The organism is Massilia sp. GCM10023247, from assembly GCF_042653325.1.
Lineage (GTDB): Bacteria > Pseudomonadota > Gammaproteobacteria > Burkholderiales > Burkholderiaceae_D > Telluria.
The window spans coordinates 112412-226219 of record NZ_JBHSIB010000006.1; the positions used below are offsets into that span (position 1 = coordinate 112412).

At 66.6% G+C, this 113808-nt stretch carries 98 protein-coding genes and 2 riboswitches (2 of these 100 only partly in view); of the genes, 61 read left to right on the forward strand and 37 right to left on the reverse strand.

Translation table 11 applies throughout. The features are described from left to right. A protein-coding gene (locus ACFPAH_RS03215; RefSeq protein WP_379740524.1) for a CHASE3 domain-containing protein crosses the window boundary here: on the forward strand, positions 1-1078 show its 3' portion. Its footprint begins 413 nt before the window's first position; only the last 1078 of its 1491 coding nucleotides appear in the window; its start codon lies beyond the left edge, outside the window; its stop codon occupies positions 1076-1078. Here ACFPAH_RS03215 and ACFPAH_RS03220 read toward each other — a convergent pair. Next, entirely contained in the window at positions 1075-1884 is an 810-nt protein-coding gene (locus tag ACFPAH_RS03220) for a Crp/Fnr family transcriptional regulator (protein WP_379740527.1), read from the reverse strand. The two genes, ACFPAH_RS03215 and ACFPAH_RS03220, sit on opposite strands and share 4 nt — an antisense overlap. Before the next feature lie 286 nt (positions 1885-2170). Here ACFPAH_RS03220 and ACFPAH_RS03225 point away from each other — a divergent pair, with 286 nt between their 5' ends. Together ACFPAH_RS03225 and ACFPAH_RS03230 are read left to right on the forward strand one after the other, a co-directional pair. Further along, positions 2171-2842 carry a response regulator transcription factor gene (locus ACFPAH_RS03225; protein WP_379740530.1) on the forward strand — a complete coding sequence of 224 codons (672 nt, stop codon included), beginning with the start codon at positions 2171-2173 and terminating at the stop codon, positions 2840-2842. Beyond that, a complete protein-coding gene (locus tag ACFPAH_RS03230; protein ID WP_379740533.1) occupies positions 2839-4212 on the forward strand; it encodes an ATP-binding protein in 1374 nt (457 codons plus the stop codon). The genes ACFPAH_RS03225 and ACFPAH_RS03230 overlap by 4 nt, the downstream gene beginning before the upstream one ends. On the opposite strand, the gene ACFPAH_RS03235 is transcribed toward ACFPAH_RS03230, so the two are convergent. The 6 genes from ACFPAH_RS03235 to ACFPAH_RS03260 are packed head-to-tail and all read right to left on the reverse strand — an operon-like array spanning position 4209 to position 10661. Beyond that, positions 4209-7517 (reverse strand): pilus assembly protein, encoded by a 3309-nt coding sequence (locus ACFPAH_RS03235; RefSeq protein ID WP_379740536.1) that lies wholly within the window; start codon positions 7515-7517, stop codon positions 4209-4211. The two genes, ACFPAH_RS03230 and ACFPAH_RS03235, sit on opposite strands and share 4 nt — an antisense overlap. A gap of 11 nt (positions 7518-7528) precedes the next feature. After that, entirely contained in the window at positions 7529-8107 is a 579-nt protein-coding gene (locus ACFPAH_RS03240; protein ID WP_379740539.1) for a hypothetical protein, read from the reverse strand. After that, on the reverse strand, positions 8104-9186 hold the full coding sequence (locus tag ACFPAH_RS03245; RefSeq protein WP_379740542.1) for a PilW family protein: 1083 nt from the start codon (positions 9184-9186) through the stop codon (positions 8104-8106). Before ACFPAH_RS03245 ends, ACFPAH_RS03240 begins: the two co-directional genes overlap by 4 nt. 8 nt (positions 9187-9194) lie before the next feature. Beyond that, complete coding sequence (gene pilV / locus ACFPAH_RS03250; RefSeq protein WP_379740545.1) at positions 9195-9788, reverse strand: type IV pilus modification protein PilV; 594 nt, start codon at positions 9786-9788, stop codon at positions 9195-9197. A 4-nt stretch (positions 9789-9792) separates the two neighbouring features. Next, a complete protein-coding gene (locus tag ACFPAH_RS03255; protein ID WP_379740548.1) occupies positions 9793-10254 on the reverse strand; it encodes a GspH/FimT family pseudopilin in 462 nt (153 codons plus the stop codon). After that, positions 10248-10661 (reverse strand): type IV pilin protein, encoded by a 414-nt coding sequence (locus ACFPAH_RS03260; protein ID WP_379740552.1) that lies wholly within the window; start codon positions 10659-10661, stop codon positions 10248-10250. The genes ACFPAH_RS03255 and ACFPAH_RS03260 overlap by 7 nt, the downstream gene beginning before the upstream one ends. Before the next feature lie 187 nt (positions 10662-10848). On the opposite strand from ACFPAH_RS03260, the gene ACFPAH_RS03265 reads away from it, so the two are divergent. From ACFPAH_RS03265 to ACFPAH_RS03275, 3 genes are all read left to right on the forward strand, one after another. Next, positions 10849-12516, forward strand: a complete 1668-nt coding sequence (locus ACFPAH_RS03265) for a peptide chain release factor 3 (RefSeq protein WP_379740555.1) — start codon at positions 10849-10851, stop codon at positions 12514-12516. 305 nt (positions 12517-12821) lie between these two features. Continuing rightward, on the forward strand, positions 12822-14387 hold the full coding sequence (locus ACFPAH_RS03270) for a S8 family serine peptidase (RefSeq protein WP_379740558.1): 1566 nt from the start codon (positions 12822-12824) through the stop codon (positions 14385-14387). 270 nt (positions 14388-14657) lie between these two features. Beyond that, a complete protein-coding gene (locus ACFPAH_RS03275) occupies positions 14658-16337 on the forward strand; it encodes a methyl-accepting chemotaxis protein (RefSeq protein WP_379740561.1) in 1680 nt (559 codons plus the stop codon). A gap of 116 nt (positions 16338-16453) precedes the next feature. Here the strand turns inward: ACFPAH_RS03275 and gcvP are convergent, their stop codons facing one another. The 3 genes from gcvP to gcvT all read right to left on the reverse strand — a co-directional run bounded on the left by gcvP (position 16454) and on the right by gcvT (position 21077). Continuing rightward, entirely contained in the window at positions 16454-19333 is a 2880-nt protein-coding gene (gene gcvP / locus ACFPAH_RS03280; protein ID WP_379740564.1) for an aminomethyl-transferring glycine dehydrogenase, read from the reverse strand. A gap of 152 nt (positions 19334-19485) precedes the next feature. Then, positions 19486-19866, reverse strand: a complete 381-nt coding sequence (gcvH, locus tag ACFPAH_RS03285) for a glycine cleavage system protein GcvH (RefSeq protein ID WP_379740567.1) — start codon at positions 19864-19866, stop codon at positions 19486-19488. Positions 19867-19946: 80 nt separating this feature from the next. Beyond that, positions 19947-21077: a glycine cleavage system aminomethyltransferase GcvT gene (gcvT, locus tag ACFPAH_RS03290; protein ID WP_379740570.1), complete on the reverse strand. Its 1131-nt coding sequence runs from the start codon at positions 21075-21077 to the stop codon at positions 19947-19949. A 58-nt stretch (positions 21078-21135) separates the two neighbouring features. Then, positions 21136-21240, reverse strand: a riboswitch (glycine riboswitch). A gap of 29 nt (positions 21241-21269) precedes the next feature. Then, positions 21270-21356: riboswitch (glycine riboswitch) on the reverse strand. 242 nt (positions 21357-21598) lie between these two features. On the opposite strand from gcvT, the gene ACFPAH_RS03295 reads away from it, so the two are divergent. Then, positions 21599-22159, forward strand: coding sequence for an ATP-dependent Clp protease proteolytic subunit (locus ACFPAH_RS03295; protein ID WP_379740573.1), 561 nt, complete (start codon positions 21599-21601; stop codon positions 22157-22159). A gap of 343 nt (positions 22160-22502) precedes the next feature. Here the strand turns inward: ACFPAH_RS03295 and ACFPAH_RS03300 are convergent, their stop codons facing one another. Then, positions 22503-22823, reverse strand: coding sequence for a hypothetical protein (locus ACFPAH_RS03300; RefSeq protein ID WP_379740576.1), 321 nt, complete (start codon positions 22821-22823; stop codon positions 22503-22505). A gap of 201 nt (positions 22824-23024) precedes the next feature. Continuing rightward, a complete protein-coding gene (locus ACFPAH_RS03305) occupies positions 23025-24305 on the reverse strand; it encodes a methyl-accepting chemotaxis protein (RefSeq protein ID WP_379740579.1) in 1281 nt (426 codons plus the stop codon). 206 nt (positions 24306-24511) lie between these two features. Between ACFPAH_RS03305 and ACFPAH_RS03310 the strand changes: the two genes are divergently transcribed. The 7 genes from ACFPAH_RS03310 to ACFPAH_RS03340 all read left to right on the forward strand — a co-directional run bounded on the left by ACFPAH_RS03310 (position 24512) and on the right by ACFPAH_RS03340 (position 36233). Next, the gene (locus ACFPAH_RS03310; RefSeq protein ID WP_379740582.1) at positions 24512-26800 is read left to right on the forward strand and encodes a DUF1631 family protein; all 2289 of its coding nucleotides are present in this window, start codon (positions 24512-24514) and stop codon (positions 26798-26800) included. Positions 26801-26971: 171 nt separating this feature from the next. After that, on the forward strand, positions 26972-30496 hold the full coding sequence (gene smc / locus ACFPAH_RS03315; RefSeq protein WP_379740585.1) for a chromosome segregation protein SMC: 3525 nt from the start codon (positions 26972-26974) through the stop codon (positions 30494-30496). After that, on the forward strand, positions 30493-31632 hold the full coding sequence (locus ACFPAH_RS03320; RefSeq protein WP_379740588.1) for a cell division protein ZipA C-terminal FtsZ-binding domain-containing protein: 1140 nt from the start codon (positions 30493-30495) through the stop codon (positions 31630-31632). The genes smc and ACFPAH_RS03320 overlap by 4 nt, the downstream gene beginning before the upstream one ends. Before the next feature lie 7 nt (positions 31633-31639). Then, entirely contained in the window at positions 31640-34000 is a 2361-nt protein-coding gene (gene ligA / locus ACFPAH_RS03325) for an NAD-dependent DNA ligase LigA (protein WP_379740591.1), read from the forward strand. A gap of 17 nt (positions 34001-34017) precedes the next feature. Continuing rightward, a complete protein-coding gene (galU, locus tag ACFPAH_RS03330) occupies positions 34018-34917 on the forward strand; it encodes a UTP--glucose-1-phosphate uridylyltransferase GalU (RefSeq protein ID WP_379740594.1) in 900 nt (299 codons plus the stop codon). Beyond that, positions 34904-35440: a peptide deformylase gene (gene def / locus ACFPAH_RS03335; protein WP_379740597.1), complete on the forward strand. Its 537-nt coding sequence runs from the start codon at positions 34904-34906 to the stop codon at positions 35438-35440. Before galU ends, def begins: the two co-directional genes overlap by 14 nt. A gap of 112 nt (positions 35441-35552) precedes the next feature. Further along, a complete protein-coding gene (locus tag ACFPAH_RS03340) occupies positions 35553-36233 on the forward strand; it encodes a hypothetical protein (RefSeq protein ID WP_379740600.1) in 681 nt (226 codons plus the stop codon). Between the two features lie 268 nt (positions 36234-36501). On the opposite strand, the gene ACFPAH_RS03345 is transcribed toward ACFPAH_RS03340, so the two are convergent. The 3 genes from ACFPAH_RS03345 to ACFPAH_RS03355 form a co-directional block, all read right to left on the reverse strand. Then, complete coding sequence (locus ACFPAH_RS03345; RefSeq protein ID WP_379740603.1) at positions 36502-36750, reverse strand: hypothetical protein; 249 nt, start codon at positions 36748-36750, stop codon at positions 36502-36504. A 144-nt stretch (positions 36751-36894) separates the two neighbouring features. Next, complete coding sequence (locus ACFPAH_RS03350) at positions 36895-37221, reverse strand: hypothetical protein (RefSeq protein ID WP_379740606.1); 327 nt, start codon at positions 37219-37221, stop codon at positions 36895-36897. A gap of 102 nt (positions 37222-37323) precedes the next feature. After that, on the reverse strand, positions 37324-37977 hold the full coding sequence (locus tag ACFPAH_RS03355) for a VTT domain-containing protein (RefSeq protein ID WP_379740609.1): 654 nt from the start codon (positions 37975-37977) through the stop codon (positions 37324-37326). A gap of 345 nt (positions 37978-38322) precedes the next feature. Here ACFPAH_RS03355 and ACFPAH_RS03360 point away from each other — a divergent pair, with 345 nt between their 5' ends. Next, entirely contained in the window at positions 38323-39276 is a 954-nt protein-coding gene (locus ACFPAH_RS03360; RefSeq protein WP_379740612.1) for an IS1595 family transposase, read from the forward strand. 161 nt (positions 39277-39437) lie between these two features. Here ACFPAH_RS03360 and ACFPAH_RS03365 read toward each other — a convergent pair whose 3' ends face one another. From ACFPAH_RS03365 to ACFPAH_RS03375, 3 genes are all read right to left on the reverse strand, one after another. After that, on the reverse strand, positions 39438-40394 hold the full coding sequence (locus ACFPAH_RS03365; RefSeq protein WP_379740615.1) for a PDR/VanB family oxidoreductase: 957 nt from the start codon (positions 40392-40394) through the stop codon (positions 39438-39440). A 92-nt stretch (positions 40395-40486) separates the two neighbouring features. Beyond that, a complete protein-coding gene (locus ACFPAH_RS03370) occupies positions 40487-41668 on the reverse strand; it encodes an ABC transporter substrate-binding protein (RefSeq protein ID WP_379740618.1) in 1182 nt (393 codons plus the stop codon). Positions 41669-41713: 45 nt separating this feature from the next. Further along, positions 41714-42772, reverse strand: coding sequence for a Rieske 2Fe-2S domain-containing protein (locus ACFPAH_RS03375; RefSeq protein WP_379740621.1), 1059 nt, complete (start codon positions 42770-42772; stop codon positions 41714-41716). A 189-nt stretch (positions 42773-42961) separates the two neighbouring features. Between ACFPAH_RS03375 and ACFPAH_RS03380 the strand changes: the two genes are divergently transcribed. Further along, positions 42962-43672, forward strand: a complete 711-nt coding sequence (locus ACFPAH_RS03380; RefSeq protein ID WP_379740624.1) for a TetR/AcrR family transcriptional regulator — start codon at positions 42962-42964, stop codon at positions 43670-43672. A gap of 114 nt (positions 43673-43786) precedes the next feature. Here ACFPAH_RS03380 and ACFPAH_RS03385 read toward each other — a convergent pair whose 3' ends face one another. Then, positions 43787-45601 carry a DUF885 domain-containing protein gene (locus tag ACFPAH_RS03385; protein ID WP_379740627.1) on the reverse strand — a complete coding sequence of 605 codons (1815 nt, stop codon included), beginning with the start codon at positions 45599-45601 and terminating at the stop codon, positions 43787-43789. A gap of 222 nt (positions 45602-45823) precedes the next feature. Between ACFPAH_RS03385 and ACFPAH_RS03390 the strand changes: the two genes are divergently transcribed. Genes ACFPAH_RS03390 through ACFPAH_RS03400 form a run of 3 tightly spaced genes read left to right on the forward strand, consistent with a single transcriptional unit; the run spans position 45824 to position 49090 of the window. After that, a complete protein-coding gene (locus tag ACFPAH_RS03390) occupies positions 45824-46270 on the forward strand; it encodes a hypothetical protein (RefSeq protein WP_379740630.1) in 447 nt (148 codons plus the stop codon). Next, positions 46271-47740 carry an RAD55 family ATPase gene (locus ACFPAH_RS03395; protein WP_379740633.1) on the forward strand — a complete coding sequence of 490 codons (1470 nt, stop codon included), beginning with the start codon at positions 46271-46273 and terminating at the stop codon, positions 47738-47740. A gap of 12 nt (positions 47741-47752) precedes the next feature. Continuing rightward, the gene (locus ACFPAH_RS03400; RefSeq protein ID WP_379740636.1) at positions 47753-49090 is read left to right on the forward strand and encodes a hybrid sensor histidine kinase/response regulator; all 1338 of its coding nucleotides are present in this window, start codon (positions 47753-47755) and stop codon (positions 49088-49090) included. Here ACFPAH_RS03400 and ACFPAH_RS03405 read toward each other — a convergent pair. Both ACFPAH_RS03405 and ACFPAH_RS03410 read right to left on the reverse strand, forming a co-directional pair. Further along, positions 49047-49613, reverse strand: a complete 567-nt coding sequence (locus tag ACFPAH_RS03405; RefSeq protein WP_379740639.1) for a GNAT family N-acetyltransferase — start codon at positions 49611-49613, stop codon at positions 49047-49049. The two genes, ACFPAH_RS03400 and ACFPAH_RS03405, sit on opposite strands and share 44 nt — an antisense overlap. Before the next feature lie 54 nt (positions 49614-49667). Continuing rightward, the gene (locus ACFPAH_RS03410) at positions 49668-51167 is read right to left on the reverse strand and encodes a peptide MFS transporter (RefSeq protein ID WP_379740642.1); all 1500 of its coding nucleotides are present in this window, start codon (positions 51165-51167) and stop codon (positions 49668-49670) included. Positions 51168-51674: 507 nt separating this feature from the next. Between ACFPAH_RS03410 and ACFPAH_RS03415 the strand changes: the two genes are divergently transcribed. Beyond that, positions 51675-52436 (forward strand): type II CAAX prenyl endopeptidase Rce1 family protein, encoded by a 762-nt coding sequence (locus ACFPAH_RS03415; protein ID WP_379740645.1) that lies wholly within the window; start codon positions 51675-51677, stop codon positions 52434-52436. A gap of 20 nt (positions 52437-52456) precedes the next feature. Here the strand turns inward: ACFPAH_RS03415 and ACFPAH_RS03420 are convergent, their stop codons facing one another. Further along, entirely contained in the window at positions 52457-54592 is a 2136-nt protein-coding gene (locus ACFPAH_RS03420; protein WP_379740648.1) for a TonB-dependent receptor, read from the reverse strand. A 112-nt stretch (positions 54593-54704) separates the two neighbouring features. Here ACFPAH_RS03420 and ACFPAH_RS03425 point away from each other — a divergent pair, with 112 nt between their 5' ends. Then, positions 54705-55913, forward strand: coding sequence for a PepSY-associated TM helix domain-containing protein (locus ACFPAH_RS03425; protein ID WP_379740651.1), 1209 nt, complete (start codon positions 54705-54707; stop codon positions 55911-55913). Between the two features lie 15 nt (positions 55914-55928). Here the strand turns inward: ACFPAH_RS03425 and ACFPAH_RS03430 are convergent, their stop codons facing one another. The 3 genes from ACFPAH_RS03430 to map form a co-directional block, all read right to left on the reverse strand. After that, complete coding sequence (locus tag ACFPAH_RS03430; protein ID WP_379740654.1) at positions 55929-56675, reverse strand: pseudouridine synthase; 747 nt, start codon at positions 56673-56675, stop codon at positions 55929-55931. Positions 56676-56737: 62 nt separating this feature from the next. Continuing rightward, a complete protein-coding gene (locus ACFPAH_RS03435) occupies positions 56738-59323 on the reverse strand; it encodes a [protein-PII] uridylyltransferase (protein WP_379740657.1) in 2586 nt (861 codons plus the stop codon). 8 nt (positions 59324-59331) lie between these two features. Then, positions 59332-60171: a type I methionyl aminopeptidase gene (map, locus tag ACFPAH_RS03440; protein ID WP_379740660.1), complete on the reverse strand. Its 840-nt coding sequence runs from the start codon at positions 60169-60171 to the stop codon at positions 59332-59334. 352 nt (positions 60172-60523) lie between these two features. On the opposite strand from map, the gene rpsB reads away from it, so the two are divergent. From rpsB to ACFPAH_RS03525, 17 genes are all read left to right on the forward strand, one after another. After that, positions 60524-61273, forward strand: coding sequence for a 30S ribosomal protein S2 (rpsB, locus tag ACFPAH_RS03445; RefSeq protein ID WP_379740663.1), 750 nt, complete (start codon positions 60524-60526; stop codon positions 61271-61273). Positions 61274-61442: 169 nt separating this feature from the next. Next, positions 61443-62351, forward strand: a complete 909-nt coding sequence (tsf, locus tag ACFPAH_RS03450) for a translation elongation factor Ts (protein ID WP_379740666.1) — start codon at positions 61443-61445, stop codon at positions 62349-62351. Between the two features lie 333 nt (positions 62352-62684). Beyond that, positions 62685-63401: a UMP kinase gene (pyrH, locus tag ACFPAH_RS03455; RefSeq protein WP_379740669.1), complete on the forward strand. Its 717-nt coding sequence runs from the start codon at positions 62685-62687 to the stop codon at positions 63399-63401. A 48-nt stretch (positions 63402-63449) separates the two neighbouring features. After that, positions 63450-64010, forward strand: a complete 561-nt coding sequence (gene frr / locus ACFPAH_RS03460) for a ribosome recycling factor (protein WP_379740672.1) — start codon at positions 63450-63452, stop codon at positions 64008-64010. Positions 64011-64145: 135 nt separating this feature from the next. After that, the gene (uppS, locus tag ACFPAH_RS03465; protein ID WP_379740675.1) at positions 64146-64898 is read left to right on the forward strand and encodes a polyprenyl diphosphate synthase; all 753 of its coding nucleotides are present in this window, start codon (positions 64146-64148) and stop codon (positions 64896-64898) included. After that, a complete protein-coding gene (locus tag ACFPAH_RS03470) occupies positions 64898-65731 on the forward strand; it encodes a phosphatidate cytidylyltransferase (protein ID WP_379740678.1) in 834 nt (277 codons plus the stop codon). Before uppS ends, ACFPAH_RS03470 begins: the two co-directional genes overlap by 1 nt. A 13-nt stretch (positions 65732-65744) precedes the next feature. Then, complete coding sequence (ispC, locus tag ACFPAH_RS03475) at positions 65745-66920, forward strand: 1-deoxy-D-xylulose-5-phosphate reductoisomerase (protein ID WP_379740680.1); 1176 nt, start codon at positions 65745-65747, stop codon at positions 66918-66920. Between the two features lie 42 nt (positions 66921-66962). Then, positions 66963-68300: an RIP metalloprotease RseP gene (rseP, locus tag ACFPAH_RS03480; RefSeq protein WP_379740683.1), complete on the forward strand. Its 1338-nt coding sequence runs from the start codon at positions 66963-66965 to the stop codon at positions 68298-68300. Between the two features lie 65 nt (positions 68301-68365). Next, positions 68366-70714 carry an outer membrane protein assembly factor BamA gene (bamA, locus tag ACFPAH_RS03485; protein ID WP_379740686.1) on the forward strand — a complete coding sequence of 783 codons (2349 nt, stop codon included), beginning with the start codon at positions 68366-68368 and terminating at the stop codon, positions 70712-70714. A 49-nt stretch (positions 70715-70763) separates the two neighbouring features. Next, positions 70764-71291, forward strand: a complete 528-nt coding sequence (locus ACFPAH_RS03490; protein ID WP_379740688.1) for an OmpH family outer membrane protein — start codon at positions 70764-70766, stop codon at positions 71289-71291. 4 nt (positions 71292-71295) lie between these two features. Further along, positions 71296-72378, forward strand: a complete 1083-nt coding sequence (lpxD, locus tag ACFPAH_RS03495) for a UDP-3-O-(3-hydroxymyristoyl)glucosamine N-acyltransferase (protein WP_379740690.1) — start codon at positions 71296-71298, stop codon at positions 72376-72378. Then, positions 72375-72890 (forward strand): 3-hydroxyacyl-ACP dehydratase FabZ, encoded by a 516-nt coding sequence (fabZ, locus tag ACFPAH_RS03500; protein ID WP_379740692.1) that lies wholly within the window; start codon positions 72375-72377, stop codon positions 72888-72890. Before lpxD ends, fabZ begins: the two co-directional genes overlap by 4 nt. Continuing rightward, entirely contained in the window at positions 72890-73678 is a 789-nt protein-coding gene (gene lpxA, locus ACFPAH_RS03505; RefSeq protein ID WP_379740694.1) for an acyl-ACP--UDP-N-acetylglucosamine O-acyltransferase, read from the forward strand. The genes fabZ and lpxA overlap by 1 nt, the downstream gene beginning before the upstream one ends. Before the next feature lie 43 nt (positions 73679-73721). Beyond that, on the forward strand, positions 73722-74846 hold the full coding sequence (gene lpxB, locus ACFPAH_RS03510) for a lipid-A-disaccharide synthase (RefSeq protein WP_379740835.1): 1125 nt from the start codon (positions 73722-73724) through the stop codon (positions 74844-74846). Positions 74847-74880: 34 nt separating this feature from the next. Next, positions 74881-75579, forward strand: coding sequence for a ribonuclease HII (gene rnhB, locus ACFPAH_RS03515; protein WP_379740696.1), 699 nt, complete (start codon positions 74881-74883; stop codon positions 75577-75579). Beyond that, positions 75576-76385 carry a TrmH family RNA methyltransferase gene (locus ACFPAH_RS03520; RefSeq protein ID WP_379740699.1) on the forward strand — a complete coding sequence of 270 codons (810 nt, stop codon included), beginning with the start codon at positions 75576-75578 and terminating at the stop codon, positions 76383-76385. The genes rnhB and ACFPAH_RS03520 overlap by 4 nt, the downstream gene beginning before the upstream one ends. An 81-nt stretch (positions 76386-76466) precedes the next feature. Continuing rightward, positions 76467-77663, forward strand: a complete 1197-nt coding sequence (locus ACFPAH_RS03525) for an EAL domain-containing protein (protein WP_379740702.1) — start codon at positions 76467-76469, stop codon at positions 77661-77663. Between the two features lie 58 nt (positions 77664-77721). Here the strand turns inward: ACFPAH_RS03525 and ACFPAH_RS03530 are convergent, their stop codons facing one another. Further along, positions 77722-78798, reverse strand: coding sequence for a S41 family peptidase (locus ACFPAH_RS03530; protein ID WP_379740705.1), 1077 nt, complete (start codon positions 78796-78798; stop codon positions 77722-77724). A gap of 284 nt (positions 78799-79082) precedes the next feature. Here ACFPAH_RS03530 and ACFPAH_RS03535 point away from each other — a divergent pair, with 284 nt between their 5' ends. From ACFPAH_RS03535 to ACFPAH_RS03545, 3 genes are all read left to right on the forward strand, one after another. Then, on the forward strand, positions 79083-79298 hold the full coding sequence (locus tag ACFPAH_RS03535; protein WP_379740708.1) for a hypothetical protein: 216 nt from the start codon (positions 79083-79085) through the stop codon (positions 79296-79298). A 3-nt stretch (positions 79299-79301) separates the two neighbouring features. Beyond that, entirely contained in the window at positions 79302-79892 is a 591-nt protein-coding gene (locus ACFPAH_RS03540; RefSeq protein ID WP_379740710.1) for a DUF6151 family protein, read from the forward strand. A 176-nt stretch (positions 79893-80068) separates the two neighbouring features. Further along, on the forward strand, positions 80069-82228 hold the full coding sequence (locus ACFPAH_RS03545) for a TonB-dependent receptor plug domain-containing protein (protein WP_379740713.1): 2160 nt from the start codon (positions 80069-80071) through the stop codon (positions 82226-82228). 81 nt (positions 82229-82309) lie between these two features. Here the strand turns inward: ACFPAH_RS03545 and ACFPAH_RS03550 are convergent, their stop codons facing one another. Beyond that, the gene (locus ACFPAH_RS03550) at positions 82310-83137 is read right to left on the reverse strand and encodes a metallophosphoesterase (RefSeq protein ID WP_379740838.1); all 828 of its coding nucleotides are present in this window, start codon (positions 83135-83137) and stop codon (positions 82310-82312) included. A gap of 194 nt (positions 83138-83331) precedes the next feature. Between ACFPAH_RS03550 and ACFPAH_RS03555 the strand changes: the two genes are divergently transcribed. Together ACFPAH_RS03555 and fdhD are read left to right on the forward strand one after the other, a co-directional pair. After that, entirely contained in the window at positions 83332-85644 is a 2313-nt protein-coding gene (locus ACFPAH_RS03555; protein ID WP_379740716.1) for an FdhF/YdeP family oxidoreductase, read from the forward strand. Further along, on the forward strand, positions 85641-86495 hold the full coding sequence (gene fdhD / locus ACFPAH_RS03560; protein WP_379740719.1) for a formate dehydrogenase accessory sulfurtransferase FdhD: 855 nt from the start codon (positions 85641-85643) through the stop codon (positions 86493-86495). Before ACFPAH_RS03555 ends, fdhD begins: the two co-directional genes overlap by 4 nt. Here fdhD and ACFPAH_RS03565 read toward each other — a convergent pair. Beyond that, positions 86492-87460, reverse strand: coding sequence for an HDOD domain-containing protein (locus ACFPAH_RS03565; protein WP_379740722.1), 969 nt, complete (start codon positions 87458-87460; stop codon positions 86492-86494). The genes fdhD and ACFPAH_RS03565 overlap by 4 nt on opposite strands. Before the next feature lie 164 nt (positions 87461-87624). Between ACFPAH_RS03565 and ACFPAH_RS03570 the strand changes: the two genes are divergently transcribed. Both ACFPAH_RS03570 and ACFPAH_RS03575 read left to right on the forward strand, forming a co-directional pair. Next, complete coding sequence (locus tag ACFPAH_RS03570) at positions 87625-88773, forward strand: hypothetical protein (RefSeq protein ID WP_379740725.1); 1149 nt, start codon at positions 87625-87627, stop codon at positions 88771-88773. Between the two features lie 14 nt (positions 88774-88787). After that, entirely contained in the window at positions 88788-89138 is a 351-nt protein-coding gene (locus tag ACFPAH_RS03575) for a hypothetical protein (protein WP_379740727.1), read from the forward strand. 21 nt (positions 89139-89159) lie between these two features. Here the strand turns inward: ACFPAH_RS03575 and ACFPAH_RS03580 are convergent, their stop codons facing one another. Next, on the reverse strand, positions 89160-89480 hold the full coding sequence (locus ACFPAH_RS03580) for a Dabb family protein (RefSeq protein ID WP_379740730.1): 321 nt from the start codon (positions 89478-89480) through the stop codon (positions 89160-89162). Between the two features lie 140 nt (positions 89481-89620). On the opposite strand from ACFPAH_RS03580, the gene ACFPAH_RS03585 reads away from it, so the two are divergent. Continuing rightward, positions 89621-89884, forward strand: a complete 264-nt coding sequence (locus ACFPAH_RS03585; protein WP_379740733.1) for a hypothetical protein — start codon at positions 89621-89623, stop codon at positions 89882-89884. Between the two features lie 48 nt (positions 89885-89932). Here the strand turns inward: ACFPAH_RS03585 and ACFPAH_RS03590 are convergent, their stop codons facing one another. After that, entirely contained in the window at positions 89933-90784 is an 852-nt protein-coding gene (locus ACFPAH_RS03590) for a pyruvate, water dikinase regulatory protein (protein WP_379740736.1), read from the reverse strand. Positions 90785-91083: 299 nt separating this feature from the next. Between ACFPAH_RS03590 and ppsA the strand changes: the two genes are divergently transcribed. After that, positions 91084-93519 carry a phosphoenolpyruvate synthase gene (gene ppsA, locus ACFPAH_RS03595; RefSeq protein WP_379740739.1) on the forward strand — a complete coding sequence of 812 codons (2436 nt, stop codon included), beginning with the start codon at positions 91084-91086 and terminating at the stop codon, positions 93517-93519. Positions 93520-93597: 78 nt separating this feature from the next. Here ppsA and ACFPAH_RS03600 read toward each other — a convergent pair whose 3' ends face one another. Together ACFPAH_RS03600 and ACFPAH_RS03605 are read right to left on the reverse strand one after the other, a co-directional pair. Beyond that, positions 93598-94875, reverse strand: coding sequence for an NRAMP family divalent metal transporter (locus tag ACFPAH_RS03600; protein WP_379740742.1), 1278 nt, complete (start codon positions 94873-94875; stop codon positions 93598-93600). Positions 94876-94996: 121 nt separating this feature from the next. Continuing rightward, the gene (locus ACFPAH_RS03605; RefSeq protein ID WP_379740744.1) at positions 94997-95290 is read right to left on the reverse strand and encodes a hypothetical protein; all 294 of its coding nucleotides are present in this window, start codon (positions 95288-95290) and stop codon (positions 94997-94999) included. A gap of 382 nt (positions 95291-95672) precedes the next feature. On the opposite strand from ACFPAH_RS03605, the gene ACFPAH_RS03610 reads away from it, so the two are divergent. The 3 genes from ACFPAH_RS03610 to ACFPAH_RS03620 all read left to right on the forward strand — a co-directional run bounded on the left by ACFPAH_RS03610 (position 95673) and on the right by ACFPAH_RS03620 (position 97573). Then, a complete protein-coding gene (locus ACFPAH_RS03610) occupies positions 95673-96095 on the forward strand; it encodes an NfeD family protein (RefSeq protein ID WP_379740747.1) in 423 nt (140 codons plus the stop codon). Between the two features lie 133 nt (positions 96096-96228). After that, on the forward strand, positions 96229-97149 hold the full coding sequence (locus tag ACFPAH_RS03615) for an SPFH domain-containing protein (RefSeq protein WP_379740750.1): 921 nt from the start codon (positions 96229-96231) through the stop codon (positions 97147-97149). A gap of 7 nt (positions 97150-97156) precedes the next feature. Continuing rightward, positions 97157-97573, forward strand: coding sequence for a hypothetical protein (locus ACFPAH_RS03620; protein ID WP_379740753.1), 417 nt, complete (start codon positions 97157-97159; stop codon positions 97571-97573). A 1-nt stretch (position 97574) separates the two neighbouring features. Here the strand turns inward: ACFPAH_RS03620 and ACFPAH_RS03625 are convergent, their stop codons facing one another. Continuing rightward, positions 97575-99776: a TonB-dependent receptor gene (locus ACFPAH_RS03625; protein ID WP_379740757.1), complete on the reverse strand. Its 2202-nt coding sequence runs from the start codon at positions 99774-99776 to the stop codon at positions 97575-97577. Between the two features lie 110 nt (positions 99777-99886). On the opposite strand from ACFPAH_RS03625, the gene ACFPAH_RS03630 reads away from it, so the two are divergent. The 4 genes from ACFPAH_RS03630 to ACFPAH_RS03645 all read left to right on the forward strand — a co-directional run bounded on the left by ACFPAH_RS03630 (position 99887) and on the right by ACFPAH_RS03645 (position 103316). Further along, positions 99887-101080, forward strand: coding sequence for a PepSY-associated TM helix domain-containing protein (locus ACFPAH_RS03630; protein ID WP_379740761.1), 1194 nt, complete (start codon positions 99887-99889; stop codon positions 101078-101080). Next, complete coding sequence (locus ACFPAH_RS03635; RefSeq protein WP_379740764.1) at positions 101077-101262, forward strand: hypothetical protein; 186 nt, start codon at positions 101077-101079, stop codon at positions 101260-101262. Before ACFPAH_RS03630 ends, ACFPAH_RS03635 begins: the two co-directional genes overlap by 4 nt. Positions 101263-101340: 78 nt before the next feature. Beyond that, complete coding sequence (gene lepB / locus ACFPAH_RS03640) at positions 101341-102012, forward strand: signal peptidase I (protein WP_379740767.1); 672 nt, start codon at positions 101341-101343, stop codon at positions 102010-102012. Between the two features lie 137 nt (positions 102013-102149). Then, entirely contained in the window at positions 102150-103316 is a 1167-nt protein-coding gene (locus ACFPAH_RS03645) for a multidrug effflux MFS transporter (RefSeq protein WP_379740770.1), read from the forward strand. Between the two features lie 62 nt (positions 103317-103378). Here the strand turns inward: ACFPAH_RS03645 and smpB are convergent, their stop codons facing one another. After that, a complete protein-coding gene (smpB, locus tag ACFPAH_RS03650) occupies positions 103379-103828 on the reverse strand; it encodes an SsrA-binding protein SmpB (protein WP_136221348.1) in 450 nt (149 codons plus the stop codon). A 97-nt stretch (positions 103829-103925) separates the two neighbouring features. Here smpB and ACFPAH_RS03655 point away from each other — a divergent pair, with 97 nt between their 5' ends. The 3 genes from ACFPAH_RS03655 to ACFPAH_RS03665 all read left to right on the forward strand — a co-directional run bounded on the left by ACFPAH_RS03655 (position 103926) and on the right by ACFPAH_RS03665 (position 106118). Continuing rightward, positions 103926-104357 (forward strand): type II toxin-antitoxin system RatA family toxin, encoded by a 432-nt coding sequence (locus tag ACFPAH_RS03655; RefSeq protein ID WP_379740773.1) that lies wholly within the window; start codon positions 103926-103928, stop codon positions 104355-104357. A 13-nt stretch (positions 104358-104370) separates the two neighbouring features. Further along, positions 104371-104670, forward strand: a complete 300-nt coding sequence (locus tag ACFPAH_RS03660; RefSeq protein ID WP_379740776.1) for an RnfH family protein — start codon at positions 104371-104373, stop codon at positions 104668-104670. Between the two features lie 254 nt (positions 104671-104924). Continuing rightward, positions 104925-106118, forward strand: coding sequence for a GGDEF domain-containing protein (locus ACFPAH_RS03665; protein WP_379740779.1), 1194 nt, complete (start codon positions 104925-104927; stop codon positions 106116-106118). 22 nt (positions 106119-106140) lie between these two features. Here the strand turns inward: ACFPAH_RS03665 and ACFPAH_RS03670 are convergent, their stop codons facing one another. Continuing rightward, positions 106141-106689, reverse strand: coding sequence for a DUF4124 domain-containing protein (locus ACFPAH_RS03670; protein WP_379740782.1), 549 nt, complete (start codon positions 106687-106689; stop codon positions 106141-106143). A gap of 160 nt (positions 106690-106849) precedes the next feature. Between ACFPAH_RS03670 and guaB the strand changes: the two genes are divergently transcribed. From guaB to cueR, 4 genes are all read left to right on the forward strand, one after another. Then, positions 106850-108310: an IMP dehydrogenase gene (guaB, locus tag ACFPAH_RS03675; RefSeq protein ID WP_379740785.1), complete on the forward strand. Its 1461-nt coding sequence runs from the start codon at positions 106850-106852 to the stop codon at positions 108308-108310. A gap of 164 nt (positions 108311-108474) precedes the next feature. After that, positions 108475-110085: a glutamine-hydrolyzing GMP synthase gene (guaA, locus tag ACFPAH_RS03680; RefSeq protein WP_379740789.1), complete on the forward strand. Its 1611-nt coding sequence runs from the start codon at positions 108475-108477 to the stop codon at positions 110083-110085. Between the two features lie 190 nt (positions 110086-110275). Next, the gene (locus ACFPAH_RS03685; RefSeq protein ID WP_379740793.1) at positions 110276-112771 is read left to right on the forward strand and encodes a heavy metal translocating P-type ATPase; all 2496 of its coding nucleotides are present in this window, start codon (positions 110276-110278) and stop codon (positions 112769-112771) included. Positions 112772-112786: 15 nt separating this feature from the next. Continuing rightward, a complete protein-coding gene (cueR, locus tag ACFPAH_RS03690; RefSeq protein ID WP_379740796.1) occupies positions 112787-113251 on the forward strand; it encodes a Cu(I)-responsive transcriptional regulator in 465 nt (154 codons plus the stop codon). A 75-nt stretch (positions 113252-113326) separates the two neighbouring features. Here cueR and ACFPAH_RS03695 read toward each other — a convergent pair whose 3' ends face one another. Beyond that, positions 113327-113521, reverse strand: a complete 195-nt coding sequence (locus ACFPAH_RS03695; protein ID WP_379740799.1) for a heavy-metal-associated domain-containing protein — start codon at positions 113519-113521, stop codon at positions 113327-113329. Between the two features lie 111 nt (positions 113522-113632). Continuing rightward, positions 113633-113808, reverse strand: the end of a protein-coding gene (locus tag ACFPAH_RS03700; RefSeq protein WP_379740802.1) for a hypothetical protein. 232 nt of this gene lie beyond the right edge of the window; 176 of the gene's 408 nt are visible here — the last part of the coding sequence; its start codon lies off the right edge, out of view; the stop codon is at positions 113633-113635.

Sequence of the window (113808 nt, forward strand, 5' to 3'; positions counted from 1 at the left end):
CTACCGCGACGGTGGCCTGAAGGAAATCCTGACCATTACCGGTGCGCCCAATGATGGCGACAGCGACGAGATCCGGCTGCAGGTCGTGATCATGCTGAGCGAGCAGAACGAACTGCTGAACGCCTACAGCGATACCTTTTATAAGCAATACCGCCACGCCGTGCTGCTCGGCCTGGGCATCAATGCCGCCGCGATTATCGTGCTGCTGCTGTTCTACCGGCTGATCCAGCGTAGTTTTGCCGCGCGTGCGCAGGCCGAGCACGCCCTGCAGGCCGTCAACGAAGAACTCGAATCGACGGTGGCCAAGCGTACCGAGCAGCTATCCGTGCTGTCGCGCCACCTGATCCATGTCTCGGAAGAGGAAAAGTCGCGCCTGGCGCGCGAATTGCACGACGAAATGGGCGCCAACCTGACCGCGATCGGCATGGACTTGAACAGCGTGGCCGAACAATTGCGCAGCAGCCGCCCGGAACTGGCGGCAATGCTGGCGCGGGCGCGCGCCACCCTGGTCGACACGGTGCAGCTCAAGCGCCGCATCGTCGAAGACTTGCGTCCCAGCCTGCTCGACAACCTGGGCCTGTCGGCCGCGCTGCAGAGCTATTGCAGCGACTATGCCCGCGTCACCGGCCTCGACTGTGACGTGCTGGTCGAGGGCGAGATCGACGACGCCGGCCCCATGCATGCGATTGCGCTGTTCCGGATCGTGCAGGAGTCCTTGAACAACATCGCCAAGTACGCCGGGGCGCGCAACGTGATCGTGCACCTGGAGCGGGAGGGTGAGACGATCGCACTGGAGGTGAGCGACGACGGCGTCGGCATCGCCCCGGACGCGTTCACGCGGGCCAAGTCGCACGGCCTGCTGGGGATGCGCGAGCGGGCCCTGTTGCTGGGCGGGAAGCTCGAGGTGGGCCGCGGGGTCAACGATATCGGCACCTGCGTACGGGCGCGCATCCCGCTGGCCGAGGCCGGTGGCACCGGGGAAGCAGGCGCGGCTTGCCAGGAAAAGGAAATCCCGCCGCGGGCAGGGCCGGCGGCGGGATTCGATGATCAGGACAGCAACGTCAGGCAGCTGGCTTAGCGCGCCACATCCATCAACAGGCGGTCGTATTCGGTCTTGGCGACCTTGTAGCATTCGCCTGCATATTCTTCGAGGCCGGCGCGGTCGAGCACCGTGATGTTGCCGCGGCGGTACTGGATCAGGCCTTCGTCCTGCAGCTTGCCGGCGGCGGCGGTGATGCTTTCGCGGCGTACGCCCAGCATGATCGAGATCAGTTCCTGGGTCACTTTCAGCTCGTTGCCTGGCGAACGGTCCAGGCGGTCGAGCAGCCAGCGGCACAGCTTCTGTTCGATCGAGCTGTGGCGGCCGCCGACGGCGTTCTGTGCCATCTGGGCGAACAGGGCGTTGGTGTAGCGCATCAGCAGCTGGGGCAGGGCGCCGCCTTTCATGAAGGCGTCGCGCAGGTATTGGGTCTTCAGGCGGTAGCCGTAGCCGGCGCTCTGGACGACGGCGCTGCACATGGCACGCTCACCCATGAACAGCGACACGCCGACGACACCTTCGTGGCCGACGACGGCGATCTCGGTGGTAGCACCGTCTTCCATCACATACAGCAGCGACACGATTGCCGTCGTTGGAAAATACACGTATTCCAATTTGCTGCCATACTCAAACAGTTCCTTGCCAAATGGCATTGGGACCAGTTCCAGGTGCTCGAACAGGGTTTCCAGGTCCTGGCGCGGGAGGGCGGCCAGCAATTCGTTCTGCTGGGTGCCGCTGACACTGACAACTGGACGGGACGCAGGCTTGATGTCCTCTTTGCTTGCAGGAATCCGGGAAACCGATTGCGTTTTTTGCGTGACACCACCGAGTTGAGCGTTGTTCATTTTCTGTCCTCTTATCTTCACTTATTGCATCAAGGGCGACTTACCGAGACTGCTGACACTGCCTCATCGCGATGTGTGTACATTAAAGCTATAGTCCGTTGGCGAACATAAGACTTGGGGTTGCCCCCGTGTAGGCTGTATGCATGGTGTCTTGTCAGTCCAGTCCTACTGGGAGAGATGCGCTAAAACAGGCATTTTGTGTAGCCAGCGCAAGGTTTTGGCGCATAATGGCGGCCTGAGCTGCCCTGCCTTTGCTCCAAACCATCCCTGAATTCTCCTTGCGCGCATGTTTGTCCTACTTGTCGAAGACGATGCCGTCCTTGCTGACGGCCTGATCCGTAGCTTGCAGGGCCATGGCATGCAGGTCGAGCTGGCCCGCGACGGGCTCCAGGCCGACCTGCTGCTCCAGCGTAATCCCCCACTTGTCGCCGTGCTCGACATCGGCCTGCCCGGCATCGATGGCTTCGAAGTCGTGCGCCGCCTGCGCGCCCGCGGCGACACCACGCCGGTGCTGCTGCTGACTGCCCGCGACGCCGTCGAAGACCGGGTGCGCGGCCTCGAGACAGGGGCCGACGACTACCTCGTGAAACCCTTTGCAACGCCCGAGCTGGTCGCGCGCATCCGCGCGCTGGCGCGCCGCAACGCGCCCAAGAGCGCCGTGCTGGCCCTGGGCAACCTGATACTCGATTCCGGCGCGCGCCGCGCGCGCATCCACGACCGTGCCCTCGAACTATCGGCGCGCGAATGGGCCGTGCTCGAATACCTGCTGCAGCAGGCGGGCAGGGTCGTATCGAAACAGCAGATCATCGACACCATCGCCCCCTGGGGCGAAGACCTGACCCTGAACGCGGTCGAAGTCTATGTATCGCGCCTGCGCCTCAAGCTCGACGGCGCCGGCCTGTCGCTGCGCACCATCCGCGGTTTCGGCTACCTGCTGGAAGCCGCAGCGGCACCGTGAACGGCGGGATGATCGGCGGCATCGGCGGCGGCACCGGCAGCATCCGGCTGCGCCTGCTCAAGTGGCTGGTCGGCCCTATCCTGCTGGTCAACCTGGGCGCCGCGGCGCTGACTTACCTGCTGGCCTGGACGCCGGCCCAGCTCGCTTTTGACGAGGGCCTGCGCACGGCCGCGGCCGGACTGGCGGAGCGGGTGCGGGCCGGGGGGCCGGCCGCGCTGGCCGGCGCCGCGCGTGCGGACGATGCGGACGGTGCGGACGACCATCTTGGTGAAGCGACCTGGACCGCCCTGCATGGGGCCGACGGGCGCCTGCTGGCCGGCGCCGCCGCGCTGCCGGCCTATCGAAGGGCCGGCATGCACGACGCCACCCTGGACGGCGAGCCGGTGCGGGTGGCGGTCGACGAGCTCGCCGGCGCGGACGGCCTGCAGCGCGTCAGCGTGGCACGTACTGTGCGCGCGCGCCAGCAGGTGCGCGCCGCCATCGTGCGCTCGCTGGTGCTGCTCGAGGTCGTGTTCAGCCTGGCGCTGGTCGGGCTCGTCTGGTTCTCGGTCGGCAACGGCCTGGCGCCGCTGGCCCGCCTGCGCGCCCGCCTCGACGCCCGCGGCAGCGCCGACCTGGCGCCGCTCGACGATGCCGGCATGCCGCGCGAACTGGCGCCGGTGGTCGATGCCTTCAATAACCTGCTGGGACGGATCGCCGCCGGCGCCCGCGCCCAGGACGAGTTCCGCGCCAATGTGGCGCACCAGCTGCGCACGCCGCTGGCCGGCCTGCGCCTGCAGCTCGAATGGCTGGCCGCGCGCCATGCCGCCGACCCCGAGACGCGCCGTTCGGTCGAGCTGATGCTGGGCGCGAACGAGCGCCTGATCCGGCAGACGAACCAGCTGCTCTCGCTCGAGCGTGCCGAGCCGAACCGATTCGACCGCCTGCGCCTGGCGCCGCTCGACCTGGCGGCGCTGGTGGCCGACGCCATCCAGTCCTTTGTCGAGCAGGCCGCCAGCCGCGACATCGACCTCGGCTTCGAGCTGGAAGCGGCGCCGGTGCAAGGCGACCGCTTCCTGCTGCGCGACCTGGTCGACAACCTGGTCGACAACGCCTTGCGCTACACGCCGCGTGGCGGCCGGGTGACGGTCAGCTGCGGCAGGGATGGGGAGGAGACGCTGCTGCGGGTGGAGGACAACGGACCGGGCATCCCGGCGGCCATGCGCGAGCAGGTGTTCGAGCGGTTCGTGCGCCTGGACGAAGGCGGCAGCACGCTCGGCAGCGGGCTTGGCCTGGCGATCGTGCGCGACATCGCCGACCTGCACGGCGCCGCGGTGAAGCTGGGCACGGCGCCCGGGGGCGGCGCCGTGTTCACGGTCGCTTTCCCCTAGCGCGCTTCCGACGTATAGGAATAGGTGCGCTTGCGCTTGGAGCTGATGGCCGGGCGGATGCGCTGCGGCGCGATCGCGACGCTGGCGCCGGCAGCGCCGTCCGAACCCTTCTGTACCGCGCCGATCACGACCGTGGTCGCCTTGCCGTCGACCAGCACGCCGCTGGCCAGCACCGGCGAGGGCGGCAGGCCGCCGCCGACGAAGGTCGAGGAACGGATGCCGCCGCAGGCGCCGGGGGTATTGATGGCGCCGGCCGCGTTGAGCAGGTTGACCCAGTAGCCGCGTGCTTCGCCCAGGGTGGTCGAGCAGGTGCCGGCCTTGGGTTCGATCGGGCGGTTGGTGCTGAAGGTCACCATGCCGCCGGCGATCAGGGCCGAGGTCACCACCTGTTCTCCCTTGCCGTACTGGTTCAGGTTCATGAACCAGCCCTTGAGGTCGTTGGACGGCAGCACGCGCGGCGTGTCGCAGGAATTCTGGCTGGTGTAATCGGCCAGCGCGTCGAGGTCCTGGGCGGGCGCGGAGACTGCCGCCAGGTCGTCCTTGTAGACATAGAAGCGGTTCACCACGTTCGCGTACGGATAGTGGCTGTACAGCGGATGCTCGCGGTCGCCGCTGCCCAGCGCCACGAAGACCTTGCCTTGCGACGCGAGCAGGGCCGGGGCGAACAGGAACTTGCGCCCGCCGCCCGCGGTGCGCGCCACCTTGCGGCTGGTCCAGTCCTTGCTCGCCAGCGCGTTGCGGGTCGAGGGACCATCCGTGAAGTCGATGCGGTACAGGTTGCCGCCGGTGTCGGCTGCATAGGCGTAGTCGGGCAAGGCGTCGTTGTCGATGTCGACCATGGCGATGTCGGCCGCGACCGAGCGCTCGGTGGCGAACGAGCGGATGACGGCGCCGGTGTCGGCGTCGAGGACGTAGACGATGCCGCCCTTGGTGGCGCCGCAGTTCGGGCTCGCGCGATCCTCGTCCTCGCAGCGGTCGTAGCCGCCGCCGACCACGACCACCGGCCTGGTGGCCGAATAGCCCTTGATGAAGGCGACGGCCGGGGTCGACCAGGTCTGGCCGATGCCGCTCATGCCTTCGGTGCAGCCGGTGTCGTTGCCGAGGTTGGGACAGCCGGCTTTCCACTTGAAGACCGGTTCTCCCGGCCTGGTGACGTCGAGCGCATAGATCATTCGCCCGCCGCGGCGCATGGTCGGGTAGATCCAGACCTTGCTGCTCGTGGCGTCCTGGTACAGGCCGGTCGAGCCGTCGAAGAAGTAGTCCTTGGGCGTCGGTGCCGGACCCTCCGGGGTCGCCATGTCGGGGTAGGCCACCAGCGGCGAATTGCTCTTCAGGCGCGACAGGCGCGGCAGGAATTCCGGCGCCACGAAAGCCCAGCGCTCGACCCCGGTATCGGCGTTCAGCGCGCGGAAGGTGCCGTCGTTGGCGCCGTAGAAGACCGTGACGCCGCTCGTGCCGTAGTTCACCGGCAGCGGACGCGAATGGATGACGTCGCCGTGGATCGAGGGGCGGGTGCCGCTGCCGATCGCCTTTTCTCCGTTGACGTCTTCGCCGCGCACGAACTTGACGAGCGCAGAGTCCAGGTAGGCGCTGGCCCAGGAGAAGGGCACCAGCGCGCCGCTGCTTTGCGTGTACATGGTGCGGTTGACCGCATTCCCCGTGCCGCCTGCGACGTTACCCTGGCGCAGCACCTGGGCGGCGCCGCCTTTTTCCACGAACGGGCCGTCCGGCGCGTCGGAATACTTGTTGGGGCCGGCGATGTCGCAGTTGCCGGCCGGGTCGGGCGTCAGGCCCATGCCGGCCCAGTAGCCGCTCTTGCCGTCGCTGCTGGTGCTGTCGCTCGTCCAGTAGCTTTGCGCGCAAGGGGTGACGAAACCGGTTTGTGGATTGACGGCGCGCTTGCCGGCCACGTCGCCCAGGTCGAGCCCGGTAGGGGTATCGATCAGCTGGTAGCGCTTGAGGTTGCCGAACCAGCGCGGTTTGGCATCCTGGTCGGGGCGGAACATGCCGATGAACACCTGGTTTTCGTTCTGCGAGCGGTTGGTCGCGTTGACCGGCAGGCTGGTCGAGGCGAAGCTGCTGTTCACGGCCTGGATCTCGATCAGGATGTCCTTGAGCGCGGCGACGATCGATTCTTCGTTCTTGGCCGCGTAATACTTGCCGCCGCCGGCCTTGGCCATGCCCAGCAACAGCGAGGTGTGCTCCGCGTTCGGCTGGGCGTTGTAGACGTCGATGGTATAGGTCGACACCGAGGGCCGGACCGTGGTGCCGGGCACCGGGATGCCGCGGGTGTGCAGCAGGGCCGCCCATTCGTCGGCGTTGCGCGGGCCGGTGTCGGCGCTGGTGGAACCGGTCAGGGTGGTGCTGATGATGGTGTCGGTGGCCACCACGTTGTAGCGGCTCTTGCCGGCGGTGCAGACGCCCGCCTCGCTGGCCGCGATCGTGCCGATCTTGCAGCCGTCCGTGTAGTCCTCGCAGGTGCCGGCGAACGAGGGCAGCTCGACCGCCGCGCTGGCCGGGTCCTTGTAGCATTGCGCCGTGACGTCGATGGTGGTATCGGTGCTGACCATCTTGGTGGCAAAGTTGGGCAGGCCGAACTGGGGCATGGCGCTGCCGTTGAGCTCCGTGAGCTTGGCCGTGTTGGCCGCGCTGTCGGCGCTCGGGCCGCTGGAATTCGGGTTGCCGATGAAGATGACGTAGTTCTTGCCGCAGATGTTGTCCGCCGACAGGGGCGAGGCGAACCGCGAGTAGGCGCTCGTGTAGCCCTTGACGTCGGCCTTGCTCGCCAGCGTGGCCGCGGGCGAATACGAATTGGCGCCCGCGAAATAGTTGTACACGTCGTACATCAGGTTGCCGTAGGGCGTGTTCGCGTTGCGTTTCTCGTCCGGGCTGTTGATGCCCCCATGGATCGTGGTCAACTGGGCCGAAATCGCGGCGCGCTCGTCCGTCCCCATCGGCTGCACCGCGTAGCGGATGAAGCCGCCATTGTCGTTGGCGGTGCCGCCGGTGACGAATTCCATCAGGCCCAGGCTCACGCTGCCGTCGAGTTCGGCCACGACGCGCTTGATGGCGTTGACTTCGGACTGGCCCTGGGCGGTCTTGTTGGCCCACTTCTGGCTCTGGCGCGACCAGTTCGAGGTGTTGTCGAGCACGATCAGGACGCGCGGATTGATCTTGGTGCCGGCCGAGGCGCCCGTGAAGATGTCGATGTCGTCGGCGCCGGCCAGCGGCGCGACGGCGGCCAGGGCGCAGGCGAGCGCGAGTGCGCGTGGATGGATGGCGGTGCGGCGTGCGCTGCGGTTCATGGTCTGGTCTTTCACGTGGTAGGGCAATTATTGGTCACGTCGTCGCGCGCGACGCGCACCGCGACACCCTGGGTGACCTCGACTTCGGCCTCGGTCTCGACGTCGGTGGCGACGGCGGTGATTTCCCACACGCTGTCGGCGCAGGCCGAGTTGCCGTCCACCGCGCCGGCCACGCCGAAGCTCTGGTTGCTGCCCATGCTGCAGGTGGCGTCCTCGGTATTGGCCATGTTGAGGGAACTGTTGCGGATCAAGGGGGCCACCACGCACTTCGGCTTGTTTTCGATCGCCACCTTGACGTCGGTCTTGCCGTCGCCGTTGCTGTCGACGCAGCGCCGGTTCGGTTCGCCGTTGCAGGGATTGGCCAGGATGTGGCTGGGCGTGACGAAGAAGCGGGTATTGCTGATGGTTTCCTCGATCACCTCGCGCGCGGCGGCGGCGGCCTCGTCGCGCTGCTGCATGTTGGAGACGATCTGCAGGTTCGATTTGCCGAGGTTGAAGCTGGTCAGGGCGACCAGGGTCAGCAGCACCAGCATGATCAGGGCGGTGATCAGGGTCATGCCGGTTTCGCGGCGCTGCGCAGTCATGCTCATGGCATCCTCCTTCCGGCCGGGTTGGGCAGCGCCACGAGCGACTGGAAAACGTGGCGCTTGTAGGCGTCGCGGGCCGCGCCGATCTCGTTGCTGCCGCCGTCGGCGTTCAGGCCGAGCACATAGGTCTTGCGGTCGACGTGGCCCGTGGTCGGCGCGGCGTTGCGGGCCAGGACGTGGACCTTGACCGCCACCGCGCTGCGCCAGTTGGCGACTGCGCAGGCGGCCGCCGCGCAGCCGGCGGCCGTGGCCGGGTTGGCCGTGGTCAGGTCGGCCACGCCGTCGCCGAAGGTGGCGGGCGCCAGGTCGAGGCCATATTCGAATTGCAGGTTGTCGATGCCCTCGGCCAGCGGCACGATGTTCCAGTCGATGGTCGTGCCGTCGCTGACCAGTTCGGCGCGCTTGAGCGTCGGGATGCGGTCGCCGTCCACGTTGTTGTTGGCGACAAAATAGATATGGGTGCGGTAGCGCCGGATCGCGGCCGGCGTGCCGCTGTTCGCTACCGCGGTGCAGTCGCGCCCGTGACGGGTCAGGCCGCCCGTGCCGAGCGCGAGCGAGTAGAAGTCGGTGACGTTGGGCGAATTGAGCTCGCTCGCGTTGTTGCACAAGGAAGCCTGGAAGAAGGGGCCGCCACTGGCAGTGCCTTCGCAGCCGCTGCTGCCGGCGACGCAGGTGGAGGTGCGCCGCACCACCAGCACGTCGGTGCCGGCACGCACATCGGACAGGCAGCTCAGGCCGGCAGCGTTGCCGTCCACGCCCTGGACCGCAAGCGCCAGGCCGGCCCTGAGCTCGTCGAGGGTGCCGGCGCAGGCCGGCGGCAGCGCGGCCGGCGCCGGCAGCACGGTCGGGTTGAATTCGCCGAGGTAGCCGGCGTTGCGCAGGTCGCCCGCCAGCAGGTCGATCGCATACCGGCCGTTCTCGACCTGGCGATGGGCCTTTTCGATCTCGGCCTGGGCGCGGGTGTTCTTGACGAACATGGCCGACAGGCCGGCCAGCAGGGCCAGCCCGATCGCCACCGCGATCAGCAGTTCGACCAGCGAAAAGCCGCGCGCGGCGCGCGGCGGGACAGGGTGTCGGGTCATGTGCTTCCTCAGATGCATGCGGGCAGGCCGACCGCGACCCGGGCCGAGATGGTGCGGCGGTTGGTGTCGGCCCCGTACAGGTCCTTGCCGCAGGCGTGCGACGGGGCGAGCGTGGCGTGCATGCCCTGCCAGGAGACGCTCACCAGGTAGATGGCGGGGGTGCAGACCCCGGCGGCGGTGTTCTCGGCCTGGACTTGGGTAATGCAGCCGCGCGCGCCCTGCATGGCGCCGCCGAGCACGCCGTCGCGCTGCTCGGCCGCGCCCTTCAGGGCCGCGTTCCACTCGCATTTGTCGCGCGCGCTGCCGGCCGCCTGCGCGCTGCAGTCGATGCCCATGGTGTTGCCGGTGCCGAGCGGCGTGTCGGTCACGTAGCTGGCCGCCTGCGGGGTATTGCCGCTCAGGCGGGCCTGCATGTCCTGCAGCAGCACGGCGGCCTGGGCGCGCTGGTAGGACTCGATGGAGCCGACCTGGGCCTTGGTCTGGAAGGCGGCCAGCCCGAGCAGGCCGAAGGCGAGCACGACCATCGTGACCAGCACTTCGACCAGGCTGACGCCGCGCTGGCGGGCGTGGGCGGGGACATGAGGGGAGGGAAGGAGGCGCATGGCGTCAGCAGGCAGCAGTGCTCTGGTTCGGGCGTCCGGACAGGTCGACCCTGATGCAGCGGCGCTGGCTCTCCCCGACGCTGATGTCGAAGGCCGGGCGGGCCCCGTTCCTGACCCGGCCGTTGGGCAGGAAGACCACGCTGTCCGGACCGGCGACGGTCGCGCCGGCCACGGCCGGATGGTCGTCGAGCTTGCGGGCAAAGTTGCCCGGGTCGCGGATGCTCCAGCCTTGCTGCCACTGGCGCGCGCTGACCGGCACCAGGCTCACCTCGGCATTGCGCTTGATCGCTTCGCTGCGGGCCAGCGACAACGCCGCGTACAGGTCGCTGCCGAGGCTGCGCGCGCGGATCGAGGCGATCATCGACGAGTAGGCCGGCGCGGCGACCGAGGCCAGGACGCCGACGATGGCCACCGCCGTCAGCAGTTCGGGCAGGGTGAAACCGCGGGCGCGGGACGGATTTACCATTTCGCGGCCGGGCTGCGGGTGCCCGCGCTGTTGATCGACAGCGCCCCATCGGCCACCTGCGAGCCGCCGGCAAGCGGCGTGGCGGTGACGGTGAAGGTGGACGGCGGTCCGTCCTGCACGGCGATCGCGATTGCGTATTTGTCCGATACCTTGGCCGGCGGATTGACGCCGAGGGCCCCCACGGTGGTGGCATAGCTGCGCGAGTCCGCCATGTGCTGGCTCTGGGCCTGGGCCACCTCCATCAGGTAGACCTGGGCTGCGGCGCGGCTGTTCTTGACCAGGTAGCTGCCGTAGGCCGGGTAGGCGACCGCGGCCAGGATGCCGACGATGGCGACGGCGACCAGCAGTTCGATCAGGCTGAAGCCGGCGGCGCGCGCGCTGCGGCGACTCGTCAGGGATCGGTTCATGGCATTTCCTCGCGTTGAATAATGTTGCTCAGTATAAACAACTAAGCTGTCATTTCGCTGAAAGTTTCCTGACGGAATCCTGACAAGCCCGTGTGCAAGGGGCGAAATTACGAGAGGACTCACACAAGGGGCGGCGGACCCGGTAAAATCGAGGGTTTTGCAAGGACCCACCGCTTTGGCCGAGACTATGGCAACCGATACCGCAGTACCTACCCCCGATTCGACCGACAGTATTGCGGCGGCTGCGGCCGAGAAGCCGTCCGCCGCGATTGCAGGCGAGGTGGCGCGCCGCCGCACCTTCGGCATCATCTCCCACCCGGACGCCGGCAAGACCACGCTGACCGAGAAGCTGCTGCTGTTCTCGGGCGCGATCCAGCTGGCCGGCACGGTCAAGGGCCGCAAGAGCGGGCGTCACGCGACCTCCGACTGGATGGACATCGAGAAGCAGCGCGGCATTTCGGTCGCCTCCTCGGTGATGCAGTTCGAGTTCCGCGACCACGTGATCAACCTGCTCGACACGCCCGGCCACCAGGACTTCTCGGAAGACACCTACCGCGTGCTGACCGCGGTCGACTCGGCCTTGATGGTGATCGACGCGGCCAAGGGCGTGGAGGCGCAGACGATCAAGCTGCTCGACGTCTGCCGCATGCGCAATACGCCGATCGTCACCTTCATGAACAAGCTCGACCGCGAAACGCGCGACCCGCTCGAGTTGTTGGATGAGCTCGAATCGGTGCTGAAGATCGAATGCGCGCCGGTGACCTGGCCGATCGGCATGGGCAAGAACTTCCGCGGTGTGTACCACCTGCTGAAGGACGAGATCATGCTGTTCAAGGCCGGCGAGGAAAAGGCCGACGGCGCCTTCGAGATCATCAAGGGCATCGACAATCCGAAGCTGGCGACCATGTTCCCGCTCGAGATCGAACAGCTGAAAATGGAAGTGGAACTGGTCCACGGTGCCTCGCATCCGTTCGACCTGGAGCGTTTCCTGGCCGGCATCCAGACCCCGGTCTTCTTCGGTTCGGCGATCAACAACTTCGGTGTGCGCGAGATCCTCTCGGCGCTGGTCGACTGGGCCCCGGCCCCGCGCGAGCGCGACGCCACCGTTCGTGCCGTCAAGCCGGAAGAACCGAAGTTCAGCGGCTTCGTATTCAAGATCCAGGCCAACATGGACCCGGCCCACCGCGACCGCATCGCTTTCTTGCGCGTGTGCTCGGGGCGCTTCGAGAAGGGCATGAAGGTCAAGCACCTGCGCCTCGGACGCGAAGTCAAATTGTCGTCGGTCGTCACCTTCATGGCCTCGACCCGCGAGCAGGTCGAGGAAGCCTACGCGGGCGACATCATCGGCCTGCCGAACCACGGCAACATGCAGATCGGCGACAGCTTCTCGGAAGGCGAGATGCTGACCTTCACCGGCATCCCGTATTTCGCGCCCGACCTGTTCCGCACCGTGCGCATCCGCAACCCGCTGAAGATGAAGCAGCTCCACAAAGGCTTGCAGCAGCTGGGCGAAGAGGGCGCGGTGCAGGTGTTCAAACCGGTGCTCGGTTCGGACCTGATCCTGGGCGCGGTCGGCGTGCTGCAGTTCGAAGTGGTGGCGAGCCGCCTGTTGAACGAATACGGCGTGGACGCCGTATTCGAAGGATCGAGCATCAGCAGCGCGCGCTGGGTATCGTCCAGCGACAAGAAGTCGCTGGCCGATTTCGAGACCCAGCTCGGCCACAACGTCGCCTATGACGCGGCCGGCAACATGGCCTATCTGGCGACATCGGGCGTCAACCTGCGCCTGACCCAGGAGCGCTGGCCGAAGCTGACCTTCCACGCGACCCGCGAACACGCGGCCAAGCTCGACTAAGTTTCACTGAGCGAAGCAGCAGCTTCACAGGAACGGCCGGCGATATGCCGGCCGTTTTTCGTTGCGCCGGCCCTTCCACCCAATGCCCGCAACGCCAATGACCGCGCACCGCCCCGCGTGCGCACGGGGGGCGCACCCTACGGTCGAGTCCGTTTTTGATCACACTATTGAAGAGATATATGTATGCAAATGTATTTTTGCAATACACTGCTTGAGCACATGCATTCCGATGTGAGTGGAGACAACAAGCCCGCCGCCGGTCCGGCGCGGGCATGACTATCAGCATCAATACGGAGAAAAAAACCATGGCAAGCAAAGACGTTCGCGCATCGAAACCCCTCAACCTCTGCCTGGCCGCCCTGTGCGCCGCCGGCGTCTTCGGCAGCGCCCAGGCCGCGCCGCCCGACACCACGCGTGTCATCGTGGCCTTCAAGCCGGGTGCGGCGGCCAAGGTGAAATCGCAGGTGATGGCCGCCAAGGGCGCCGTCAAGCACGAGATCTTCGGCATGAACGCCATGGCCGTGGAGGTGCCGAACGTGGCCCTGAAAGGCCTCGAGAACAACCCGAACGTCGAATACATCGAAGAGGACGCGGTGCGCCGTCCCTTCGCGCTGACCAGCCCCTCGACCGGCACCCCGTATGCGACCGGCCAGCTGGTGCCGTACGGCATCAAGCAGGTCCAGGCCGACCAGCTGTCCGACGCCAAGGCGTCCAACCGCATGGTCTGCATCATCGACTCCGGCTACGACCGCAGCCACGAAGACCTGTCCGGCAACGTCGTCACCGGCGAATACGATGCCGGCACCGGCTGGTGGTACACCGACGAGAACCACCACGGCACCCACGTGGCCGGGACGATTGCCGCGATCAATAACAGCGGCACCGGCGTGGTCGGCGTGGCCCCGAACAAGCAGCTCAAGCTGCACATCGTAAAAGTGTTCGGCAAGGACGGCTGGGCCTATTCCTCGACCCTGGCCTCGGCGGCGAACAAGTGCGGCGCCGCCGGCGCCAACGTGATCTCGATGTCGCTGGGCGGAGGCCGCAAGACCACCACCGAGCAGAAGGCCTTCGATTCTCTGTACGCCAAGGGCGTGCTGAGCCTGGCAGCTGCCGGCAACGACGGCAACCGCGTCGTGTCCTACCCGGCCGGCTACGCCAGCGTGATGATGATCGGCGCCGTCGACGAGAACAAGCAGTGGGCGAGCTTCTCGCAGTACAACAGCAGCGTCGAACTGGCCGGTCCCGGCGTCGGCGTGCTCTCGACCGTGCCGACCGGCGGCGGCATCGATGCGGCCCTCAGCGTGGGCGGGGTGAACTACGAGGCCGGCGCCATGGAAGGCTCGCCGCTCAAGAGTGCCACCGCGCCCCTGGCCGATTTCGGCATCGGCGACAAGGTCAACACCGCCGTGTCGGGCAAGGTCTGCCTGATCCAGCGCGGCACGATCGACTTCGCGGTCAAGGTCTCGAACTGCCAGAACAGCGGCGGCGTCGGCGCCATCGTCTACAACAACGTGGCGGGCGCCTTCGGCGGCACCCTCGGCACCACCGTGACCTCGATCCCGTCGGTCACCGCGACCGACACCGACGGCGCCGCGATGATGAAGCAGCTCGGCCAGAGCGCCACCGTGGCGGTCAAGGCCTCCAGCTACGCCTACTACGACGGCACCTCGATGGCGACCCCGCACGTCTCGGCCGTCGCGGCCCTGGTGTGGAGCTACTTCCCGACCTGTACCGCAGCCCAGATGCGCACCTCGCTCAACAACAGCGCGCTCGACCTGGGTGCGGCAGGACGCGACACCAAGTACGGCTTCGGCCTGGTGCAGGCCAAGGCCGCCCATGACCGCATTGCCGCGCTGGGCTGCGGCAAATAAACCGCACCGACCCTGCGGCCGCGAGGCCGGCTTGACGGCAAGGGACGCTTCGGCGTCCCTTTTTTACGTCGTCCGGCCGGGCCGGCGCGGCAGGCATGGGGCAGAGGGCGCCGCGCGGCGGGTATTGATTTCCCGCAATGGCACGGCCTGGCTGTTGGCCTACATTGGTCGAATGCGTTAAGGAAATATCGCGCATCGGGGCACACTGTCGGCTCTCGCGGCCCTCATGCACATTGCCCGTTTTCCCGCCACGCCCAGGGGAGGTGAACCATGCTGTCGCGCCTGAAGATCGGCCCCAAACTCTTGCTCGCACCCGCCATCGTGCTGGTGCTGCTGGTATTCCTGTCCTGCGGCGCCTGGTATGCGATGGTGCGCCAGAACGCATCGCTGGAAGACATCGTCGGCCAGCGCGCGCTCCACATGCGCACGGCGAACGAACTCGCCTTCACGGCCCAGCGCGGGCATGCCGGGGTCTACCGGCTGCATGCCTGGATCGGCGGCAGCTTCCCGAAAAGCCGCACCGAGCCGCTGATCCGCGAGATCCACGAGCAGCATGCGCTCACTGCCGCCGGCTTGCGGCGCCTGGCCGGCATGACGCCGGCCGGCGGCCCCGAACGGCGCATCGTCGAACAGGCCGCCGCCGCGCACGCGGTGTACGTGCAGGCGGTGCGCGACGTGATCGAGATCGCGCGCAACGACCAGTCGATCAGCGCCAGCGCCATGAGCCGCGCCGATACCGCCTTCGCCCTGGTCGCCCAGCGCCTGAACGGGCTGTCCGAGCTGGCGCAGGCGCTGTCGCAGGAAGCGTCGAACAGCGCCGCCGCCGACTTCCGCACCATGGCCTGGCTCATGCCTTGCGTGGTGGCGCTGGCGATCGGCGTCTCCCTCGCCATCACGATGGCGGTGCGGCGCACCCTGCTGGCGGAAATCCGCGCCATCGGCGCTGCCGCCCTCGACCTGGCCAGCGGCGACCTGACCGTCAAGGTGCTGGTCGACGGCAACGACGAGATCGCGGAAACCTCGCGCGCACTGAATGCCAGCATCCGCAACCTGAACCTTACCCTGCGCACCGTCCTCGAGTCGGCACGTTCGATCGGCTCGGCCTCGCGCGACCTCGCGCTGGGCAACCTGAACCTGAGCACGCGCGCGAGCTTCCGCGCCAGTTCGCTCGAGCATACCGCCTCCTCGATGCAGGAACTGGCCGCCACCGTGCACCAGACCGCCGACAGCGCGCAAGCGGCGAACCGGCTGGCCGAGTCGGCCTCCAGCGTAGCGCTGCAGGGCGAGAACGTGGTCGACCGGCTGGTGACGACGATGGAATCGGTCAAGGGCAGCGCGCGCCGCGTGGGCGAGATCGGCGCGCAGATCGACGAGATCGCGATCGAAACCGGGACGCTGGCGCTCAACGCGGCGCTGGCCTCGACCCGGATGGGCGAGGGCGGAAGGGCCGGGGCGTATGATTTCGCCCTGGTCGCCGCCGACGTGCGCGCGCTGGCCCTGCGCACCGGGGCGGCGGCGCGCGAGATCCGCGAACTGGCCGCGCGCTCGGTCGGCGAGATCGAGGGCGGCACCGCCTGGGCGGCCCAGGCCGGCAGCAGCATGGCGACGCTGGCCGTCTCGGTGCAGCAGGTGGGCGACATCATCAACCAGATCAGTTCGACGAGCGCGGAACAGGCCAGCGGCCTGTCGGAAGTGAACCAGGCGATCGTGCAGATGGACCAGGTCACGCAGCGCAATTCCTCGCTGGTGGAAGAGGCGGCCGCGTCGGCACGCTCGCTGCAGATGCAGGCGCTGACCCTGTCGCGCGCGGTGGCCTCGTTCCGCCTCGACGAGGCGGTGCAGGGCGTGCCCGAACCGGCGCCGGCGCCGGCGCCGGCGCCGGCCGGCCCGTTGCGCGACCGCCGGCGCGCGCCGCGGCCGCATTTGAGGCTGGCGTCGCGCAGGGACTAGGCGTGTCGGCTATCGACCGTCGTACCGCGTGAGCATGAATGCCCACCCCAAACGACTGCGGCGGCGCCGGGGAAACCCCGACGCCGCCGCACATTTACCTATCGACGATCAAACGATCATTCGTAATCGCTGATCGGCGCGCAACCGCAGAACAGGTTGCGGTCGCCGTACACGTTGTCCGCGCGGCCCACCGGCGGCCAGTACTTCTTCTTGCGCAGCGACGCGACCGGGAAGGCCGCCACTTCACGGGTATAGGTGTGCTGCCAGTCGTCGGCGGTCACCACCTCGGCCGTGTGCGGGGCGCCCTTGAGCGGGTTGTCCATCTTGTCGTACTCGCCGCGCTCGACCTTGACGATCTCCGCGTGGATCGTGATCATCGCCTCGATGAAGCGGTCGATCTCGATCTTCGACTCGGACTCGGTCGGCTCGATCATCAGCGTGCCCGGCACAGGGAAGCTCATGGTCGGGGCGTGGAAGCCGAAGTCCATCAGGCGCTTGGCGACGTCTTCGTTCGAGATGCCGGTCTTGTCCTGCAGCGGGCGCAGGTCGATGATGCACTCGTGCGCAACCAGGCCGTCGTGGCCGGTGTAGAGCACCGGATAGTGCGGGGCCAGGCGGCGCGCGATGTAGTTCGCGTTCAGGATCGCCGTTTCGGTGGCGTTCGTCAGGCCCTCGGCGCCCATCATCGCGATGTACATCCACGAGATCGGCAGGATCGAGGCCGAGCCGTAGGCCGCCGCGCTGACCGCGCCGATGCCGGCTTCGTTGCGCACGTAGCCGGTCGACAGCTGGTTCGGCAGGAAGGGTGCCAGGTGGGCGCCGACGCCGATCGGGCCGACGCCCGGTCCGCCGCCGCCGTGCGGGATGCAGAAGGTCTTGTGCAGGTTCAGGTGGCTGACGTCGCCGCCGAAGGCGCCCGGCGCGGCCACGCCGACCAGCGCGTTCATGTTGGCGCCGTCGATGTAGACCTGGCCGCCGTGGCTGTGCACGATCTCGCACAGTTCGGCGATGCCTTCTTCGAACACGCCGTGCGTCGACGGGTAGGTGACCATCACGCAGGCCAGGTTGGCGCTGTGCTGCTCGGCCTTCTTCTTCAGGTCGGCGAGGTCGACGTTGCCGTTCTCGTCGCAGGCCGTGACCACCACCTGCATGCCGACCATGTTGGCCGATGCCGGGTTGGTGCCGTGGGCCGAGGACGGGATCAGGCAGATGTTGCGGTGGCCTTCGCCGCGCGACTGGTGGTACTTCTGGATCACCAGCAGGCCCGCGTATTCGCCCTGGGAGCCGGCGTTCGGCTGCAGCGAGATCGCGGCGTAGCCGGTGACGGCGCACAGCATGGCTTCGAGCTGGCCGATCATCTCGCGGTAGCCGACGGTCTGCTCGTCGGGGGCGAACGGGTGGATGTTCGAGAACTCGGGCCAGGTGACCGGAATCATTTCCGAGGTCGCGTTCAGCTTCATCGTGCACGAGCCGAGCGGGATCATGGTGCGGTCGAGCGCCAGGTCCTTGTCCGCCAGCGAGCGCAGGTAGCGCAGCATTTCGTGCTCGGCGTGGTAGCGGTGGAAGGTCGGGTGGGTCAGGAACTCGCTGGTGCGTGCCAGCGCTTGCGGGAAGGCGTCGCCTGCATCCTTGTCGAGCGTGTCGAAGTCGAGGGCGTCGCCGCCGAAGATCGAGAACAGCAGGGACAGGTCTTCGCGGGTCGTGGTTTCGTCCAGCGACAGGCCGACGTGGCCGTCGTCGACGCGGCGCAGGTTCACGCCGGCGGCGTTGGCGGCGGCATGCAGCTCGGCGGCGCGGTCGGTGGCCACCGTCAGCGTGTCGAAATACGTGCTGTTAGCCAGCTTGAAGCCGAGCTGCTGGAGGCCGGCCGCCAGGATGCCGGTCATGCGGTGCACGCGGCGCGCGATGCGGGTCAGGCCTTGCGGGCCGTGGTAGACCGCGTACATGCCGGCCATCACGGCCAGCAGCACCTGGGCGGTGCAGATGTTCGAGGTCGCCTTTTCGCGGCGGATGTGCTGTTCGCGGGTCTGCAGCGCCAGGCGCAGGGCCGGGTTGCCCTGGGCGTCGACCGAGACGCCGACCAGGCGGCCGGCCATCGAGCGCTTGTATTCGTCGCGGGTGGCCAGGTAGCCGGCGTGCGGGCCGCCGAAACCGAGCGGCACGCCGAAGCGCTGGCTGTTGCCGACGACCACGTCCGCGCCCCATTCGCCAGGCGGCGTGAGCAGGGTCAGGGCCAGCAGGTCGGCCGCGGCGATCACCATCGCGCCGGCGGCGTGCAGTTTCTCGCATGCGACGCGGTAGTCGCGCACTTCGCCGTTCGCGCCCGGGTACTGGACCAGCACGCCGAAGCAGCTTTCCTCGAGCGACTCGATGTCGGCGGCGGCAATGGTGCGCACTTCGACGCCGATCGGCTGGGCGCGGGTGCGCACCACTTCCAGGGTCTGCGGCAGCACGTCGTCGGCGACGTAGAACACTTTCGAGGCCGACTTGCCGACGCGCTGGATCAGCGTCATGGCTTCGGCGGCGGCGGTGCCTTCGTCGAGCATCGACGAGTTGGCGATGCCCATGCCGGTCATGTCGGTGATCATCTGCTGGAAGTTCAGGATCGCCTCCAGGCGGCCCTGCGAGATCTCCGGCTGGTACGGCGTGTAGGCGGTGTACCAGGCCGGGTTCTCGAAGATGTTGCGCAGGATGACAGGCGGGGTGTGGGTGCCGTAATAGCCCTGGCCGATGACCGACTTCATCACCTTGTTCTTGGACGCGATGGCTTTCAGCCTGGCGAGTGCGGCCTGCTCCGGCAGCGGCTCGAAGAATTCGCCCAGGTCGAGCTTGTCCTTGCGGCGGATGTTGGCGGGAACGACCGCGTCGATCAGGGCTGCGCGCGATGGGTAGCCGAGGGTCGAGAGCATCGCTGCTTCTTCGGATTCCGAGGGGCCGATGTGGCGCGGGATGAAGGAATCGCGTGCTTCAAGTTGGGTGAGGCTGGTGCGGGTCATGGTGGTGGCCAAAAAGAGGGACGGTAGCGCGGCGGGGCCGGCGCGGGGTCATGGACGAAAATGCGGGACGAAAATGCAAAACGGTGTTCGGTACTGCGGGCGCCGGGCAGGCGCGGCGCCGGCGCGCTCGCGGGAGCGCGCCGGGTCATGCATCAGTTGCCGGTGGCCTTGGCGTAGGCGTCCGCGTCGAGCAGGCCGTTGACGGCGCCGGCATCGGTCGGCTTGAGCTTGTACAGCCAGGCGCCGAAGGCGTCGGCGTTGATCGAATCCGGCGCGTCGGCGACCGACTGGTTGACTTCGACCACGGTGCCGCCCACTGGCGCGTAGATGTCGCTGGCGGCTTTCACCGACTCGACCACGGCGGCGTCGTCGCCGGCCGTGAAGGTCTTGCCGACCTGCGGCAGTTCGACGAACACGATGTCGCCCAGTGCGTCCTGCGCATACTCGGTGATGCCGACGGTCAGCGTGCCGTCGGCCTCGGTGCGGACCCACTCGTGGGACTCGGTGTATTTCAGGTCGGTCGGGATGTTCATGTAAAGGCTCCAGGTTGGTTTGATGCGGCGAATTAACGCAGTATTATAAATTCTATTTTTGGGCGACTGTATCGTACGACTCAGGCGGCCAGCACTTTGCCGTTGCGCACGAACGGCAGCTTGACGACGGTGGCCGCCAGCTTCTTGTCGCGGATCTCGACGTGGACGGTGTCGCCGATCGCGACATCCATCGGGATGCGCGCCAGGGCGATCGCCTGCTGCATCGAGGGGCTGAAGGTGCCGCTGGTGATTTCGCCTGCGCTGCCCGAGGCCGCCACCACTTTCTGGTGGGCGCGCAGGATGCCGCCTTTTTCGCGCAGGATCAGGCCGGCGAAGCTGGCGTTCTGGCCTTTCGCCTGGAGGGCGGCCTTGCCGATGAAGTCGCGCTCGCTGACCAGGTCGATGGTCCATCCCAGGCCGGCGTCGAGCGGGTTGACGCTCTCGTCCATGTCCTGGCCGTAGAGGTTCATGCCCGCTTCCAGGCGCAGCGTGTCGCGCGCGCCCAGGCCGGCCGGCTTGACGCCCGCGGCGATCAAGGCGTTCCACAGCGCTTCGACCTTGGAGGCAGGGCAGCCGACTTCGAAACCGTCTTCGCCGGTGTAGCCGGTGCGCGCGATCATGACTTCGCCGAAGGCGGTGCCCGGCACGATGGCAACGTTGAACGGCTTCATTTCAGCGGTCGCGGCCTGGGTTTCCGGCAGCACCTGCCAGACCTTGGCGCGGGCGTTCGGGCCCTGCACGGCGACCAGGGCGATCGGGTCGCTGTTTTGTTCGCTGCGGTCGCGGCGCTGGGTGATCGTGACGCCGCTGTTGGTGGCCGCGTTCTGCTGCTGCATCCAGGCCACGTCCTTTTCGGCGGTGCCGGCATTGACGACCAGGCGGAACCAGTCTTCGCGGAAGAAGTAGACGATCAGGTCGTCGATCACGCCGCCTTCAGGGTTGAGCATGCACGAGTACAGCGCCTTGCCCGGGACCTGCAGCTTGTCGACGTTGTTGGCCAGCAGGCCGCGCAGGAAACCGCGCACGTTGGCGCCTTCGAGGTCGACGACGCACATGTGCGAGACGTCGAACATGCCGGCGTCGGTGCGCACGGCGTGGTGTTCTTCGATCTGCGAACCGTAGTTGACCGGCATGTCCCAGCCGCCGAAGTCGACCATCTTGGCGCCGAGGGCGCGGTGTGCGGAATTGAGCGGGGTCGCTTTGAGCGTCATGGAATCCTCAGGGCAGAATAAAAGGGAGCCGCGCGCCGGCAGGATGCCGATGCGTGCGCTGCGCCCCTCTGTCCTTGGTACCTGAGAGATAGCGGAGGAATCCGCCTGCCCCTTCGGTGGGCCGCACGTCTCGTTGACGCAGCCGCTCTCCAGAGTTCGACCGGCGCGCCAGGTGCTATGACCGTGCGTGACGACCCCTGACCGGTCCTTTTGCCTGAGAGTTTTTGGGTGATGCCCCTTCGGCGGCAGCGGATGGCTGCGCTCTCCCGATCAAGACTGTGGAGGATATTCGACCCTTAGATCGCTGTCAACGGCGGGCCCGAGAAACCGTAGCGAGCGGAAGGAGTGGCAGTTGAGAAGCGCAGCTGTACGCATGTACAGCGAGCATCGCAAACTGCCAATCCGACGCGCAGTAGGTTTATCGGGCTCGCCGGGGGCGCGCACTGTTGGAGGGCGTGGACGCGGCGAATTTCCTCGATTTGTTACACTGGTATCCACACTTTGCGGGGCAAAACAAGACTATGAGCGAAGATCAAGCGAAACAAAACAAGGAAGCGTGGTTCACCTTGTCGGGTGACGTGAACAGCGACATGGTGCATCGGGTGTTCGAGGCGGTCGGCCACATGACCGAGGACGGCATCGAAACGGCCCATGTGCTGGTGCAGTCGAACGGCGGCTATGTCAGCGACGGCTTGTGCCTGTACAACTTCATGTCGAAGTCGCCGATCGAATTCATCATGTACAACGGCGGTGCGGTGGCCTCGATCGCCGTCATCATGTACCTGGCCGGCACGCGCCGCTACGCCAGCGAGACGGCGCGCTTCATGGTGCACAAGTCGCACGCCACGGCCTCGCCCGGCTCGCGGCCCGACGCGCTCAACATCATCGTCGAGGGCCTGCGCGCGGACGACGCGCGTACCGAATCGATCCTGCGCAAGCATATCGAGCTCACGCCCGAGCAGTGGGCGATCCACCAGTATTCCGACCTGCACCTCAATTCGCGCGACGCCAAGGCCGCCGGCATGATCAACGACATCGCCGACTTCGCGCCGCCCAAGGGTTTTATACTGCGCAATATCTGAATCCGCCTTACCCCGGCAGGCCGCTCCCACGCATCCGGGAGCGGCCTTTTCATTTGCACGCAGGCATTTCGAATTCACTTTTTGATTGCAAATAAGATTTGCCATTCCGGCTGTGCACGCAAATAATCCCTGCAAGCGATATATGCATCCGGCTGCGCTGTTCTTATTCGGATTATTTATATTGTCCAGATAACCCGGCAATATAAAATCCGGGCGCCGATCAGTTAATCGAATCGAATGCCGCGGACCAATAAGAAAAGCCCGGCATGCACGCGGCGCCGGGCTTTTTTTTCAAATGTCCGTCGCGCCAGCGTACGGTATTTGAACGAATCGATTCCGCGAATTAACGCTTGTTATCGTTCTTGTGGCTTTGACGGCCGGCTTCGGCGTGCTGCTCCGGCGTGCCGCCGCGCATGCCCGAACCGGATCCCGAACGCGACCCCGAGCCCGAACCGGACTGCTTGTTGCCGTCGTTCTTGTGGCTCTGGCGGCCGGCTTCGGCGTGCTGCTCGGGCGTACCGCCGCGAGTGCCCGAGCCGGAGCCCGAACGCGAGCCGGAACCCGAACCGGACTGCTTGTTGCCGTCGTTCTTGTGGCTCTGGCGGCCGGCTTCTGCGTGCTGCTCGGGAGTGCCGCCTTGCGTGCGCTTTTGATTCGAGGCCATGATTATTTCCTTTCAATGTAGAGAAACTAATAGCTACTGACCGGACTACTGCGCTTTTTCATCAGTAATTCGATGGTGCAATCATGCGAGCCGAGCAGTTAATGCGGTATCGGATGACTACCTGAGCCTGTGTAGGAGACATCCCTACATATTGAAAATAATCGTTTATCACGGTTCGTCAATCTATTTTATTCGCGTGCCTTAAAATTCTTCCCAATCCATATCGGATTTGGCGGCGGCGCGCCGGATCGGCACGCTTGCCTTTGCCGTTTTCGGGGAAACCGCCTCGGCCTTGCGCGCCGGCGCCGCGTTGTGCACGGCAGCCAGTTTCGGCACGGGGCCGGCGGCGCGGGCAGGGGCCTCCTTGGCGGCCGGCTTGTCCGCGGCCAGCACGAAACCGTCGGTCGCGCGCGTCAGGGCGGCGGCCTGGTCGCGCACCGAGGCCGCGGCCGCGGCCGATTGTTCGACCAGCGCCGCGTTCTGCTGGGTCGACTGGTCCATCGCGGCGATCGCCACGTTCACCTGTTCGATGCCGGTGGTCTGCTCGGCGCTGGCCTCGGCGATCTCGCCGATGATGTCGGTCACGCGCTTGACGCTGGTGACCACTTCTTCCATCGTCCGCCCGGCCTTGTCGACCAGCTGGGTGCCGGTATCGACCTTGGACACCGAATCGTCGATCAGCGCCTTGATTTCCTTGGCGGCGGCGGCCGAGCGCTGTGCCAGGCTGCGCACCTCGGAGGCGACGACGGCAAAGCCGCGCCCCTGTTCGCCGGCGCGCGCCGCCTCGACGGCCGCGTTCAGGGCCAGGATGTTGGTCTGGAAGGCGATGCCGTCGATGACGCCGATGATCTCGGCGATGCGCTTGGACGACTCGTTGATCGAGGCCATGGTGCCGACCACGTCGCCGACCACTTCGCCGCCCTTGACCGCCACGCTCGATGCCGACAGCGCCCTGGCCTGGTGCGCGTGCTCGGCATTCTGGCGCACCGTCGCCGTCAGCTCTTCCATCGACGACGCGGTTTCCTCGAGCGAGGTGGCTTGCTGCTCGGTGCGGGCGGACAAATCCATATTGCCGGCCGCAATCTCCGTGGTGCCGCCGGCAATCCGGGCGGCGCCGGCGCGCACCTCGCCGATGGTGGCCGCCAGCTTGCCGGCCATCGCGGCCAGTTGTGCTGCCAGGGGATTGCCGTCTTCCTGCGCCGTGCCGTCGAGGCGTACGCGCAGGTCGCCCTCGGCCAAGCGCTGCGCCAGCTTCATCGCGTCCTGCGCCGGCCGTGTCGCCTCGCGCGCCAGCCAGGTGGCGAGCGCCGCGCCGAAAGCCAGGCAGGCGCCGAGCAGGAGCAGGGCGCCGGTACGCAGCGGCACTGCCGCCTCGCCCAGGCGCGCCAGCAGCCACAGGAAGCCGAGCGCGAAGGGCAGGGAAAGCAGGGCGCAGCCGCCGAGGATCTTGAGCCTGGTGTCGAGCTGTCGAATCAGTTTCATGGAGGGTTCCTGGAAATGGGGCGAAGGGGGACCGTGTAATGTTATGGAAAGGAAACAACCGGCGTTTGTCCCGCCGCAAGGAAAAAGATGCCAGCAGGACATTTGTCTAGCTAAAGCGACGCCCTGGTGCCCTCAACCATTGCTTTATGGAAATAATGTGCCACAATGGATGGGTTGGCGCGCGTGCGCCCACATCGATGCACACCATGGACAACGCCCTGACCGAGACCTGCGACCAGCCTGCGACGCCTGCGCCACCGCGCGAGGTGCTGGCCGAACTCGTCCGTACGGCAACGGCCGCGGTCAACGAACAACTCGGTCCCATGGTCAACCGCTTCGCGGCTGCGATGCTGGACATGACCAGCGCCGGGCCCGATCCGAAAGCGGCCTACCTGCGCACGAAGGCCGGCAACCTGTTGAAGAGCAACGCCTACGCCTTCATCCACCTGGCCGGCGAAGCGGTCAGCCACGCCCTGCGCGCCGAGGTCGACGCGCTGCTGCCGAAGGGCGCCGCGCCGGCCGACCTGGCCTCGCTCAGCCTGGTGCCGATGGAAGTGATGGACAACAAGGTGGTGTTCGGCGCGCTGTGCCGTCCTTTCGACATTGCCCACTCCGAGGTGCTGGCCAGCCTGTGCGTGCGCCTCGGGCTGCTGCTGGGCCGCGAGCTGCTGCGTCCCGGGCAGAATCCGTTCCGGCCGGAAGTCTTCCTGGCGGCCATCCACGAGGCCTGGCGCGGCTTCGAGCCGGAAGCGGAGGCCCACCCCTTGCTGATGCCGCTGCTGCGGCCCGAGCTGTTCCTCGATCTCGCGCCGCTGCTGGCCGCGCTCGACGCGGCGCTGCGCGCGCAGGGCACGGCACGCAGCAAGCGTTTTCACATCGGCAAAAGCCGCGAGGCGGCCGGCCGCGCGCGGCGTTCCGGCATGGATGCCGCGCTGGCGCAGCAGTTGCGCCAGCTGTTGGCGGGCGAAGAGGGCGAGCAGGATGCGCCGCTGGTGCCCGATCTGCCGAATATGCCGCAAGGCAATGGCTGGCGCCCCAGCGCCGCGTCCGGTTTCGGCGTGCCGGCGGCGGACGGCACCCGGCCGCAGGGCGCCGCCGGCGGCGTGTCCGGCCTTGCTGCGGCCGGGCCGGCAGGGCGCACCGGCGGCGATCCGCTGCCGTCCGCCTCGCTGCTCGACATGCTGGCCGGCCTGCAAGCGGCGCAGGGGAGCGCCGGCGGCGCGGGCGCGCCCGCCGCGTTCGCATCCGCCGCGGCGATTCCCCACAACGTGTTCTACCTGCCGCGCCTGAAGGCCAGCCTGCCGCAAGGCAGCCTGTCGCGCGGCGAGGAACACACGCTCGACCTGCTGTCGCGCATTTTTGAGACAGTCTTGCTGGACGACAGCATTCCCGCCGAGACGCGCGAACTGATCCGTTTCCTGCAGGTGCCGGTGCTCAAGGCCGCCCTGCTCGACCAGGATTTCTTCTTCGAGGAAGCGCACCCGGCGCGCAAGATGATCGACCTCGTCTCGCGCATCGGCTGGGAGCAGCGCAGCGACCTGCGCGACCCGGTGGTGCAGGCGATGCGGCGCGGCGTCGACCGCGTCAAGCGCCAGCCCGAAGCCCAGCCGGCCGCCTTTGCCGAGGCGGTGGCCGACCTCGAAGCCGAGCTGGCGGCCGAGGACCGCGCGGACGAGGAAGCCATCGCGGCACCGATCGCGCGCGCGACCAGGATCGAGCGCCAGGCGACGGCCGCCCGCGCCGCGCGCCAGGCGGTCGCCGTGCGCGTGGCCGGCGGCGAGCTGGTGGCCGTAGTCGCGGACTTCCTCGAGCAGCGCTGGGTCGACGTGCTGACCTTCGCCTGGATGATCGAGGACGAGCGTCCCGGCGCCGTCGATAACGCCACCCAGGTCATGGACGAGCTGGTCTGGACCGTGAAACCGAAGGCGACCCAGGAACAACGGCGCGAGCTGATCGCCAAGCTGCCGGGGCTGCTGACCGCCCTGAACAAATGGCTCGACGCCGTCAAATGGCAGGATGCCGAGCGCCTGGCGTTTTTTGCCGAGCTGGCCAAATGCCACCTGGCGATCGTGCGCGCCCCGCTCGAACTGTCGCCGCAGCGCCAGCTGGAACTGGCGGTGGAAGCGGCCCAGCACGACGCGCTGCGCCGCATCGCCCATGAGCAGGCGCTGGCCCAGGGCGAGGCGGCCGCCGCCGATGCACCGCCGAGCCCGGTCGACGAGCTGGAGCGGGGCATGCGCCTGGCCTTCCGCCAGCCCGACGGCGGCGTGCGCCAGGTCAAGCTGGCCTGGGTCAGCCCCTTGCGCACCTTGTTCATCTTCTCGGCCGGGGCGCGCCAGGAATCGTTTTCCTTGCCTGCCGAAAAGCTGGCGCAGGCCTTCCAGTCCGGCAGCGTCAGCGTGCTGGCGCTCGAAGGCGTGGTCGGCCGGGTGCTGACGCAGGCGCTGCAGGGGGCGGTCAACGATCCGGCGCCCGCGCTGCACGCTGCCGGCTGAGCGCACTGTTTCAACTCATTCAACTTCTGTAAAATGCCGGCGCCCCATAGGAGAGGGGTGTCGCGCACGCCCGTGCCCGGCGATCCCCAAACTTGGCCGAAATGCAAGCAACAGATGGTATGATGGCGCCCTCAATGACTCCCGAGCCGCTTCCCTGGCAACCCAAGCAACGTGCGACTATCCTCCATTAAATTGTCGGGATTTAAGTCATTCGTCGATCCCACCAATTTCCAGGTGCCTGGGCAACTGGTCGGCGTGGTCGGTCCGAATGGCTGCGGCAAGTCGAACATCATCGACGCCGTGCGCTGGGTGCTGGGCGAATCGAAAGCGTCTGAGCTGCGCGGCGAGTCGATGCAGGACGTGATCTTCAACGGCTCGACCCACCGCAAACCCTCGGGCCGCGCCTCGGTCGAGCTGGTGTTCGACAACAGCCTGGGCAAGGCCGCCGGCCAGTGGGGCCAGTACGCCGAAATCGCGGTCAAGCGCACCCTCACGCGCGACGGCACCTCGACCTATTACATCAACAGCCAGCCGGTGCGCCGGCGCGACATCCAGGACATCTTCCTGGGCACCGGCCTCGGTCCGCGCGCCTACGCCATCATCGGCCAGGGCATGATCGCGCGCATCATCGAATCGCGCCCGGAGGAGCTGCGCGTCTTCCTCGAGGAAGCGGCCGGCGTCTCGAAGTACAAGGAGCGCCGCCGCGAGACCGAGAACCGCCTGTCCGACACGCGCGAAAACCTGCTGCGGGTCGAAGACATCCTGCGCGAGCTGAACGCCAACCTCGACAAGCTGGAGGCCCAGGCCGCGGTGGCGAACCGCTTCCACCAGCTGCAAAGCGACCAGGAAGAAAAGCAGAAGCTGCTCTGGCTGCTGCGCAAGAACGAGGCCCAGGCCGAGCAAACCCGCTACTTCCGCGAGATGGAAGAGGCGCAGAACAGCCTCGAGGAACAGACCGCCAAGCTGCGCAACGTCGAGCTGGAACTGGAGCACCTGCGCCAGCACCATTTTGCGGTGGGCGACCGCCTGCATACGGCCCAGGGCGCGCTGTACCAGACCAATTCCGAGATCGGCAGCCTGGAAGCGCAGATCAAGTTCGTGATCGAATCGCGCACCCGCCTGCAGAACCAGCTCGGCACCCTGGCCGCCCAGCGCGAGGGGTGGCTGGCCCAGGCCCGCGAATACGAAGAGCAGATCGAGGAAGCGACCTACCGGGTCGAGGAGCTGGCGGCGCGCGCGGAAGGGGCGCAGATCGCGGTCGAAGCCCAGAACGAGCGACTGCCGGAACTCGACGCCGCCTGGCGCGAGGCCCAGCGCCACAGCGACGAGGCCCGCGCGCGCATCGGCGACGTGCGCCAGCGCATCGAGCTGGCCGCGGCCCACGGGCGCAACGCCGGCAATATCCTGAACGGCCTCGCCACGCGCCGCGAGCGCTTGCAAGCGGAAAAGAAAGCGCTGGCGCCGCCCGACAGCGCCCACCTGGCCAACCTGCGCATGCAGCTGGAAGAAAAGCAGCAGGCGCTCGAAGAGCAGACCCTGCTGCACGAAGAAGCGGCCGCGGCCCAGGACGGCGCCGAAACCGAGCGCCGCGAAGCGCATGCCGCGCTGCAGGCGGCGTCCGCGACCAACGCCCAGCTGGAGGCGCGCCTGTCGGCCTTGAAACAGATGCAGGAACGGGTGCAAACCCAGGGCAAGGTCACGCCCTGGCTGCGCAAGCACGAGCTGGAAAGCCTGCCGCGCCTGTGGCAAAAGCTGCACGTCGAGGAGGGTTGGGAGACGGCGCTGGAAGCGGTGCTGCGCGAACGCGCCGGTGCACTCGAGCTGTCGAACATCGACTGGGCCAAGGCATTTGTCGGCGACGCGCCCCCAAGCCGCCTGGCCCTGTACGCACCGGCGCCCGCCGCCCCGGGCCCGGTCGAGATCGCAGGCCTGAAATCGTTCGCGAACCTGTTGAAATTGAACGATCCGGGCGTGCGCGGCGTGCTCGGCGACTGGCTGCACCTGGTGTTCGCCGCCGAGACGGCGACCGAAGCCTTCGCCGAGCGCGCGCGCCTGCCGCAGGGCGGCAGTTTCGTCACGCGCCAGGGTCACGTCATCACGGCGTCGAGCGTGCGTTTCTACGCGGCCGACGCCGAGCAGGACGGCATGCTGCAGCGCCAGCACGACATCGAGAATACGAGCAAGCAGCTGCGCGCCCAGGTGCTGCTGCTGGACGAAGCGCGCACCCGCGCCACCCGCGCCGACGCCCAGGTGACCGAACTGACGCGCCGCCTGCAGGACGCGCGCGCCCGTATCGCCACGCTGCAGCGCGAAACCCACGCCCTGCAGATCGAGGTGGTGCGCCAGAACGAGGTCGAGTCGCGCTTCAACCAGCGCAGCAGCCAGATCGACGTCGACCTGGCCGAGATCGCGGCCCAGGAAGAAGAGCAGCGGCAAGTGCAGGAAGAGGCCGAACAGCAGTTCGAGGAACTCGATCTGGAACTGGCCGAACTGCAGGGCAGTTTCGAGGACGGCCAGACCCTGTTCCTGCAGCGCGAAAGCGCGCTGTCCGAGGCGCGCGACAAGCTGCGCGAACTCGAACGCGGCGCCCAGGAAGCGCTGTTCGCCGAGAAGACGGCGCGGGCGAAGATCGAGGAGCTGCGGCGCAGCATCGCCACCGCTACCCAGCAGGCTGCGCAGGTGGCCGACAGCCTGGCCGGCGGCCAGGCCGAGCTGGCGGTGCTGGAAAGCGGCAGCGCCCACGAGGGCCTGCAGGAACTGCTCGATCGCCGCACCGCGCAGGAAAAGGCGCTGTCCGATGCCCGCCACGAACTCGATCAGGTGGCCCAGCAGCTGCGCCATGCCGAGGAAGGGCGCATGGGCACCGAGCGTTCGCTGCAGCCGCAGCGCGACCGCATCACGGAGATGCAGCTCAAGGAGCAGGCCGCGCGCCTGAACCAGGAGCAGTTCGCCGAGGCGCTGGCCGCCACCGGCGCCGACGAGGCGGCGCTCGCCCAGAAGCTCGATCCGGACCTGAAACCCCAGTACCTGCAGGCCGAGGTCACGCGCCTGACCAACGCGATCGCCTCGCTGGGCGCGGTCAACCTGGCGGCGGTCGAGGAACTGGCGACCGCCAGCGAGAGGAAGCGCTTCCTCGACTCGCAGAACGCCGACCTGAACGAGGCCATCGCCACGCTGGAAGACGCGATCCGCCGCATCGACAAGGAAACCCGCGACCTGCTGCAGGATACCTTCGACCGCGTGAATACCCAGTTCTCGGAACTGTTCCCGATCCTGTTCGGCGGCGGCAACGCCAAGCTGGTGATGACCGGCGACGAGATCCTGGACTCCGGCGTGCAGGTCATGGCCCAGCCGCCGGGCAAGAAGAACGCGACGATCCACCTGCTGTCGGGCGGCGAGAAGGCCTTGACCGCCACCGCGCTCGTGTTTTCCATGTTCCGCCTGAACCCGGCGCCGTTCTGCCTGCTGGACGAGGTCGACGCGCCGCTGGACGACGCCAATACCGAGCGCTTCTGCCGCATGGTCAAGCGCATGTCCGAACATACCCAATTCCTTTTCATCTCGCATAATAAAATCGCGATGGAAATGGCCAATCAACTGATCGGTGTGACGATGCAGGAGCAGGGCGTATCGCGCATCGTGGCGGTGGACATGGAGTCCGCCGCCCACTTCGCACAAGAGGCACAAGCAGCATGACAGACTTCCAAATGAGCCTGATCGCAGCGGGCGGCGTATTCGTCGTCGGCGTCATCACCTACAACAAGTGGCAGGAGCACAAGGCGAGGAAGAGCGTCGAACGCGCCTTCGCCTCCGACCACGACGACGTCCTGATGCGTGCCGACGGCACCCCGGTCGAACGCAGCGAGCCGGTGCTCGACATCGGCAGCGCGCCGGGCATGGAAACCACCGAGCCGGTGTTCGGCACGCAGGCGCCGGCGGCGGCCGGCGGCGGCGGCGGCGCCGGCGGCAATGCCGAAGCGCTGGCGCCGGCCGCGCCGCTGCCCGGCATGCCGCCGTCGGCGGCGCCCGCCGAGGTGGCCGAGAACCTGGTCGACCCGCTGATCGACTGCATGGTCCCGCTGGCGCTGGAAGGCGCGGCGCGCGGCGACAAGATCCTGCCGGCCCTCTCGAAGCTGCGCCGCGTCGGCAGCAAACCGATCCACTACATCGGCCTGGGCGTGAGCGGCGACTGGGAGCCGATCGTGCACGGCGGCGTCTATACCAAGCTGCAGGCCGGCGTCCAGATGGCGACCCGCACCACGGCGCTCAACGAGATCGAATACTCGGAACTGGTGACCCGCCTGCGCGCCGTGGCCGACGAGATCGGCGCCGAGCCGGAAGTGCCGGACATGATCGAGGTGATGAGCGAAGCGCGCACGCTGCACAAATTCGTCGCCGGCCACGACGCCCAGCTGGGCGTGAACCTGAAGTCGAACGGCGCGCCGTGGGCGATGTCGACCCTGATCGGCGCGCTGGAAAGCGCCGGCTTCGACGTCCGTCCGGACGGCCGCTTCGCGATGCCCGACGGCGCCGGCGGCGTGCTGTTCACGCTCTCGACCAACGTCACGCTCGGCGCCGACAAGACCGACCGCCTGACCCTGCTGCTGGACGTGCCTTGCGTGGCACCGGCGCGCGACGGCTTCGGCGCCATGGTCAAGTCGGCCAAGGACCTGATGCTGCGCCTGGACGCGACCATGGTCGACGACTTCGAGCAGCCGCTGCTCGACTCGACCCTGGAAGAAATCGCCGGCCAGGTGAAGGATTTCTATACCGAGATGGAAGCGGCCGACATCCCGGCCGGCTCGACCCGCGCCCTGCGCCTGTTCAGCTGAGGCCTGCATGAGCGAAGCGCAGGACTACCTGGAACGCATGGCGGCGCTGGTCGAGGAACTCAATCGCCACATCTACAACTACCACGTGCTCGACGCGCCGACGATTCCCGACGCCGAGTACGACCGCATGTTCCGCGAGCTCCAGGAGCTCGAAAGCATGTATCCGGAGGCGGTGTCGCCGGATACCCCGACTTCGCGCGTGGGCGCGGCGCCGATCCCCGAGTTCAAACAGGTGACGCACGCCGTGCCGATGCTCTCGCTGAACAACGGCTTCGAGGACGGGGATGTCGACAATTTCGACCGCCGCGTGCGCGAGGGACTCGATTTGTCCCCAAGCGCGCGCGAAGTCGCCTATGCGGCCGAGCTGAAGTTCGACGGCCTGGCGATGAGCCTGCGCTACGAGAAGGGCGTGTTCGTCCAGGCCGCGACCCGCGGCGACGGCTATACCGGCGAAGACGTGACGGCCAACATCCGCACGGTGCGTGTGATCCCGCTGCGCCTGCACGGCCCGGACATCCCCGAGGTGCTGGAGGTGCGCGGCGAAGTGCTGATGTTCAAGGACGATTTCGCCAAGCTCAATGCGCGCCAGCGCGAGGCCGGCCAGAAGGAATTCGCCAACCCGAGGAATGCCGCCGCGGGCAGCCTGCGCCAGCTCGACGCCCGCATCACGGCCCAGCGCAAGCTGCGTTTCTTTGCCTACGGCATCGGCCTGCTGGAAGGCGCCGAACTCCCCGAATCGCATTCGAAGGTGCTCGACTGGTTCGAACGCCTCGGCCTGCCGGTCTCGAAGGAGCGCGCGGTCGTGACCGGCCGCGACGGCCTGCTGGCCTATTACCGCGCGATCGGCGAAAAGCGCCCGGCGCTGCCCTACGAGATCGACGGCGTGGTGTACAAGGTCGACCGCCTGGCCGACCAGCGCGCGCTCGGCTTCGTCTCGCGCGCGCCGCGCTTTGCGCTGGCCCATAAATTCCCGGCCGAGGAAGCGCTGACGACGGTCCAGGCGATCGACGTCCAGGTCGGCCGCACCGGGGCGATCACCCCGGTGGCGCGCCTGGTGCCGGTCTCGGTCGGCGGCGTCACCGTCACCAATGCGACCCTGCACAACGAAGACGAGGTGCGGAGAAAAGACGTGCGCGTGGGCGACACCGTGATCGTGCGCCGCGCCGGCGACGTCATCCCCGAGGTGCTGGCCGTGGTGCTGGAGCGCCGCCCGACGCCGGCGCCAAGCGCCTACACGCTGCCCGCGCATTGCCCGGTGTGCGGCTCGCACGTCGTGCGCGAGGAGGGCGAGGCCATCGCGCGCTGCTCCGGCGGCCTGTCCTGCGCGGCCCAGCGCAAGGAAGCGATCCGCCACTTTGCCGGGCGCCGCATGATGGACATCGAGGGCCTGGGCGACCGCTACATCGACAGCCTGGTCGAGTGCAGCCTGATCCACGGCGTGGCCGACCTCTACAAGCTGACCCTGGACGACCTGCTCAAGATGAAGCGCCTGGCGGACGAGCGAGACGATACCGTGCCGGAGACCGTCAAGCAGGGCAAGGTGCCGACCAAGTGGGCCGACAACCTCCTGAACGCGATTGCCGCCAGCAAGCAGCCGCCGCTCGAGCGCCTGCTGTTCGCGCTCGGCATCCGCCATGTGGGCGAATCGACCGCCAAGACCCTGGCCGACTGGCTGGGCAGCCTGGCGCTGGTGCGCCGCGCGCCGGCAGCCCTGCTGCGCGTGCTGCCCGATATCGGCGGCACGGTCGCCGAATCGATCGCCGACTTCTTCGCCGAACCGAAGAACCAGGCCGCGCTCGACGCGCTGCTGGAAACGGGGGTGCAGCCTGCCGGCGAACACGCGCCGAAGGCCGCCTTGCGCGAGCGCCTGGACGAGGTTGCGCTGCTCGCTGCGCTCGGCATCCCCAAATTGACCGAGCCGCGCGCGCGCCAGCTGCTGGCCGGGCGTACGCTCGAGGACCTGGCGCACCTGCGGGTGTTCAGCGTGTTCGGCCTGCCGGATGGCATCGTCGCCGCGCTGGAGGACTGGATGGCCACGCCCGGCAATCGCGAGCTGTTGTCCAGCCTGTCGGCCCTGCGCCGCGAACTGCTGGCCCAGTTGCCCGAAGAGGCAGCCCAGGCCGAGGGCGGCCTGGCGGGGCAGACTTTTGTCCTGACCGGCACGCTGCCGACCATGTCGCGCGACGAAGCGGGCGCCCTGATCGAGGCCGCCGGCGGTAAAGTGTCGGGCTCGGTGTCGAAGAAGACCTCCTATGTGGTGGCCGGTGCCGAGGCCGGCAGCAAGCTGGCAAAGGCCGAGTCGCTCGGGGTGACCGTGCTCGACGAGGCGGGCCTGCTGGCGCTGCTGGCCGGGGCGAACGCCCACTAATACGGAGAGGATCGAACATGACCAGGATCTGCAAAGCCGTCTTTCCCGTTGCCGGCCTCGGCAGCCGCTTCCTGCCGGCCACCAAGGCCCAGCCCAAGGAAATGCTGCCGATCGTCGACAAGCCCCTGATCCAGTATGCGGTCGAGGAGGCGGTGGCTGCCGGCATCACCGAAATGATCTTCATCACGGGGCGCAACAAGCGCGCCATCGAAGACCATTTCGACAAGGCCTACGAGCTCGAGGCCGAGCTGGAAGCGCACAACAAGCAGGCGCTGCTCGACCTGGTGCGCCAGGTGATCCCGAAGAACGTCACCTGCATCTACATCCGCCAGTCGGCGCCGCTGGGCCTCGGCCACGCGGTGCTGTGCGCGCGCCCGGTGGTCGGCAACGATCCCTTCGCCGTGCTGCTGGCCGACGACTTCATGCATACGGCGGCCGGCGTCAAGCCGGTGCTGGCCCAGATGACCGAAGTCTTCGGCTACGAAAAGTGCAGTGTGCTGGCGGTGCAGGACGTGCCGCGCGCGCAGACGCGCCAGTACGGCATCGTCAGCGCCGCCCCCTACCGTCCTGGCCTGGAACTGGTGTCCGGCATCGTGGAAAAACCGCAGCCGGAAGAGGCGCCGTCGACGCTGGCCGTGGTCGGGCGTTACGTGCTGACCGGCGCGATCTTCGATTACCTGGAAAACCTCGGCCTTGGTACCGGCGGGGAAATCCAGCTCACCGACGGTATCGCCGCGCTGATGCAGGCCGAGCGGGTGCTGGCCTACCGCTACGACGGCCGGCGCTACGACTGCGGCTCGAAGCTCGGTTACCTGGAGGCGACCGCCGCGATGGGGCTGCGGCATCCGGAGACTGCCGAGGGCTTCCGCGCCTTCCTGGCGCAACTGGCAAAGGAGAACGGCCATGGCGGTGCATGAGATCCTGAAAATGGGCGACCCGCGCCTGTTGCGCGTGGCCGAGCCGGTGCGCGCCTTCGGCACGCCCGAACTGGAGCGGCTGGTGGCCGACATGTTCGACACCATGCATGCGGCCAATGGCGCCGGACTGGCGGCGCCGCAGATCGGCGTTAACCTGCAGCTCGTCATCTTCGGCTTCAAGAACAATGCGCGCTACCCGGACGCGCCCCAGGTGCCCGAAACCGTGCTGCTCAACCCGGTGCTGACGCCGCTGACCGACGAAATGGAAGAGGGGTTCGAGGGCTGCCTGTCGGTTCCCGGCCTGCGCGGCAGCGTGCCGCGCTACACCCGCCTGCGCTACGAAGGCGTCGACCAGCACGGCAAGCCGATCCGGGTCGACGCCGAGGGCTTTCATGCGCGCGTGGTCCAGCACGAGGTCGATCACCTGCTGGGCATCCTGTACCCGATGCGGATCGAGGATTTTTCGCGCTTCGGGTTTACCGAGGTGATGTTCCCCGGGCTCGATCCCGCGGCGGACGATTGAACCCGCACACCATGCAGTTGCTGCACCCGAAACAGAAGGAAACGGAATGAACCAGATCACGCCCGCGGGCCCTGCCACGCTCGCGGTCGAAGCACGCGGCGACATGCTGGTCGTGCGGGTGGACGGAGCGCTCGACATGGCGCTCCTGCGCGAGTGCCAGCGACGATTGGTCGAACTGGCGCATGCGACGGGACTGCGCAGCGTGCTGTACGACGTGCGCACGATGCTCGCTCCCGAAGCCGACCTGGTGCTGATGCAGCGCAACCTCGACGACGAGTCGAGCGGCGTGCAGCTGCGTCGCGCGCTCGTCGTTTCCGGCGCGCACCTGGCCTACCTGGCGCGGCTCGCCTTCGGCGCGGGCGATTATCGGGTGTTCTACGACGACCTCGAGGGGGCCCTGGCCTGGCTGCGCACGGTCCCCGCCGACAGCGGCACGCCCCCGGCCGAGGCGAGCGTCGTGGCCGAGGGCGATGTCGTCGTGGTGCGCCTGCGCGGCCGTCCCGACGCCGCCATCCTGGCCAGCGTCCAGCAGCAGACGATCGAGCAGGCCCGCGCCGCCGCAACCCGCCTGGTCCTGTATGACGCCCGTGCCTTGACGCCCCCGGACACGGAGCTGGTGCTGATGCAGCGCGCGATGGACGACCAGCTTGCCGCGCTCGGGCTGCGCCGCGCGATCGTCGCGCCCAACACCCGGATCGCCTACCTGTCGCGGCTCGCCTTCGGCGAGGGGGAATCGCAGGTCTTCTACGACGACGTGGAAGCCGCGCTCAGGTGGCTGCGCGCCGGGGCCTGAACAGCCGGGTCGAGGCGCGAAGACCCGGGACAAGACGGCTGGCCTGCCTTCCAGAGATGAGCCGGAAGAGACCTGTCATCCTGATGCGCGGGCGTGGTTTGTCGAGGTCCGCTTCCGCGCCCGAAGCAGGGCTTCCTGCTTTGTTGCGGAGCCTGTCGCCGGAGCGGCCAGGGCGCGGCATTGTTGAATGTTGCGCTCTGTTTTGGGAAAGAAGCGAGCTGGCTAGAGCGCAAGACGACAAGAAGGGTGCGTGGTTTGAGTGGGTCGACTACCCATCGGCCAAGCTTTCCTTGTATTTCCGGTACTCTTTCATCACCTGGTAAACGACCGCGATGAAACCGATAACGAAGATACTCCTCTTCAGCTGTTCCGGGACCGCAGTCGGCAAGATTCTGTCGAAAACAAGAAAGGCAGCGAAGCACGCGGTCCAAAAGGCCTCTATCCAGCGTCGTCCCAGAAGACACAGGGGTATCGAGAAGAGTGCCAGGCAGACGATGGGCCAGTCGCTCCAGTGCATGTGATCTCCAATGACGTATTGATGGCTTGGCGGTCATGCTTGTTCATCGCCACATCATAACGAAAGGGCAAGCTCGAAAATGCGTAAATTGTCACCCCTGAAACGACCGATTCCGGGGCCCAAAGCGGATCTGTTAGTTCGGCCTTATGGAGCCGACGATTTCCATTTTTCAAGGCGGTAGAGCATGACCTCGCCAAGCTCCGAGGCTTGCCTTGACAACGACTCCCGCAATGGCTTTTCGTAGTCGAGATGCGTGGATTCGATCCCATGGACGATGCCCCAACACACGCCCGCACTGGGGTCATCCGGGAACCTCTCGAACACGCGAAATAACACCGGCAGGCAGGCTTGGGATACCTCTGACGTTAGCCAAAGCTCGGCAAGGAGTGCATCCAAACCAAGCCAGTTACCATCAGGGCAGGGTTCAAACTGGTCAATGTCAGACAGGATCTCAGTTTGTGGACGGGTCATTGCTTGGCTCTTTCGCTTCGTAGACGCGCAGCGCAAGGGGGTGGCCTACACCGAATGCCGGCACTTGTCGCTCGTACGCGATGCCTGCGATGCGACGCCGCATCAGGCCTGAGGGCCGGTGCCGACGCTACGCGAGCGTTCACGCAGCCAGGCCACGATGCCCGGCACCAGCGACAGGACGATGATGCCGAGGATGACCGCGGTCAGGTTGTCGTTGACCCACTTGATATTACCGAAGATGTAGCCGGCCACCGTCAGGGACACGACCCACAAGGTGCCGCCGGCGACGTTGTACGACAGGAAGGTCCGGTAGCGCATGCTGCCCAGTGCGGCGACGAAGGGCGCCAGGGTGCGCACGATGGGAACGTAGCGCGCCAGCACGATGGTCTTGGGTCCATGGCGCTCGAAGAAGCGCTCGGTATGGGCGATGTGCTCGGGCTTGATGAAACGAAGCCGGTACCCATTTTTCACGCGGTTGCGAAACGCGCTGCCGATGGCAAAATTCAGGATATCGCCGAGCACCGCCGCGAGGATCAGGAGCGGGATCAGCATGGGCAGCGCCAGCAGGCCTTTCGCCGCCAGTGCGCCGGTGACGAACAGCAGCGAGTCGCCAGGCAGGAAGGGCATCACCACCACGCCCGTTTCGACGAAGATGACTGCGAACAGCAGCACATAGACCAGGAATTGATACTCGGTCGCAATCACGGTGAGATGGCGATCGAGGTGGAGGAACCATTCGAGCAGGGTGGTGAGCATATCGTTTGTCTTTATATCGTTTGTGGCCATGCGCGTCGAACGTCGATGCGTCCAATAGGACTCAGCCGGTTCGGCGGCAGCGTGCACGACAATCCGCCAGGGCAGTGCCGAGCCGGAGCGCGGTACCGGCCGCTGCTGGAATATCCCACGCATTGTCGAGTCGACTGCATTGTAATGCGTGGCGTGCCTTTGTTGGAGATTCGGCAGGCGGCTAAACAACGGACCGCTATCGAATAACTGAAAATCAGCCAAGCGACGTCCACTTTTTTGGCGCTGTTCGCGTTAAGTGTGGAATCTTCGGATACGGCTGAGGTCCAACCTGGACCCAACCATGCCCGAGCCGCCATGCAAGCACGTCCGTTCAAGCAATTGCTCACCCGTATTGCCTCGTTGACGCGGCGCCAGCGCGAACAATTGCTCGGCTTGCTGCTACCCGCAGCCAAGCTCGACAAGGTTGCCGACCTGGTCGAGCAGGCCAGCGCCGACAGATTGGCTTGCCCGGCCTGCCGCTCTCAGCAGCTGTACCGACACGGACGGGCCAATGGCCTGCAGCGCTACCGGTGCAAGGAATGCGGACGCACCTGCAATGCCCTGAGCGGCACGGCGCTCGCACGCCTGCGCCACAAGGAGCGCTGGCTCGATTACTTACAAACCATGCTCGATTCGCGCAGCGTGCGCCGCAGCGCCGTTGATCTCGGCGTGGCCGGCGCCACCAGTTTTCGCTGGCGCCACCGCTTCTTGAGTACCAGCAAGCACGACCGGGCAGCACGCCTGTCCGGCATTGCCGAAGCCGACGAGATGTATCTGCTCGAATCGCACAAGGGATCGCGCACGCTGGCGCGTGCGCCACGCAAGCGCGGCGGGAAAGCGGCAAAACGCGGCATCTCGAGCGAACAGGTGTGCATTCTGGTCGCACGCGACCGTACCGGCCAGACGCTCGATTGGGTGCCCGGCAAGGGACCGGTGACGCGAGCGCAACTCGACGAGCATCTGCTACCCCGGCTGGAGCGCGACGTGCTGCTCGTCACCGACGCCCACGCCGCCTACGGGGCGTTCGCCCGGCAAGCCGGCATCACGCATGAGACCGTCAACCTGCAAGCGGGCATTCGGGTACGCGGCGCGATCCACGTGCAGAACGTGAATGCGTATCACAGCCGGCTGCGCGGCTGGCTGCTGCCGTTTCGGGGCGTTGCCAGCCGTTACCTGGACAACTACCTGGGCTGGCGCTGGGCACTCGACGGCCAGCGGATCGCCACCCCCGAGGCCTTGCTGCGCGCGGCGCTTGGGGTACGAGGCTAAGCGTGTGACTCCCGGCGTGCGACGGCCGGCGTGCGACGCCCGGCATTTCCACACTTAACGCGAACAGCGCCACTTTTTTTGGGCACCTGGAGATAGGCGCGAGGAACCTGCCCACGCCGGCGGGAAACGCCGCGCCGGGCAGCAGGTCGCGCGTATCGACCCTAGATGTCGAGCTCGAGGACAGGTGTCAGGGAGCGCGAACAGCAGGGCGTGAACTGGTCGTTGCGGGAATGCTCCTCATCGCTGAGATACTGGTCTCGATGCTCGGGAATGCCGCTGATGACGCGAGTAAGGCAGGTGCCGCAGATGCCCTGCTCGCAGGAGACTGGAATCGCGACCCCGTGCGCGGCGAGTGCCTCGACGACCGTCTGCTCCGGGCCAATCCGGATGGCCCTGCCCGATTGGCGCAGGCGTACCTCGAAGGCGGCGCCGGGTGCCATGGGCGCGGCGCCGAAGGCCTCGATGTGCAGAGATTCGGGCGCGAGCCCGCACTCCTGGGCGCTGCGGGTAACATATTCCAGGAATCCGGCCGGGCCGCAGGCGTAGACCTGGGTGCCCGGACTGGCCGCGCGCAGCAGTTCGGGCACGGAAGGGCGGGCGGTCTCGGCGTCGTCGAACCACACCGCGGTCGAGGCGGCGAAAGGCGCGGCTTGCAGCTCGTCGTGGAAGGCTGTGCGGACGCGGCTGCGTGTGAAGTAGTGCATCCGGAACGGCGCCTGCTCGGCGTGCAATTGCCAGGCCATCGACAGGATCGGCGTGACGCCGATGCCGCCGGCGAGCAGCAGGCTGTCGTGCGCGCCGGGGACCAGCGCGAACAGGTTGCGCGGCAGGCCGATCGTCAGTTCGTCGCCGTCGTTCACCAGGTCGTGCATCGCGGCCGAACCGCCACGCGTGGCCGGGTCGCGCAGCACGCAGATCCGGTAGCGCTCGCGCTCGCGCGCATCATTACACAAGGAGTATTGGCGCACGAGCCCGTTCGGCAGGTGGACATCGATATGGGCGCCCGCTTCGAAACGAGGCAAGGCGGCGCCGTCGGGCGCCTGCAGCTCGAAGGCGACGATGTCCTGCGCCGCCTCGACCTTGCGCACGACGCGCAGCTTCAGTAAATTTTCGTTCATGATCGGATTTCCGGACAAAGGTGCCCGCAGCCTCCGAAAGGGAAGCCTTCCGGTAGCGGCTGAGGGCTGCTGAGGGACGGGTCAGGTGCCGGCTACATCGAGCACTTGTCGTGGTAGGCGTCCTGGTGGTTCTTGAACGGGGTCGCAATGGTTTTCAGGCTGGGGCGACCCTTCGCGTCCTTCGTAACGGCCAGCACATGGATGTCCTGGACCGGGAAGTTGTTGTTATTGAACTTGAAAGCACCGCGCACCGATTGGAAGTCCGCCGCCTTCAGCGCTGCCATGAAGGCCGGCTTGTCCTTCACCCGCCCGCCGACCCTGGCGATGGCCCGGTCGAGCAGTTGGGCCGCGTCGTAGCTTTGCGCGGCGTAGTTCGACGGGATGCGTCCGTACTTCTTCTCGAAATCGGCAACGAAGCGCACGCTGGCCGGGTTGGCGGCATCGGGGGCCCAGACTCCGCCGCTGATCATGCCTTGCGCGCCCGGTCCGAGCGAGGGCAGGGTGATGGCGTCGGCAACGTAGGTCGAGAGCAGGGGAATCGATTTCATCATGCCGGCCTGCGCATACTGCCTGGCGAAGCCGATGCCCAGGCCGCCCGGGTAAAAGGCGAAGACCGCATCCGGCTTGGCGGCGCTGACCTGGGACAGTTCAGCCGAGAAGTCCTGCTGGCTCAGCGGCGAGTAGATTTCGTCGACGATCTCGCCCTTGAAATGGCGCTTGAAACCGGCCAGGGTATCCTTGCCGGCCTGGTAGTTTGGCGCCAGCAGGAAGATCCGCTTGTAGCCCTTGTCGGTGGCGTACTTGCCGACCGCTTCCGAAGTCTGGTCGCCCTGCGGCGAGACGATGAACTGATAGGGCGAGCATTGCGCCCCCGCGATCTGGGAGGGACCGGCATTCGAGCCGACCAGGATGACCTTGTTGTCGGTGACGTACTTGTGGATCGCCATCATGATGTTCGAGAACGAGACGCCGGTGATGATATCCACCTTGTCGCGTTCGACGAGCTTGCGCGCCAGTTGGCTTGCGACGTCGGGCTTGAGCTGGCTGTCTTCCTTGATGACCTGGACCGGAAAGCCGCCGAGCTTGCCGCCATTGCGTTCGACCAGCAGCATCAGGCCGTCGAGCTGTTCCTTGCCGACGGCGGCTTGAGCTCCGGACAGCTCGCCGATGAATCCGATCTTGATCGGGGCTTGGGCAAAGGCCGGCGTGCCGGCAGCGCAGGCCAGGGCGAGCGACACGAACAAAGGGCGAAGCGGTGATGGGGTAACGCGCATGTCTGTCTCCTTATAGGTGTAATGGGTACTGCCGGGTCTTTCGCTTCAGGCTGGTTGTGCGGACGGCTCCTTCGCGGCCTGTTCGGCCAGCAGCATGCGCTCGAGGGCGCGGCGCATGCGCACCGGGCCGGCATCGATGGTCAGCAGTACCGGCTTCATGTCCCAGAAATTGCGGGTCCCGATTGCTTCCTGCTGGGCGTCGAGCATGGGCTTGTCCTGTTCCTGGAAGGCGAAGCGGCGGAGCTCGGCGAACTTTGCCGCTTCTTCCGGGGTGAGGGAGGTTCCGCGCGGCATGGCTGCGGCGAAATGGTAGTGCGTGGTGTACGGGCCTTCCGGCGTCAGGATGTGGGCGCCGTAATACCAGCCGTGGTCTTCGCGCTCGGCGAGTCCAGCCGCGTGGACGCCGGAGTCGAGGATGAAATTGCTGGGCGGGACCCAACGCATATTGGTCCACATGTCGACCTGCTTGCCGTCGCGCTTGTAGAGCATGTCGAAAATGCCGGGAACGGAGATATCCGGCATCCAGCGGTTGCAGTGGATCTCGGCCCCGTGCTCCTTGACTGTCTGGTCGGCCCCCACCTGTTCAGGGCTGCCCAGCAAGCCGTCGTGCAAGTAGGTGATGTGGCTCAGGTCGAGCAGGTTCTCGGCCATCAGTTCGTAATTCGACTTGATGTGGATGTAGCCGCCGGTGCTGGTCAGGTAGCCGGAATCGGGCTCGATCATGCTGTAGTCGGGAATCGCGGCGCCGGCCCCGTCGCCGTCGCCCATCCATATCCAGAGGAAGCCGTGCTTGTCCTGCACTGGGTAGGAACGCACCCTGGCGGCTGCCGGGATCTTGCCGTCTCCATGCGGGTTCTTGACGCAGCTGCCGCTGCAGTCGAACTGCAATCCGTGGTAGCCGCATTCGATACGGTCGCCCCGGATGGTTCCCATGTGCAGGGGTACGAAGCGGTGCGGGCAGCGGTCCTGGAGGGCGACCGCGCTGCCGTCCGGCTTGCGGAAAAAGACGACCGGTTCATCGAGCAGGCGCCGGTTGAACATCGCGCCAACTTTTACTTCGGCGCTCCAGCACGCCACGTACCACGCATTGCGAATGAAGTTCATGCCTGTCTCCGTTGTGGTGAATTTTCATTGAGTGTACTCCTTTATAAAAACAGAGCAAGCGGTTTGTAAGTAACATGTGCGGAAATGTCGGCGAGGCGCGGGGAGGGATCGGACGCGTGCTCCGCGGATCAGGTCGCTTTGCAGGATCTCCCCCAGCTATAATTGCGCGCTCACTCTTATCGGAAAAGCATGCTCACCTTTCCAGCCAATTCCACGACTTCCGCCAGCAACCTGGACGCGTACCGCCCCTCCGTCGTCGCTGGCGAGGGGGAGGCCGGGGCTGCCCGTGAGCCTGCCCTGGGGCAGCGCCGCAGCCAGGAAGACCGTTCGCGCGAAGCCCGCGAGCGGTTGCTGGCGGCCGCCATCGACGTGTTGATCCGCAAGGGATACGGCGGCCTGACCACCAAGGAGGTCGCCAGTTGCGCCCAGATGTCGAACGGCGCGCTGATGCACCATTTCGCTTCGAAGGAGGAGTTGCTGGTGGCGGCCACCGCGGCCGTCTACCAGGCCGCCGCCGTTCGTGGCCAGAAGCGCGCGAACACGGCCGAGGCGGCGAAAGCGCCCATCGAAGGCTTCGTGACCGATTGCCTGAGCATCTATTTCGACTGGCCTTTCACCGCGGCTCTGGAGGTGGTCATGGTCGCGCGCACCGACCCGGCGTTGATGGCGCGCCTCTTGCCGGTCATGCAGGAGTACCGCCAAACCGTGAATGGAATCTGGCTCAAGACCTTCGTCGAAGCGGGCATGCGGCCCGAACGTGCCGAGACTGTCCTCAACCTCACCCTGAACCTGATCCGGGGCATGGCGGTCAACAGTCTATGGGGCCGGGACGACAAGCTCTACGAGCGACAACTCGAGGAGTGGATCGCGCTGATGTACGCGACGCTGTCGCGGGACTAGGAGGCCTTCAAGCCAGGGCGAGCACCGTGCTGCCGCCCAGCATGAGCAGCAGCACGGTCAACCAGCGTGCGCGTTCGCGGGTGCCGGGCGTGAGAGCGTTCGACCGGCCCCGGTTCAGCGATCCTTCGGATACGGGCTCGGCCCGCCTTCCGCGATGAAGCGGTCGATCCGGCTTGCCAGCACCGGCAGCGGCACCGAACCGAGCTGCAGCACGGTGTCGTGGAAGTGGCGGATGTCGAACTTCGGTCCCAGCGCCCGTTCCGCTTTCGCGCGTGCTTCCATGATCGCCATCTGCCCCAGGTAATAGGACAGCGCCTGGCCCGGCCAGGAGATGTAGCGGTCGACTTCGGTTTCCACCTCGTGGCTGGACAGGGCGGTGTTTTCGCTCAGGTAGGCCTGCGCCTGCTCGCGCGTCCAGCCCTTGGCGTGGATCCCCGTGTCGACCACCAGGCGCGAGGCGCGCCAGGCCTGGTAGCTGAGCATGCCGAACACCTCGTAGGGCGTCTCGTACATGCCCATCTCGACGCCCAGGCGCTCGGTGTACAGGGCCCAGCCTTCGCCGAAGGCCGAGATGTAGGCGCGGCGGAACGGCGGCACGCCTTTCTGCTCGAGCGCGACCGGCATCTGGAAGGCGTGGCCGGGCGCCGACTCGTGCAGGGTCAGCGCCGGCAGGCTGTAGAGCGCGCGCGCCGGGAGGTTATAGGTGTTGACGAGGTAGACGCCTGGGCCGCCGCGTCCGGCCGTGTAGTAGGGCGCCTGGTCGCTTGGTACCGGGCGGATCGCGAAGCGCTGGCGCGGCAGGTAGCCGAAATACTGGCCGGCCTTGGCGTCGAATTTCTTCGCCGTCCAGGCAGCGCGCATCAGGAGCTCTTCGGGCGTCTTCGCATAAAAACGCGGATCGGTGCGCAGGTACTGGAGGAAGGCGGGCAGGTCGCCCTTGAAGCCGGTCTGGGCGATGACGGCCGCCATCTCGGCGCGGATCTTCGCCATTTCGGCCAGGCCGATGCGGTGGATCTCGTCGGCGCTCATGTGCGTCGTCGTGTACTCGACGATCTTCGACTGGTAATAGGCTTTGCCGTCGGGCAGGCTCTCGGCCGCGAGCGCTTCGCGCGCGCCCGGCATGTACTGCTCGCGCATGAATGTCAATACGCCGGCATAGGCCGGCTGCACCTGCTCGCGGATGGCGGTCACGGCCTGGGCGCGCAGCGAGGCCTGCTCGGCGGCCGGGATCGACGCCGGCATGTCCTTGAAGGGCGTGAAGAAGACGGTGTCCTCGGGCTTGGCGCCGGCCACCGAGGCGAGGGCGGCGTCGCGGCCCTTGAGGGTGACTTTCGGCGGCGTGAAGCCGCGCGCCAGGCCGGCGCGCATGTTGGCGAGCTGCTCGTCGAAATAACGGGGCAGGCTGGCCAGCTGCCGGAGGTAGTTGCGGTAATCGTCGAGCTCTGCGAACGGCTGGCGCGCGCCATAGGTCACGTCGGTCCAGAAGGCGCTGTCGGCATTGACGGGCGCTTCGTACTCGCGGAAGCGCAATTCCTCGACGAAGGCGGCGATCTGGGCGCGGTAGACCTGGTAATTGATGCGCTGCGGCGCCGACAGCGCGTTCGGGGCGATGCCGTCCAGGCGGCGCAGCACGTCCTGCCAGTAGGCCAGGCGCCGGGCCTGGCTGGCGGCGTCGACGCGCGGCAGTTCGGGCCGCACCCGGCCGCGCGCGCCTTCGTCGCTGGCCAGGCGCTGTTCCACACGCCATGTCCACTCGGCCTGGTGGATCGCGGCAAAGGCCCGGTCCGCCGCGGCGCTTGCCGCACCCTTGGACGCGGCGCGCGCGGCAGTGGCTGTTGCCGCAGGCGCTGCGGCGCCAGCCGCCAGCGCGCCGTTGGCCACGATGAGTCCCGCCACGCACAGCGCGGCCCCGAGCTTCGTCTGCATCATCTTTCCATCCTTATGTTAAAAACATGCCGTTTGCTGATTTGCATTATGTCGCAGGGAAACTAGTACGGCTAGCAAGTTTTGACGGATGGGAGCAGCGCTGCGCCACCGTTGCGCGCTGCAGGCGTATTCTTTTGTAAAAATTGTTCACATTGCCCTTATAATCGTGGGCCAGCCGGCCACAAGGCAGGCGGAACAATAACGAACGACAGCTGAACAGCGAGCATGGACCACAACGAAGGCCGGCGGCCACGGTCGACAAACGATGCCGACGCGACGAGCAGGCCCAGCCACCCGGGAACAGCCGGGGGCGAGGTTCCGGCCGTCGCCGCCCTGGTGCAGCCCTGGCTGCGCCTGAGCGTACAGCTCACGCCCCTGATCGGCGAGAGCGGCTTCTGCGCGCTCTTCGGGCGCGCACTGCGCCTCTCGAGCGTGCGCTTCGAAGGCCTGGCTACCTGCGACAGCGCGCGTCCGCTGGCTGACCTGTTCACGTCCCTGACCAGAACCCTGAACGAGATAGGACCCGAGTATGCGGAGGCGGCGAACGGCGCCTTGCTTGGTACTTTCACCACGCTGCTGGGCAATTTGATCGGCGAAGCGCTAACGAAACAGCTGTTACAGGTCGCATCGGCGGGCGCGGACGAGCAGAAGCATGGACAGGAGCAGAAGTAAATGACCGACAAAGTAAGCTTGGGCCTGTTGAACACAGGGGTCCCTGGACTGGACACTCTTCTCGGCGGGGGACTGCCCGAATTCTCGTTCAACCTGGTCGCCGGTCCTCCGGGCAGCGGCAAGACGACGTTCGCCCACCAGATCATGTTCGCCCTCGCCAACCCCGAGCGGCGCGCGCTGTTCTTTACCGTGCTGGGCGAGCCCCCGCTCAAGATGCTGCGCTACCAGCAGCAGTTTTCGTTCTTCGACGTGACCAAGGTCGGTCCCGCGATCCGCTACGTGAACCTGAGCGAGAGCCTGCGCACGGGCGATTTTTCCGGCGTGCTCGAACGCATCATGGCCGAGGTCGAAGAGTTTTCGCCCTCGCTCGTGTTCGTCGATTCGTTCCGCTCGGTGGTGCAGACGGCGAAATCCGGCAACGAGGGCGTGGCCGACCTCCAGTACTTCATCCAGGAACTGGGCACGCGCATGACGAGCTGGCAGGCGACCACCTTCCTGATCGGCGAGTACGCCAGTACCGACCCGGAAGCGAACCCGATCATGACGGTGGCCGACGGCATGCTGTCGCTGAATCAGGTGCACGAGCACAACACGGTGGTGCGCAAGATGCGCGTCATGAAGATGCGCGGCCGCGCCCACCTGTCGGGCTCGCACAATTTCCGCATCACCGACGACGGCCTGCGGGTCTACCCGCGCATCCTGCCCGCGCTGGCCGACGACCGCCAGCCGGGCGGCGAAATCGACCGCGAGCCCTGCCGCATCTCGACCGGCGTGCCGGGCCTGGACGCCATGATGCACGGCGGCCTGCCGCAGGGTCATACGATGCTGGTGGTAGGCCCGACCGGCGCCGGCAAGACCATCATCGCCACCCGCTTCCTGCAGGAGGGCGCGCGCCTGGGCGAGAAGGGCGTCGCCGTGTACTTCGAAAAGGGCACGCCGCGCCTGCGCAACGCCGAACTGGCCGACATGGTGCAGCGCGGCGACGTGACGGTGGTCGAGAGCCGCCTGCTCGACCTGACCGTGGACGAACTGATCGACGAGCTGATGCACACGATCGAACGCACCGGCGCCAGGCGCCTGGTGATCGATTCGCTGTCGGAGTTCGGGCTGTACATGGCGCCCGAATTCCATACCGACCTGCGCCAGGCCGTGTTCCGCGTGCTGTCGACGGTCGCCAAGAAAGGCGTGAGCGCGATCGTCACCATCGGGCAGGACGACGTGTTCACCGAGCTCAAGCTGAGCCATGCGAACATTTCCTACCTGACCGACGCGGTGCTGGCCCTGCGCTACGCCGAGGTCGACGGCAGGCTGCACAAATTCATGACCGTCGTGAAGGTGCGTGGTGCCAACCACAGCCAGGATTTGCGCGAGTACCGGATCACCGATGCCGGCATCGAGGTGGAAGAATTGCCCACCGAAGTGGCCGGCGTGCTCGGTGGCGGGCCAGGCCGCGGCGTGGGCAACCCATGAAGAGGAGAGGGAATGTTCCAGGAAGACGAATCCGGCTCGATGCAACGTTCCCTTGACCCGGTCGTGACCCAGGCCGACGCCTATACCGAGGCGCTGCTGCGCCATATCGGCGGCCTCGAGAGCGAGGTCGCGCGCCTGCGCGCGGCCCTGCGCGACAAGGAAGAGCTCGAGCGCAGCGTAGTGCGCCTGCGCGAGGCCAACGAACACCTGGTGCTGGCCGCGCTCAACGACCAGAGCCTGCGCGACGAGGCCGAGGCCACCAACCGGCGCCAGAACGAATTCCTGGCCATGCTGGCGCACGAGCTGCGCAACCCGCTGGTGCCGATCAGCATGTCGTCGATGCTGCTGGAGCGCTCGACCAGCGCCTCGCCCCAGGTACTGAATTTCTCGAAGGTCATCCGGCGCCAGGTCGACCACATGGCGAGCCTGCTCGACGACCTGCTCGACGCCGCCCGCATCAGCAGCGGCAAGATCACGATCACGCGCGAACCGCTGGCCCTCACCGAAGTCGTCGACCAGGCGGTGGAAACCGTGCTGCCGCGCGTGCGCGAACGCGGCCAGCACCTCGAGGTGCAGTTGCCGGCAGAACCGCTCGGCACCTGTGGCGACCGGGTGCGCCTGGCCCAGGTGTTTTCCAACCTGCTCGGGAATGCCTCCAAGTACACCGGCGACGGCGGCATGATCACCCTGGAGGTCGCCGCCGTCGATGGCGAAGTGGTCGCGACCGTCTCCGACAACGGCACCGGCATCGCGCCCGAGGTGCTGCCGCACATCTTCGACCTGTTCACCCAGGGGCCGCGCTCGCTGGCGCGCTCCGAAGGCGGCCTGGGCGTGGGACTGAACGTGGTACGCAACCTGGTGACGATGCATGGCGGGACGATCCGGGCCGAAAGCCCGGGCGTCGGCCTGGGCAGCCGCTTCGTCCTGCGCCTGCCGGCCTGCGCATTGCCGCAGGCCGCGGCGCCCGCCGAGCGCGGGGCGCAAACGCCTCCGTGCCGGGTGCTGGTGATCGAGGACAATCCCGATGCCGCCGACACCCTGAAGGCCTTCCTCGACATGGAAGGGCATGATGTGCGCATGGCGCACGACGGGCAGGGCGGGCTCGAACTGCTGCTGGCCGAAGCCTTCGACGTCGTCATCTGCGACATCGGCCTGCCGGGCATGGACGGGCTGGAAGTGCTGAGGCGCCTGCGCGCTGCCGAGAACGGCGCCGCGCCGGTGGCGATCGGCCTGTCGGGTTACGGCCAGGCCGAGGACCGCGCCAGGGCGCAGGCCGCCGGCTTCGACCACTACCTGGTCAAACCGGTCAATCCGGACGCGCTGCTGGCACTGGTGGCGCAGCGCGCTTAACACCGCGCTCCTGCCACTGCGCGCGCGTGAGGGCATGGACCGCGTGCGGGCGGCCGTACCAGTCTTCCAGGCCGCGGTAACGCATCCCGAGCCGCTCCATCAATTTTGCCGAAGCGGCGTTTTCCGGATCGCGGACAGCGTACAACTCCGGCGCATCCAGGGTGTCGAAGGCCCAGCCGGCCATTGCCTGCGCCGCCTCCAGCGCCAGTCCCTGTCCCCAGCAGCGCGGCACCAGGCGCCAGCCGATCTCGTGCGGGTTGGCGGGATCGCGCCCCAGGTACTGGATGCAGCCGGCGCCGACCAGCTCCCCGCTTTCGCGTTCGATGAAGGCCCACCACGAAAAGCCGTAGCGAGCCCAGCGCTCCTTGACGAGCGCGATCATCTCGCGCGTGCGTTCGGGCGTCTCCGGTTCGCCCGTGATGAAACGCATCACCTCGGGCAGCCGGTTCATCGCCTGCAGGCCGTCGAAGTGGCGGTCGTCGATCGGCTCGAGCCGCAGCCGTTCGGTGTTCAGGATCGTCATCTGGATTCCCCATGAAAAAAGGGCCGGAAAACCGGCCCTTGCATGCGACATGTGTTACTGGTGCGCGTGGTGCGCCGCCGTCAGCTTGCGCATCATCGGCAGCACGGCCAGCGCGATCAGGGTGCACAGCACGGCGGCGATGCCCAGCTTGTTGAACAGGCTGGTGTAGATCGGCAGCGTCTGCAGCGGGTCGGTCATGCCTTGCGGGACGCTGGCGAAGTTCGCCACCACGCCGCCCAGGTATTGCGAAATGCCGCTGGCCACGAAATAGGCGCCCATCATGAAGCCGCCCATGCGGGCCGGCACGTAGCGCGCCACCATCGCCAGGCCGAGGCCGGAGACCAGCAGTTCGCCCAGCGAATACAGGCCGTAGCCGGCGATCATGATCCACGACGAGGTCAGGCCGTCGACCGCGAAGTGGCCGGCGAAGCCATAGGTGAAGAAGCCGGCGGCGACCACCGCGAAGCCGAGCGCGAACTTGCCGGCGATCGACAGGTCGGAACCGGTACGCCCGGCGCGGGTGTACATCCAGGCCAGCACCGGGGACAGCACCATGATCCAGATCGCGTTCAGGGCCTGGAACTGCGCCGGCGACCAGGTCCACAGGTGCGCGCCGAGCACGGTGAATTCGAGGTCGACGTTACGCAGCGCGAACAGCGACAGCGAGGTCGACATCTGCTGGTAGAAGATGAAGAAGAACACGGTCTGCAGCGTCAGCACCAGGGCGGCGATCAGGCCCGCGCGTTCGCTCGGCTCGCTCTTGCGGATCAGGTGGGCGAAGATGCCCAGCACCACGACGCCGGCCAGGTAGACGAAGATGCGCGCCAGGCTCTGGTATTGCAGGATGACGGCCGACAGGCCGACGGCGACCACGCCGCCCGCCAGCACCATCGCCAGCTTGCCCTTGTCGAGCGGCATGTCGTCCGGCAGCGAGCCGACGTGGCGGATGGTGGCGCGCATCAGCATCACGGTCAGCAGGCCGATCATCAGGCCGACGCTGCATACGGAGAAGGCGACGTGCCAGCCCAGCTCATTGCCCCAGGTGGCGTTGACATAGTCCTTGATGGCAGGGGTGGCCAGCATCGAGAAGGTCGAGCCGACGTTCACGGCCATGTAGTAGATGGTAAAGGCGCTGTCGATTTTCGAGTCGTCGCCTTCGTAGATCTTGCGCACCAGGTTGGCGGTGTTCGGCTTGAACAGGCCGTTGCCGACCACGATCACGCCGAGCGCCGAGAACAGGAACCAGGTGTTGACGGTCGGTATCGACATCAGCGCATAGCCGAGGGTCAGGATGATGGCGCCGAGGATCATGCAGCGGCGGGTGCCGAGCACCTTGTCGCCGATCCAGCCGCCGATGGCGGGTGCGACGTAGATCAGGGCCGCGGCGGCGCCCCAGACCAGGTTGGCGCGGCTGTCTTCGAAGCCCATGCGCTGCACCATGAAGTACACGATCAGCGCCTGCATGCCGTAATAGCCGAAGCGCTCCCACAACTCGATCAGCGCAATGGTCATGAAGGACCGGGTCTGGCTGTACGGCAGGATTTCCGTTTTCATTTATCTTCCTTGTTGAAAAATGTCGCACCGCCAGCTCGTGACCGGCGGCAAGCCGTTGCATGCTACGCCACGCCAACAGAACATGCAATCGTGAAAGGGGCCGTCAATATGGCGGATTTTGGCCGGGCCGGCCTGCCCCGGCCCCGATGTCGTGCGTATTGATAGCCCGACAGTACTGCCTTAGTATTTCGATGAATATCTCATCGGAGACTAATCGAAACATCGACGCCGGCAAGGCCTTCAGGGTGCGCGCCGACCGCCGCGGCGCGAAGACCGGCCATCTTGTCTTGCTTGAACCCCGCCGTCGTGCAGGACATCGTGGCGTCGGCAATCGATCTCTCCAGGGGACCCGGAAAGGAATCATGAGATGAACAAATCGACCTTCGATCCATGCGGCGCGATGGTGCCTGTATCGCTCGCTCTCGCCGCCGTGCCGTACCCGGAGCCTCCGGCGTCGTTTCCGGTCCATGGTCCGCTTCAAGCGGCTGGAACGTGCCGGTGAATGAGGTGACCACGACACGTCGCCCGCAGTTGCGCCTGGCGCTCCTGCTGGCGCTGTGCGGCGCGCTGGCCACGCTGGCGGTGCTGCCGTATGTGTTCGCGATGCAGCCGGCGCTGGCAGCGCGCATCCCGGTGCCGCTGCCGGTCTTCGCGCTGGCGCAGTTCGTGCAGGGCGGCGCCTTGCTCCTGCTGCTGGCCTGGATCGGCTTGCGCTGCGGCAGCGACATCGGCTTCGACGCGCCGTTCGCGCGGGCGCTGGCCTACCGCAGCGCGATGCCGGCCTTCGTGGCGCGGACCTGGCTGGTCGCCTGCGCCACCGGCCTGCTGGCGGGCGGACTGATCAAGGTGCTCGACCTGGGGTTCCAGGCCTACCTGCCGCCTCTCTCCGCACCGCCGGAGGAAACGATCGCATTATGGAAGAGGGCGCTCGCCAGCCTGTATGGAGGCATCACCGAGGAACTGATGTGCCGCCTGTTCCTGATGACGCTCGTCGTCTGGGCGGCGTGGAAGCTGTCCGGGCGCAAGCATGCGCCGGGTGTCGGGCTCGTCCTGCTCGGCGTCGTGGTCGCGGCGCTGGTGTTCGGCTTGCTCCACCTGCCGGCGACGGCCCAGGCCTGGCCGCTGACGCCGGTCGTCGTTTCGCGCGCCATCCTGCTCAATGCCATCGGCGGGATCGCCTTTGGCATCCTGTACTGGCGCTATGGGCTCGAGCATGCGATGGCGGCGCACCTGTTCGCGGATATCGGGCTCCACGTGATCGGCGCGTGAGCGCCGGTCCGACGCGCCCATCAAAACATCCGGCTCCAGGTCACGGCCAGGGTCCGCCCGCGGCCCGCATAGGTGTTGCCGGCGTCGAGGGCGGCGGCCGATTGCGAGTAGTAGCCGACGTACTGCTTGTCGAGCAGGTTCTCGATGCTCACACCTATGCGGCCATACGCGGTATCCATGCTCGATGCCAGGTCGACCAGGGTATAGCCCTTGAAGTGTTCCTCGAGTTTGGTGGCGCCGACGCTGCGGCCGATGTTGATGTCGCGGTCGAACAGGTGGGTCGCCTGCAGGCGCAGCTGGGCGCCGGGCAGCGGGCGCCAGTCGGTGCCGAGCACGGCCTTGTTCGGACCCTGGGTGCGCGCGCCCAGCGCGAGATCGAGCGGGGCGCCCTGGGTGGCGGCCGTCTTGCCATCGGTGCGGGCGTAGTTGCCGAAGACCGACCAGTCCTTCGTCGGACGCCAGTCGCCGCTCACTTCCCAGCCCTTGACGACGGTCGGCAGGCGCTCGACCCGGCCGACCCCCGCCGTGATGCGCAGCACGCTGCCGAGCTTGGAGCGCGAATCGTAGCGCGACAGGCCGACCTGGCCGCGGGCGCCGCGCCAGTTGATGCCGATCTCGTTGTTGCGGGTGACGATGGGCTGCAGGTTGATCAGGTTCGAGACCGACTGGTTCGGGATGTTCACGCCGCGCAGCACCAGGCCGGCATCCGGCAGGCCGAAGCCTTCGGAGCTGCCGGCAAACGCCGACCATTCGGGGGCGAAGCGCCAGACGGCGCCGATGTTCTTGACCGCCTTCGAGAATTCGGTCGAACCGCCTTCGACCCGCTGGCCGCCGTTGTAGGCGGCCAGGGTGGTGTAGGTGTCGACGTCGAGCTTGGCGTTCTCGTGGCGCAGGCCGCCGCGTACCGTCACCGGGCCGAATTCGTATTCGAGCTGGACGAAAGGCGCGTGCGACTCGAACTTCAGTTCCGGCACCCAGGTGCGGTTGGTGGTCGCGAGGCGTTGCAGCGTATGGTCGCGCAGCAGGTCGAGGCCGAGCGTCAGCTCGAGGTCCTGGACGAAGGCGTCCGGACGCACCCAGGTGATGCGCGAGCCGAGCTTGTCGGCGACGATGTGCGACTGGTCCCACAACTTGCGGGTCGGATCGATGGCCGGGTCCTGGAAGGTGGCGACCTGGGTCGAACCATACAGGGCTTCGAAGTCCTGCTTGAAAAGCTGGGCGGTGAAGGCGCCGCCGGCCAGGTTGGCGTGGCGATAATCGAGGCTGGTGCTGGTCACCTTGTTTTCCGGCGGCAGGCCTTCGGGGGTGCCGCGCACGGAGCTGGTCGGCACGCCTTCGACCACCACGCCCGGCGCATTCCGGTAGTCGCCGTCGCCTTGCATGTTGAAGCGGTTCAGCGTCAATTGAATCCGCTGGTCGCCGAAGTCCTTGCCGAGTTTGACGAACAGGTCGTGGCCGTGGGTGTCCAGGGTGTCGCCCTGCACGTTGTCGATGCCGACGCGGCGCCCGCGGCCGTCGTAGCTCATGCCGCGGCGCTGCACGCTCGCGTAGCCGAGCATGTCGAAGTCGTCGTTCTTGTGGGTGACCGAGACGCCGGTCTTCCAGTCGAGATTGTCGGACCGGAACTGGGTCGAGGCGCGCGCATTGACGCCGACCTGCGTGCCGTTGGTCTTGGGCGACTTCGTGATGTAATTGATGATGCCGCCGGTCGCGCCCATGCCCTGGACGGCCGAGGCGCCGCTGATGACTTCGATGCGTTCGATGATGGCGCTGTCGGCGAAATACCCTTCGCGCATGCCGGCGCGCAGCGGATTCGATTGTGGAATGCCGTCGAGCAGGATCAGCGGCTGGCGCCCGCGCAGCGATTCGCCGGTCGAGCTCATCTTCTGGCGGCTCGGCGCATAGCCGGGAACAAACGTCGCCAGCGCCGCCGACGGATCGTCGGCGACCTGGTATTGCATCGACAGGTCCTTCTGGCCGATCACCGTGACCGCGCCCGGGATCTTGTCGACTGCCTTGGCGCCGCGGGTGGCGGTCACCACCACGGAAGCCATGCCCTCGGTTTCAGCGTCGGTCTGCTGGGCGTAGGCGGGGGAGAGGACCATCAGCGAGCAGGCGGTGGCGACGGCGAGGGGCAGCGGCTTCAGTTTCTTCATTATTCTCCCGGTGATGAGGCGGTTTGCCAATTTGCAATGTACAATCGCAAATGATAACGATTAACATTCGCAAATACAAGTTGTTGCGAACGATTCTCATCCAATCTTTTTCATGAAACCACTTTTTCGTACCGTCCACCTGTGGACCGGCCTCATTTTCGGCACCATCCTGGTCTTGCAGGGCTTGACCGGCGCGGCCTTGAGCTGGGTGCACGAACTCGACGCGCTGCTCAATCCCGGCCTGCTGCATGTGGCGCCGCCGCCTGCCATGCGCGAAGGCGAACCGCTGCGCGTACGGCCCGCCCAGGCCCAGGCCGTGCACGACCTGCTGGCGGCCGATGCCCGCTACGGCAAGCCGTCGATGCTGATGCTGCCCGAACGGGCCGGCGAGGTGTACGTCGCCTGGTACCGGCCGGGCAAGCCGGCCTCGAACTGGGAGCAGGCGGTGACGCGCCAGGTGATGGTCGATCCGGCCAATCTCGCTGTGCTGGGCGAGCGCAACTGGGGCGAGGCGGGGCTGTCGCGGCCGCTGCTGGTGCCGACCCTGTTCCACTTCCACCGCTACCTGCTGTCCGGCGAGGCCGGGAAGGTCGTGATTGCCGTGCAGGGCGTGGCCCTGGCCCTGATGACGCTGACGGGCATCGTGATCTGGTGGCCGCGCATGACGCGCTCGGCGATCGTGCATGCCCTGTCGGTACGTTTCGGCGGCTCCTGGCCGCGTTTCAGCTTCCAGCTGCACCGCTCGGCGGGCGCCTTGTGCGCGCCGCCGCTGCTGTTCATGGCCTTCTCGGGGGTGCACTTCAACATGCCGGCCTGGGTGGCGCCGCTAGTCGGGACGGTGGCGACGGTCACGCCCAACGACAAGCCGGTCAACCGGAGCAGCACCGCCTTGCCCGCGCTGTCGCTGGCGGAGGCCATGGCGGCGGCCCAGGCGCGCTATCCCGAGGCCAGGGTCGGGCGGGTGAATTTCCCGGCCGGCGCCAGCCAGCCCTGGGAAGTGCGGGTGCGCCAGCCGGGCGAGCTGCGCCAGGGGCCGGGCGCGACCCGGATCAGCATCGACGCCCGCGACGGCAGCGTCCTGCGCGTGGCCGACCCGCTGCGCGGCAGCGGCGGCGATCGCTTCCTGGCCGCGCTGTTCCCGCTGCACAGCGGCGAAGCCTTCGGCGCGGCCGGCAAGCTCTTCATCAGCTTGCTCGGCCTGGCACCGCTGGCGTTCTTTGTGACCGGGATCGTCGTCTGGCTGAAGTTCCGGCGCAAGCCGAAGAAGAAGGGTGCCGCCAAGCCGGCGACGGTGCCGAAGCGGGAAGCCTCGGCCGCGTAGGGTGGAGCGCCGGCCTCAGAACTGCTCGTCCGCCTGCAGGTAGCGCCACTGCCCGACCGGCAGGTCGCCCAGTTTGACGCGCCCGATCCGCACGCGTTTCAGGCCGACCACCTTCAGGCCGACCATGTCGCACATGCGGCGGATCTGGCGCTTTTTTCCCTCGCGCAGGGTAAAACTGAGCTGGTCCTCGTTCTGCCAGCGCACCTTGGCCGGCAGCAGCGGCTTGCCGTCCATCCACAGGCCGTGGTTCAGCTTTTTCAGGTCGCTGTCGGGCAGCTTGCCGGGCTTGGTGTACTGCACCCGCACCAGGTATTCCTTGTCGATGTCGGTGGTCTCGCCGATCAGCTGCTTGGCGACGCGCCCGTCCTGGGTCAGTACCAGCAGGCCCACCGAATCGATGTCGAGCCGGCCGGCCGGCACCAGCGAACGCAGCTGGGTAGGGTGGAACTGCTCGGGCGCCGTGTCCTCGGCCCAGCGGTTTTCGGGCTTGATCAGGGCCACCGCCGGCGTATAGCCGTCCTCGGCCTGGCCCGACACATAGCCCATCGGCTTGTTGATGAGGATGGTCACGCGCTTGCTCTGCTCGGCCGCGGCCTGGCGCTCGACGGTGATGCGCTGGCTGGGCAGCACCTTGCTGCCCAGTTCCGAGACGACCTTGCCGTCGACCCGCACCCAGCCGCGGGCGATCCATTCATCGGCTTCGCGGCGCGAGCACAGGCCGAGTTCGGACATTCGTTTGGAGAGGCGGAGCGGTTCGGTCATAGGTCGAAAGAAGGAAAAAGCAAAAAACGGTTAAGTGAGGCAATCGAAGTGAAGCTGATTGGTCAGATCGCCAGCGCGTCGAGCAGCTCGGTTTCGAGCTGGACCAGCACGCGCGGATTGTTCAGGCTGCTGCCGTCGACGAGGAACACGTCCTCGACGCGCTCGCCCAGGGTCATGATCTTGGCCGTGTGCACATTGATGCGGTAGCGGGCGAGCACGCTGGCGATCGCATACAGCAGGCCGGTACGGTCGTTGGCGGCAATCGAGAGCAGGTAGTGCTGGCCGCGCTCGTCGGGACGCAGTTCGACGCTGGGCGCGACCGGGAAGTGGCGCGACAGGCGCGACAGGCGCGCGCGCGGAGTTGGCGATAGCGGCGGCAGCGGCGCCTGCTCCTCCAGCAGCCGGGAGAGCTCGTGCTCGATCAGGCTGATGATGTCGCGGTAGTGCCTGGCGAAGTTTTCCTCGGTGACGAGGAAGCTGTCGAGGGCGTAGCCGTCGCGCGTGGTGTGGATCTTGGCGTCGAGGATGCTGAAGTTCTTGCGGTCGAAATAGCTGCAGATGCGCGCGAACAGGTCCGGCTGGTCCTTCACGTAGACGGCCACCTGCAAGCCTTCGCCGATCGGCGCCAGGCGCGCCTTGACCACCGGTTTCTCGCTTTTCAGCTTGTCGTGCAGGAATCGGGTCTGCCAGGCGATGTCGGAAGCGTCGTGACGCAGGAAATACACCACGTCGAGCTGGTCCCAGAGCGCCTCGTGCGCGTTCGCCGGCAGCCCGAACAGGCGCAGCGTGGCGAGGGCTTCCTGCTGGCGCATGCGCAGCTCGCGGTCGGCCGAATGCGGCTCGCCGCCGAGCACGCGCAGGGTGATCCGGTACAGGTCCTCCAGCAGCTTCGCCTTCCAGGCATTCCACACCTTGGGGCTGGTGCCGCGGATGTCCGCGACCGTCAGCAGGTAGAGGGCGGTCAGGTGGCGCTCGTCCTTGACGAGGGCGGCGAATCCTTCGATCACGTCCGGGTCGGACAGGTCCTGCTTCTGCGCGACCTGCGACATCGTCAGGTGCTGCTCCACCAGGAACACCACCAGCTCCGTGTCCGCGTCGTTGATGCCGTGATCGCGGCAGAATTCGAGGGCGTCCTCTTTCCCGAGCAGCGAATGGTCGCCGCCGCGGCCCTTGGCGATATCGTGGAACAGGGCGGCCACGTACAGCAGCCAGCGGTCGCGGAAATTGGCGATCAGCTGGCTGCAGAACGGGTATTCGTGCGCGTGCTCGCTCATCGTGAAGCGGCGCAGGTTGCGCACCACCATCATGATGTGCTGGTCCACCGTGTAGACGTGGAACAGGTCGTGCTGCATCTGGCCGACGATGCGCCGGAAGTTGGGCAGGTAACGCCCCAGGATGCCCATGTCGTTCATGCGGCGCAGCGCGTGCACCAGGCCCACCGGCGCCTTCAGGATGCGCAGGAAGTGGGCACGGTTGACCGGGTCCGTCCGGTAGGCCTCGTCGATCAGGTTGCGCGCGTGCCAGAGCGCGCGCGTGGTGCGCGCGGTCATGCCCTTGATCTCGGGGCGCTCGGTCATCGCCACGAAGATCTCGAGCAGCGCGCTCGGGGTGGTCTCGAAGGTGTCGTCGCGGGCGATGTCGATGAAGCCGTTGACCTCGTTGAAGCAGGCGTTGATCGGCACCGGCACCGAGGGCTGGGGGAACAGCAGCGCTTCGATGTTCTGCAGCAGGATCGTATTCAACTGGGTCACCGTCTTGGCGGCCCAGTAGTAGCGCTGCATCAGGTATTCCGAGGCGCGGCGCGCGCCTTCGCCGGGCGCGTCGCTGGTCAGGCCGAAGGTCTCGGCAATCGCCGTCTGCACGTCGAACAGCAGGCGGTCTTCGCGCCGCCCGGTGTACAGGTGCAGGCGCACCCGGATGTCCTTGAAGGCGCGCTCCTTCTCCATCAGCTGGCGCGCTTCCTCATGGGTGATCAGTTCGCGCGTGGCGAACTGGCCCCAGGTATTGGCCAGGCCGGCGGCCTTGGCCACCCACAGGATCACCTGCAGGTCGCGCAGCGCGCCCGGGCTTTCCTTGCAGTTCGGCTCCAGCGCAAAGGCCGTGTATTCGTACTTCGCATGGCGCAGGCGCATCTCGGCGGTCTTGGCCTGGAAGAAGGCGCGCGGGTCGAGGGCTTCCTGGTAGCGCTGCTGCAGCTGGTCGAACAGGGCGGCGTCGCCCGACACGAGGCGCGCTTCGAGCAGGCTGGTTTGCACCGTGATGTCGGCGGCCGACTCGCTCATGCACTCGTCGACCGTGCGGATGCTGTGCCCGATCTCGAGGCCGAGGTCCCACAGCAGCTGCACCAGCGATTCGAGCTTGGCCTGGGTAATGGCGTCGGGCGGGGCGCCAAGCAGGATCAGGAGGTCGACGTCGGAGTGCGGGAACAGTTCGCCGCGGCCGTAGCCGCCGACCCCGACCAGGGCCGTATGGGCGGGCAGGCGCGCGGCAGCCCAGGCCTCGCCCAGGATGTCGTCGACGCACTGGCGCAGCCCGCGCAGCAGCTTTTCGGGCTTGCCGTCCTCGCGGAAGGCGTGGAACAGGGCCTGGCGCTCGGTTTTGAGCCGGGCTTTCAGTTCCGGGCGGGCCTGGTCGAGGAGGGCGGACACGGCGGATCTCAGGCCTGGACGGCTTCTTTCTGGGCGGAGGACGCCGTCGTGATGAAGGCGGGCGGCGGCGGCGTGCCGGCGGAGGTCGTCAGCACTTCGTAGCCGGTTTCCGTCACCAGGATCATGTGTTCCCACTGGGCCGACAGGCTGCGGTCCTTGGTCTTGATGGTCCAGCCGTCCGGCATTTCCTTGATTTCGCGGCGGCCTGCGTTGATCATCGGCTCGATCGTGAAGATCATGCCCGGTTCCAGCTTGTCGAGCGTGCCCGGCTTGCCATAGTGCAGAACCTGCGGCTCTTCATGGAAGACGCGGCCGATGCCGTGGCCGCAGAACTCGCGCACCACGCTGTAGCCGTTTTTCTCGGCGTGCTGCTGGATCGCGTACCCGATGTCGCCCAGGTGCGCACCCGGCTTGACTTTCGAGATGCCGAGCCACATGCACTCGTAGGTGACTTCGGTCAGGCGCTTGGCCAGGATCGAGGGCTCGCCGATGAAGAACATGCGGCTGTTGTCGCCGTGGAAGCCATCCTTGGTGATGATGGTGACGTCGATGTTCATCACGTCGCCGTTTTTCAGTACCTTGTCGCCCGGAATGCCGTGGCAGATCACGTCGTTGAGCGAGGTGCAGACCGCCTTCGGGAAGGGCGGGTAGCCCGGGGGCGCATAGTTCAGCGGTGCCGGCGTGGTGCCTTGGACATTGATCATGTATTCGTGGCACAGGCGGTCGAGTTCGCCGGTGGTGACGCCGGCCTTCACGAAGGGCGTGATGTAGTCGAGCACTTCGGCGCCGAGGCGGCCGGCCAGGCGCATGCCTTCGATTTCTTCCGGGGTTTTGATGGAGATGGACATAGTGGCTTCGGTAAAAGTTGTGCGCGCCGGGCTGTGAAGCCCCCGCAATCATTCCCTGCATTATAAAGGATAGACAAGGCCGTTGCCCGGCCCGGAAGGGGAGGCTGCCTTCGTAGCGCGGGCAGGACAAGGGAAACCCTTACGCGGATTGCGAACGGGGCACTTGAAAGACGGGCGAAATCCCGCTAGAATCTCGGGTTGCTTGGGCTGAGGTCCAGCAATGTTGCTTGATTGGCTACTTGGTTGGCTGTTTGGGCAAACACCTTTTATTGAAACAAAATCGCGAAATCGGCCTCAAAGGGTGCCCTCGAGGTGACTGGCCGATATTCAAGACTTAACCCTGGAGAATTACATGTCCGTTACTATGCGTGAAATGCTGGAAGCCGGTATCCACTTCGGCCACCAGACCCGTTTCTGGAACCCAAAGATGGCACCGTTCATCTTCGGTCATCGCAACAAGATCCACATCATCAACCTGGAAAAGACCATGGCGATGTACCAGGATGCGATGAAGACCATCAAGCAGATCTCGGCCAACCGCGGCACCATCCTGATGGTCGGCACCAAGCGCCAGGCGCGCGACATCATCGCCGCTGAAGCCCAGCGCGCTGGTGTTCCTTACGTCGACCAGCGCTGGCTGGGCGGCATGCTGACCAACTTCAAGACGATCAAGACCTCGATCAAGCGCCTGAAGGACATGGAAGCGCAAGTCGAAGACGGTTCGGTCGAGAAGCTGTCGAAGAAAGAAGCGCTGATGTTCTCGCGCGAAATGGAAAAGCTGAAGAAGTCGATCGGCGGCATCAAGGACCTGGGCGGCATTCCTGACGCGATCTTCGTCGTCGACGTCGGCTACCACAAGGGCACCATCACCGAAGCCGGCAAGCTGGGCATCCCGGTCATCGGCATCGTCGATACCAACCACTCGCCAGATGGCGTGACCCACGTGATCCCAGGCAACGACGACTCGTCGAAGGCGATCACCCTGTACGCACGCGGCGTGGCCGATGCGATCCTGGAAGGCCGTGCCAACGCCACCAACGAAGTCGTTGAGATGGTCAAGGCCGGCGGCGACGACTTCGTCGAAGTCTCCGAGCAGGCTTAAGTCTTAAAAGGCGGATCGTGCGGCGTGCTGCGCGGTCCACAGAAGGGGGTGCCGAGCCATTGCTGAGCACCCCTTTTTTTAAGCAAAGAATTTCATTAATTACATCCAAGAATATTGAGTGGGCGTCATGCGTGCGTCCACACCGATGAATCACATTTAGGAGAAGAACATGGCAGCAATTACTGCAGCGATGGTGGGCGAACTGCGCGCGAAGACCGATGCGCCTATGATGGAATGCAAGAAGGCCCTGACCGAAGCCGAAGGCGACATGGGTCGTGCCGAAGAGATCCTGCGCGTCAAGCTGGGCGGCAAGGCATCGAAAGCGTCGGCACGCGTGACCGCCGAAGGCGTGGTCGCCAGCTACATCGCCGGCAACGTCGGCGCGCTGGTCGAAATCAACAGCGAAACCGACTTCGTCGCCAAGAACGACGACTTCCTGGCCATGGCCAACCTGGCAGCCAAGCTGGTCGCCGAGCACAACCCTGCCGACGTCGCCGCCCTGGCGGCCCTGGACGCCGGCGGCCAGACCTTCGACGAACTGCGTTCGGCCCTGATCGGTAAAATCGGTGAAAATATGACCGTGCGCCGCTTCCAGCGCTTCGAAACCACCGGCAAGCTGGCTGCCTACCTGCACGGCACCCGTATCGGCGTCATGGTCGACTACGAAGGCGCGGACGAGCAGGTCGGCAAGGACATCGCGATGCACATCGCCGCGATGAAGCCGGTCGCCCTGTCGGCCGAAGGCGTGCCAGCCGAACTGATCGAGAAAGAGCGTTCGGTCGCCCAGCTGAAGGCGCAGGAAGACGCGGACGCAGCCGCTGCCGCAGGCAAGCCGGCCCAGTCGCCGGAAATCCTGGCCAAGCGCCTCGAAGGTTCGGTCCAGAAGTACCTGAAAGAAGTGTCGCTGCTGAACCAGACCTTCGTGAAGAACGACAAGCAGTCGATCGAGCAGATGCTGAAAGCGACCAACACCACGGTGAAGGCATTCACGATGTACGTCGTGGGTGAAGGCATCGAGAAGAAAGTCGACGACTTCGCAGCAGAAGTTGCAGCACAGATGGCTGCTAACAAGCAGTAATGTGAAAGCGGGCCGAGAGGCCCGTTTTTTTAACCTGACGGTTTACGCCGTCGTAGGGTGGGCACTTGTGCCCACGCGTAACGCGCGCACGGTGACTGCGTCTCCGCGTTCTGTTGCGCCGCTAGCGTGACGCAGGCTTCACGCGTGGACTCGGGAGTCCACCCTACGACCGCGGGCGTTCATCGGTGAACGCGCGCGCCAGGCGATGCGCCGCGGTCCTTTCGGCCCGTGCGCGCTGTTTCGCCCGCCATCTGTACATTGTTGCAGATGAGGCCAAGGTGCAGACCGTGGCCGGACCCGAATTTGAAACAATACATAGGAGAGCGCTTCATCATGACAAAACCAGCCTACAAACGAGTCCTCCTTAAACTGTCTGGCGAAGCGCTGATGGGTGACGACCAGTTCGGCATCAATCGCGCCACCATCGATCGCATGGTCGCCGACGTCGCGGAAGTGGCCAAGGCGGGTGTCGAGGTGGCGGTCGTGATCGGCGGCGGCAACATCTTCCGTGGCGTCGCGCCGGGTGCGCAAGGGATGGACCGCGCCACCGCCGACTACATGGGCATGCTGGCCACCGTCATGAACGCGCTGGCCCTGGCCGACGCCATGCGCCACGTCGGCATCACCGCGCGCGTCATGTCGGCCATCGGCATCGAGCAGGTGGTCGAGCCTTACGTGCGCCCGAAAGCCCTGCAGTACCTGGAAGAGGGCAAGGTCGTCGTCTTCGCCGCCGGCACCGGCAATCCGTTCTTTACCACCGATACCGCCGCCGCGCTGCGCGGTTCGGAAATCTCGGCAGAGATCGTCCTGAAGGCCACCAAGGTCGATGGCGTATATACTGCCGATCCAAAGAAGGACGCCAACGCGACCCGCTACGAGTCGATCTCGTTCGACGAGGCAATCTCGAAGCAATTGCAGGTGATGGACGCCACCGCGTTCGCCCTGTGCCGCGACCAGAAGCTGCCGATCAAGGTGTTCTCGATCGTCAAGCCGGGCGCCCTGATGCGGGTGATCATGGGCGAAGACGAAGGCACCCTGGTCCACGTCTGAGCGCCCCTACCGTCATCCACACCGAATATCCAATAACAGGAGAGCAGCATGTCCTTAGCTGACGTGAAAAAGAATGCGCAAGAGCGCATGAACAAGTCGATCGAAACCTTGCGCGCCGACCTCGCCAAGGTCCGCACCGGCCGTGCCCACACCGGCATCCTCGACCACATCACGGTCGACTACTACGGTTCGCCGACGCCGCTGGCCGGCGTGGCCAACCTGACCCTGATCGACGCCCGTACCATCGGCGTGCAGCCTTACGAAAAGAAGATGCTGAGCACCATCGAGAAGGCGATCCGCGATGCCGACCTCGGCCTGAACCCGTCGACCTTCGGTGAACTGGTGCGCGTCCCGACCCCGCCGCTGACCGAAGAGCGCCGCAAGGAGATGGTCAAGCTGGTCAAGTCGGAAGCCGAAGACGCGAAGATTGCCGTGCGCAACATCCGCCGCGACGCCAACGAGCAGCTGAAAAAGATGGTCAAGGACAAGACCGCGTCGGAAGACGACGAGCGCCGCGCCTCGGATGACATCCAGAAGCTGACCGACAAATTCGTCGCCGACATCGACAAGATGGTCGCGGAAAAGGAAAAAGAAGTCCTGACCGTGTAATATGCTGGCGCGCCCAGCCTGAATGGGCGCGCCGCAAGCACGACAATGTGTGCAGCACCCGAAACAGCCTGCGCGCTCCGGCCGCGGGCAGTTCCGTTTTTTTGATTCGGTATTCGCCGTCATGGCAATGGATTTATGATCTTCAAGAGTTCGACGACTGCAGTTCCCGATGTGCCGGCCGTCCCGCGCCACATCGCCGTCATCATGGACGGCAATGGCCGCTGGGCGACCAAGCGCCTGCTGCCGCGCGTGGCGGGCCATGTGAAGGGCGTCGAAGCCGTGCGCGGAGTGGTCGAGGCCTGCGTGCTGCGCGGGGTGGAGTACCTGACCCTGTTCGCGTTTTCGTCGGAAAACTGGCGCCGCCCCGAAGACGAGGTGTCGCTGCTGATGCGCCTGTTCGTGACCGCGCTCGAGCGCGAAGTCTCGAAAATGCACGCCAATAACATCCGGCTGAAGGTGGTCGGCGACCTGTCGCGCTTCGACGCCAAGCTGCGCGAGATGATCGCCAGCGCCGAGCGCCGCACCGCCGGCAATACGCGCCTGACCGTCACCGTCTGCGCCAACTATGGCGGACGCTGGGACATCATGCAGGCGACCAGCAAGATGGTGGCCGCCAATCCCGGCGTGCTCGAATTCACCGAAGAGATGCTGGCGGAGCACCTGGCGATGGCGTATGCGCCCGAGCCGGACCTGTTCATCCGCACCGGCGGGGAAGAGCGCATCTCGAACTTCCTGTTGTGGCAGCTCGCGTATTCGGAGCTGTACTTCACCGACACTTACTGGCCCGACTTCTCGGTCGAGTCGCTGGACGCGGCGATCGCGTCTTACCAGAGCCGCGAGCGCCGTTTCGGGCGCACCGGCGAACAAGTAGCCAAGAAAAAAACCTGATGCTGAAGACCCGGATCATCACCGCGCTCGTGCTGCTGGCAGTCCTGCTGCCGGTCCTGTATTCCAACAACTACACGGCCTTCGCGGTGGTGGCCACTGCCTTCTTCGGGGCGGCGGTGTGGGAGACCTTCCGCCTGTTCAACCCCAAGTCGGGCAAGGCGACCCTGGTCGCCCTGTTCTGGACGGCGGCCTTCGCCTGGACCTTTTTCGTCGCCGATACCGGCAGCAGCCGCAGCTTCTGGTTCGTGATCGCGGTCCTGGTCTGGGTGCTGCGCTTCGTGCCCTCCCTGAAGATCGGCCTGCCGCCCCTCGACAGCGGCGCCAACACGCTGCTCAGCCTGACCTATGCGGTGTCGCTGGTAGGCTGCTTCGCCGCCATCGTCACCCTCTACGCTTATTCGCCGCTCTACCTGCTGTCGGTGCTCGCCATCGTCTGGTGCGCCGACATCTTCGCCTACTTCTCGGGCAAGGCCTTCGGCAAGCGCAAGCTGGCGCCCTCGATCTCGCCCGGCAAGTCCTGGGAAGGCGCGATCGGCGGCTGCATCGCCGTGCTGGCGGTCGCCACGCTGGTGGTTGCCCTGGCCGGCGACACGCTGGCCGACACTTTCCCCGTGCGCGTGCAGGCCAGCCTCGGCTGGGCCGCCACGTACCTGACCCTGATCCTGATCGTCGCCGCCAGTGTCGTCGGCGACCTGTTCGAATCCCAGCTCAAGCGCCGCGCCGGCATGAAAGACAGCAGCAACCTGCTGCCGGGCCACGGCGGGGTGCTCGACCGGATCGACGCCCTGGTGCCGGTACTGCCGCTGGCGGCACTGATCGGCGCCTGGCTGTAAGGAGTTTTTCAAAATGCAACGCATCACCATCCTGGGCGCCACCGGCTCGATCGGCGTCTCGACGCTCGACGTGCTCGCGCGTCATCCCGAGCAATACCAGGTGTACGCGCTCTCCGCGCACAGCCGTGTCGAGGAGCTGGCCGCGCAATGCCGCCGCTTCCTGCCTGCGCGCGCCGTGGTCGGCACGCCTGAAGCCGCCGCCGAACTCTCGCGCCTGCTGGCCGGACTGGCGGTCGATGTCGCGTATGGCGAAGCGGCCCTGTGCGAGATCGCTTCCAGCCCTGACACCGACACCGTGATGGCCGCCATCGTCGGCGCCGCCGGCCTCGCGCCGACGCTGGCCGCGGCCAGGGCCGGCAAGAAGATCCTGCTGGCGAACAAGGAAGCGCTGGTGATGTCCGGCCAGCTGTTCATGGACGCCGTGCGCCAGCACAATGCCACGCTGCTGCCGATCGACAGCGAGCACAACGCCATCTTCCAGTCGCTGCCCGGTCACTATGCGCGCGACCCTGCCACGGCCGGCGTCGCGAAGATCCTGTTGACCGCTTCCGGCGGCCCCTTCCTGGCGCGCGCCGTCGAGACCCTGGAAGACGTGACCCCCGAAGAGGCCTGCAAGCATCCGAACTGGTCGATGGGGCGCAAGATCTCGGTCGACTCGGCGACCATGATGAACAAGGGCCTGGAAGTGATCGAGGCGCACTGGCTGTTCGGCGCGCCGGCCGACCTGATCGAAGTCGTGATCCATCCGCAAAGCGTGATCCATTCGATGGTGTCGTATGTCGACGGTTCGGTGCTGGCCCAGCTCGGCAACCCCGACATGCGCACCCCGATCGCGCACGCGCTGGCCTACCCGGAGCGCATCGCTTCCGGCGTCGCCCAGCTCGACCTGACGGCCATGGGCGCGCTGCAATTCCACAAGCCCGACTACGCCCGCTTCCCCTGCCTGGCGCTCGCCTTCGACGCGCTGCGCGCGGGCGGCACCGCGCCGGCGCTGCTGAATGCCGCCAACGAGATCGCGGTCGAAGCCTTCCTCGAACGGCGCATCGGCTTTCGCGACATCGACCGCGTGCTGCGCCGCGTGATGGACGAGAACGCCCATGGCGCTGCCGGCGACATCGACGCCGTGATGGCGCAGGATGCGCAGGCAAGAAGCGCCGCGCGCCGGCTCGTTGCCGGTTTGACTCGCTAAATGCCGCGCCAGGCGCTGCGCTAACCGCTCCCGGGACACACCATGAGTTTCCTCTACACCGCCGTGGCCTTCCTGCTTGCGCTGGGGCCGCTGATCGTCTTCCACGAGCTCGGCCACTACTGGGTGGCGCGCACCTGCGGCGTCAAGGTGCTGCGCTTCTCGCTCGGCATGGGCAAGGTCGTCTGGTCGCGCCGTTTCGGCCCCGACCAGACCGAATGGGCGGTCTCGGCGCTGCCGCTGGGCGGCTACGTCCAGATGCTCGACAGCCGCGACCCGCAGACCGCGCCCAAGGACGAGCGCGAGGCCGCGCGCGACTTCACGCGCCAGAGCGTCTGGAAGCGGATCGCCATCGTCGCCGCCGGCCCGGCCGCCAACTTCCTGCTGGCCATCGTGCTGTTCGCGGCGCTGTTCGTCCACGGCACCGAGGAGCCGGCGACCAAGCTGCGCCCGATGGCGGAGAACACCCCGGCGTATGTCGCCGGCCTGCGCGGCGGCGACAGCATCGTCGCCGTCAACGGCGAGCCGGTCGTCTCCTGGGGCGACCTGCGCTGGCAGGTGATCGGCCTGTCGGTCGACAAGCGTGAAGCCCACTTCAACGTGCGCGCGGCCGACGGCAGCAGCTATGCCGCCACCATCCCGCAAACCGCGATGGCGCTGACCGACCCGGAGAAGGACGTCATGGCCGCGCTCGGCCTCGACGTCTGGATCGGCATGCCGGTGGTCGACAAGACGGTCGACGGCGGCGCCGGCGCGCGCGCCGGCCTGCGTCCGGGCGATGTGATCCTCGGCGCAGACGGCAAGCCCTTCGCGCACGCCGCCGACTTCGTGCAGGCGGTGCGCGCCGCGCCGGGGCGCACCCTGCAGCTGCAGGTGCGCCGCGGCAGCGAGACGATGGTCCTGCCGCTCACCCCGGCGCTCGATGCGAAAGGGCAGGGCATCGCCGCCGTGCAGCTGGCGCCGGCGCTCGAGCGCGTCACCGTGCAGTCGGGCCCGCTGGAGGCCGTGCAGAAGGGCGCGCGCCGCACCTGGGACATGACGGCGCTGACCTTCAAGATGATCGGCAAGATCGTCACCGGGCAAGCCTCGCTCAAGAACATCACCGGCCCGATCGCCATCGCCGACTACGCCGGACAGACCGCGCGCCTGGGCCTGGCGACCTTTTTGGGCTTCATCGCGGTCGTCAGCGTGAGCCTGGGTGTAATGAATCTGTTACCAATACCCGTGCTCGATGGTGGCCATTTGCTGTATTATTCGCTGGAAGTTTTGACCGGGCGCCCCCTGCCCGAGCGGATCACCGCATTCGCACAGCGTGCGGGGGTGGCCCTGCTGTTCATGCTGATGGCGCTCGCCCTCTTCAATGACCTGTCGCAGCGGCTGTAGAACGACGCAACCGCGCGGCACCGGCAAAAAAATAATGTAAGTTGTCCAATGACTGACCTTAGCCAATGAAATCACAACAAGATCGTTTTGCCCTGCCGTTTGTTCGCCGCAGCCTGATCGGCGCGGCTGTGCTGGCCCTGTGCGCCGGCCCTGCGCTTGCCGTCACTCCGTTCGTCGTCAAGGACATCCGGATCGAAGGCATCCAGCGTACCGAGGCAGGCACCGTGTTCAGCTACCTGCCGGTGCGTGTGGGCGAGACCTTCAACGACGACAAGAGCGTCGCGGCGATCAAGGCGCTGTATGCCACCGGCTTCTTCAAGGACATCCGCCTCGAAGAAGAGAACGGCGTGCTGGTGGTGCTGGTCGAGGAACGCCCGGCAATCGCCTCGGTCGATTTCACCGGCACCAAGGAATTCGAGAAGGACATGCTGATCAAGGCCCTGCGCGACATCGGCGTGGGCGAGACCAAGATCTACGACAAGTCCGCGGTCGACCGCGCCGAGCAGGAACTGAAACGCCAGTACCTGTCGCACGGCCTGTACGGCGTGAAGATCACGACCACGATCACCCCGATCGAGCGTAACCGCGTCAACGTGATGTTCAACGTCGACGAAGGCGACGTCGCGCGCATCAAGGGCATCAACATCGTCGGCAACAAGGCCTTCTCGGACAAGCAGCTGCGCGACGTGCTGCAGCTGTCGACCTCGGGCTGGATGACCTGGTATTCGAAGGCCGACCAGTACTCGAAGACCAAGCTGACCGGCGACCTGGAGGCGATCAAGTCGTTCTACCTGGACCGCGGCTACCTCGAGGCGAACGTCGAATCGACCCAGGTGTCGATCACGCCGGACAAGAAGGACATCTACCTCACGATCAACATCACCGAAGGCGAGAAGTACACCGTCTCGAGCGTCGCGCTGGAAGGCGAGACCTTCGGGCGCGAGGAAGAACTGCGCCAGCTGATCCTGCTCGAGCCGGGCAAGCCGTATTCGGGCGCCCTGCAGGAAGCGACCAACAAGCGCATCGCCAACCGCCTGGCCACCTTCGGCTACGCCTTTGCCAACGTCAACGCCAACCCGGAAATCAACCGCGAGAAGCGCGAAGTCGCCTTCACCTTCATCGTCGATCCGGGCAAGCGCGCCTACGTCCGTCACATTAACATCGCCGGCAACACGGTCACCCGCGACGAAGTCATCCGCCGCGAGTTCCGCCAGTTCGAAGGCGCCTGGTACGACGCCAACCGCGTCAAGCTCTCGCGCGACCGCGTCGACCGCCTCGGCTACTTCAAGGAAGTCAAGGTCGACACGCCGGAGTCGCCGGGCACCGGCGACCAGGTCGACGTCAACCTGACGGTCGAGGAAAAACCGACCGGTAACTTCATGATCGGCGGCTCGTTCTCGCAGGCCGAAAAGTTCACCTTCACGGCATCGATCCAGCAGGCCAACTTCGCCGGCAGCGGCCAGACCGTCGGCGTCGACCTGAATACCTCGAAGTACAGCCGCACGCTGGCGTTCTCGAACACCAATCCGTACTTCACCGAGGACGGCGTCTCGCGCGCCTTCCAGCTCTACCTGCGCACGACCCGTCCGCCGCTGTCGAACATCGGTTCGTACACGGTGCGCCAGACCGGCGGCAACATGACCTTCGGCGTGCCGTTCTCGGAAAACGATACCGTCTATTTCGGCGCCGGCCTGGAACGCACCACGCTCACCACCGACGAGACCAGCCCGACCCTGTACCGCCAGTTCGTGGCGCAGAATGGCGGCCCGAGCGAGCCGGGCCCGAATTTCGGCGTCGGCACCGCGAAGAGCCTGGCGATCCCGCTGACCGTGGCCTGGGGCCGCGACAGCCGCGACAGCGCGCTGACCCCGAGCATCGGCCGCTACCAGCGCGCCAACTTCGAAATCGATGCCATCGGCGATTCGAAATACTTCCGCATGGTCTACGAGCACCAGTGGTACCGCCCGCTCACGACCTGGATGACGCTGGCCCTGCGCGGCGAGTTCGATTACGGCAAGGGCATCGGCGGCGACTCCTACCCGGTCTTCAAGAACTTCTATGCCGGCGGCATCGGCTCGGTGCGCGGCTACGAGAGCTCGACGCTGGGCGTGGTCGACCCGGTCTATGGCGATGCCATCGGCGGCTCGAAGCGCGTGATCGGCAACGCCGAGTTGCAGTTCCCGTTCCCGGGCAGCAAGGACCGCAGCCTGCGCTGGTTCACCTTCGTCGACGGCGGCCAGGTGTACCAGGAGAAGTCGAAGATCTTCCTGGGCGAGCTGCGCTACTCGGCCGGTATCGGCCTGTCGTGGATTTCCCCGGTCGGACCGCTGCGCCTGAGTTATGCTAAGCCCTTGAACGCGAAACCCGGCGACCAGCTCGAGCGCTTCCAGTTCCAGATGGGCACGGGCTTCTGACGGGCGCCTGCCGGCGCCGACCCCGCAGCACCTTTTTACTCGGAGAATTATGTTGAAAAATCTGATAGCCTCGCTGCCGCGCAGTTTGCCACATGCGTTGTTGCTGGCGGCCCTCTGTGCCGGCGCGCTGCCTGCCATGGCCCAGACGACGGGCCGCATCGGCTTCGTGTTCACCGAGCGCCTGATGACCGAATCGAAGATGGCCAAGGCCGCCGACGCCAAGATCCAGGCCGAATTCTCGAAGCGCCAGAAGACGACCGAGGAGATGGTGGCCAAGTTCAAGCAGATGAGCGAGAAGTTCGACGCCGACGCGCCGCGCCTGAACGACGTCGAGCGCACCCGCCGCGCACGCGAACTGTTCGACATGGAAAAAGACGTGCAGCGCATGAACCGCGAGTTCACCGAAGACCTGATGCAGCGCAAGGGCGAGGAACGCGCCGCCATCGCCCAGAAGGCCTTCAAGATCATCGAACAGATCGCCGAGCAGGAAAAGCTCGACGTCGTGCTGCAGGAAGCGGCCTGGTCGAGCCCGCGCATCGACATTACCGACAAGATCCTGAAACTGCTGGACAAGTAATATTTTGGAATCACGCGAAATCAACCACAAGGGCGTGCGCCTGGGTGACCTGGTCGAGCGTTTCGGCGGCCAGCTGGCCGGCAACCCCGACCTCATCGTCGCCTCGATCGCACCGCTCGACAGCGCCGGCCCGAACCAGATCAGCTTCCTCTCCAACAGCAAGCTTCGCGCGCTGGCGGCCCAGAGCGAAGCGGCTGCCCTGATCCTGTCGCCGCTGGACAATACCTCGGTCAGCGCCACCTACGCGGGCGCGCGCATCGTCACCACCAACCCCTACGCCTATTTCGCCCGCGCCGCGCAGTACTTCGTGTCGCTCGAAGAAGAAGCCCCAAGCCCCGGCATCCACCCGAGCGCGGTCGTCGACCCGTCGGCCCAGGTCGACCCGTCGGCCCACATCGGCCCGCACGTGACGGTCGAAGCGGGCGCCGTGGTGAAAGCCGGCGCCGTCATCGACCACGGCTGCTTCATCGGCCGCGACAGCGTGGTGGGCGAGGGCACGCGCTTTTTTGCCAACGTCACCTTCCACCGCCAGTGCGTCATCGGCGCGCGCGGCATCGTCCACTCGGGCGCCGTGATCGGCGGCGACGGCTTCGGCTTCGCCAGCGACGCGGGCGTCTACATCAAGATCCCGCAGACCGGGCGCGTCCTGATCGGCGACGACGTCGATATCGGCTCGAACACCTCGATCGACCGCGGCGCGCTGGCCGATACCGTGATCGAAGACGGCGTCAAGCTCGACAACCAGATCCAGATCGGCCACAACTGCCACATCGGCAAGCATACGGCGATGGCCGGCTGCGTCGGCGTGGCCGGCAGCGCGAAGATCGGCAGCCGCTGCACTTTCGGCGGCGCGGCGATGGTGCTGGGCCACCTCGAGATCGCCGACAACGTGCACATCTCGTCGGGCAGCATGGTCTCGCGCTCGGTGCTCGAACCTGGCCAGTACACGGGCTTTTACCCATTGGCGAAGAATGCCGAATGGGAGAAGTCGGCGGCCATCGTGCGCAACCTGAACACCATGCGCGACAAGATCCGTGCGCTGGAAAAGACAATCAGAACGATTACCCAAGAGAATAAAGAAGAATGAGCACTCCAGAAAAACGTAGCCTCTGCATCAACGAGATCAAGGAATACCTGCCGCACCGCTATCCGCTGCTGCTGGTCGACCGTGTGCTGGACGTCGAAGTCGGCAAGCGCATCACCGCCATCAAGAACGTGACCGTCAACGAGGAATTCTTCAACGGCCACTTCCCGCACAAGCCGGTCATGCCGGGCGTGCTGATGATCGAAGCGATGGCCCAGACCGCCGCCATCCTGTCCTTCATGACGATGGACGTGAAGCCGGACGAGAATTCGGTCGTGTATTTCGTCGGCATCGACAACGCGCGCTTCAAGCGTCCGGTCGAGCCGGGCGACCAGTTGGTGATGGACGTCGAGATCCTGCGCGTGGCGCGCGGCATCTGGAAGTACAAGGCCGTGGCCAGCGTCGACGGCAAGGTCGCCGTCGAGGGCGAACTGATGTGCACCATCCGCGCCAACGAGAAGGCGGCCGACGCTCCCGCACCAGCGGCGGCAGCGGTTCCTGGAGCGGGGCAGTAATGAGCAAGATTCACCAGAGTGCGATCGTCGACCCGAAGGCGGAGCTGGACAGCTCGGTCGAGGTCGGCCCGTACTCGATCATCGGCCCCAACGTGCGCATCGGCGCCGGCACCGTCGTCGGCCCCCATGTCGTCATCGAGGGCCACACGACGATCGGCGAGAACAACAAGTTCTTCCAGTTCTGCTCGATCGGCGCCGCGCCCCAGGACAAGAAGTGGAAAGGCGAGCCGACCCGCCTCGAAATCGGCAACGACAACACCGTGCGCGAGTTCGTCACCTTCAACCTGGGCACGGCCCAGGACGAAGGCGTCACCCGCCTGGGCAACGACAACTGGATTTCGGCCTACGTGCACCTGGCGCACGACTGCCAGGTGGGCAGCCACACGATCTTCTCGAACAACGCCCAGCTGGCCGGCCACGTCCACGTGGGCGATCACGCGATCCTGTCCGGCTACGCCGGCGTGCACCAGTTCTGCAAGATCGGGGCCCATGCCTTCATCGGCATGTACACCAGCCTGACCCAGGACGTGCCGCCCTTCGTCCTCGTCTCGGGCAACCCGGCCGGCGCGCGCGGCGTGAACATCGAGGGCCTGAAACGCCGCGGCTTCACGCGCGCGCAGATCGACGGCATCCGCGCAGCCTACAAGCACATCTACCGCTCGAACCTGACGCTGGAAGAGGCGAAAGCGGCGCTCGCGCAGCTTGAACAGGACATGCCGGAAGCGGCGGCCGATGTGCGCGCGATGCGCGACTTCCTGGGCGCAGCCAGCCGTGGCATCGTGCGCTGACGACTTGAACGCGAACACCGGGCAGTCGGACGTTTCGCTTGCCATGGTTGCCGGCGAGGTGTCCGGCGACATGCTGGCCGCCCGCCTGATCGCGGGCTTGCGCCCGCAGCTGCCGGGGGCGCGCTTCCACGGCATCGGCGGCCCGCGCATGATCGAGCAGGGCTTCGTTTCCGATGTCCCGCTCGAGACGCTCACGGTGCGCGGCCTGTTCGAGATCATCCCGCGCTACCGCGAGATCAAGGGCATCCAGAACCGCCTGCGCGACCGTTTATTGGCCGAGCGTCCGGCCGCCTTCATCGGCGCCGACTACCCCGGCTTCAACCTCGGCCTGGAAGAGCAGCTGCGCGCCCGGGGCATCCCGACCGTGCACTTCATCGGGCCGCAGATCTGGGCCTGGCGGGGCGGGCGCATCAAGAAGATCCAGCGCGCGGTCTCGCACATGCTGGTGATCTTCCCCTTCGAAGAGCAGATCTACCGGGATGCCGGCGTGCCGGTCACGTATATCGGCCATCCGCTGGCGGAAACGATTCCCATGGTGCCGGACGTGGCGGCGGCCCGCGCGGCCTTCGGCCTGGCGCCGGATGCACGCGTGGTCACCGTGATGCCGGGCAGCCGCATGGGCGAGCTGAAATACCTGGCCGAGCCCTTCGTGCGCGCCGCGAGCCTGCTGGCGCAACGCGATCCCGGCCTGCGCTTTTTGGTGCCGATGGCGGGCGAAAAGCAGCGTGCCTACTTCAAGGAGGTGGTCGCGCAAGCGGGCCTGCAGGATGTGCCGCTGACGCTGGTCGACGACTCGCACGGCGCGATCGCCGCGGCCGACGCCGTGCTGGTGGCGTCGGGGACGGCCACGCTGGAAGTGGCGCTGTTCAAGAAGCCGATGGTGATCGCCTATAAGGTCATGCGCGCGTCCTGGGAAATCATGCGCCACATGGGCTACCAGCCCTGGATCGGGCTGCCGAACATCCTGGCGCGCGAATTCCTGGTGCCGGAACTGCTGCAGCACGCGGCCACGCCCGAGGCGATGGCGGATGCCGTGTGGACGCAGTTGAACGACACGGCGCGACGCGATAAGCTGGCGGCACGCTTCACCGAGATGCACCACAGCCTGCTGCGCAATAGTGCCCAGGAAAGTGCCCAGGCGGTAATGCGCGTCATTGGGCGCGCCTGAGCCGCCTGACCCCTACACAGTATTACACGAAGCAATGAGCAAAAAGCGCGTCAACTTCTATCCCGGCCTGCCGCCCCGGCTGCGTCCGTTCACCGACCTCGACATCGTCTGCGGCGTCGACGAGGCCGGCCGCGGCCCGCTGGCCGGGCCCGTGTTCGCGGCCGCCGTGATCCTCGATCCGAAGCGCCCGATCGAGGGCCTGCGCGACTCGAAAAAGCTGACCGAGGCGCGCCGCGACGAACTGGCGCCGCAGATCCGCGAATACGCGCTGGCCTGGGCGATCGCCGAAGCGTCGTGCGAGGAGATCGACAGCCTCAACATCCTGCACGCGACCATGCTGGCGATGCGGCGCGCGGTCGAAGCCCTGCACACGCTGCCGACCATCGCCCTGATCGACGGCAACCGCTGCCCGCCGATGGAAGTGCGCGCCCATGCCGTGATCGAAGGCGACGACAAGTGCCATGCGATTTCGGCCGCCTCGATCCTGGCCAAGACGGCGCGCGACGCCGAGCTGGTGCGCCTGCATGCGCTGTATCCGGAATACTGCTTCGACCAGCACAAGGGTTATTCGACGCCGCTGCACCTGGCCCGCCTGCGCGAGCACGGGCCGTCGCCGGTGCACCGTCGCTCCTTCGCACCGGTGCGCAACCTGTTGCAGGTCGACCTGTTCGCCCCGGCGCAGGAAAGCGCGTTCGGGGAAGCCGATGCGCTGATCGAGGTAGTCGCTGCATGAAGACCGTCACCTCGCGCGACAACCCGTTTTACAAGGAACTCAAGGCGCTTGCCGCCAGCTCCCAGGCGCGCAGGAAAGCGGGCCGCACGCTGCTCGACGGCGTCCACCTGTGCCAGGCCTGGCTCGACCTGCGCGGCGCGCCGGCACACTGCGTGCTGTCCGAGGACGCCTTGCACAATCCGGAGGTGCAGGACATCGCCGCCCGCTGCGAAGGCCTGCGCGTGCACGTGACCGTGCTGCCCGACGCGCTGTTCGGCGCCCTCAGCCAGGTCGAGCATGGCGTCAACCTGCTGTTCCTGGTCGAGACCCCGAAGCCGGTCCAGCCCGCGGCCATGCAGGTGTCGGCCGTGCTGCTCGACGGCGTCCAGGACCCGGGCAACGTCGGCTCGATCCTGAGGAGCGCGGGCGCGGCCGGCATCACCCAGGTGTTCTGCAGCCCGGGCACGGCCTTCTGCTGGTCGCCGAAGGTCCTGCGGGCGGCGATGGGCGCGCATTTCGTGCTCGAGATCTTCGAGAACGTCGACCTGGGCGCGCTGGTCAAGGCATCGGACATCGCGGTGCTGGCGATGAGCGGCTACGCCGAGCAGAAGCTGTACGAGGTCGACCTGCGCCGGCCGGTGGGCTGGCTGCTCGGCCACGAGGGGCAGGGCGTCGCCGGCGAGCTGATGGCCCTCGCCACGCACCAGGTGGTGATCCCGCACGGCGGCCAGGTCGAGTCGCTGAACGTGGCCGCCGCCGCCGCGGTCTGCTTCTTCGAGCAGTCGCGCCAGCAACAAGCATGGACGACGGCGCGCCTGCCGGGTTAATCTGTACCGTCATCTCGTCATCTCGTCATCCCGTCATCCCGTAATCCCGTAATCGCGGCCCGAGCGGCCCTTGGAGTCTAGATGGACATCGCACACTTGCACTTCCTGGTAGCCGAAGCCGACAACGCCCAGCGCGCGTCGCTGGTCGAGATGCTGGGCCGCCTCGGCGCCAGCCGGGTCACGGACGTGCCTGACGGGCACATGGCGCTGCGCACCTTCCAGGCCGGCTTCACGCCGCGCGTGCACGTGGCGATCATCGACCTGGCCCTGCCGGGAATGGACGGCCTGGAGCTGATCCGCAACCTGGCCACCTTCGACTCGGGCATCAGCCTGATCGTCACCGGCGCCCAGCCGGCCAACCTGCTGTTTTCGGTCGAGACCCTGGCCCAGGTCTACGGTATCGACCTGCTCGGTTCGATCAGCAAGCCGGTCACCGCGGCCAAGCTCAAGCCCCTGATCGACAACTACCAGCCGCAGGCGGCGCACGACCGGGTCGACGACAGCCCGCGCTTTTCCTTCGCCGAAATCGGCTCGGGCCTGCAGAAGCGCCAGTTCGAGCCCTTCTTCCAGCCCAAGATCGAGCTGGCCACCGGGCAGGTCAAGGGCCTGGAGACCTTCGCGCGCTGGCGCCATCCCGAGCACGGCCTGCTCGGCCCCTCGGCCTTCATCGACGCGCTCGAGCAGAATAACCGGATCGACTTCCTCGACTGGAGCATGATCGAGCTGTCCGTCGAGCGCTGCCGCTGGTTCCACGACCAGGGCACGCCGATCTCGATTTCGATCAACCTGGCGCCCGAGACGCTGGCCCATCCGGCCTTCCTGCGCCAGATCACGGCCTGCCTGCAGCGCCACACGGTGCTGCCGGACTACATCACCTTCGAGATGCCGGAGTCCTCGGTCCTGAACACCGACCCCAACTTCATCGAGCGCCTGGTGCGCCTGCGCATGATGGGCTTCGGCCTGGCGATCGACGACTACGGCACCGGTCGCTCGAACCTGCAGCTGCTGGCGCGCATCCCGTTCACGGAACTCAAGATCGACCGCAGCTTCGTCGACGGGGCCTCCAAGCGCCGCCCGCTGGGCACCGTCCTGCGCTCATGCATGAGCCTGGCCCACAGCCTGGACCGCATGTCGGTCGCCGTCGGCGTCGAGACGCGCCAGGACTGGGACTTCCTGCAGGGCCTGGGCTGCACCTACGCCCAGGGCTACCACATCGCCAATCCGATGGAGGCGACGGCCTTTCCCGGGTGGCTGGAAGACTGGCGCCACTTCTTTTAAGTGAAGTGGCGGCGTGCCGGCGCGATACTGTAGAACGATCAATGAGAGCGTCGCCCCTTCAACGTCCCGCGGCGACGAGCGGGGCGCTTCGGTCAAGCTTACGCTGCAGCAGGTCCTGGGCCACCGCCAGCGCGCTGTCCGGCGTCGCGGCGATATCGGGTGTGACGCCCGTACCCTCCCAGTTGCTGCCGGTAATTGGACTGATGGTGCGCCGGCCGGGTATCACGGCAAAGAAATGCTCGCCGATGCGATGGGGACGCGCCGGGTGGGCACCGCCCCAGGTCGGCGCGCCGATCACGGTGGCGCGTTTCAGTGCCTGCATCGTGTAGGCGAAGTCTTCGCCGGCGGACATCGTGTCCGGGCCGACCAGGATCAGGACCGGCTTCTTGCCGCCATAGCGTTTGCCGTCGAGCGTGTCCTGGGTCCAGTGCTGGATGGTGGTGCCGGTCTTGCGCTCCCAGATGTCGTTGAGGCGGGTACGCTGGTCGACGAAATAGCTGATCAGTAAAGCCACCGATTGCGGCGAACCGCCGCCGTTCTCGCGCAGGTCCACGATCAGGCCGTCGGTGTCGGCAAGCTTATTCATCGCTGCAGCGTACTTGTCTGCCACCAGGAAAGGCGGAGGGAAGCCCGACACCTTCAGGTAGCCGATGTTCTGGCCCAGGTGATCGACCTTTTCCACCCGCCGGCTTGCCATGTGGCGCATGACCAGGCGCAAGAGGAAGTTGGTGCGCTGCTCCCACTCCGCTTGCGACTCCGGCGGAGGGCCGTCCGTTTCGTGGGGCAGCACCAGACCGGGTTGGAAATATACGTTCATGTGCAGGTCCTTGGCGACACCACGAAGGTCGGCGCTGAGCTGTTGCGCCAGCTTCCGGCCGTCCTTTATCCCGTCGTAGCTGCCTTCCTGCCGGCGCCGGTGCAGGACCGCCTCGATGTCCTTGGCCTTGTCGGGAAAAATATAGTGGTCATTGAGCTGCGCCACCAGCGTATCGACCACTTTCACCCGCATCGCGTGATCGACCACCACCTCCGGCTTCGGCTTGAATTGGTGCCAGAAATGCACGGGCATGATGGCAACTGCGGCGAGCGCGGTCAGTACCAGCAAAGACGGTATGACAATCCATTTCTTCTTCATTTTTTTCCTCTGGTCGTGGCATGCGGGATTGGATGTTCGGCGGGCATATCGACAACGACGACCCCATCGATGAGACAGGGAAGTGGTTGGAGAATAGCACAATCGTTGCTAGGAACTAGCAATAGTTTGTGCTGACGCATAGTGGGCCTGGCCGATGGTTTCGGCCGGAGGGCAGCGTGCGCTTGCTCCAAGGCGGCTGCTGCGACCGCGGCGCAAAGCGTGCCGGCGGGACATCGGCCGCCGCCGTGGCTTGCGCACGGAGCGGCCCATGTTAGGATAAAGCCATGGACCGCCGAACCGACTACAAGACCGCGCTGCTGATCGACGCCGCCATCCACAGCGCCGCTGCCGATAGCCGTGCCTCACCGGCGCGCGAACTGGCCGGTCTCGGCGTTCCTTTCGATACCGCCAGGCGGCTCCTGACCCGTCCGGCCGAGCGGCGGCGCCCCTTGCCCACGGCCGCCGAGCTGGCCGCCGTGCGCGCCCTCGACGTGGAATAGGCCATGGCGATCCCGCTGCGCTGTGCCTGCGGCAAGCTGCAGGGTGAAGTCGAACCCGGCAAGGTGGCCGCGCGCGCAGTCTGTTACTGCAAGGACTGCCAGGCCTTCGCGCGCTTCCTCGGGCGCGAGTCCGAGCTGCTGGACGACGCCGGCGGCACCGAGGTCGCGTCCGCACTGCCGGGCGCGGTGCGCTTCACCGGCGGCATCGAGCACTTGGCCTGCATGTCGCTCAGCCCGCGCGGCCTGTACCGCTGGTATGCGGCCTGCTGCAACACCCCGGTAGGCAATACCCCGCGCGAGCCGACGATGCCGTATGCCGGCCTGATGCGCGCCTGCCTGGCCGCGCCGCCCGACACCCTCGACCGTCGACTGGGGCGCTCGCGCATCATGGTGCAGACCGCCTCGGCGCTGGCCCGCGTCCGGCCGACGCCGCTGCGTACCGCCTGGGCGGTGGCGAAGATCGGCAGCATGATCCTGCGCGCCCGCCTGGGCGGCGGCTATCGCGACAATCCCTTCTTCCAGCCCGGCACTAGCGAGCCGCTGCGCCAGCCGCGCGTGCTGACGGTCGACGAACGTGCCGCGCTGACGCGCTGATCTCCAGCAGATGCATCGCTCCCGGCGCACGGCCCGCCGTCCGGCATTCGCACGCTGAATGCCGTCATAATTGCTAGGTGATGGCACAAATCGATTCCGCGTGAAGGAAATCGATGCTACTCTCCGGAATGTAGATGTTCCAATAATACGAACTATTCATTTCTGGAGACTGGACTATGCGATTGCTGCGCCTCCGCCACCTGGCGATCCTCCTTGCCGCGCCCTGTGCCATGGCCGATGCACAGGAGACCCCTTCCGAACCCATCCAGCGCGTTGAAGTCACGGCGGCCGGCTACGATCCCCGGCGCGACGATACCGCCAGCCGGATCGTCATCCGGCGCGAGGAAATCGCGCGCTACGGCGACGCCAGCGTCCTCGACCTGTTCAAGCGGATACCTGGCGTCACGGTGACGACCGGCGCCGGGCGCAGCACCGAGGTCAGGATGCGCGGGCTGGGTGCCGGCTACACCCAGGTGCTGGTCAACGGCGAGCGCATGCCCGCCGGGTTCGACATCGACTCCCTGTCGCCGGAGCTGATCGAACGTATCGAAGTGCTGCGTTCGGCGACGGCGGAGCTGTCGACGCAGTCGGTGGCCGGCACCATCAACATCGTGCTGCGCAAGAGCGTGCGCAAGGGCGAGCGCGAGGCCAAGCTCGCCTACCTGGCGGGAAAGGGCGCGCGCGGACCGACGGCCAGCGCGCAGTTCGCCGGGCGGGGCGAGCGCTCGTCCTGGTCGGTCTCGGCCAGCGCCAGCGAGGAGCGCTTCGAGCGCACCGCGCTGGGCTTCGAGGAAAACACGCGTCCCGATGGCGAGGTGGACCGGTGGCGCACCACGCGCATCCCCGAGGAGGGCAGCACGCGCCGCCTGAATCTCGGCCCGCGCTTCAACTGGACCCTCGAGGGTGGCGACACCCTGGCCTGGGAGAGCCTGGTCACGACCACGCGCTTCAGGAACCGTGGACATATGCTGGTCACGACCCTGTTTGGCGCGCCGCCTCCGGTGCCGGACCTGCGCACCCGGGCCGCAGGCGACCACGTGCTGGTCAAGTCCGACCTGCGCTGGACCCGCAGCCTGGCTTCGGGCGCCAAGCTCGATGCCAAGCTGGGCGTCGACGGCACCCGGCGCGACGACGATTACCCTCGCGCCGGCAGCGACAGCGCGGGCCGTCCGGCGCTCGATGGCAGCGTGCGCAACGAGGTGCGCGGCAAGGGCGCCAGCAGCACCGGCAAATACACGCGCAAGTTCGATGGCGGCCATGGGCTGGCGCTGGGCTGGGATGCGGGCGTGAATGCCAGCGACGAGCTGCGCGCCGAGCGCGACGCGATCCGCCCGCTGCCTCCCGGCCAGCTGCCTGACGAGACCTTCGAGGCGCGGGTCGCGCGCCTGGCCGTCTACGCCCAGGACGAATGGGAGCTGACCCCGCAATGGTCGGTCTACCTCGGCGCCCGCTGGGAAGGCGTGCGCACCCGCGTGAGCGGCAATGCCGTCGAGGATACGCGGGTGCGCTCGAGCGTCCTCAGCCCGGTGTTCCAGACCCTGTACAAATTCCCGGGCGCGCAGGGGAACCAGGGTGACCAGCTGCGCCTGGCCGTGAGCCGCACCTACAAGGCGCCGGCGCTGACCAGCCTGGTGCCACGGCGCCAGGCCTGGGAAAACAACAGCCCCACCGAGGCCGACTACCAGGGCAATCCGGCGCTCGAGCCGGAGCTGGCCTGGGGCGTCGACGCGGCCTGGGAGCATTACTGGGCCGAAGGCGCGATGGTCTCGGTGGGCGGGGCGCTGCGCCGCATCGACAACTACACCAGCGGCCGCGTCTATTTCGACGGGCTGCGCTGGATCTACACGCCGGTCAACGAGGACCGGGCGACGCTGCGCAGCCTGGAGCTGGAAGCGAAATTCCCGCTCAAGTCGCTCTGGCCGGGCGCGCCGGCGATCGACCTGCGCGCCAGCTTCAGCCGCAACTGGTCGCGCGTGGCGTCGGTGCCGGGGCCGGACAACCGCATGGAGCGGCAGACGCCGCTCAGCGCCAGCCTCGGGATCGACTACAAGGCCGGCGCGCTCACGGCCGGCGCCAGCCTGGCGCATCGCAGCAGTGCGTTCGTGCGGGCCGCGGCCGACCGCACCCACTACACCCATGCGCGTACCGATCTCGAAACCTATGCGGTCTGGAAGTTCACGCCGAAAGTCCAGCTGCGCGTAGCGGCGTCCAACCTGCTGGGCGAGGACAACGCCTGGGAGATCGCTTACGCCGACCCGGTGACGGGGGTGGAAAAGCGCGGCTGGACCTATCCGGAGCGCGCCAGGCTGCGTACCACCCTGGAGATGAAGTTCTGAGCATGCCGGGCGGCCAGGGCGCCGGCGATCGGCGCCCATACCGCGTGCGCACGCGTGCGCACCCTGCGTATGCAGGATGGATCACACCTCGATGATGAGATCGGGCCGGAACCCTTCCTGCTCGCCCTTGCTCAGGTAGCCCAGCGGATTGGCGACGACGCGGCAGGACCAGGGCCGCCCGTCCTGCATGCCGCTCACGGTGTAGTCGTTACAGCAGTGCAGGTGGCCGTGCAGCCAGAGGCCGACATGCGGGAACAGGTCGTCGAGCGCGTTGCAAAAGCCCGCGGTGCCGGGCGTGACGCCGTAGCGCGGATCGGCGCTGCGCAGGCTGGGCGCGAAATGGGTGACCGCGACCGTGAGGCCGTCGAAGGGCCGGGCCAGCGCGCCGCGCAGCCATTGCTGGCAGTCGAGCGACATGGCGCGCCAGCCCTCGGCCAGCACCGGCTGGCCGTCGCGCAGGGTGGTGTTCTTGGCGAGGTAATAGTTGGCCGCGCGCAGCGCCTTCTGGTGCAGCTGCTGCTGTTTGTCCGGGCCATGGCCGGCGGCAAGGGCATCGAAATCGGCCCACAGGGTGGTGCCGACGAAGCGCACGCCGTCGATGACGAGCGTCTCGCGCTCGAGCCAGGCGATGCCCAGCCGCTCGCAGGTGGCGCGCAGGCGTGCCTGCGCCTCGTCGAATTCGAGGCCGTCGTACTCGTGGTTGCCCGGCACGTAGAGCACCCGCGCCGCGGTCGCGCCCAGCGCCGGGGCGAAGCGCTCGAGGCCGAAGTCCGTGCCGCCCAGGCGCGAGCCCTCCTGATAGGAGCCGATGTCGCCGGCCAGCACGATCACGTCGATGCCGGGCGCGATCCGTGGCTGGAAGGCCGGATAACGTTCGAGGTGGAGGTCGGAGAACAGCTGGATGCGCATGGTCCCGGCAGTATAGCCGCTGGCGGCAATAAGGGGCGCCAAGGGCCGCCACGGGCCGCCGCCGCGCGCCTGACCCGCGATTGACCCGCAACCGACCGGGAAAAGCGCGGGCACCGGCTGCGCTGCGTGCGCCTGCGCACAGAGGCGCCTGGTGCCCGGGGCTAGGGTAGGCCATCTATTTCGGGGAGCGGGCCATGAGCGAGGAATCACGCAGGTTACGGATCGAGAAGCCCGGCATGCCGGCCGGCGGCTGGGGCTCGGTGGGCGAAGTCGCGCACATCCTGTTCGACCAGCGCACGGTGGTGAAGGACAGCACGCTGCTGCTCAAGCAGAACAAGACCGACGGTTTTGCCTGCGTCAGCTGCGCCTGGGCCAAGCCGGCCAATCCGCATCCCTTCGAATTTTGCGAAAGCGGCGCCAAGGCCACCGCCTGGGAAACCACGAGCAAGGCGATCGGCGCCGACTTCTTCGAGCGCCACACGGTCACGGAACTGGAATCCTGGAGCGACCACGCGCTGGAAGACCAGGGCCGGCTGACCGTGCCCCTGCGCTGGGACGCCGCCAGCGACAAGTACCGCCCGCTCTCGTGGGAGACCGCCTTCGCCGAGATCGGCGCCGCCTTGCGCGCGGCCGAGCGCGAGAACGTGGTGTTCTACAGTTCGGGCCGCGCTTCCCTCGAGACCTCCTACATGTATGCGCTGCTGGCGCGCATGTACGGCAACAACAACCTGCCCGACAGTTCCAACATGTGCCACGAAAGCACTTCGGTGGCGCTGCAGAAGACCATCGGCGACGGCGTCGGCACCGTGGTGCTGGACGACTTCGCGCGGACCGACTGCATTTTCTTCTTTGGCCAGAACGTGGGCGTGAACAGTCCGCGCATGCTGCACCAGTTGCAGGAAGCGCGCCGGCGCGGGGTGCCGATCATCACCTTCAACCCGCTGCGCGAGCGCGGCCTGGTGAGCTTCACCAATCCGCAGTCGCCCACCGAGATGCTGACGAAGCAGGAAACGCCGATCAGCACCCAGTACCTCCAGTTGATGCCGGGCGGCGACACGGCCGCCATCATGGGCCTGTGCAAGGCGATCTTCGCCCTCGACGACGCGGCGCGCGCGGGCGGCGCCCCGCGCGTGCTCGACACCGCCTTCATCGCCGCCCACACCGACGGCTTCGCGGCCTTCGAGTCCGCCGTGCGCGACTGCCCCTGGGCCGACATCGAGCGCGAGTCGGGTCTCGCGCGTGCCGCGCTGGAGCGGGCGGCCGGCGTGTACGCGCGCAGCGAGGCCGTGCTCGGCGTCTACGGCATGGGCCTGACCCAGCACCGCAACGGCGTGCAGAACGTGGCGATGATCGTCAACCTGCTGCTCCTACGCGGGAACATCGGCAAGCCCGGCGCCGGCGTCTGCCCGGTGCGCGGCCACTCGAACGTGCAGGGCCAGCGCACGGTGGGCATCACCGAGAAGCCCGAGCTGGCGCCGCTCGACAAGCTGAAGGAGCAATACGCTTTCGAACCGCCGCGCATGACCGGCATGAACACCGTCGAGGCCTGCGAAGCCATCCTCGCGCACAAGGTGCCGGCCTTCGTGGCGCTGGGCGGGAACTTCCTGCGCGCCGTCCCCGAGACGGCGCTGATGGAGGCGGCCTGGCGCGCGCTGCCGCTCACGGTGCAGGTATCGACCAAGCTCAATCGCAACCACGTCATCCACGGCAAGGCCTCCTACATCCTGCCTTGCCTGGGCCGGATCGAGATCGACCGCCAGCGCGGCGGCGAGCAGGCGGTGACGGTGGAGGACAGCACCGCCTGCATCCACGGCTCGCGCGGCATGGCCGAACCGGCCGCGCCAAGCTTGCTGTCCGAGCCGGCAATCGTGGCCGGCATCGCCAGGGCGACGCTCGACCCCAACCCGCGGGTGGACTGGGACGCCTGGGTCGCGGACTATGCCCGCATCCGCGACGCCATCGAGGAGACCTATCCCGAGATCTTCCACGAGTTCAATGCGCGGATGTGGATACCGGGCGGCTTTCGCAAGCCGGTCGGCGCCGCCAGCCGCGAGTGGAAGACCGACAGCGGCAAGGCCGGCTTCACCGTGCCGGACGCCTTGCCGGGCAACCCCGACCTGGACGGCGATGCCGGCCATGGCGCGACCCTGCGCCTGTTCACGGTGCGCAGCGACGGCCAGTTCAACACCACGGTCTACAGCCACGACGACCGCTTCCGCGGGGTGTACGGCAGCCGCATGGTGCTGTTCATGGGCGAGGCCGACATGGCGCGCCGCGCGCTCGCCGCCGGCGAGCTGGTCACCCTGCGCTGCGCTTCCAGCGATGGCGTCGAGCGCCGCGTCGAGGGCTTGGCCGTGGTGCCCTACGATATCCCGGAAGGGGCGGTGGCCGGCTACTTCCCGGAATGTAATCCGCTGATCCCGCTCTGGCACCACGCGAAGGAGAGCAAGGTGCCGGCGGCCAAGGCGATCGACGTGCTGGTCGAGCGCACGGCAGGCGCGCGATGAGCGCCGCCGACGCCTTCCTCGGCGCCGTGCCCGAGGCGACGCGGCGCCTGCCGGCCAGCCGCTGGGAAGACGGCAGCCTGTGCGAGGGTAGCGAGCTGGTGGCCGAGGAAGTGCCGGTGGCGCTGGCCTACAACGGCATCACCCATGCGGTGATGCTGGCTTCACCGCTCGACCTCGAGGACTTCGCGCTCGGTTTTACCCTGAGCGAGCGCATCGTGCGGCAGCGGGGCGACGTCTACGACATCGAGGTCGAGGAGGGCGCGTGCGGCCAAGCGGGCGGCATTGTCGTCTCGCTGCGCATCGCCGCCGGCGCCATGGCGCGCCTGAAGGGCGCACGCGCCGCCCGCACCGGCAAGACCGGCTGCGGCCTGTGCGGCGTCGAGAGCCTGGCCTATTTCGAGCGCGAAGCCTGCCTGCCGGCTGCGCCTGCCGCCTGCGGCGCGCGCATCGACCCGGCCGCGCTGCACCGCGCGATGGCGGCCATGGCGGGGCGCCAGCAATTGCACCATGCGACCGGCGCCGTGCATGCGGCCGCCTGGGCCGACCCGCAAGGGGACCTGGTGTGCGTGCGCGAGGACGTCGGCCGCCACAACGCGCTCGACAAGCTGGTCGGGGCGCTGGCGCTGGCCGGCGGCGCGGCGCCGCCCGGCTTTGCGGTGGTCACCAGCCGGGCCAGCTTCGAGATGGTGCAGAAGGCGGCGCGCGCCGGCTTCGGGATGCTGGCGGCGATCTCGGCGCCGACCGCGCTGGCGGTGCGCATGGCCGAGGAGGCGGGGCTGACCCTGGCCGGCTTCGTGCGCGGCGGCAGGCATGTGGTCTATAGTCACCCGCAGCGCTTGCTCGTCGCTTAGTCGTCTTCCTGAAGCTTGTCGAAGCAGTCCAGCGCGGCCTGGCTCAAGCCTTCGGTGACGAACGGGTCGTCGGCCTCGAACAGGGCGCCGTCGACCAGCAGGCGCAGCTTTGCCAGGCGGTCGCCCAGCGCAAGCGCCTGGGCCAGCGGCGCGGCGCCGCTGTTGCCGGCCGCGCCGATGGCCGCCGTGACCGCATCGGGGAACTCCCACAGCGCGGCAATGCGCGCCGACAGGATGCGCGCCTGCGCGAACAGCTCCGCCACGAAGGCGTCCGAATGCGGCAGCGTGTCGCCGGGACAGACCTGGTCGACAATCCGGAACGCGACCACCAGCCCCACGTTTTCCATCAGGCCGGCCAGGTAGGCCTCGAACGGGTTGGCGCGCAGGGCCGGGGCCAGCAGGCTGGCGGCGCGGGCGCATTGCTCGGACTGGCGCCAGATCGCCGGTGCGATCCGCTTCGTGTGGCGTCCGCTGCCCATGCTGATGACGGGCCGCAAGGCGACCCGCGCCAGCAGCATGCGCATGCCGTTCTGGCCGAGCAGCATGACGGCCGCTTCGATGCTGCTGACCGGCGGCCCGGCATGGTAGCGCGGCAGGTAGGCAGGCCGGTTCGCCTCGCGGAACACCTCGGCGACCAGCACCACGTCGCGCGACAGCTGGCGCGCCAGGTCGGCCGCATGCATGTCCTCGTCGCGCAGGCTGCGCATGAGTTGCGGGATGATCTCGGGAATGCGCGGCACCAGGGCGGCGCCGGCCAGCGGCGCGTTCGCCAGGCGATCGAGTTCGTCGAGCACGCGGCGCTCGCGTTCCGGCGGCGCGTGTGGCGGCAGGGCCGCGCTGAGCCAGCGGTAATAGATGGCGTCGATCTCGGCGGCGTGCGCCGCCTGGGCGGCAGCGCCGGCTTGTACGCGCGCATCGGCAGCCGCGGCGGGCGCCGTCGCCTTGCCGGCATTCTCGCCGCCCAACAGTTTGTCCAGCCACCCCATCTTGCCACTGCCCCTCAAAGTCGTGGCAGGGATTCTACATGATGGCGGACTTCCGGCGGCGGCGTGGATATTGTTGAGAATCGGGGGCTATTTCCGATGGTATTCTGCCAAGCCTGCCAACGCCTATCGATGACGAGGACCCCGTGCCGCCGATCCGCTCCCTCCCGCCAGTCTTGCGCCAGTTTGCCGCTGCCGCGCTCGCCACCCTCATCGGGCTGCCCGCCGGCGCTGCGCCGGTGGCGCTGCCCGCCACGCCCGAGGCCTGGCGCCTGGCGGCCCAGACCGACATCGACGCCGCGGTGCAGCTGACGCGCGAAAATCACCCGGGCGCCCACGATCCGCATCACCCCGACTTCTTGCCGAACCTGGAGGCGGCACGCCGCCACGGTCTGGCGCTGGCGAGCCGGGTGCGCGACGCGGCCGGCTATGTGGCCGCCGTCGAGGGCTTCAATGTCCGCATCGGCGATGGCCACGCCGGGATGCGGGTCCTGATCGAGGAGTCCGTGCTGCCGGCCGGGCGCTGGCCCGGCTTCGTCACCGTCTGGCGTGGCGATGCGCTGTATGTCTACGCGTCACAGCCCGGGCAGCCACCGGTGGGCAGCAAGCTGCTCGGTTGCGACGGCAAGGATGCACACCGGCTCATTCTCGACAACGTGTTCAGCTTCAAGGGCAGGGTGGCGGAGGCTGGGCAATGGTGGTCGGTCGCGCGCCTGTTGTTCGTCGACGCCGGCAATCCGTTCGTCGATCTGCCGCAGCGTTGCCGCTTCGAGTCGAACGGCCAGGTCATGGAGCGCACGCTGGCATGGCGCGAGCTCGACGACGCAGGGCTGGCCTGGCTGAAGGAAAGCCGCGACGGCGACGGCGATGCCGGCCCGGTCGGCATGAGCGAGCCGCGCAAGAACCTGTACTGGGTGTCGATGCCGACCTTCCACCCGAACGAGGAAGAACGCGCCGCCTACAGGGCAATCAACCGCGAGATCGAAGCACGGCGCGCGCACTACCTGGCCGCGGATGCGGTCGTGGTCGACCTGCGCAGGAACAGCGGTGGTTCGTCAGCTGGAGCGTGGAATTCGCCAGGGCATTGTGGGGCAAGGAGCGCGTCGCCCAGGCACGCTCGGCATACTCCTCGAAGACCGAGGTCTGGTGGCGGGCGTCGAAGGGCAATACCGAGTATGTTTCCTCTCTGGTGCAACTGCTGGACAAGCAGGGCGACACGGCCGGCGCCGCCTGGGCGCGGGCCCAGGCCGAGGACATGCGCAATGCGCTGGCGCAGGGTGCGCCCTTCCATATAGAAAGGAAACCGGCCATGACGACGTCCTCCGCTGAAGCTGCCGCAGACGCGCCGTTCACCCGTCCGTTCTACGTGGTCGTGCCAGGCAACTGTGCGAGTGCCTGCCTGGACGCAATCGATGTCTTCACCCGTTTCCCGAACACGACCCTGGTCGGTGCGCCGAGCTCGGCCGATTCCACGTACATGGAAGTGCGCCGCGAGAACCTGGCCTCGGGCCTGGCCGCGGTGATCGTGCCGAACAAGGTGTACGTGCGCCGCCCACGGGCAAACGGGCAGGTCTACGTGCCCAGGCTGGAGCTGCGCGACCTGGTGTGGTCTACCCGGAATCTGCTGGACACGGTCGAGCGCGACCTGGCGCGGCCCTGAGCCGCCCGATGCCGGGCCGGCTCACTGGGTCCAGTAATCGACCACCAGCGAGCGCTCGAGGCAGGCGCCGAGGGTCGCGACGAAGTCCTGGTGCGCCTGGTGCACCAGGTAGGCGTCGCGCGCCTGGGCGCTGCCGAAAGTCAGCGTGAAGCAGTGGGTGAAGCCGTCGTTCAGGCCTTCCGGGCTGACGTTGGTGCCCCATTCGTAGGCGTCGATGCCGGGGATGGCGTCGCTCAAGGTGGCGAAGCCGGCGACGACAGCATCGACCTGGTCGGCGCTGGCGCCGGGCTTGAAGGAAAAAAGGACGACGTGGCGCAGGACGGAGGCGGCGGTGGCGGGCATGGCGGTCGAGTGGAGTAGTGGAGTGGGGATGGTAACCCGACGCGCAAAAACGGGGCGCCGCGGCGCGCACGCGCCGGGCCGGCACCGCCCGGCATGCGTCGCGGATAGAATGGGCTTTTGGATACAAACGAAAGCGCACGATGAAAAAGACCGACCTGGCAAAGAGCGACGCCAAGAAGCTGATGAACGCGATGGGCGCAAAGGGCGCCGCCTTCGGCGCCGCCGGGGCACCGGCACCCGACCGCCGCGAGCAGCGTGAACGCGACCGCGCGGCGGGGCTGGTGCCGTTCGCGGTCAAGCTCAATGGAGAGCTGGTGAAGGAACTGCAAGGGCGCGCCGCCGGCGAGGGGCGCGACCTGAACGAGCTGGTGGCCGAGCTGCTCAAGAAGGGGATGGAACAATAAGCGGCGCCGGCCTGCGCCGGTCTTTTCGCCGGTCTTTTCGCCGATCTTTTAATACTCGCGCCGGTCCGGCTTGATCTCCTGCAGGATCGTGGTCGCGATCTCCTCGATCGACTTCGTGGTCGAGGACAGCCAGCGGATGCCTTCGCGCTTCATCATCAGTTCGGCCTCGTTGACTTCGTAGCGGCAGTTCTCGATCGAGGCGTACTTGCTGCCGGCGCGGCGCTCGTTGCGGATCTCGGCCAGGCGTTCCGGCGTGATCGTCAGCCCGAACAGCTTGTGCTTGAAGGGCGGCAGCGAGGACGGCAGCTTGCCGCGCTCGAAGTCGTCGGGGATGAGCGGGTAATTGGCGGCCTTGATCCCGTACTGCATGGCGAGGTAGAGGCTGGTCGGGGTCTTGCCGGAGCGCGAGACCCCGACCAGGATCACGTCGGCCTCGGCCAGGTTCTTGTGCGACTGACCGTCGTCGTGGGCGAGCGAGAAATTGATCGCCTCGATGCGGTTCTTGTATTCCTCGGAGTCGACCACGTTGTGGATGCGCCCGATCGTGTGGGTCGATTTCACGCCCAGTTCCATCTCCAGCGGCGCCACGAAGGTCTGGAACAAATCCATGTGCATGCCGTTGGCCGCGCGGATCACGCCCGACAGGTCGTGCTTGACCAGGGTCGAGAACACGATCGGGCGCTGCTTGTTGTCCGCGTTGTACACTTCGTTGATGCGCCGCGCCGCGTCGCGCGCCTTGTCGAGCGTGTCGATGAAGGGGATGCGGATCTGGCGGAAGCGCATTTCGAACTGCGAGAGCACCGCGTGGCCGAAGGTTTCGGCGGTGATGCCGGTGCCGTCCGACACGAAAAATACGGTGCGTGTCGGCGGGGGAAGCGGGGGGCGGGCGTCGGGCGTCATGATATTTTTTTAACTATTGCTGTCAAGTTTGCAGTGTAGTGCGGTGTCAAACGGGGATTCACGCGGTAAAATGCTCTGCAACGGATTTTGCATTGTGCTGCACGACGAAGAGAATAACAAGAATACAAACCGTCAGGCGGACCACTGCACAAGGGCTTTAAAAACCGTAGCGAGCGGCAGGCATGGTGGTCGAGAAGCGCAGCCGTACGGATGTACGGCGAGTACCGCAGACCGCCAGGACAACGCGCAGCAGGTTTTCAAAGCCCGACAGATTTCTATCTCAAGTAAGGTGCACTACCATGACTAACCTGTCTCATGCAGTACTGAAGGATCCCGAACAGGGCGCCAGTGTTTACGTTGCCCCGTTCGAAAACTTGCGCATGACCGATGTCGAATCGGTCGGCGGCAAGAACGCCTCGCTCGGCGAGATGATCAGCCAGCTGGCCGAAGCCGGCGTGCGCGTGCCGACCGGCTTCGCCACCACGGCCCAGGCCTTCCGCGACTTCCTCGAGCATTCGATCGATGGCGGCGCTTCGCTGGCCGACCGTATCGCCACCCGCCTGGAAGGCCTCGACATCGACGACGTCCGCTCGCTGGCCGCCGCCGGCGCCGACATCCGCCAGTGGATCATCGACACCCCGTTCCAGCCACGCCTGGAAGAAGAAATCCGCAGCTACTACGAGCGCCTCGTCGCCGACTCGAGCGCCGAAATGTCGTTCGCCGTGCGTTCCTCGGCCACCGCCGAAGACTTGCCGGACGCCTCGTTCGCGGGCCAGCAGGAGACCTTCCTGAACGTGGTCGGCATCGACAACATCCTCGAGGCCATGAAGCACGTCTTCGCCTCGCTGTACAACGACCGCGCGATCTCGTACCGCGTGCACAAGGGCTTCACCCACGCCGAGGTCGCCCTGTCGGCCGGCGTGCAGCGCATGGTGCGCTCCGACGTGGGCGCGGCCGGCGTCATGTTCACGATCGACACCGAATCGGGCTTCGAGGATGTGGTCTTCATCACCTCCAGCTACGGCCTGGGCGAAACCGTGGTGCAGGGCGCGGTCAACCCGGACGAGTTCTACGTCCACAAGCCGATGCTCGAACAGGGCAAGAAGCCGGTCATCCGCCGCAACATCGGCTCGAAACTGATCAAGATGGAATTCACGAACGAGGCGAAAGCCGGCCGCTCGGTGAAGACCGTCGACGTGCCGATCGAGATGCGCAACCGCTATTCGCTGACCGACGAGGAAGTCGTCGAGCTGGCCAAGTATGCCGTCATCATCGAGAAGCACTACGGCCGTCCGATGGACATCGAGTGGGGCAAGGACGGCCGCGACGGCAAGCTGTTCATCCTGCAGGCGCGTCCGGAAACCGTGAAATCGCAGCAGAAATCGACCGACGCCCAGCAGCGCTTTTCGCTCAAGGGCACCGGCACCGTGCTGACCTCCGGCCGCGCGATCGGCCAGAAGATCGGCGCCGGCCCGGTGCGCGTCATCAAGGACCCGTCGGAGATGGAACGCGTGCAGCCGGGCGACGTGCTGGTCGCCGACATGACCGACCCGAACTGGGAACCGGTCATGAAGCGCGCCTCGGCCATCGTCACCAACCGCGGCGGGCGCACCTGCCACGCGGCGATCATCGCCCGTGAACTGGGCGTGCCGGCCGTCGTCGGCTGCGGCGACGCCACCGAAATCCTCAAGGACGGCACCTTCGTCACGGTCTCCTGCGCCGAAGGCGACGAAGGCAAGATCTACGACGGCCTGCTGGAAACCGAGGTCACCGAAGTCTCGCGCGGCGAACTGCCGCCGATCAAGACCAAGATCACGCTCAACGTCGGCAATCCGCAGCTGGCTTTCGATTTCCAGTCGGTGCCGAACCACGGCGTCGGCCTGGCCCGCCTCGAGTTCATCATCAACAACAACATCGGCGTGCACCCGAAGGCCATCCTCGAGTACCCGAACATCGACGCCGACCTGAAGAAGGCGGTGGAATCGGTGGCACGCGGGCATGCCTCGCCGCGCGCCTTCTACGTCGACAAGCTGGCCGAAGGCGTGGCGACGATTGCCGCCGCGTTCTGGCCCAAGCCCGTCATCGTGCGCCTGTCCGATTTCAAGTCGAACGAGTACAAGAAGCTGATCGGCGGCTCGCGCTACGAGCCGGACGAGGAAAACCCGATGCTGGGCTTCCGCGGCGCTGCGCGCTACCTGGCCGAAGACTTCGCCGAAGCCTTCGAGATGGAGTGTCTCGCCATGAAGCGCGTGCGCGAAGAGATGGGCCTGACCAACGTCGAGATCATGATCCCGTTCGTGCGCACCCTGGGCCAGGCCGAGAAGGTCATCGCCCTGCTGGCCAAGTATGGCCTCAAGCGCGGCGAGAACGGCCTGCGCGTGATCATGATGTGCGAAGTGCCGTCGAATGCGATCCTGGCCGAGCGCTTCCTCGATTACTTCGACGGCTTCTCGATCGGCTCGAACGACCTGACCCAGCTGACCCTGGGCCTGGACCGCGACTCCGGCATGCCGCTCCTGGCCGCCGACTTCGACGAGCGCGATCCGGCCGTGAAAGCCATGCTCAGCCTCGCCATCAAGGCCTGCCGCGCCCAGGGCAAGTACGTCGGCATCTGCGGCCAGGGGCCGTCGGACAACCCGGATTTCGCCCAGTGGCTGGTGGAAGAGGGCATCGAGTCGATGTCGCTCAACCCTGACTCGGTGGTCGAGACCTGGCAGAAGCTGGCGTCGATGTAATCGCCCAGGCACTGCTTCCCGAAGCCCCGCTCGCCTCGCCGGCAGCGGGGCTTTTTCATGCCGGCCGCGATGCCGGTTTCACGCCGGCAGGAACATGGCCGCGACGGCAGCGAGCATGAGGGCGATGCCGCACCACCCGGTCACGGTGTGGCGCACGCTCAGGGTGTACGTCCCCATGAGCTTGCGGTTGCGGGCCAGCAGCATCATGACGATCATCACCGGCACGGCGATCACGCCATTGATCTGGGCGGACAGCACCAGGGCGGCGATCGGGTCGACGGGAGCGAAGTCGAGCAGCGCGCCGCCAATCGTGGCCAGTGCGACGATCGCATAGAACCCGCGTGCCTCCATCAGCTTGAGGTCCATGCCGTTGCGCCAGTGCAGGCTCTCGGTGATGGCGTAGGCGGCCGAGCCGGCCAGGACCGGCACGGCCAGCATGCCGGTGCCGATGATGCCCAGCGCGAACGCGAGGAAGGCGAATTCACCCGCCAGCGGCCGCAATGCCTCGGCGGCCTGGCTCGACGACACGATCTGGGTGACGCCGTGCGCCCCCAAGGTCACCGCGGTCGTGAGCATGATGAAGTAGGCGACCAGGTTGGAAAACCCCATGCCGACCAGCGTGTCCGACTTGATCCGCGCGAGCTGGGCGGCGGCGTCGGGCGGGCGCATGCGCAGCGCATGCGCCTGCGGCGCGCTGCGGATCTCCTCGACTTCCTGGGACGCCTGCCAGAAGAACAGGTAGGGGCTGATGGTCGTGCCGAACACGGCCACCACCAGCGCGATCGAATCCCTGGTAAACGCGAAATGCGGCCACACGGTGCGCGCCAGCGCCTCGTGCCAGTCCACGTGCACCGCGAACGCGGTGGCCACATACGACAACAGCACCAGGGTCAGCCATTTCAGGTAGCGCACGTAAGCCGCGTAGGGAAGCAGCACCTGCAGCAGCAGGCACAAGGCCCCGAAGCCGAGCGCGTAGACGTGAGCCGAACCGCGTCCGGCCACCAGGCGCAGCACGTCGCCCATGGCGCCGATGTCGGCGGCGATGTTGATGATGTTCGCAGCCAGCAGCAGCACGACGATGAGGTACACGACCCAGGGCGGATAGGCGCGCCGCATGTTGGCGGCCAGCCCGCGCCCGGTGACGCGGCCGATCCGTGCCGAGACCAGCTGGATGCCGACCATGAAGGGATAGGTCAGCACCAGCGTCCACAAGGCGTTGAAGCCGTATTGCGCCCCGGCCTGCGAGTAGGTGGCGATGCCGGAGGGGTCGTCGTCGGCGGCGCCGGTAATCAGGCCGGGCCCCAGCGATTTCAGGGTGGCGTTGTCGACCAGGCGGTGGAGCGGAGTAAGCGGCATGATATCGAGCGCAAGAAGGATCCGCTCGAGACAGGCCGGATGCGAAAACGGCGAGGACCCGGCGCCTCAACGCGCGTTCGGGAAATGCCCCGCATGCCCGGATGCGGGGCGGCCAAAGGGCTCAGGTATGCTTCGCGGCCTTCAGGTGGGCCCGGGCATTGGCTGCCTTTGCCATCGCCTCCTTCCGGCAGGCCGATTTTTCCGCGCTCTTCATGTTCTTGCATGCCGCCAGCGCGGTGTTCTCGTCGGCCCGGATCTGCTTCTTCTCGGCCTTGACGTCGGCCTTGGTCATTGCCGCCGGATGGGAGGCGGCCGGGGCCTGGGTGGCTGGGTGCGCGGTGGTCTGGGTGGCCGCGAATGCGGCGCTGGAAGCCATCAGCAGCAAGGCGCCTGCCAACTTGAATGACGATTTCATGATGATCTCCTGTTGCGTTACCGGTTCGAGCAAGTCGCTCTCCCTCTTAACGCCACGCGGATGGCGCCGTTGACGCCTGGCGCCGCAGCCGGCGCCGTTTTAAGCATCGCCTAAGGGGGGGGCGGTGTCCAGTTCATGCGCTCGAAAGCCGCGTGCAAACCGGTCGGACGCCGTTCGCGGGCCCATTCATACTGTTGCACAGGTGAAAATGGCATATGAGCAACAAAGAACTTGACTATGCGCCCTGAAAGGTTAGACTCGAAGCATCACTGATCGAATGACAAACATCTTCGAAGACGGACCTTGTTCGCATAAAACCCTCGTCGCCTGGACACGGTAGCGAGGGTTTTTATCTTTTTTGGGTAGAGAAGGGAGGCAGGACATGACGGATTGGATGAACTGGATGATCGGCGCCGGCATTTTGGTGATTGCCGAGTTGTTCACGGGAACCTTTTACCTGTTGATGATCGCGATCGGCCTGGCCTTCGGCGGCATTGCGGCGATGTTGGGCCTGAGCGGGCCGGTCCAGACCCTGGTCGCGGCGGCGGTCGGCCTGGTGGCCACCGGCGTGCTGCACCGCAGCCGCTTCGGCCGTCCGGCCAAGCACGATGCCAGGCGCGACCGGAATGTCAACCTCGACATCGGCGGGCGCGTCACCGTCCACGCCTGGAACGAGGGCCGCGCGCGCGTGATGTACCGCGGCGCCCTGTGGGACGTGGAACTGGGCGGCGGCGCGGTTCCCGAGGCGGGCGACTTCCGCATCGTGGAAGTACAAGGCAACCGCCTGATCGTCGCCAATTCATAAACAAAAGCCGCATGGCGGCGTTGCAGCGTCTCGCCGTACAGGCCTACTGTCTTCGGCGCTGCGCCTTGCCCGGCGGCTCTTGTTAGAACTATAAGATAAGCAAATACTGGTAACTCATCTATAAGGGATGCTCATGGAATTCTCGTTCGAAATCGTAGCGCTGGTCATTCTCGTCATCGCCGTCGTGTTCGTCATCAAGACGATCAACGTCGTGCCCCAGCAGCACGCCTGGGTGGTCGAGCGCCTCGGCAAATACCACGCGACGCTGGCGCCGGGCCTGAACATCGTGATTCCCTTTGTCGACCGCATCGCCTACAAGCATGTGCTCAAGGAGATACCGCTCGACGTGCCGCCGCAGGTCTGCATTACCAGGGACAACACCCAGCTCCAGGTGGACGGCATCCTCTACTTCCAGGTGACCGACGCCATGCGCGCCTCCTACGGCGCCTCGAACTACATCCAGGCGATCACCCAGCTGGCGCAGACCACGCTGCGTTCGGTGATCGGCAAGATGGAGCTCGACAAGACCTTCGAGGAGCGCGACCACATCAACACCACCATCGTCAACGCGATCGACGAGTCGGCCGCGAACTGGGGCGTCAAAGTCCTGCGCTACGAGATCAAGGACCTGACGCCGCCGGCCGAGATCCTGCATGCGATGCAGCGCCAGATCACCGCCGAGCGCGAAAAGCGCGCCCTGATCGCCGCTTCCGAAGGCCGCCGCCAGGAACAGATCAACATCGCCTCAGGCGAGCGGGAAGCGTCGATTGCCCGCTCCGAAGGCGAACGCCAGGCCGCGATCAACCGCGCCCAGGGCGAGGCCAGCGCCATCGTCGCCCTGGCCGAAGCCTCCGCCGCGGCGCTGCGCCAGGTCGGCGCCGCGATCCGCGAACCGGGCGGCGAGGACGCGATGAACCTGCGCGTGGCCGAGCATTACGTCGACGCCTTCGGCAAGCTGGCCAAGACGAACAACTCGATCATCGTGCCGGCCAACCTGGGCGAGATGAGCGGGCTGATCGCCAGCGCGATGCAGATCGTGAAAACCCAGAAGTGAGCCTGGCATGAGCGGGAACATGATCGGCCTGCCCGAGGGCCTGGACTCGCGCGCCCACGCCAGGGCCTCGCGGCGCATCCTGGCCGGCATCCTGGTAACGATGCTGGTCTCGGGCTTCGTCAGCGCCGTCGCCGAAGCGCGGCAGGTGGAGGAGCCGGATTGGTGGTCGCTGGTGTCGGCCTTGCTGGCCAACTTCCTCACCTTCTGCTGGTTCCGCCTCGACCGCGACGCGCGCGGCATCCGGCGCTCGGTCTGGGCCAACCTCGCCATCCTGCTGCTCGAGCCGCTGGCGATTCTGGTGTATGTGCTGGTCAGCCGTCCGCGCGGGGAAAAGCTGCGCGGGTTCCTGCGGCTGCTCGGCTTCTTCCTCTTGATGATGGCGGCGACCATCCTGGGGATGATCGCCGCCCTGGGCGTGGCCTAGTTTAGAAGTCCACCGTCGCCGACACCCCCAGCGTGCGCGGCGCCGCTGCGACCAGGTAGCCGAAGCCGGGATAGCCGCCGGCCGAGGCCCAGTAGTTTTTATCGAGGACGTTGTCGATGCGCGCGCGCAGCGTCACGTCGCGGCTCATGAAGCGGGTGCTCCAGCTGGCGCCGACATCAAACCGGGTCCAGGACGGCAGCTTCTGCACGTTGGCGGCGTCGGCGAACTGGGTCGAGGTCGAGACCAGGCGCGTGTTCAGGGCCAGGCCCGGCACGCCCGGCACGTCCCAGTCGGCGCCGAGGTTGAACTGGATCTCGGGCACGCCGATCGCTTCCCGGCCGTTGGTGGCGCCGTTTGCGGTGCGGCGCTGCTGGGTGTCGAGCAGGGTCAGGCCGCCGAGCAGGCGCAGCCCGCTGGCCGGCATGCCGAACACCGACAGCTCGACGCCGCGGTTGCGCTGCTCGCCGAACAGGCCGAAGGTGTTGTCCTGGATGTAGGCCTGGGGCTGGGACATGGTGAACAGCGCCACGCTGCCGCCCAGCTTGCCGCCGTCGAGCTTCATGCCGACTTCCTTCTGGCGCGAGCGGTAGGGCGCGAATACCTGGCCTTCGTTCGTCAGGCGTAGTCCGAGGCCGGCGCCGCTGGCGACCGTGCCCGGCTGCAGCGCCTCGATATAGTTCGCATACAGGGACACGCCCGGCGCCGGCTTGTAGACCAGGCCCGCGACCGGCGTGTTGGCACTGGACTCGTAGCGTGAATTCTCGACGCCGCTGACATAGTCGAAGCCGGCATCCTTGATGCGCTGGTGGCGCAGGCCGACCGTCAGCAGCAGCTTGTCGTCGGCGAACGAGAGGGTGTCGGCCACCGCGGCGCTCGACAGGATGGTCTTGCGGGTGAGGCCAGGGTCGCTCATGTTCCCGCCCGGGAAGAAGCCGGTGGGCGGGGCGGCGACCTCGCGCGGCCGGTAGATATTCGTCGCAAAGCCGGCGAAATCGCCCAGCGCAAAGGCGTTGCGCGACTCCGAATGGTAGCCCGACGCCGTGGCCGACAGCGCGTGCTTGAGCGCGCCGGTGCGCAGCTTGGCGCGCGCGCCGATTTCTCCGGTGCGCACTTCGTCCTCGCGCACGTTGTCGAAGCGGCTCATGTTGGCGTCGCCGTTGGCACCTGTGACCGTGGTCGTCGTCAGCACGTTCGATTCTTCTCCCTTGCGCGCGCCGAAGGCGGCCCAGGCCACCGCGTCCGGGCCGAGGTCGAGCTCGCCGCGCAGGGTGCCGAACACGTCGCGCTCCTTCGATACCGTCCAGGGCTGGGCCCAGTTGCGGTCGGCGTCGGGAGCCTCGATGACGGGCAGGCCGGCGGCCATGGTCACGCTCGGACGCGCATCGTGCAGCTGGTGGTTCTGGTAGCCGATGTCGGCCGACACGCGGTAGCCGCGGCCGCGGTAGTCGGCGCCGAGCGAGAACACGCTCAGCTCGCGCTCTTCGCCGTCGACCGCGGTTTCGCCGTCGCGCCGCACGGCATTCACGCGCAGGCCGGCACGCTCCTCGGGGCCGAAGTGGCGCGCCACGTCGAGCGCGCCATAGGCCTGGCCGCCGCCCTCGACGCCGACCGTGGCGCGGGTCAGCGGCGCGTTCGGGGCGCGCTTGGGCACCAGGTTGATCATGCCGCCGATGCCGCCGCCGCCCGGCGCCGCGCCGTTGATGAAGCTGTTCGCGCCGCGGAACACTTCGACCCGCTCGATCAGTTCGGAGGCGACGAACTGGCGCGGCAGCAGGCCGTACAGGCCGTTATAGGCCAGGTCGTCCGAGTTGACGGGGAAGCCGCGGATCACGTACAGCTCCTGGTAGTTGCCGAAGCCGCGCGCGACGCGCACCGAGGGGTCGTTCTGGACCACGTCGGCCACGCTGCGCGCCTGCTGGTCCCGGATCAGCGACTGGGTGTAGCTGGTGGCGTTGAAGGGCGAATCCATGATGTCGACGTTGCCGAGCAGGCCGAGGCGCCCGCCGCGCGCGACCTGGCCGCCGGCGTAGGCGCGCGGCAGGCCCTGGGCCGACGCGTCGGCGGAAGCGGTGACGAACACCTGCTGGATCGGCTGCGCGGCGTCGGTGGAAGGCGCCGGCTCGGCGGTCTGGGCGCTCGCCTGGCCGGCGAAGAGCAGGGCGCCGAGCGCGAGCGGAGTGAGGGGAAAGCGTGATCGGTTCATGTGTTTTGTCTTGTTGTCAATGAGAATGGTTCTCATTATTATGCGTGCAAAGCTTGCGAATGTAAATGAGAACTACTATCATTTGCCGCTCAACATCGACACCGCCCCCCATGTCCTCGAATTCCCTACGCCTGTGGCGCTGGACCCACAAGTGGAGCAGCCTGGTCTGCACCGTCTTCATGCTCCTGCTGTGCCTGACCGGCCTGCCGCTGATCTATCACCACGAGATCGGCCACCTGCTCGGCAACGATGTCGAGGCCCCAAGCCTGCCGGCGGCGCTGGCCGACAATCCGCCGCGCGCCAACCTCGACGAGGTGATCGCCGCCGGCCGCGCCCTGTATCCGAACAAGATCATGATGTACATGTCGCAGGAGATCGACGAGCCGGCGATCTGGAACGTGACGCTGGGCGACCATCCCGAGGACGAGCACTACAAGCCGATCGCCGTCGATGCGCGCACGGCGAAGGTGATTACGGAACCGGCCTTCGAGGGCGGGGCCTTCATGTCGACCATGTTCCGCCTGCACGTCGACCTGTTCGCCGGCCTGTACGGGAAGCTCTTCCTCGGCCTGATGGGCCTGCTGCTGCTGGTGGCCATCGTCAGCGGGGTGGTGCTGTACGCGCCCTTCATGCGCAAGCTCGAATTCGGCACCGTGCGCGAGGGCCGGACCCAGCGCCTGAAATGGCTGGACCTGCACAACCTGCTGGGCATCGTCACGCTGGTGTGGGCCTTCGTGGTCGGCGCGACCGGCATGGTCAATACCTGGGCCGACGTGCTGCTCAAGTACTGGCAGGCGACCGAAGTGGCGGCCATGCTGGCGCCCTATCAAGGCTTGCCGCCCCCAAGCGAGACCAGGATGGCCTCGATGGATGCGGCGGTGAAACTGGCCGAGCGTGCTTCGCCGGGCATGCAGGTCGCTTTCGTCGCCTTCCCCGGCACGCCTTTCGCCAGCACCCACCACTACGGCATCTACATGCGCGGCAACGAGGCGTTTTCCTCGCGCCTGTACAAGCCGGTGCTGATCGACGCCCATACCGGATCGATCACCGACCAGCGCGAGCTGCCCTGGTACCTGACGGCGCTGCTGGTCTCGCAGCCGCTGCACTTCGGCGACTACGGCGGCAGCGCGATGAAGCTGCTGTGGGCGCTGCTCGACCTGGCGACCATCATCGTCCTCGGCAGCGGCCTGTACTTGTGGGTGAAACGCGGCCAGGCCGAGAAGCGCCACGTGGAAGCGGCGCGCCAGGCCCAGGCTGAGCCTGCGCCGCAGCCGGCCCTCGCGCGCAGCGGAGAGGCGCGATGAACGGGCGCTTCATGGCACTCTGGGGCATGCCGATCCTGCTCGGCGTGCTCACCCTCATCGGCCTGGTCAGCGCCTTGCTGGGCGATGGGGTCTGGGACCTGGTCTCGGCCGTCGCCCTCGGCGCCCCGGTGCTCGTCGCGGCCTGGTACGGCCTGCGCCGCAAGCCGCGCCAGGAAGGGTAAGCCTTAAGGATTGCCAAAGCATCCGCGAAGAAACTCCCGGTATAAAGTCGACATCGACCACGACACCAGGAGACGGCAATGAAGGGTTTTATCCGCGCCAACAAGGGTTTTTTAGCGTTCATGTTGCTGTTCGGCGTGTTCCGGACGGCGGTCGCGGACTGGAACCCGGTGCCCAGCGCCTCGATGCGGCCCAACCTGCTCGAAGGCGACGTCGTGTTCGTCAACCGGCTGGCCTTCAACGTCAAGCTGCCGCTGACCGACCAGGTGCTCGCGCACACGGGCGAACCGGCGCGCGGCGACGTCGTCACCTTCAGCTCGCCGCTGGACGGCACCCGCCTGGTCAAGCGCCTGGTCGGCCTGCCGGGCGACGTGGTCGAATTGCGCGGCGAGCGCCTCGTCGTCAACGGTGTCGAGGCCGCCTATACGGAGCCGCGCCAGGTGATGGAGCCCATCGGGAAAGGGCAGCTAGCCGCGCTGCGGGTGCGCGAAACCCTGGGCGGGCAGGCGCACACCATCCAGCTGATCCCGCAGGCGCCCACGGCCGGGCGCGGCTTCGGCCCGGTGACGGTGCCGGCCGGCCACTACCTGATGCTGGGCGATAATCGCGACGACAGCGCGGACGGCCGCTATTTCGGCTTCGTGCCGCGCGCACTCCTGATCGGGCGGGTCGAGCGCTTGCTGGTGTCGGTCGACATGCTGGGCAATTACGCACCGCGCTTCGAGCGCTTCGGGATGTCGATGCGGGACTGAACTGGCGCGCGCACCGGGCGCCGCAACAGGCCGTCAGAAAAAACGAGCTGGCCTTCAATGGCCTGATGGAAATATCTGTACAATCGCCGCCTCGCGCGCCGCCTGTTGCGGCGCGCGCGTCGTTTTGAAAGCGCGCGATGCACAAAATCCTTACCGTCGTCCTGGCCTGTCTCGGCATGGCCGGCGCCCTCGCCATCGACACCTATTTGCCCTCGATGCCCGCCATCGGGCGCGAATTCGGCGTCGGCCCGGTGGCGGTCCAGCAGACCCTGTCGGTGTTCCTGTTTACCTTTGCCTTCATGATGCTGTTCTACGGCACCCTGTCGGATTCCTTCGGCCGCCGGCGCGTGATCCTGGCCGCCATGGCGCTGTACACGGTCGGCTCGATCGGCGCCGCGTTCGCGCCGAGTTTCGGCTGGCTGCTGGCCTGCCGCGCGCTGCAGGGCCTGTCGGCTGGCGCCGGCTCGGTGGTGGGGCAGGCGATCGTGCAGGACCGCTTCAAGGGCGCCGAGGCCCAGAAGATGATGTCGAACATGATGATGGTGTTCGGCCTGGCGCCGGCCATCGCGCCGATCGTCGGCGGCTGGCTGCACGTGCACTTCGGCTGGCGCTCGACCTTCCTGTTCCTGGCCGGCTTTGGCGTGCTGCTGATCGGCATGACCCTGCGCCTGCTCCCCGAGAGCCTGCCGCGCGAAAAACGCCAGGTCTTTCATCCGGGCACGATCGCCCGCAACTACCTGAAAGTATTGCGCCACCCGCAGTTCCTGCTGCTGGCGCTGTCGGTCGGCCTGGCTTTCGGCGGCCTGTCGCTGTATATCGGCTCGGCCGCCAACTTCGTGATGGTGATCCTCGGCCTGCCGGAAACGGCCTTCGCCTGGATGTTCATTCCGCTGATCGGCGGCATGGTGCTGGGCTCGGGCTGGGGCGGCAAGCGCGCCGCCAGCATGGCGCCCGGGACGATGAAGTGGATCGGCTTTGCCACCATGCTGGCCGCGGCGCTGCTCAACATCGGCTATAACGCCTTGTTCCCGGCGGCGGTGCCGTGGGCCGTGCTGCCGCTGGCGATCTACACCTTCGGCCTGGCGGTGGCCATGCCGGCCATCCAGATGAATGCGCTCGGGCTGTTCCCGGACAACCGCGGGCTGGCGTCCTCGATGCTGGGCTTTATCCAGATGATGTCGTTTGCCCTGGTGTCGGGGCTGGTGGCGCCGCTGCTCTTCGACAGCGCGTTCAAGCTGGCCTGCGGGGTGGGCGTGGGGCTGGCCGGGAGTTTCGCGGCGTGGAGGTTGAGCAAGCTGGCGTGATCATGCGTTGTCGATGATCACGCTTTACGCGTAGGGTGGAGTCCTGACTCCACGCGTCCAGCTCAGCGGCGATGCGTCTTCATCGCCGACGCCACCTCGCGCTTGGCGTCGCGGTCTTTCTCGGTGGCGCGCTTGTCGTGCTGTTTCTTGCCCTTGGCCAGGCCGACTTCGCACTTGACGCGGCCCCCCTTGTAATGCAGGTTGAGCGGGACCAGGGTATAGCCGGAGCGCTCGACCTTGCCGCGCAGCTTGTCGATCTCGGCACGGTGCAGCAGCAGCTTGCGGGTGCGCAGGGCTTCGGGGTGGCTGAAGGAGGAGGCTGTGGTCAGGGCGCTCACGTGGCAGCCGAACAGGAACAACTCGTCGCCGCGTACGACGACGTAGGCTTCCTTGATGTTCACGCGGCCTTCGCGGATGGCTTTGACTTCCCAACCTTCCAGCACCAGGCCCGCTTCGTAGCGGTCCTCGATGAAGTAGTCGAAAAATGCTTTCTTGTTGTCTGCGATGCTCATGAAATAGCGAAAATTCCCGGGTCGGTTAAACTACGGCTGTCGCGCCCGGATTGGCGTAACAAGCAACTTGTCCAACATCATAACAAACGGTTGACCAATGGCAGTAGTGCACAAATCAGTTTTCCTGGGCTATAGCGCCGAACAGATGTTCGATCTGGTGGCGAAAGTGGAAGATTATCCGAAGTTCCTGCCATGGTGCAGCGGCGTCAAGCTGATCGAGCGCACCGACGACAAGCTGGTCGCCAGCCTGGGCATCAACTTCCACGGCGTCAAGCAGAGCTTTACCACCCAGAACCACAACCTCCGCCCGACGCAGATGAAGATGCACCTCGTCGACGGCCCCTTCAAGATGCTCGAGGGCACCTGGAATTTCAAGGCCTTGCGCGCCGACGCCTGCAAGATCGACTTCGACATGCACTACGAGTTCTCCAGCGTCCTGCTGGCCCAGCTGGTCGGTCCCGTGTTCGGGATGATCGCCAACAGCATGGTCGATTCGTTCTGCAAGCGCGCCGAGGTCGTCTATGGCTGAGGAGCCGGGCGGAATGCTGGAGGTCGTGGTGTGCTACGCCACCGCGCGCCAGGAATTCCTCAAGACGATGCTGGTCGCGCCGGGCACCACCATCGGCCAGGCGATCGAGGGCAGCGGGGTCTTGCTGGCCTTTCCAGAAATTAACCTGGTTACCCAGCCGGTCGGCATCTTCGCGAAGAAGAAAACCCTCGAGACCGTCCTGCGCCACCGCGACCGCATCGAGCTCTACCGGCCGTTGGTGGCCGACCCCAAGGATTCGCGCCGCAAGCGCGCCGCGAAAAAAGAAGCGTCCGGCAGCCGTCCCGCGGCGTGAGCCGGGCAGGGCCGGTGCGGCTGCACGCAAGGTGCAGGCGATCAAAAGTGCTTGCAAAATGTGGTTGCAATAGCGCAACCGCTTCGGTTTCCGTACAGGATTCTTTGATAAGATAGCCCGCTTTCCCGTGCAGTGACGTGGCGGGTGAGGCCTCATGCTGCGCCGGCTTGCGCATGGGGCCGGCGCACGGCGCGCCGCTTCCGATCCACCGGCCGATCCACCGGCCGATCTACCGGCTTATCCCCACTGCCTGCATGATGATTGCCCTCATCCTCCTGTTGGTGACCACCGCCATGTCGGTGGTCATGCTGTTCGTATTGTCGTCGCTCAAGGCGAGCCAGGTCGAGGGCGTGCGCGAATGGGGGCAGGCCAACGCGCTGGCGGTGCTGGCCCTGCTGCTGTTCGCCTCGCGCGGCGTGCTGCCCGATGTCCTGTCGATCGAAGGGGCGAACGGCCTGTTCCTGGTGACGATCTCGCTGATGTATGCCGGTTTCCGGCGCCACTTCGGGCTGGCGGTACCCTGCAACACCTTGGTCGCGGGCAGTGCGCTCACGCTGGCCATGGTCGCCTTCTTTCATTACGCGATCGACTCGACCGGGCTGCGCATCGTCGCCGTCTCGATCTACCACGGTGCGATCTGCTTCGCCATCGGCGCCAGCGTGCCGGTGGCGCCCGACGCGCGCCTGCGTTACCCGGCCATGTTCACGAAAATCGCGGCACTGGCGCTCGGCAGCGGACACGCGATCCGCGGCGCCGTGTATGCGATCGAGGCGTACGCGCCGCAGACCTTCGGCGGGCTGGCGACCTACAACGTGGTCTTCATGGCCGTCGGCACCCTTGCCTTGCCGCTGCTGACCCTCGGTGCGGTCATGATGTCGAATGCGCGCATCCTCGCCGCCGCCGCCCATGCCGCTGATCACGATCACCTGACCGGCGCGGCCTCGCGCCGCGCGTTTTTCGCGCTGGCCGGGCATGCGCATGCACGGGCCCAACGCGCGTCCGCGCCGCTGGCGCTGCTGCTGTTCGATGTCGACCATTTCAAGCGCATCAACGATAGCCACGGGCACGGCGTCGGCGACCAGGTGCTGCGCGACATCGTGGCACGGACCCAGGCGACGATGCGCGGCATCGATGCGTGCGGCCGCCTTGGCGGCGAAGAGTTCGGCGTCCTGTTGCCGGATGCCGATGCGCAGAGCGCCCTGGCAGCGGCCGAGCGCCTGCGCAGCACCCTGGACCGGGCCTGGCCGCGCGCCGCGCCGGCGACGGACGTGCATTACACGGTCAGCATCGGCGTGGCCGTGCTGGAAGAGGAGGAAACGATCGAGGGCCTGCTGGCGCGTGCCGACGCCGCGCTGTACCAGGCCAAGGCAGGCGGCCGCAACCGCGTCGCCGGCGCAGTGGGGCTACGCCCGCAGGGCCTGGCGGCGCCAATCGCGCAGCGGGCCTGAACCGGGGCGCGCTTGATGAAACTCAGCGGCAGCCGGCCAGCGCCTTGTCGATGCTTGCCGCGCGCTGGGCGCGTTCGCTGTCGGTGATAAAACGTTTTTGGCCATCCTCGCCGACTTCCGAGATCCGGACGCCGGACTCGGTCATGCGTTTCGACTTGCGCATTTCCTTGCAATAGGCGGCCTGGGCGGCGGCGTTCTGCGCCTCGGCGGCCAGCTTGCGCTCGGCTTCGTCGCGCTGCGCCATGCGCTTGCGGTAGTCGGCTTCGCGCTCGGCCAGCGTGGGCGGCCTGGCCCTGGCAGCGGCCGGCTCGGCGGCAGGTGCGGCGGCAGGTGCGGCGGCAGGTTCGGCGGCGGGCGGCAGCGCCACCGAGATCGGTGCCCGGCCGGGCGCCTTCAGGATCTTCGACGGCGGCGTGCCTGGCGGCGGCGGCTGGTCCGAGTACTGGCGGGTGCCGTTCGGCGCGATCCAGACGAACTGGGCCTGGGCCAGGCCCGCGCAACAGAGCAGGGCAAGGCCGGCCAGGCGGACGGAGAGGCGGCGAAACGCAGGGCGAAGCGGAGGGCGGATCATCAAAAGTTTCCCTAAGGTACGATCTGCGATTTCCTCATGATTCGGCGGCGCTGTCAATCGAACCCCGCCATCGCCCGGGGTGGCGGGCTTTTTTTCGCCAACGTGCGACGTTTTTTTCCGCTTTCTGTATAATTCGCTTTTGCGCCTATAGGAAAATGGTATGCGTTTACTTCAAAAAGCACTCACGTTCGATGATGTGCTGCTCGTCCCGGCCTACTCGAATGTCCTCCCGGCCGATACCTCCCTTCGCACCAAGCTGACCCGCAACATCACGCTCAACATCCCGCTGCTGTCGGCGGCGATGGACACCGTGACCGAAGCGCGCCTGGCCATTGCGATGGCACAGGAAGGCGGCATCGGCATCATCCACAAGAACCTGAACGCCAGGGACCAGGCCCGTGAAGTAGCGCGTGTCAAGCGTTTCGAGGCTGGCGTCCTGCGCGATCCGATCACCGTGCCGCCGAGCATGAAGATCCGCGATGTCATCGCCCTGCAGCACCAGCATGGCTTTTCCGGCTTCCCTGTCGTCGAAGGCAAGCAGGTGGTCGGCATCATCACCAACCGCGACCTGCGTTTCGAGGAAGACCTCGACGCCGAAACCCGCACCAAGATGACCCCGCGCGAGAAACTCGTGTACGTCAACGAGGAAGCCGACACCGAGGAAGCCAAGCGCCTGATGAACAAGCACCGCCTCGAGCGCGTGCTGGTCGTCAACGACGCGTTCGAGCTGCGTGGCCTGATCACGGTCAAGGACATCATGAAGTCGCACGAGCACCCGTTCGCATCGAAAGACGCCCAGGGCAAGCTCATCGTTGGCGCCGCGGTCGGCGTGGGCGAGAAGGACAAGGAGCGCGTCGAACTGCTGGTCGCGGCCGGGGTCGACGTGCTGGTGGTCGACACCGCCCATGGCCATTCGCAGGGCATCCTCGACCGCGTAAAATGGATCAAGGAACGCTACCCGCAGGTCGACGTTATCGGCGGTAACATCGCCACCGCGGCCGCTGCCAAGGCGCTGGTCGAACATGGCGCCGATGCGGTCAAGGTCGGCATCGGCCCCGGTTCGATCTGCACCACCCGCATCGTCGCCGGCGTCGGCGTGCCGCAGATCACCGCGATTTCGAACGTGGCCGAAGCCCTGGCCGGCACCGGCGTGCCTTGCATCGCCGATGGCGGCATCCGCTTCTCGGGCGACATCTCGAAGGCACTCGCGGCAGGCGCCTCGACCGTCATGATGGGTTCGATGTTCGCCGGCACCGAAGAAGCGCCGGGCGAAGTCATCCTGTACCAGGGCCGCAGCTATAAATCCTACCGCGGCATGGGCAGCCTGGGCGCGATGGCCGAAGGTTCGGCCGACCGCTACTTCCAGGAAGTGACCGCGAAGGCCGACAAGTTCGTGCCGGAAGGTATCGAAGGCCGCGTCGCCTACAAGGGCAGCGTGCTGGCGATCATCTACCAACTGGTCGGCGGCGTGCGCCAGTCGATGGGCTATTGCGGCTGCGCCACGATCGACGAACTGCGCGAAAAGGCGGAATTCGTCGAGATCACGTCGGCCGGCATGCGCGAGTCGCATGTCCACGACGTCACGATCACCAAGGAAGCGCCGAACTACCGTTCGGAATGATGCATATGAAGCGGCCGGCGACGGCCGCTTTTTGCATTTGCTTTGCGTAGGGTGGGCTGTGTAGTTGAGTCCACTGGACTCAACTACCCCACGTGTCACGCCTGCATACCCGCGACGCGACCGGTGCGCACCCCGACAAGATTACTATTTTTTTGACTGCCTCAATGCACTCCAAAATCCTCATCCTCGACTTCGGCTCCCAGGTTACCCAACTGATCGCCCGCCGCGTGCGCGACGCCGGCGTCTTCTCCGAAGTCTTCCCCTACGACGTCGACGAAGAATTCGTCCGCAACTACGGCGCCGCCGGCGTCATCCTGTCGGGCAGCCATAATTCCACCTTGGAAGGCGATTCGCCGCGCGCCCCGCAAGCCGTGTTCGAACTCGGCGTCCCCGTGCTCGGCATCTGCTACGGCATGCAGACCATGGCCGCCCAGCTCGGCGGCAAGGTCGAAAACGGTAAAGTGCGCGAATTCGGCTACGCCGAGGTGCGCGCCCGTGGCCACACCAAACTGCTGAACGGCATCAACGACTTCGTCACCGATGAAGGCCACGGCATGCTGAAGGTCTGGATGAGCCACGGCGACAAGGTGCTGGAAATGCCGGAAGGCTTCAAGCTGATGGGCTCGACCGACAGCTGCCCGGTGGCCGCCATGGCCGACGAGGAGCGCCGCTTCTACGCGCTGCAATTCCACCCGGAAGTCACCCACACGACCCAGGGCGAAGCCATCATCGGCCGTTTCGTGCACGAGATCTGCGGCTGCAAATCCGACTGGAATATGCCCGACTATATCGGCGAAGCCGTCGAGAAGATCCGCGCGCAAGTCGGCACCGACGAAGTCATCCTGGGCCTGTCCGGCGGCGTCGACTCCAGCGTGGCCGCAGCCCTGATCCACCGCGCCATCGGCGACCAGCTGACCTGCGTTTTTGTGGACCACGGTCTGCTGCGCAAGGACGAGGGCAAGATGGTGATGGACATGTTCTCGAAGAACCTGGGCGTGAAAGTCATCCGCATCGATGCCGAAGACCAGTTCCTCGGCCACCTGGCCGGCGTCAACGACCCGGAGCAGAAGCGCAAGATCATCGGCCGCGAGTTCGTCGAAGTGTTCCAGGTCGAAGCCGGCAAGCTGACCAACGCCAAATGGCTGGCGCAGGGCACGATCTACCCGGACGTGATTGAATCGGCCGGCAAGGGGAAGAAGGGCCAGACCATCAAGAGCCACCACAACGTGGGCGGCCTGCCGGAAACCCTGAACCTCAAATTGCTGGAACCGCTGCGCGAACTGTTCAAGGACGAAGTGCGCAAGCTCGGCGTCGCCCTCGGCCTGCCGCACAACATGGTCTACCGCCACCCGTTCCCGGGCCCGGGCCTGGGTGTGCGCATCCTCGGCGAAGTGAAAAAGGAATTCGCGGATTTGCTGCGCGAAGCCGACGCCATCTTCATCGAAGAACTGCGTAACACCCCGTTCGAACTGCCACCGGTGGCCGGCATCGACGCCGGCAAGGCCCCGGTGAACTGGTACGAAGCGACCAGCCAGGCGTTTGCCGTGTTCCTGCCGGTGAAATCGGTGGGCGTGATGGGCGACGGCCGTACCTATGAATACGTGGTCGCGCTGCGCGCGGTTCAGACGCTGGACTTCATGACGGCACAATGGGCGCACCTGCCGCACGCGCTGCTCGGTAAAGTGTCGAACCGGATCATCAATGAGGTGCGCGGGATTAATCGCGTTGTCTATGATATTTCGGGGAAGCCGCCGGCGACGATTGAGTGGGAGTAACTTCCGGCTCGGCAATAACCTACGAGCTCAAGCTTAGGTGATCGAAGCCCCTGATTTCAGGGGCTTCCTTGTTTCTAGACGCCCATGTTCCGCTAACAGCCTAAGATCCCGGACAATCTGTGCTTGACCTTCCTACGATGGCAAGGTGTAGGGTGGCAGTATCTTAAGCAGAATCTAGGGATTAACAGACATGAGCGTCGCAAACAAACAGCTGCAAGGTGGCGGACCGTCAGTGTTGAGCCTGCCCATCGAGGGCATGACCTGCGCCTCCTGCGTCGGGCGGGTCGAAGCCGCGCTGCGCAGGGTCGACGGCGTGGCGAGCGTTGCCGTTAACCTGGCCACGGAACGGGCCGAGGTCCGGCCCAGTGGTGATGGCAAGGTCGACCGGGCCGCGCTGGTCCGGGCAATCGAGCAGGCCGGTTACGATGTCCCGGCGCAAACGGTCGAGCTGTCGGTCGAGGGCATGACCTGCGCCTCTTGCGTCGGACGCGTCGAGCGTGCACTCCAGGCCGTTCCGGGTGTGGCCCAGGCGACAGTCAACCTGGCAACCGAGCGCGCGACCGTGCGCGGCGCGGCAGCGACCGAGGCCTTGCTGGCAGCGATCGACAAGGCTGGCTACGAAGGCCGCGTGCTCGCTGCGCCGACCGGTGCCGCCGATGACGATGCGACGGCCAGGAAAGACGCCGAGCGGCTCGCGCTCAAGCGCGACCTGGCGATCGCAACGGCGCTGGCGCTGCCCGTGTTTATCCTCGAGATGGGGTCGCACCTGATCCCGGCCATGCACCATTGGGTCATGGATACCATCGGCAAGGGACCGAGCTGGTACCTGCAGTTCGTGTTGACGACGCTCGTCCTGCTGTTTCCCGGGCGGCGCTTCTATACCAAGGGCTTCCCGGCCCTGGCGCGGCTGGCGCCGGACATGAATTCGCTGGTCGCCGTCGGCACGCTCGCCGCCTACGCCTACTCGGTGGTGGCCACCTTCATGCCCGGCCTGCTGCCGGCCGGCACCGTCAACGTCTACTACGAAGCGGCGGCCGTGATCGTCGCGCTGATCCTGCTGGGCCGGTTCCTGGAAGCCCAGGCCAAGGGCCGCACCTCGCAGGCCATCGGGCGCCTGGTCGGCCTGCAGGCGAAAGTCGCCCACGTGGTACGCGACGGCGGCACGGTCGACATCCCGATCGGCGACGTCGCCGTCGGCGACCTCGTCGAAGTGCGCCCGGGCGAGCGGGTGCCGGTCGACGGCCGGGTGACCGAAGGGGACAGCTACGTCGACGAATCGATGATCAGCGGCGAACCGGTCCCGGTCAGGAAGTCGCAAGGCAGTCCGGTCGTCGGCGGAACCGTCAACCAGAACGGCGCTTTCACCCTGCGGGCTGTCGCCGTGGGTGGACAAACCGTGCTGGCGCAGATCATCCGCCTGGTCGAGCAGGCGCAAGGCTCGAAGCTGCCGATCCAGGCAGTCGTCGACAAGGTCACCATGTGGTTCGTGCCGGCGGTAATGGGCGCGGCGGCCATCACTTTCCTGGTCTGGCTGGTTCTCGGACCGTCGCCGGCGCTGAGCTTCGCGCTGGTCAATGCGGTGGCGGTGCTGATCATTGCCTGTCCGTGTGCGATGGGTCTGGCGACGCCGACCTCGATCATGGTCGGTACCGGGCGCGGGGCGGAGCTGGGCGTGCTGTTTCGCAAGGGCGAAGCGCTGCAACTGCTGAAGGACGCCAGGGTGGTCGCGGTGGACAAGACCGGCACCTTGACCGAAGGACGGCCGGCGCTGACCGACCTGGAAGTGGCCGCGCCTTTCGAGCGCAAGCGGGTACTGGCGATGATCGCGGCGGTAGAGGCGCGTTCGGAGCACCCGATCGCGCGTGCAATCGTCGAGGCCGCCAAGGAGGAGGGCGCCGAGCTTCCCCCGATAACGGGGTTCGACTCCGTGACAGGCATGGGCGTGCGCGCCATGGTGGACGGCGCGCGCGTGGAAGTGGGCGCCGACCGCTACATGCGCTCGCTGGGCCTGGACGTCGCAGGCTTTGAACAAACGGCCGGGAAGCTGGGCCGCGAAGGCAAGTCGCCGCTGTATGCCGCGATCGACGGGCGCCTGGCCGCCATCGTCGCCGTGGCAGACCCGATCAAGGAGGCCACTCCGGCCGCCATCTCCGCGCTGCATGCGCTGGGCTTGAAGGTGGCGATGATCACGGGCGACAACGAGCGCACCGCCAGGGCCATCGCTGCCCGCCTCGGGATCGACGAGGTGGTCGCTGAAGTGCTGCCCGCGGGTAAGGTGGCAGCGATCCAGCGGCTTCGGGCCGAACATGGCGCTGTCGCGTTTGTCGGCGACGGCATCAACGACGCGCCGGCGCTGGCCGAGGCCGAGGTCGGCCTGGCGATCGGTACGGGCACCGATGTCGCCATGGAAGCCGCGGACGTGGTCCTGATGTCGGGCAGCCTGCAGGGTGTCCCGAATGCGATTGCGCTGTCGAAGGCCACCATCGGGAACATCCGCCAGAACCTGTTCTGGGCCTTTGCCTACAACACGGCCCTCATTCCGGTCGCGGCCGGCGCGTTGTACCCGGCCTACGGCGTGCTGCTCTCGCCAGTGTTCGCCGCCGGCGCGATGGCCTTGTCCAGCGTATTCGTGCTCGGTAACGCACTGCGGCTGCGCCGCTTCGTGCCGCCATTGACTAAGGTATGAACCGGGAGTATCGACATGAACATTGGTGAAGCCGCGAAAGCCTCGGGCGTCTCGTCGAAGATGATTCGCTACTATGAAGAGATCGGACTGATTCCGGCCGCTGCGCGCAGCGAATCGGGATACCGGGCGTATGGGGGAAACGACGTTCACCGGCTGCGTTTTATCCGGCGTGCCAGGGACCTCGGATTCTCGGTGGCCGAGATCGGCGAATTGCTCGGCCTCTGGAACGATCGCACGCGCCAGAGCGCCGACGTCAAGCGCCTGGCGCAGGCGCATATCGTGGAACTGGAAGAGAGGATCAGGAACCTGCGCGAGATGGCGGACACCTTGCAGGAACTGATCGGGTGTTGCGCCGGCGACGAACGGCCGGACTGCCCCATCCTCGCCACGCTGGCAAACGCCGAAGAGGACAGGGGCACTGGACAGGGTGGGATTCCGCCGCTCGAACGGCCACGCGGCAAGGCCTTCATTCAGGAATAGGCCAGGCCGTCCCGAATCCGGAAACTGCCTGGACCGGCTTGTGCCTGCGCTCTCGCGCAGGCACAAAAGCGGGCCTTATTGCGTGCGGGGAGGGAAGCCGGCTTCGATCAAGGCCGCCTCGATCTGCGCGCGCGATGCGGACGACGCGACTTCCACGCTGCGTTTCGGCGGATCGGCAGTGACCTGCGCGCCGGCGTCAACCGATTGAATCGCTTTGGTCACGCCCCGTGCGCAGCCGCCGCATGTCATGTTTTCGATGTGGAATTGCATGGGAACCTCCTTTTGATATGTTCCGAGGCCCAGCTTAAAGCTTACAAGCGTGGGAAGGTCAAGCCCTCGAACTTCCCGCTGCCCGCGCCAATGTGTCCATCCTGCCGGTTGTCACTGACAGTGTTGCCGCATCATCTCCATATGCTGCTGGCGCATCTCGGGCGACACGCCTTGCATGTGGCGCGCCATCATCGCCTGGCGCGCCTGCTCGTCCGGAGCGTCGCGCATACTGCGATACATTGCGCACATCTGCTCCTTGCTCATGTGCTGCATGTGACAGGCACCGC

Coding starts and splice junctions, on each gene's coding strand:
- ispC (WP_379740680.1), top strand. CDS start 65,745: ATGCAACGCATCACCATCCTGGGCGCCACCGGCTCGATCGGCGTCTCG.
- def (WP_379740597.1), top strand. CDS start 34,904: ATGGCGGTGCATGAGATCCTGAAAATGGGCGACCCGCGCCTGTTGCGC.
- ACFPAH_RS03420 (WP_379740648.1), bottom strand. CDS start 54,592: ATGAAGAAACTGAAGCCGCTGCCCCTCGCCGTCGCCACCGCCTGCTCG.
- rpsB (WP_379740663.1), top strand. CDS start 60,524: ATGTCCGTTACTATGCGTGAAATGCTGGAAGCCGGTATCCACTTCGGC.
- ACFPAH_RS03235 (WP_379740536.1), bottom strand. CDS start 7,517: ATGAACCGCAGCGCACGCCGCACCGCCATCCATCCACGCGCACTCGCG.
- ACFPAH_RS03225 (WP_379740530.1), top strand. CDS start 2,171: ATGTTTGTCCTACTTGTCGAAGACGATGCCGTCCTTGCTGACGGCCTG.
- ACFPAH_RS03380 (WP_379740624.1), top strand. CDS start 42,962: ATGCTCACCTTTCCAGCCAATTCCACGACTTCCGCCAGCAACCTGGAC.
- guaA (WP_379740789.1), top strand. CDS start 108,475: ATGCACTCCAAAATCCTCATCCTCGACTTCGGCTCCCAGGTTACCCAA.
- galU (WP_379740594.1), top strand. CDS start 34,018: ATGACCAGGATCTGCAAAGCCGTCTTTCCCGTTGCCGGCCTCGGCAGC.
- ACFPAH_RS03400 (WP_379740636.1), top strand. CDS start 47,753: ATGTTCCAGGAAGACGAATCCGGCTCGATGCAACGTTCCCTTGACCCG.
- ACFPAH_RS03275 (WP_379740561.1), top strand. CDS start 14,658: ATGCTGTCGCGCCTGAAGATCGGCCCCAAACTCTTGCTCGCACCCGCC.
- ACFPAH_RS03625 (WP_379740757.1), bottom strand. CDS start 99,776: ATGAACCGATCACGCTTTCCCCTCACTCCGCTCGCGCTCGGCGCCCTG.
- ACFPAH_RS03360 (WP_379740612.1), top strand. CDS start 38,323: ATGCAAGCACGTCCGTTCAAGCAATTGCTCACCCGTATTGCCTCGTTG.
- ACFPAH_RS03320 (WP_379740588.1), top strand. CDS start 30,493: ATGACAGACTTCCAAATGAGCCTGATCGCAGCGGGCGGCGTATTCGTC.
- ACFPAH_RS03430 (WP_379740654.1), bottom strand. CDS start 56,675: ATGACCGAACCGCTCCGCCTCTCCAAACGAATGTCCGAACTCGGCCTG.
- ACFPAH_RS03365 (WP_379740615.1), bottom strand. CDS start 40,394: ATGAACGAAAATTTACTGAAGCTGCGCGTCGTGCGCAAGGTCGAGGCG.
- ACFPAH_RS03260 (WP_379740552.1), bottom strand. CDS start 10,661: ATGAACCGATCCCTGACGAGTCGCCGCAGCGCGCGCGCCGCCGGCTTC.
- ACFPAH_RS03305 (WP_379740579.1), bottom strand. CDS start 24,305: ATGAAACTGATTCGACAGCTCGACACCAGGCTCAAGATCCTCGGCGGC.
- ACFPAH_RS03600 (WP_379740742.1), bottom strand. CDS start 94,875: ATGCCGCTTACTCCGCTCCACCGCCTGGTCGACAACGCCACCCTGAAA.
- ACFPAH_RS03645 (WP_379740770.1), top strand. CDS start 102,150: ATGCACAAAATCCTTACCGTCGTCCTGGCCTGTCTCGGCATGGCCGGC.
- ACFPAH_RS03590 (WP_379740736.1), bottom strand. CDS start 90,784: ATGACGCCCGACGCCCGCCCCCCGCTTCCCCCGCCGACACGCACCGTA.
- ACFPAH_RS03405 (WP_379740639.1), bottom strand. CDS start 49,613: ATGACGATCCTGAACACCGAACGGCTGCGGCTCGAGCCGATCGACGAC.
- smpB (WP_136221348.1), bottom strand. CDS start 103,828: ATGAGCATCGCAGACAACAAGAAAGCATTTTTCGACTACTTCATCGAG.
- ACFPAH_RS03470 (WP_379740678.1), top strand. CDS start 64,898: ATGCTGAAGACCCGGATCATCACCGCGCTCGTGCTGCTGGCAGTCCTG.
- ppsA (WP_379740739.1), top strand. CDS start 91,084: ATGACTAACCTGTCTCATGCAGTACTGAAGGATCCCGAACAGGGCGCC.
- ACFPAH_RS03620 (WP_379740753.1), top strand. CDS start 97,157: ATGAGCGGGAACATGATCGGCCTGCCCGAGGGCCTGGACTCGCGCGCC.
- gcvT (WP_379740570.1), bottom strand. CDS start 21,077: ATGACGCTCAAAGCGACCCCGCTCAATTCCGCACACCGCGCCCTCGGC.
- lpxA (WP_379740694.1), top strand. CDS start 72,890: ATGAGCAAGATTCACCAGAGTGCGATCGTCGACCCGAAGGCGGAGCTG.
- ACFPAH_RS03265 (WP_379740555.1), top strand. CDS start 10,849: ATGGCAACCGATACCGCAGTACCTACCCCCGATTCGACCGACAGTATT.
- gcvH (WP_379740567.1), bottom strand. CDS start 19,866: ATGAACATCCCGACCGACCTGAAATACACCGAGTCCCACGAGTGGGTC.
- ACFPAH_RS03555 (WP_379740716.1), top strand. CDS start 83,332: ATGAGCGAGGAATCACGCAGGTTACGGATCGAGAAGCCCGGCATGCCG.
- ACFPAH_RS03220 (WP_379740527.1), bottom strand. CDS start 1,884: ATGAACAACGCTCAACTCGGTGGTGTCACGCAAAAAACGCAATCGGTT.
- ACFPAH_RS03585 (WP_379740733.1), top strand. CDS start 89,621: ATGAAAAAGACCGACCTGGCAAAGAGCGACGCCAAGAAGCTGATGAAC.
- pyrH (WP_379740669.1), top strand. CDS start 62,685: ATGACAAAACCAGCCTACAAACGAGTCCTCCTTAAACTGTCTGGCGAA.
- ACFPAH_RS03350 (WP_379740606.1), bottom strand. CDS start 37,221: ATGACCCGTCCACAAACTGAGATCCTGTCTGACATTGACCAGTTTGAA.
- ACFPAH_RS03550 (WP_379740838.1), bottom strand. CDS start 83,137: ATGCGCATCCAGCTGTTCTCCGACCTCCACCTCGAACGTTATCCGGCC.
- uppS (WP_379740675.1), top strand. CDS start 64,146: ATGATCTTCAAGAGTTCGACGACTGCAGTTCCCGATGTGCCGGCCGTC.
- guaB (WP_379740785.1), top strand. CDS start 106,850: ATGCGTTTACTTCAAAAAGCACTCACGTTCGATGATGTGCTGCTCGTC.
- ACFPAH_RS03385 (WP_379740627.1), bottom strand. CDS start 45,601: ATGATGCAGACGAAGCTCGGGGCCGCGCTGTGCGTGGCGGGACTCATC.
- ACFPAH_RS03300 (WP_379740576.1), bottom strand. CDS start 22,823: ATGGCCTCGAATCAAAAGCGCACGCAAGGCGGCACTCCCGAGCAGCAC.
- ACFPAH_RS03535 (WP_379740708.1), top strand. CDS start 79,083: ATGGACCGCCGAACCGACTACAAGACCGCGCTGCTGATCGACGCCGCC.
- ACFPAH_RS03695 (WP_379740799.1), bottom strand. CDS start 113,521: ATGCAATTCCACATCGAAAACATGACATGCGGCGGCTGCGCACGGGGC.
- ACFPAH_RS03655 (WP_379740773.1), top strand. CDS start 103,926: ATGGCAGTAGTGCACAAATCAGTTTTCCTGGGCTATAGCGCCGAACAG.
- ACFPAH_RS03530 (WP_379740705.1), bottom strand. CDS start 78,798: ATGAAGAAGAAATGGATTGTCATACCGTCTTTGCTGGTACTGACCGCG.
- gcvP (WP_379740564.1), bottom strand. CDS start 19,333: ATGACCCGCACCAGCCTCACCCAACTTGAAGCACGCGATTCCTTCATC.
- ACFPAH_RS03390 (WP_379740630.1), top strand. CDS start 45,824: ATGGACCACAACGAAGGCCGGCGGCCACGGTCGACAAACGATGCCGAC.
- lpxB (WP_379740835.1), top strand. CDS start 73,722: ATGGTTGCCGGCGAGGTGTCCGGCGACATGCTGGCCGCCCGCCTGATC.
- ACFPAH_RS03685 (WP_379740793.1), top strand. CDS start 110,276: ATGAGCGTCGCAAACAAACAGCTGCAAGGTGGCGGACCGTCAGTGTTG.
- ACFPAH_RS03370 (WP_379740618.1), bottom strand. CDS start 41,668: ATGCGCGTTACCCCATCACCGCTTCGCCCTTTGTTCGTGTCGCTCGCC.
- ACFPAH_RS03425 (WP_379740651.1), top strand. CDS start 54,705: ATGAAACCACTTTTTCGTACCGTCCACCTGTGGACCGGCCTCATTTTC.
- pilV (WP_379740545.1), bottom strand. CDS start 9,788: ATGCGCCTCCTTCCCTCCCCTCATGTCCCCGCCCACGCCCGCCAGCGC.
- ACFPAH_RS03575 (WP_379740727.1), top strand. CDS start 88,788: ATGACGACGTCCTCCGCTGAAGCTGCCGCAGACGCGCCGTTCACCCGT.
- cueR (WP_379740796.1), top strand. CDS start 112,787: ATGAACATTGGTGAAGCCGCGAAAGCCTCGGGCGTCTCGTCGAAGATG.
- ACFPAH_RS03540 (WP_379740710.1), top strand. CDS start 79,302: ATGGCGATCCCGCTGCGCTGTGCCTGCGGCAAGCTGCAGGGTGAAGTC.
- rnhB (WP_379740696.1), top strand. CDS start 74,881: ATGAGCAAAAAGCGCGTCAACTTCTATCCCGGCCTGCCGCCCCGGCTG.
- ACFPAH_RS03490 (WP_379740688.1), top strand. CDS start 70,764: ATGTTGAAAAATCTGATAGCCTCGCTGCCGCGCAGTTTGCCACATGCG.
- ACFPAH_RS03355 (WP_379740609.1), bottom strand. CDS start 37,977: ATGCTCACCACCCTGCTCGAATGGTTCCTCCACCTCGATCGCCATCTC.
- ACFPAH_RS03245 (WP_379740542.1), bottom strand. CDS start 9,186: ATGACCCGACACCCTGTCCCGCCGCGCGCCGCGCGCGGCTTTTCGCTG.
- ACFPAH_RS03525 (WP_379740702.1), top strand. CDS start 76,467: ATGGACATCGCACACTTGCACTTCCTGGTAGCCGAAGCCGACAACGCC.
- ACFPAH_RS03545 (WP_379740713.1), top strand. CDS start 80,069: ATGCGATTGCTGCGCCTCCGCCACCTGGCGATCCTCCTTGCCGCGCCC.
- ACFPAH_RS03295 (WP_379740573.1), top strand. CDS start 21,599: ATGAGCGAAGATCAAGCGAAACAAAACAAGGAAGCGTGGTTCACCTTG.
- ACFPAH_RS03310 (WP_379740582.1), top strand. CDS start 24,512: ATGGACAACGCCCTGACCGAGACCTGCGACCAGCCTGCGACGCCTGCG.
- ACFPAH_RS03255 (WP_379740548.1), bottom strand. CDS start 10,254: ATGGTAAATCCGTCCCGCGCCCGCGGTTTCACCCTGCCCGAACTGCTG.
- frr (WP_379740672.1), top strand. CDS start 63,450: ATGTCCTTAGCTGACGTGAAAAAGAATGCGCAAGAGCGCATGAACAAG.
- ACFPAH_RS03665 (WP_379740779.1), top strand. CDS start 104,925: ATGATGATTGCCCTCATCCTCCTGTTGGTGACCACCGCCATGTCGGTG.
- lepB (WP_379740767.1), top strand. CDS start 101,341: ATGAAGGGTTTTATCCGCGCCAACAAGGGTTTTTTAGCGTTCATGTTG.
- fdhD (WP_379740719.1), top strand. CDS start 85,641: ATGAGCGCCGCCGACGCCTTCCTCGGCGCCGTGCCCGAGGCGACGCGG.
- bamA (WP_379740686.1), top strand. CDS start 68,366: ATGAAATCACAACAAGATCGTTTTGCCCTGCCGTTTGTTCGCCGCAGC.
- ACFPAH_RS03580 (WP_379740730.1), bottom strand. CDS start 89,480: ATGCCCGCCACCGCCGCCTCCGTCCTGCGCCACGTCGTCCTTTTTTCC.
- ACFPAH_RS03270 (WP_379740558.1), top strand. CDS start 12,822: ATGGCAAGCAAAGACGTTCGCGCATCGAAACCCCTCAACCTCTGCCTG.
- fabZ (WP_379740692.1), top strand. CDS start 72,375: ATGAGCACTCCAGAAAAACGTAGCCTCTGCATCAACGAGATCAAGGAA.
- tsf (WP_379740666.1), top strand. CDS start 61,443: ATGGCAGCAATTACTGCAGCGATGGTGGGCGAACTGCGCGCGAAGACC.
- map (WP_379740660.1), bottom strand. CDS start 60,171: ATGTCCATCTCCATCAAAACCCCGGAAGAAATCGAAGGCATGCGCCTG.
- ACFPAH_RS03520 (WP_379740699.1), top strand. CDS start 75,576: ATGAAGACCGTCACCTCGCGCGACAACCCGTTTTACAAGGAACTCAAG.
- ACFPAH_RS03375 (WP_379740621.1), bottom strand. CDS start 42,772: ATGAACTTCATTCGCAATGCGTGGTACGTGGCGTGCTGGAGCGCCGAA.
- ACFPAH_RS03395 (WP_379740633.1), top strand. CDS start 46,271: ATGACCGACAAAGTAAGCTTGGGCCTGTTGAACACAGGGGTCCCTGGA.
- ACFPAH_RS03615 (WP_379740750.1), top strand. CDS start 96,229: ATGGAATTCTCGTTCGAAATCGTAGCGCTGGTCATTCTCGTCATCGCC.
- ligA (WP_379740591.1), top strand. CDS start 31,640: ATGAGCGAAGCGCAGGACTACCTGGAACGCATGGCGGCGCTGGTCGAG.
- ACFPAH_RS03670 (WP_379740782.1), bottom strand. CDS start 106,689: ATGATCCGCCCTCCGCTTCGCCCTGCGTTTCGCCGCCTCTCCGTCCGC.
- ACFPAH_RS03635 (WP_379740764.1), top strand. CDS start 101,077: ATGAACGGGCGCTTCATGGCACTCTGGGGCATGCCGATCCTGCTCGGC.
- ACFPAH_RS03345 (WP_379740603.1), bottom strand. CDS start 36,750: ATGCACTGGAGCGACTGGCCCATCGTCTGCCTGGCACTCTTCTCGATA.
- ACFPAH_RS03660 (WP_379740776.1), top strand. CDS start 104,371: ATGCTGGAGGTCGTGGTGTGCTACGCCACCGCGCGCCAGGAATTCCTC.
- ACFPAH_RS03410 (WP_379740642.1), bottom strand. CDS start 51,167: ATGAAAACGGAAATCCTGCCGTACAGCCAGACCCGGTCCTTCATGACC.
- ACFPAH_RS03610 (WP_379740747.1), top strand. CDS start 95,673: ATGACGGATTGGATGAACTGGATGATCGGCGCCGGCATTTTGGTGATT.
- rseP (WP_379740683.1), top strand. CDS start 66,963: ATGAGTTTCCTCTACACCGCCGTGGCCTTCCTGCTTGCGCTGGGGCCG.
- ACFPAH_RS03240 (WP_379740539.1), bottom strand. CDS start 8,107: ATGAGCATGACTGCGCAGCGCCGCGAAACCGGCATGACCCTGATCACC.
- ACFPAH_RS03605 (WP_379740744.1), bottom strand. CDS start 95,290: ATGAAATCGTCATTCAAGTTGGCAGGCGCCTTGCTGCTGATGGCTTCC.
- ACFPAH_RS03630 (WP_379740761.1), top strand. CDS start 99,887: ATGTCCTCGAATTCCCTACGCCTGTGGCGCTGGACCCACAAGTGGAGC.